This is a genomic window from Pseudoalteromonas sp. TAB23 (assembly GCF_000498075.1).
In the GTDB taxonomy this organism is placed as follows: domain Bacteria; phylum Pseudomonadota; class Gammaproteobacteria; order Enterobacterales; family Alteromonadaceae; genus Pseudoalteromonas; species Pseudoalteromonas arctica.
Genome location: NZ_AUTP01000313.1, coordinates 1 through 115343, shown reverse-complemented (window position 1 = coordinate 115343; position 115343 = coordinate 1). Strand labels below are relative to the sequence as shown.

99 protein-coding genes, 1 tRNA gene, 1 other RNA gene, 5 pseudogenes and 1 other annotated feature (1 of these 107 running past the window's edge) are annotated in these 115343 nt (G+C 38.8%); of the genes and pseudogenes, 70 read left to right on the top strand and 36 right to left on the bottom strand.

Going from position 1 to position 115343, the window contains the following annotated elements; translation table 11 throughout:
* On the top strand, positions 1–724 hold the final stretch of the coding sequence (gene clpB, locus L654_RS0120540) for an ATP-dependent chaperone ClpB (protein WP_007581388.1). The gene continues 1853 nt to the left of window position 1, outside the view; 724 of the gene's 2577 nt are visible here — the last part of the coding sequence; the start codon falls outside the window, past its left edge; it ends in the stop codon at positions 722–724.
* 52 nt (positions 725–776) lie between these two features.
* Here clpB and L654_RS0120535 read toward each other — a convergent pair whose 3' ends face one another.
* Positions 777–2324 carry a PAS domain-containing methyl-accepting chemotaxis protein gene (locus L654_RS0120535; protein WP_024608933.1) on the bottom strand — a complete coding sequence of 516 codons (1548 nt, stop codon included), beginning with the start codon at positions 2322–2324 and terminating at the stop codon, positions 777–779.
* A 588-nt stretch (positions 2325–2912) separates the two neighbouring features.
* On the opposite strand from L654_RS0120535, the pseudogene gshA reads away from it, so the two are divergent.
* Positions 2913–4488, top strand: a pseudogene (gene gshA, locus L654_RS01000000126500) (glutamate--cysteine ligase).
* Between the two features lie 144 nt (positions 4489–4632).
* Positions 4633–5245 (top strand): annotated as a pseudogene (locus L654_RS01000000126495) (transglycosylase SLT domain-containing protein).
* A gap of 48 nt (positions 5246–5293) precedes the next feature.
* On the opposite strand, the gene L654_RS0120520 reads toward L654_RS01000000126495, so the two are convergent.
* Positions 5294–6562, bottom strand: a complete 1269-nt coding sequence (locus L654_RS0120520) for a CNNM domain-containing protein (RefSeq protein WP_007581396.1) — start codon at positions 6560–6562, stop codon at positions 5294–5296.
* Positions 6563–6623: 61 nt separating this feature from the next.
* Entirely contained in the window at positions 6624–7430 is an 807-nt protein-coding gene (gene ccsA, locus L654_RS0120515; RefSeq protein ID WP_024589411.1) for a cytochrome c biogenesis protein CcsA, read from the bottom strand.
* Positions 7431–7682: 252 nt separating this feature from the next.
* On the opposite strand from ccsA, the gene ffh reads away from it, so the two are divergent.
* From ffh to tyrA, 6 genes are all read left to right on the top strand, one after another.
* A complete protein-coding gene (ffh, locus tag L654_RS0120510) occupies positions 7683–9062 on the top strand; it encodes a signal recognition particle protein (RefSeq protein WP_007581399.1) in 1380 nt (459 codons plus the stop codon).
* 260 nt (positions 9063–9322) lie between these two features.
* Positions 9323–9571: a 30S ribosomal protein S16 gene (rpsP, locus tag L654_RS0120505; protein WP_002962192.1), complete on the top strand. Its 249-nt coding sequence runs from the start codon at positions 9323–9325 to the stop codon at positions 9569–9571.
* 17 nt (positions 9572–9588) lie between these two features.
* Positions 9589–10125 (top strand): ribosome maturation factor RimM, encoded by a 537-nt coding sequence (gene rimM, locus L654_RS0120500; RefSeq protein WP_010554631.1) that lies wholly within the window; start codon positions 9589–9591, stop codon positions 10123–10125.
* A complete protein-coding gene (trmD, locus tag L654_RS0120495) occupies positions 10125–10892 on the top strand; it encodes a tRNA (guanosine(37)-N1)-methyltransferase TrmD (protein WP_007581405.1) in 768 nt (255 codons plus the stop codon). Before rimM ends, trmD begins: the two co-directional genes overlap by 1 nt.
* Positions 10893–10925: 33 nt before the next feature.
* Complete coding sequence (gene rplS / locus L654_RS0120490; RefSeq protein WP_007581406.1) at positions 10926–11285, top strand: 50S ribosomal protein L19; 360 nt, start codon at positions 10926–10928, stop codon at positions 11283–11285.
* Between the two features lie 255 nt (positions 11286–11540).
* Positions 11541–12674 (top strand): bifunctional chorismate mutase/prephenate dehydrogenase, encoded by a 1134-nt coding sequence (gene tyrA, locus L654_RS0120485; protein WP_024608932.1) that lies wholly within the window; start codon positions 11541–11543, stop codon positions 12672–12674.
* Between the two features lie 125 nt (positions 12675–12799).
* Here tyrA and L654_RS0120480 read toward each other — a convergent pair whose 3' ends face one another.
* Positions 12800–13957: a chorismate mutase gene (locus L654_RS0120480; protein ID WP_024608931.1), complete on the bottom strand. Its 1158-nt coding sequence runs from the start codon at positions 13955–13957 to the stop codon at positions 12800–12802.
* Between the two features lie 44 nt (positions 13958–14001).
* Positions 14002–14119, bottom strand: a sequence feature (Phe leader region).
* A gap of 192 nt (positions 14120–14311) precedes the next feature.
* On the opposite strand from L654_RS0120480, the gene L654_RS0120475 reads away from it, so the two are divergent.
* Positions 14312–17326 (top strand): EAL domain-containing protein, encoded by a 3015-nt coding sequence (locus tag L654_RS0120475; protein ID WP_024589409.1) that lies wholly within the window; start codon positions 14312–14314, stop codon positions 17324–17326.
* 12 nt (positions 17327–17338) lie between these two features.
* On the opposite strand, the gene L654_RS0120470 is transcribed toward L654_RS0120475, so the two are convergent.
* Entirely contained in the window at positions 17339–17668 is a 330-nt protein-coding gene (locus L654_RS0120470) for a translation initiation factor (RefSeq protein WP_007581414.1), read from the bottom strand.
* A gap of 135 nt (positions 17669–17803) precedes the next feature.
* Here L654_RS0120470 and L654_RS0120465 point away from each other — a divergent pair, with 135 nt between their 5' ends.
* The 4 genes from L654_RS0120465 to L654_RS0120450 all read left to right on the top strand — a co-directional run bounded on the left by L654_RS0120465 (position 17804) and on the right by L654_RS0120450 (position 21745).
* A complete protein-coding gene (locus tag L654_RS0120465) occupies positions 17804–18109 on the top strand; it encodes an STAS domain-containing protein (protein ID WP_024608930.1) in 306 nt (101 codons plus the stop codon).
* Positions 18109–19758, top strand: coding sequence for a SpoIIE family protein phosphatase (locus L654_RS0120460; RefSeq protein ID WP_024608929.1), 1650 nt, complete (start codon positions 18109–18111; stop codon positions 19756–19758). The genes L654_RS0120465 and L654_RS0120460 overlap by 1 nt, the downstream gene beginning before the upstream one ends.
* 56 nt (positions 19759–19814) lie before the next feature.
* The gene (locus L654_RS0120455; RefSeq protein ID WP_024608928.1) at positions 19815–20474 is read left to right on the top strand and encodes a GAF domain-containing protein; all 660 of its coding nucleotides are present in this window, start codon (positions 19815–19817) and stop codon (positions 20472–20474) included.
* 80 nt (positions 20475–20554) lie between these two features.
* Positions 20555–21745: an amino acid aminotransferase gene (locus L654_RS0120450; protein ID WP_010554636.1), complete on the top strand. Its 1191-nt coding sequence runs from the start codon at positions 20555–20557 to the stop codon at positions 21743–21745.
* An 84-nt stretch (positions 21746–21829) separates the two neighbouring features.
* Here the strand turns inward: L654_RS0120450 and L654_RS0120445 are convergent, their stop codons facing one another.
* On the bottom strand, positions 21830–23032 hold the full coding sequence (locus L654_RS0120445; protein WP_024608927.1) for an aromatic amino acid transport family protein: 1203 nt from the start codon (positions 23030–23032) through the stop codon (positions 21830–21832).
* Positions 23033–23247: 215 nt separating this feature from the next.
* Here L654_RS0120445 and L654_RS0120440 point away from each other — a divergent pair, with 215 nt between their 5' ends.
* On the top strand, positions 23248–24141 hold the full coding sequence (locus L654_RS0120440; RefSeq protein ID WP_024608926.1) for a DMT family transporter: 894 nt from the start codon (positions 23248–23250) through the stop codon (positions 24139–24141).
* Positions 24142–24146: 5 nt separating this feature from the next.
* Here L654_RS0120440 and L654_RS0120435 read toward each other — a convergent pair whose 3' ends face one another.
* A complete protein-coding gene (locus L654_RS0120435; protein ID WP_024608925.1) occupies positions 24147–25025 on the bottom strand; it encodes an OmpA family protein in 879 nt (292 codons plus the stop codon).
* Positions 25026–25227: 202 nt separating this feature from the next.
* On the opposite strand from L654_RS0120435, the gene rnt reads away from it, so the two are divergent.
* Positions 25228–25920, top strand: a complete 693-nt coding sequence (rnt, locus tag L654_RS0120430; RefSeq protein ID WP_024608924.1) for a ribonuclease T — start codon at positions 25228–25230, stop codon at positions 25918–25920.
* Here the strand turns inward: rnt and L654_RS01000000126490 are convergent.
* Positions 25904–27486: pseudogene (locus tag L654_RS01000000126490) on the bottom strand (FapA family protein). The gene rnt and the pseudogene L654_RS01000000126490 overlap by 17 nt on opposite strands.
* A gap of 263 nt (positions 27487–27749) precedes the next feature.
* Between L654_RS01000000126490 and ssrA the strand changes: the two are divergent.
* Positions 27750–28106: a transfer-messenger RNA gene (gene ssrA, locus L654_RS1000000127465) on the top strand.
* 144 nt (positions 28107–28250) lie between these two features.
* Positions 28251–28478, top strand: a pseudogene (locus L654_RS0120420) (tyrosine-type recombinase/integrase); the annotation flags it as partial.
* A gap of 73 nt (positions 28479–28551) precedes the next feature.
* On the opposite strand, the gene L654_RS0120415 reads toward L654_RS0120420, so the two are convergent.
* On the bottom strand, positions 28552–28758 hold the full coding sequence (locus L654_RS0120415) for a hypothetical protein (RefSeq protein WP_024608922.1): 207 nt from the start codon (positions 28756–28758) through the stop codon (positions 28552–28554).
* 14 nt (positions 28759–28772) lie between these two features.
* The gene (locus L654_RS0120410) at positions 28773–29330 is read right to left on the bottom strand and encodes a mobilome CxxCx(11)CxxC protein (protein ID WP_024608921.1); all 558 of its coding nucleotides are present in this window, start codon (positions 29328–29330) and stop codon (positions 28773–28775) included.
* A 361-nt stretch (positions 29331–29691) separates the two neighbouring features.
* On the opposite strand from L654_RS0120410, the gene L654_RS0120405 reads away from it, so the two are divergent.
* A complete protein-coding gene (locus L654_RS0120405) occupies positions 29692–30393 on the top strand; it encodes a hypothetical protein (protein ID WP_024608920.1) in 702 nt (233 codons plus the stop codon).
* Positions 30394–30708: 315 nt separating this feature from the next.
* Here the strand turns inward: L654_RS0120405 and L654_RS0120395 are convergent, their stop codons facing one another.
* From L654_RS0120395 to L654_RS0120385, 3 genes are all read right to left on the bottom strand, one after another.
* A complete protein-coding gene (locus L654_RS0120395) occupies positions 30709–31818 on the bottom strand; it encodes a hypothetical protein (RefSeq protein WP_225305787.1) in 1110 nt (369 codons plus the stop codon).
* A gap of 156 nt (positions 31819–31974) precedes the next feature.
* Positions 31975–32271: a hypothetical protein gene (locus L654_RS0120390; protein ID WP_024608918.1), complete on the bottom strand. Its 297-nt coding sequence runs from the start codon at positions 32269–32271 to the stop codon at positions 31975–31977.
* Positions 32272–32306: 35 nt separating this feature from the next.
* Complete coding sequence (locus tag L654_RS0120385) at positions 32307–33311, bottom strand: YHYH protein (protein ID WP_024608917.1); 1005 nt, start codon at positions 33309–33311, stop codon at positions 32307–32309.
* Positions 33312–33497: 186 nt separating this feature from the next.
* Here L654_RS0120385 and L654_RS0120380 point away from each other — a divergent pair, with 186 nt between their 5' ends.
* On the top strand, positions 33498–34256 hold the full coding sequence (locus L654_RS0120380) for a sulfite exporter TauE/SafE family protein (protein ID WP_024591657.1): 759 nt from the start codon (positions 33498–33500) through the stop codon (positions 34254–34256).
* A 179-nt stretch (positions 34257–34435) separates the two neighbouring features.
* Here L654_RS0120380 and L654_RS0120375 read toward each other — a convergent pair whose 3' ends face one another.
* The 3 genes from L654_RS0120375 to mnmC form a co-directional block, all read right to left on the bottom strand.
* The gene (locus tag L654_RS0120375) at positions 34436–35071 is read right to left on the bottom strand and encodes an NAD(P)-binding oxidoreductase (protein ID WP_024591656.1); all 636 of its coding nucleotides are present in this window, start codon (positions 35069–35071) and stop codon (positions 34436–34438) included.
* A gap of 183 nt (positions 35072–35254) precedes the next feature.
* Positions 35255–35578 (bottom strand): hypothetical protein, encoded by a 324-nt coding sequence (locus tag L654_RS0120370; protein WP_024591655.1) that lies wholly within the window; start codon positions 35576–35578, stop codon positions 35255–35257.
* A 67-nt stretch (positions 35579–35645) separates the two neighbouring features.
* The gene (mnmC, locus tag L654_RS0120365; protein ID WP_024608916.1) at positions 35646–37652 is read right to left on the bottom strand and encodes a bifunctional tRNA (5-methylaminomethyl-2-thiouridine)(34)-methyltransferase MnmD/FAD-dependent 5-carboxymethylaminomethyl-2-thiouridine(34) oxidoreductase MnmC; all 2007 of its coding nucleotides are present in this window, start codon (positions 37650–37652) and stop codon (positions 35646–35648) included.
* A gap of 178 nt (positions 37653–37830) precedes the next feature.
* On the opposite strand from mnmC, the gene fabB reads away from it, so the two are divergent.
* A complete protein-coding gene (gene fabB / locus L654_RS0120360) occupies positions 37831–39042 on the top strand; it encodes a beta-ketoacyl-ACP synthase I (RefSeq protein ID WP_007582000.1) in 1212 nt (403 codons plus the stop codon).
* A gap of 103 nt (positions 39043–39145) precedes the next feature.
* Here fabB and L654_RS0120355 read toward each other — a convergent pair whose 3' ends face one another.
* The gene (locus L654_RS0120355; RefSeq protein ID WP_024591652.1) at positions 39146–39511 is read right to left on the bottom strand and encodes a hypothetical protein; all 366 of its coding nucleotides are present in this window, start codon (positions 39509–39511) and stop codon (positions 39146–39148) included.
* A 51-nt stretch (positions 39512–39562) separates the two neighbouring features.
* Here L654_RS0120355 and L654_RS0120350 point away from each other — a divergent pair, with 51 nt between their 5' ends.
* Together L654_RS0120350 and ggt are read left to right on the top strand one after the other, a co-directional pair.
* Positions 39563–40105, top strand: a complete 543-nt coding sequence (locus L654_RS0120350) for a GNAT family N-acetyltransferase (RefSeq protein ID WP_024608915.1) — start codon at positions 39563–39565, stop codon at positions 40103–40105.
* A gap of 92 nt (positions 40106–40197) precedes the next feature.
* Positions 40198–41871 carry a gamma-glutamyltransferase gene (ggt, locus tag L654_RS0120345; RefSeq protein WP_024608914.1) on the top strand — a complete coding sequence of 558 codons (1674 nt, stop codon included), beginning with the start codon at positions 40198–40200 and terminating at the stop codon, positions 41869–41871.
* A gap of 48 nt (positions 41872–41919) precedes the next feature.
* Here the strand turns inward: ggt and L654_RS0120340 are convergent, their stop codons facing one another.
* The 9 genes from L654_RS0120340 to L654_RS0120300 form a co-directional block, all read right to left on the bottom strand.
* A complete protein-coding gene (locus L654_RS0120340) occupies positions 41920–42780 on the bottom strand; it encodes a TIM44-like domain-containing protein (RefSeq protein ID WP_024608913.1) in 861 nt (286 codons plus the stop codon).
* A gap of 164 nt (positions 42781–42944) precedes the next feature.
* Entirely contained in the window at positions 42945–43697 is a 753-nt protein-coding gene (locus L654_RS0120335) for a DUF3379 family protein (protein WP_024608912.1), read from the bottom strand.
* Positions 43697–44254, bottom strand: a complete 558-nt coding sequence (locus L654_RS0120330; RefSeq protein WP_032827217.1) for a sigma-70 family RNA polymerase sigma factor — start codon at positions 44252–44254, stop codon at positions 43697–43699. The genes L654_RS0120335 and L654_RS0120330 overlap by 1 nt, the downstream gene beginning before the upstream one ends.
* Before the next feature lie 61 nt (positions 44255–44315).
* Complete coding sequence (locus L654_RS0120325) at positions 44316–45941, bottom strand: BatD family protein (protein WP_024608911.1); 1626 nt, start codon at positions 45939–45941, stop codon at positions 44316–44318.
* Positions 45935–47878 (bottom strand): VWA domain-containing protein, encoded by a 1944-nt coding sequence (locus tag L654_RS0120320; protein ID WP_024608910.1) that lies wholly within the window; start codon positions 47876–47878, stop codon positions 45935–45937. The genes L654_RS0120325 and L654_RS0120320 overlap by 7 nt, the downstream gene beginning before the upstream one ends.
* Positions 47878–48864 (bottom strand): VWA domain-containing protein, encoded by a 987-nt coding sequence (locus tag L654_RS0120315; RefSeq protein ID WP_024608909.1) that lies wholly within the window; start codon positions 48862–48864, stop codon positions 47878–47880. The genes L654_RS0120320 and L654_RS0120315 overlap by 1 nt, the downstream gene beginning before the upstream one ends.
* Positions 48857–49291 carry a DUF4381 domain-containing protein gene (locus L654_RS0120310; RefSeq protein ID WP_004335624.1) on the bottom strand — a complete coding sequence of 145 codons (435 nt, stop codon included), beginning with the start codon at positions 49289–49291 and terminating at the stop codon, positions 48857–48859. The genes L654_RS0120315 and L654_RS0120310 overlap by 8 nt, the downstream gene beginning before the upstream one ends.
* 2 nt (positions 49292–49293) lie before the next feature.
* Entirely contained in the window at positions 49294–50238 is a 945-nt protein-coding gene (locus tag L654_RS0120305) for a DUF58 domain-containing protein (protein ID WP_010554656.1), read from the bottom strand.
* A gap of 3 nt (positions 50239–50241) precedes the next feature.
* On the bottom strand, positions 50242–51198 hold the full coding sequence (locus L654_RS0120300) for a MoxR family ATPase (RefSeq protein WP_004335627.1): 957 nt from the start codon (positions 51196–51198) through the stop codon (positions 50242–50244).
* A gap of 306 nt (positions 51199–51504) precedes the next feature.
* Between L654_RS0120300 and fadI the strand changes: the two genes are divergently transcribed.
* The 3 genes from fadI to L654_RS0120285 all read left to right on the top strand — a co-directional run bounded on the left by fadI (position 51505) and on the right by L654_RS0120285 (position 55605).
* The gene (gene fadI / locus L654_RS0120295; RefSeq protein ID WP_024608908.1) at positions 51505–52815 is read left to right on the top strand and encodes an acetyl-CoA C-acyltransferase FadI; all 1311 of its coding nucleotides are present in this window, start codon (positions 51505–51507) and stop codon (positions 52813–52815) included.
* Positions 52815–55022, top strand: coding sequence for a fatty acid oxidation complex subunit alpha FadJ (gene fadJ / locus L654_RS0120290; protein WP_024608907.1), 2208 nt, complete (start codon positions 52815–52817; stop codon positions 55020–55022). Before fadI ends, fadJ begins: the two co-directional genes overlap by 1 nt.
* Positions 55023–55095: 73 nt before the next feature.
* Entirely contained in the window at positions 55096–55605 is a 510-nt protein-coding gene (locus tag L654_RS0120285) for a GNAT family N-acetyltransferase (RefSeq protein WP_024608906.1), read from the top strand.
* 36 nt (positions 55606–55641) lie between these two features.
* Here L654_RS0120285 and L654_RS0120280 read toward each other — a convergent pair whose 3' ends face one another.
* Positions 55642–56028 carry an MmcQ/YjbR family DNA-binding protein gene (locus L654_RS0120280; RefSeq protein WP_024608905.1) on the bottom strand — a complete coding sequence of 129 codons (387 nt, stop codon included), beginning with the start codon at positions 56026–56028 and terminating at the stop codon, positions 55642–55644.
* Between the two features lie 194 nt (positions 56029–56222).
* On the opposite strand from L654_RS0120280, the gene yeiP reads away from it, so the two are divergent.
* Positions 56223–56795: an elongation factor P-like protein YeiP gene (gene yeiP, locus L654_RS0120275; RefSeq protein WP_007580599.1), complete on the top strand. Its 573-nt coding sequence runs from the start codon at positions 56223–56225 to the stop codon at positions 56793–56795.
* A gap of 304 nt (positions 56796–57099) precedes the next feature.
* Positions 57100–57294 (top strand): hypothetical protein, encoded by a 195-nt coding sequence (locus tag L654_RS0120270; protein WP_024608904.1) that lies wholly within the window; start codon positions 57100–57102, stop codon positions 57292–57294.
* Here L654_RS0120270 and L654_RS0120265 read toward each other — a convergent pair.
* Both L654_RS0120265 and L654_RS0120260 read right to left on the bottom strand, forming a co-directional pair.
* Positions 57291–59543 carry an EAL domain-containing protein gene (locus L654_RS0120265; protein ID WP_007580604.1) on the bottom strand — a complete coding sequence of 751 codons (2253 nt, stop codon included), beginning with the start codon at positions 59541–59543 and terminating at the stop codon, positions 57291–57293. The two genes, L654_RS0120270 and L654_RS0120265, sit on opposite strands and share 4 nt — an antisense overlap.
* Positions 59544–59597: 54 nt before the next feature.
* On the bottom strand, positions 59598–62321 hold the full coding sequence (locus L654_RS0120260) for an insulinase family protein (RefSeq protein WP_024608903.1): 2724 nt from the start codon (positions 62319–62321) through the stop codon (positions 59598–59600).
* Positions 62322–62513: 192 nt separating this feature from the next.
* Between L654_RS0120260 and sixA the strand changes: the two genes are divergently transcribed.
* Genes sixA through L654_RS0120245 form a run of 3 tightly spaced genes read left to right on the top strand, consistent with a single transcriptional unit; the run spans position 62514 to position 64108 of the window.
* On the top strand, positions 62514–62984 hold the full coding sequence (sixA, locus tag L654_RS0120255) for a phosphohistidine phosphatase SixA (RefSeq protein ID WP_024608902.1): 471 nt from the start codon (positions 62514–62516) through the stop codon (positions 62982–62984).
* 24 nt (positions 62985–63008) lie between these two features.
* A complete protein-coding gene (locus L654_RS0120250) occupies positions 63009–63362 on the top strand; it encodes a RidA family protein (RefSeq protein WP_024608901.1) in 354 nt (117 codons plus the stop codon).
* A gap of 8 nt (positions 63363–63370) precedes the next feature.
* Positions 63371–64108: an SDR family oxidoreductase gene (locus L654_RS0120245; RefSeq protein WP_024608900.1), complete on the top strand. Its 738-nt coding sequence runs from the start codon at positions 63371–63373 to the stop codon at positions 64106–64108.
* Position 64109: 1 nt separating this feature from the next.
* Here L654_RS0120245 and L654_RS0120240 read toward each other — a convergent pair whose 3' ends face one another.
* Both L654_RS0120240 and smrB read right to left on the bottom strand, forming a co-directional pair.
* Complete coding sequence (locus L654_RS0120240) at positions 64110–65039, bottom strand: AEC family transporter (protein ID WP_024608899.1); 930 nt, start codon at positions 65037–65039, stop codon at positions 64110–64112.
* 27 nt (positions 65040–65066) lie between these two features.
* Positions 65067–65624, bottom strand: coding sequence for an endonuclease SmrB (smrB, locus tag L654_RS0120235; RefSeq protein ID WP_007377742.1), 558 nt, complete (start codon positions 65622–65624; stop codon positions 65067–65069).
* A gap of 152 nt (positions 65625–65776) precedes the next feature.
* Between smrB and prmB the strand changes: the two genes are divergently transcribed.
* Positions 65777–66712, top strand: a complete 936-nt coding sequence (gene prmB, locus L654_RS0120230; protein ID WP_007580615.1) for a 50S ribosomal protein L3 N(5)-glutamine methyltransferase — start codon at positions 65777–65779, stop codon at positions 66710–66712.
* A 64-nt stretch (positions 66713–66776) separates the two neighbouring features.
* Positions 66777–67839: pseudogene (aroC, locus tag L654_RS01000000126485) on the top strand (chorismate synthase).
* A gap of 295 nt (positions 67840–68134) precedes the next feature.
* Here the strand turns inward: aroC and L654_RS0120220 are convergent.
* Complete coding sequence (locus L654_RS0120220) at positions 68135–69775, bottom strand: fused MFS/spermidine synthase (RefSeq protein WP_225305786.1); 1641 nt, start codon at positions 69773–69775, stop codon at positions 68135–68137.
* A 489-nt stretch (positions 69776–70264) separates the two neighbouring features.
* Here L654_RS0120220 and L654_RS0120215 point away from each other — a divergent pair, with 489 nt between their 5' ends.
* The 7 genes from L654_RS0120215 to L654_RS0120185 all read left to right on the top strand — a co-directional run bounded on the left by L654_RS0120215 (position 70265) and on the right by L654_RS0120185 (position 77209).
* Positions 70265–72265: a winged helix-turn-helix domain-containing protein gene (locus L654_RS0120215; protein ID WP_024608897.1), complete on the top strand. Its 2001-nt coding sequence runs from the start codon at positions 70265–70267 to the stop codon at positions 72263–72265.
* 51 nt (positions 72266–72316) lie between these two features.
* Entirely contained in the window at positions 72317–72676 is a 360-nt protein-coding gene (locus L654_RS0120210) for a DUF4112 domain-containing protein (RefSeq protein ID WP_024608896.1), read from the top strand.
* A gap of 106 nt (positions 72677–72782) precedes the next feature.
* Complete coding sequence (locus L654_RS0120205; protein ID WP_024608895.1) at positions 72783–73430, top strand: glutathione S-transferase family protein; 648 nt, start codon at positions 72783–72785, stop codon at positions 73428–73430.
* Positions 73431–73531: 101 nt separating this feature from the next.
* Positions 73532–74086, top strand: a complete 555-nt coding sequence (locus L654_RS0120200) for an elongation factor P hydroxylase (RefSeq protein ID WP_024608894.1) — start codon at positions 73532–73534, stop codon at positions 74084–74086.
* Positions 74076–75239 carry an ATP-NAD kinase family protein gene (locus L654_RS0120195; protein WP_024593901.1) on the top strand — a complete coding sequence of 388 codons (1164 nt, stop codon included), beginning with the start codon at positions 74076–74078 and terminating at the stop codon, positions 75237–75239. The genes L654_RS0120200 and L654_RS0120195 overlap by 11 nt, the downstream gene beginning before the upstream one ends.
* The gene (locus tag L654_RS0120190; protein WP_002962183.1) at positions 75236–75511 is read left to right on the top strand and encodes a YfcL family protein; all 276 of its coding nucleotides are present in this window, start codon (positions 75236–75238) and stop codon (positions 75509–75511) included. Before L654_RS0120195 ends, L654_RS0120190 begins: the two co-directional genes overlap by 4 nt.
* A gap of 144 nt (positions 75512–75655) precedes the next feature.
* On the top strand, positions 75656–77209 hold the full coding sequence (locus L654_RS0120185) for an AbgT family transporter (RefSeq protein ID WP_024608893.1): 1554 nt from the start codon (positions 75656–75658) through the stop codon (positions 77207–77209).
* A gap of 889 nt (positions 77210–78098) precedes the next feature.
* Here the strand turns inward: L654_RS0120185 and L654_RS0120175 are convergent.
* Together L654_RS0120175 and L654_RS0120170 are read right to left on the bottom strand one after the other, a co-directional pair.
* Positions 78099–79964 (bottom strand): DEAD/DEAH box helicase, encoded by a 1866-nt coding sequence (locus L654_RS0120175; RefSeq protein WP_007585469.1) that lies wholly within the window; start codon positions 79962–79964, stop codon positions 78099–78101.
* 160 nt (positions 79965–80124) lie between these two features.
* The gene (locus L654_RS0120170) at positions 80125–80388 is read right to left on the bottom strand and encodes a GrxA family glutaredoxin (protein WP_007585470.1); all 264 of its coding nucleotides are present in this window, start codon (positions 80386–80388) and stop codon (positions 80125–80127) included.
* Positions 80389–80645: 257 nt separating this feature from the next.
* On the opposite strand from L654_RS0120170, the gene L654_RS0120165 reads away from it, so the two are divergent.
* The 9 genes from L654_RS0120165 to L654_RS0120120 all read left to right on the top strand — a co-directional run bounded on the left by L654_RS0120165 (position 80646) and on the right by L654_RS0120120 (position 90193).
* Positions 80646–81683, top strand: coding sequence for a response regulator (locus L654_RS0120165; RefSeq protein WP_024608892.1), 1038 nt, complete (start codon positions 80646–80648; stop codon positions 81681–81683).
* Positions 81684–81705: 22 nt separating this feature from the next.
* Entirely contained in the window at positions 81706–82314 is a 609-nt protein-coding gene (locus L654_RS0120160) for an isochorismatase family cysteine hydrolase (RefSeq protein ID WP_024608891.1), read from the top strand.
* Complete coding sequence (locus L654_RS0120155) at positions 82307–85117, top strand: PAS domain-containing hybrid sensor histidine kinase/response regulator (RefSeq protein WP_024608890.1); 2811 nt, start codon at positions 82307–82309, stop codon at positions 85115–85117. The genes L654_RS0120160 and L654_RS0120155 overlap by 8 nt, the downstream gene beginning before the upstream one ends.
* A gap of 336 nt (positions 85118–85453) precedes the next feature.
* Positions 85454–85744, top strand: coding sequence for a hypothetical protein (locus L654_RS0120145; protein ID WP_024591629.1), 291 nt, complete (start codon positions 85454–85456; stop codon positions 85742–85744).
* Between the two features lie 427 nt (positions 85745–86171).
* Entirely contained in the window at positions 86172–86984 is an 813-nt protein-coding gene (locus L654_RS0120140) for an EAL domain-containing protein (RefSeq protein WP_225305785.1), read from the top strand.
* 108 nt (positions 86985–87092) lie between these two features.
* Positions 87093–87467, top strand: a complete 375-nt coding sequence (locus L654_RS0120135) for an Hpt domain-containing protein (RefSeq protein ID WP_024591627.1) — start codon at positions 87093–87095, stop codon at positions 87465–87467.
* 9 nt (positions 87468–87476) lie between these two features.
* The gene (locus L654_RS0120130; RefSeq protein ID WP_080671250.1) at positions 87477–88874 is read left to right on the top strand and encodes a sigma-54 dependent transcriptional regulator; all 1398 of its coding nucleotides are present in this window, start codon (positions 87477–87479) and stop codon (positions 88872–88874) included.
* Positions 88875–88986: 112 nt separating this feature from the next.
* Entirely contained in the window at positions 88987–89517 is a 531-nt protein-coding gene (locus L654_RS0120125; RefSeq protein ID WP_007585494.1) for a peroxiredoxin-like family protein, read from the top strand.
* 229 nt (positions 89518–89746) lie between these two features.
* A complete protein-coding gene (locus tag L654_RS0120120; protein ID WP_007585496.1) occupies positions 89747–90193 on the top strand; it encodes an Hsp20 family protein in 447 nt (148 codons plus the stop codon).
* 58 nt (positions 90194–90251) lie between these two features.
* Here the strand turns inward: L654_RS0120120 and L654_RS0120115 are convergent, their stop codons facing one another.
* Both L654_RS0120115 and L654_RS0120110 read right to left on the bottom strand, forming a co-directional pair.
* The gene (locus L654_RS0120115; RefSeq protein WP_024608887.1) at positions 90252–91808 is read right to left on the bottom strand and encodes a cryptochrome/photolyase family protein; all 1557 of its coding nucleotides are present in this window, start codon (positions 91806–91808) and stop codon (positions 90252–90254) included.
* Between the two features lie 192 nt (positions 91809–92000).
* On the bottom strand, positions 92001–92462 hold the full coding sequence (locus L654_RS0120110; protein WP_010554682.1) for a globin domain-containing protein: 462 nt from the start codon (positions 92460–92462) through the stop codon (positions 92001–92003).
* Between the two features lie 430 nt (positions 92463–92892).
* On the opposite strand from L654_RS0120110, the gene L654_RS0120105 reads away from it, so the two are divergent.
* The 21 genes from L654_RS0120105 to L654_RS0120005 all read left to right on the top strand — a co-directional run bounded on the left by L654_RS0120105 (position 92893) and on the right by L654_RS0120005 (position 115088).
* Positions 92893–92969 (top strand) — tRNA-Met (locus tag L654_RS0120105).
* Between the two features lie 281 nt (positions 92970–93250).
* A complete protein-coding gene (rimP, locus tag L654_RS0120100) occupies positions 93251–93706 on the top strand; it encodes a ribosome maturation factor RimP (protein ID WP_002958482.1) in 456 nt (151 codons plus the stop codon).
* Positions 93707–93745: 39 nt separating this feature from the next.
* A complete protein-coding gene (gene nusA, locus L654_RS0120095; RefSeq protein WP_007585502.1) occupies positions 93746–95245 on the top strand; it encodes a transcription termination factor NusA in 1500 nt (499 codons plus the stop codon).
* A 25-nt stretch (positions 95246–95270) separates the two neighbouring features.
* The gene (gene infB / locus L654_RS0120090; protein ID WP_007585504.1) at positions 95271–97931 is read left to right on the top strand and encodes a translation initiation factor IF-2; all 2661 of its coding nucleotides are present in this window, start codon (positions 95271–95273) and stop codon (positions 97929–97931) included.
* A gap of 156 nt (positions 97932–98087) precedes the next feature.
* Positions 98088–98573, top strand: coding sequence for a 30S ribosome-binding factor RbfA (gene rbfA, locus L654_RS0120085; RefSeq protein ID WP_007585506.1), 486 nt, complete (start codon positions 98088–98090; stop codon positions 98571–98573).
* Positions 98557–99516, top strand: coding sequence for a tRNA pseudouridine(55) synthase TruB (gene truB, locus L654_RS0120080; RefSeq protein WP_024608886.1), 960 nt, complete (start codon positions 98557–98559; stop codon positions 99514–99516). Before rbfA ends, truB begins: the two co-directional genes overlap by 17 nt.
* A gap of 153 nt (positions 99517–99669) precedes the next feature.
* Entirely contained in the window at positions 99670–99939 is a 270-nt protein-coding gene (rpsO, locus tag L654_RS0120075; RefSeq protein WP_007585509.1) for a 30S ribosomal protein S15, read from the top strand.
* 354 nt (positions 99940–100293) lie between these two features.
* A complete protein-coding gene (gene pnp / locus L654_RS0120070) occupies positions 100294–102420 on the top strand; it encodes a polyribonucleotide nucleotidyltransferase (RefSeq protein WP_007585511.1) in 2127 nt (708 codons plus the stop codon).
* A gap of 142 nt (positions 102421–102562) precedes the next feature.
* Complete coding sequence (gene nlpI / locus L654_RS0120065; RefSeq protein ID WP_024608885.1) at positions 102563–103441, top strand: lipoprotein NlpI; 879 nt, start codon at positions 102563–102565, stop codon at positions 103439–103441.
* Positions 103428–104603, top strand: a complete 1176-nt coding sequence (locus L654_RS0120060; RefSeq protein ID WP_024608884.1) for a hypothetical protein — start codon at positions 103428–103430, stop codon at positions 104601–104603. Before nlpI ends, L654_RS0120060 begins: the two co-directional genes overlap by 14 nt.
* Before the next feature lie 215 nt (positions 104604–104818).
* On the top strand, positions 104819–107611 hold the full coding sequence (locus L654_RS0120055) for a monovalent cation/H+ antiporter subunit A (RefSeq protein WP_024608883.1): 2793 nt from the start codon (positions 104819–104821) through the stop codon (positions 107609–107611).
* Positions 107611–107964: a Na+/H+ antiporter subunit C gene (locus L654_RS0120050; RefSeq protein ID WP_010554685.1), complete on the top strand. Its 354-nt coding sequence runs from the start codon at positions 107611–107613 to the stop codon at positions 107962–107964. The genes L654_RS0120055 and L654_RS0120050 overlap by 1 nt, the downstream gene beginning before the upstream one ends.
* Positions 107961–109478 carry a monovalent cation/H+ antiporter subunit D gene (locus L654_RS0120045; RefSeq protein ID WP_024608882.1) on the top strand — a complete coding sequence of 506 codons (1518 nt, stop codon included), beginning with the start codon at positions 107961–107963 and terminating at the stop codon, positions 109476–109478. Before L654_RS0120050 ends, L654_RS0120045 begins: the two co-directional genes overlap by 4 nt.
* Positions 109478–110014, top strand: coding sequence for a Na+/H+ antiporter subunit E (locus L654_RS0120040; protein ID WP_007585523.1), 537 nt, complete (start codon positions 109478–109480; stop codon positions 110012–110014). Before L654_RS0120045 ends, L654_RS0120040 begins: the two co-directional genes overlap by 1 nt.
* Entirely contained in the window at positions 110008–110277 is a 270-nt protein-coding gene (locus L654_RS0120035; RefSeq protein WP_007378493.1) for a K+/H+ antiporter subunit F, read from the top strand. The genes L654_RS0120040 and L654_RS0120035 overlap by 7 nt, the downstream gene beginning before the upstream one ends.
* Positions 110278–110286: 9 nt before the next feature.
* A complete protein-coding gene (locus L654_RS0120030) occupies positions 110287–110619 on the top strand; it encodes a Na+/H+ antiporter subunit G (RefSeq protein WP_007585525.1) in 333 nt (110 codons plus the stop codon).
* A gap of 130 nt (positions 110620–110749) precedes the next feature.
* Entirely contained in the window at positions 110750–111247 is a 498-nt protein-coding gene (locus L654_RS0120025) for a DUF2059 domain-containing protein (protein ID WP_024608881.1), read from the top strand.
* 510 nt (positions 111248–111757) lie between these two features.
* Positions 111758–112201: a MerR family transcriptional regulator gene (locus L654_RS0120020; RefSeq protein WP_024608880.1), complete on the top strand. Its 444-nt coding sequence runs from the start codon at positions 111758–111760 to the stop codon at positions 112199–112201.
* On the top strand, positions 112191–114428 hold the full coding sequence (locus tag L654_RS0120015) for a heavy metal translocating P-type ATPase (protein WP_024608879.1): 2238 nt from the start codon (positions 112191–112193) through the stop codon (positions 114426–114428). Before L654_RS0120020 ends, L654_RS0120015 begins: the two co-directional genes overlap by 11 nt.
* 20 nt (positions 114429–114448) lie before the next feature.
* The gene (locus L654_RS0120010; RefSeq protein WP_007378488.1) at positions 114449–114802 is read left to right on the top strand and encodes a cupredoxin domain-containing protein; all 354 of its coding nucleotides are present in this window, start codon (positions 114449–114451) and stop codon (positions 114800–114802) included.
* A 70-nt stretch (positions 114803–114872) separates the two neighbouring features.
* On the top strand, positions 114873–115088 hold the full coding sequence (locus tag L654_RS0120005; protein ID WP_007585532.1) for a TIGR02450 family Trp-rich protein: 216 nt from the start codon (positions 114873–114875) through the stop codon (positions 115086–115088).
* The last annotated feature ends 255 nt before the right edge of the window (positions 115089–115343 follow it).

Below are 115343 nucleotides of genomic sequence, written 5' to 3'. Positions count from 1 at the left end.
GGCTGGTTTTATGTTTGATACCGAAGATGCCATGGTGCGTATCGACATGTCTGAGTTTATGGAAAAACATTCAGTCGCACGTCTAGTAGGGGCTCCTCCAGGTTACGTGGGTTACGAAGAGGGCGGTTATTTAACAGAAGCTGTTCGTCGTAAACCTTACTCAGTGATATTGCTTGATGAAATAGAAAAGGCGCATCCTGATGTGTTTAATATTTTACTGCAAGTATTAGATGATGGCCGATTAACTGACGGGCAGGGTAGAACCGTTGATTTTAAAAATACCGTTATTATCATGACCTCAAATCTAGGCTCAGATATTATCCAAGAGCAAGCGGGTAATAATGATTACACGACCCTTAAAGCTAAAGTAATGGAAGTATTAATTAATGAGTTTAGGCCTGAATTTATTAACCGTATAGACGAGACTGTCGTGTTCCACCCGTTAGCAAACGAGCATATAAAAGAAATAGCTGATATTCAGTTAATGAAATTACGTGAGCGTTTAACTGAGATGGGATATCTGCTTGAAATAAGCGATGCTGCTCTTGAGCGAATTGCAGAAAGTGGGTTTGATCCTGTCTACGGTGCACGTCCGCTTAAGCGTGCTATTCAACAAACGATTGAAAACCCGCTGGCACAAAAGTTACTCAATGGAGACTACTTACCAGGTTGCGTGATCGTTATTGATGCAAATGACGACTCTCTGGTATTTTCCAAGCGTTAATTGTAAATAATTAAACTCAAAAGCCGCTAAAATAGCGGCTTTTTTATGTTTGTTAAACTTTAAAAGTTAGTAATAAATCGTTCACCCTACGTGAACCTTCAACAAGTTCAGCTGCTCCTTTTGCCACATTAAAGCTTAAGCTTAAGTTGTTATCTCCAAAGTCTTTAATTTGCGAAACATTATTACTAATATCATTACTAACCATTTGTTGCTCTTCTGCAGCAGATGATATTTGTATTGCTAAATGAGATATTTCACTGATTTGGATAAAAATCCCCTCTAATTCAACTTGAGTTTTATCGGTTGTCAGCACACAATTATCGGCTTGTGCTTTAGTGCTTTGCATTACTTTAGACCAGCTAAATAAAGTATCTTGTATTTCTTTAATAGAACTGTGGATTTGTGTTGTAGCATTTTGAGTACGTGACGAAAGGGTCCTTACCTCGTCGGCTACTACAGCAAAGCCTCGACCATGCTCTCCCGCTCTAGCTGCTTCAATCGCTGCATTAAGGGCAAGTAAGTTAGTTTGATCGGCAATTCCCTCTATTTCACTCATTACTTTACCAATCTTATCTGCTTCAGAGGCTAAGCTGGTGGCTGTGGTTGCAGCCTTTTCTACTTGAAAAGCTAAATCAGATACCATTTTACTATTATCTGCAATATGGTCTTTTATTTCAGAGCAACTTTGATGGGTGTTATTCACTTTATCAGCTGTTTGAGCGGTATTTACTGATATTTCACCAATGGTAGAGCTCATTTGAGTCATCGCTGATGCAATTTGTTCTAAACGCTCACCTTGCGAAGCAATACCTTTTTCAGTAAGCGTAGATTGTTTATCTAGATCAGTTGCGATGCCATTAAAGCTTAATGTGGAGTCTTTCATACGGCCAAGAACCGTGCGCAATTTTGCGCTTAGCATTTGCTCTCTATAATCACTTACGCTATGCGGTGTATGGCCGCTGTAAATATAGCGAGAGATTGAATCGGCTTTTGCTTTTTGTTCGCGTAATATTTTAGGGGTAACAATCAGTTCGTCATAATTTAGCGCAATAACTAAGGCGCACATCAATAGGCTAATTACAGCTAAAGAGATTGATCCCGTAACAGCAATAAAAATCAGCCAAAGTAATAGGCATATAAAAGTAATGCCTTGTCTTATTGTGGTGTGTTCTCGTAGTTTAAATGATGACTTATTGGCATTTATTTTGTTGTAAAGAGCGTGTGCACGTTGCTTAAGTTGAGAGCTTGCTTTAGTTCTTACTGATTGATAACCAACAAGTCGGCTATGCTCAAAAATAGGGGTTACAAAGGCATCTACCCAATAATAACGGCCATCTTTACAGCGGTTTTTAACCATGCCGCGCCACGAGTGCTCTTGTTTTAATGTTGCCCACATTTCTTTAAAGGCCGCTTTTGGCATATCAGGGTGACGAACAATATTATGATGCTGACCGATAAGCTCTTGTGCGCTATAACCTGCTACAGAGCAAAACTCTTGATTGACGTATGTTATTACACCCTTGAGGTCGGTAGTAGAAACAAGCTCTTGTGACTCATCAAAGTATACTTCTTCATTTTTTAAGCTTTTATCATTGTGCATTATGTTTATTATCATCCTTTATTGTTGCTGTCATTATATTGGTTACACACTACAAAGCAAAAAATAGCGTCTTTCCTTTTATGCTCATAAGGCAAATAATTGTTTTTATTGATCTAGATCAAATTTAAATATCGAGTAGCTAAATTGAACTCATTTTAAATAAGTTCCGGTCTATTATTTTAGGCTTATATTTTGCGTATTTAATTTATACTTAAATACGCATTTAAAGCATTTGTATAATGCCCAGAGCAATGGCAATATTACGACTTAATATAATGATGTTGGTCATATTGAGCGCATGTATAGAGTGGGTAAATAATTATTAACTTAGAGAAATTATATTGTTCTTAGCAATTTATACCAGTTGCATTAAATAAGTGATCTATTATAGCGCTAAGAAAATAGCACAATAACAAGGCAAAAATTATGACATGTAGTTGTTCTATATGAATAATTTTTAACGCAGTGAGTGCGCTATTTAATGCGATAGAATGATCATATTTTCAATAAAATTGGTATTAATCTTGAGTCTAAGTAATTAGCCCCCATAACCTTATGATTAAGCCACGTGGCCCGAGGAAAGATTTTTTGACAACACATGATTTAGCTAACGCACTTGAAGCGTTATCAGTAAATGAGCACCAACATGCAGTTAAAGGCATTAAACGTGGCATAGAGCGAGAGTCGCTAAGAATACAAGATAATGGTGTTATATCACCTCAAGGTCACCCAAAAGGTGTGGGCAGTGCGTTAACTAACGGCCATATTACAACTGATTTTTCTGAGTCTTTACTTGAATTTATTACTCCAGTTAGTGAATCGTCAACGCAAACGCTTAAGCAATTAAAAGACCTTCAAAAGTTCACTCTAGAAAAAATGGGCGATGAACTACTTTGGCCCATTAGTATGCCGTGTTTTATTGAGCACCAAGACGATATAGTGCTAGCTCAATTTGGTAGTTCAAATACTGGTCAAATGAAAACACTATACCGTGAAGGATTAAAAAATCGCTACGGTAGTATGATGCAAGCAATTGCGGGTGTTCACTTTAATATTTCATTCCCAGATACGCTTTGGCAGTCACTTCATTCTTTACAAAAAAGCAATGCAAGCCTTCAAGATTTTATTTCAGAAGGTTACTTATCCCTTATTCGTAACTTTAAACGCGAACTATGGCTAATAAGTTACATGTTTGGCGCATCGCCAGCATTGTGTAACTCATTTTTGCAAGGTCGAAAAACTGACTTACCATTTAAAAAACTAGGTAAAGGCACGCTTTACTTAGAAGTTGGTACAGCACTGCGTTTAGGTAATTTAGGTTATACAAATAGCGCTCAGTCGTCACTACGCGTAATGTATAACTCGTTAGATGAATATGTAGCGGGCCTTAAAAAAGCAATCAACACACCATCAGAAATTTATGGTGATCTTGATGACTACAAGAGTGAAAACCCTAAGCAGTTAAATAAAAATATTCTGCAGATTGAAAACGAATTTTACTCGCCAATTCGTCCTAAGCGTAATGCGAAAAGTGGCGAAACGCCAACGGATGCATTGCTTCGAGCAGGCATTGAATACGTAGAAATTCGCGCATTAGACGTTAACCCGTTTAGCGAAGTTGGTATTGATATTGAGCAAATTCACTTTTTAGATGTGTTTTTAACGTATTGTTTATTAAAAGATTCAGCTCCAATGGATTGGAAAGAACAAGCACGTAGTACTGAAAATCTCGACACAGTAGTAAACCAAGGTCGAGAAGAAGGGCTAATGCTTAACTTTAATAACACACAGCGTAGCCTTCAGTCGTGGGGCGATGAAATATTTACCCAGCTTACTGATGTCGCTAAATGGATGGATAATGCTTATGGTGTTAACTATTACTCAGATACTATAAAGCGCATGGCAACGTGGATACATTATCCAGAGCTTACTTACTCTGGACGTTACGTGTCACAATTGAAAGAGTCTGGTTTAGACAACGGCCACTTTGCACTAGCATTGGCTNAAATATAAGCAAAGCCACGCAGACACTGACTACAGCGAGTTTTTAAAGCCTTGGCTGGAACAACAAGTTGTAGAGTCTAACGAAGCACAAGCTGCAATTGAGCAAGCAGATACCCAGTCATTTACCGCGTTTTTAGATGCGTATTTTGACGGTAAATAACCTTGGTATTTAGCAAAATTTAAGCAAAAAAACGCAGCCTAAGTTGGCTGCGTAAATATATTCAGGGATGAATTAATGCTGTACTGCTGCATTCATTGAGTCAGACCCACACTTTTTAAAAAAGTTCTGTGAGATCTTAGAAAAATGAAAAAAAATGCAATTATCCTATCTCTCGCCATTACTTTAGCCGGTTGTGCTACAGCGCCTCCAAAGCAACCTAACGATTTATGTAAAATTTTTGAAGAAAAGCCAGATTGGTATTTCGACGCAAAAGATGCACAAGAAAAATGGGGTTCTCCCAAGCATGTACTCATGAGTATGATGTACCAAGAAAGCTCATTTAAGCATGATGCCGCTCCGCCTATGGAGTACTTCTTATGGATAATTCCTACCGGTCGCGCAAGTGATGCCTATGGTTACTCGCAAGCTAAAACACCAACATGGTCTGATTATATTCGTGAAACAGGCAACAACGGTGCTGATAGAGACGACTTTGACGATGCAATCGACTTTATGGCGTGGTTTGTTTATAAAACCCATAAAGTAAATAAAATATCTAAATGGGATGCTTACGCACAATACCTTAATTATCATGAAGGCTGGGGTGGTTATAAGCGTGGCACGTACAAAAAGAAAAAGTGGCTAATGGGTGTTGCGAACAAAGTTAAGCACAGAGCNGAGCCGCTATGGCGCTCAATTAAAACACTGCGAAGAAGAGCTTGATAAAGGTTGGTTTGAACGTCTTATATTTGGCTAGATAGTTATTAATGGATATAAAAAAGGAGCCAATTGGCTCCTTTTTTATTTAGCGAGAACGCTTATTCGGCAGTATCTTCACTTGTTTTATCATATTTTCTTTTACTTCGAGTACTTCAATAGGATATCCCGCGATACGCAAACTAATATTTGCATCAGGAATATTCTCCAAGTATTCAACAATTAAACCACTCAAAGTTTTAGGTCCATCGAGCGGGAAATCCCAACCCATTTCTTTATTTAAATCGCGTACGTTAGCGCCGCCATCCACAATACATGAGCCATCAGTTTGTGTTTCTACTTCTTCGCTCGGCGTACGAGTTTGCGTAGTTGTAAAATCGCCAACAACTTCTTCTAAAATATCTTCTAGGGTCACTAGGCCTTGGATGTCGCCATACTCATCTACCACTAAGCCTATGCGTTCTTTAGATTGCTGAAACTTTAATAGCTGAGTATTTAGTGATGTTCCTTCAGGGATAAAGTAAATTTCACGTACAGCTCGTAGCAAAGATGGTTTATCAAATTGCTCTTTTGTAAGTAAACGAAGCGCATCACGTGAGTGAATAAAACCTACTGCATCATCTATATTATCGCGATACAACAACACACGAGTATGTTGTGCATGGGTAAGCTGGCGACTAATTAGTTTCCAATCGTCATTTATATCAATGGCCACAATTTCGTTTCGTGGGATCATAATATCTTCAACGGTTACTTGTTCTAAATCTAAAATTGAAGTCAGCATACTTTGATGACGAGCAGGAATAAGTGCGCCTGACTCATTGAGTACTGTTTTTAATTCTTCTTTACTCATGCTGTGTTCGTCGATTTGAGCAGCACTAATACCAAATAACCGCAGTATACCGTTTGTCATCCAGTTAATAACCACGACAAAAGGAAACATTATTTTAAGTAGCCCTTTTAAAATAATAGAGCTTGGAAAGGCAACTTTTTCAGGATAAAGAGCAGCAAGGGTTTTAGGGGTTACTTCAGCAAATATAAGCACGACTAAAGTTAACACACCTGTAGCTATTGCAATACCGAGGTCACCATAAAGACGAATACCTATAATGGTTGCAACTTGGGCTGCTGCAATATTAACAAGGTTATTACCGATTAAGATTAAACCGATGAGCCTATCTGGACGGCTAAGTAATTTACTGACTCGTTTAGCTGCACGATGATCCTCTTTAGCGAGGTGTCGCAGGCGTATACGATTGATTGACATAATTCCGGTTTCTGAACCAGAAAAATAAGCAGAAAAAAGCACCAAAAAACCTAAAATGATAAATAGGGTACTTGTCGATATGTCGTCCAACGATGGATCCTTTTCTTATAAATCAATGCGTATTAAGCTAGAGTGAGCAAGCAGAGTCAAGTTAAAACTTATTTAGTATCACTTCTTGTATGAAACGGCTGCCAAAATAAGCGAGTGTGAGGACAAATGCAGCGACCATGATTGTAATAACCACCGGTTTACCGCGCCAACCCTTTTTCATATGCCCGATAGCTACAACGGTAAAAATAGCCCACGCAACTAACGATAATATTGTTTTATGAATGAACTCTTTAGCGAACATTCCATCAAGAAATACAAACCCTGAAAGTAATGCAAATGTGAGTAATATAGTGCCTAAATTAAGAAGTTGGTAAAGCTGGCGCTCCACAACCATTAAAGGCGGAAGATGGCTATGCACAATTGCTAAATCTTTACGTTTTAAACGTTTATCAATAAAGTAAAACTGTACACCATATAAAGTGGCGATAATTAAAATACAGTAGGCTAACAAAGATAAAGAGATGTGCGTTACTAAACCCACCTCAATATTAATACTTTGCAATAAAATATGATGAGGAATAAATAAACTGGCAATGGTTAGTAAGGCACCAAAACCATAAACAACGGGCAACAATAAAGTTGCAGGGAATTTTAGCGAGACAGCCGTCACCGAGACCACAATCACCCAGCACGTCAAAAGAGCGACGTTTACGATACTTAAATCTTGACCGTCGGCTCTAAAAACAGAGTTAACTAATAGCAGCATGTGCGCCACTATAGCAACCGTGCTTAAAATAACGGTTACTTTTTGGCTAGGGCCTTGTTGATGAAACAGCCGTGAAAGCACGTGAGACGTTGCTAACACATAAAATAAACTGGCAATAATAGTTAAACTAATAATCAGCATTGTGCTTGGGCCACTTAATTTGAGACAAAATAATCCTTGTTGTTATACAGCCATTGTATTTTATAGCAAAGCAAATGCATAGACCTTAAAAAAAGAAACTCATCAAGGTGCACTTGAACACTATATTGTAAGACGCCATATACGGTATACTACTTTTAATTGAAACTTAATAAGTCAATCTAGGTTAATTGAAAAATCAAATTAATCATAAATATAAATGGATTGATATAAACGTCTTATCGGAACCGTTACATGTTTGAGAACCTCCAAGAACGATTAGGTAAAACCTTAAAAAATATCAGTGGCCGTGGCCGTCTGACGGAAGACAACATAAAAGACACACTTCGCGAAGTGCGTATGGCATTTTTAGAAGCCGATGTGGCATTGCCTGTTGTTCGCGACTTTGTAAAACAAGTTAAAGAACGCGCAGTTGGGGTTGAAGTTACAAAAAGCTTAAGCCCAGGCCAAGTATTTATAAAAATAGTGCGTGAAGAACTAGAAAAAGCAATGGGCGAGGCTAATGAAGAGCTAAGTCTAAATGCGCAACCGCCAGCCGTTGTAATGGTAGCGGGTCTACAAGGTGCGGGTAAAACCACCAGTGTAGCTAAGCTTGCTAAGTTTTTAAAAGAGCGAAAAAAGAAATCCGTACTTGTAGTAAGTGCCGATGTTTATCGCCCTGCGGCTATTAAACAGCTAGAAACGCTTGCAGCAGAAGTTGATGTTGATTTCTTCCCAAGTGATATTTCGCAAAAGCCAGTTGATATTGCAACCGCTGCAATTTCTCATGCTAAAAAGAAATTTATAGATGTAGTACTTGTTGATACTGCAGGTCGTCTACATGTTGATAGCAACATGATGGATGAAATTAAAGATCTTCACAAAGCAATCAATCCAATTGAAACCTTGTTCGTTGTTGATGCAATGACAGGTCAAGATGCGGCGAATACAGCTAAAGCATTCGACGAAGCATTACCACTTACCGGTGTTATATTAACAAAAACTGATGGTGATGCGCGTGGTGGTGCTGCTTTATCTATTCGTCACATCACTGGCAAGCCTATTAAGTTTATGGGTGTGGGTGAGCGCACTGACGCACTTGAACCTTTCCACCCAGACCGTATAGCGTCGCGTATTTTAGGCATGGGTGACGTACTTTCATTAATCGAAGAAGTCGAGATGAAAGTAGATAAAGAGCAAGCTGCTAGAGTTGCTGAAAAAGTATTTAAAGGCGCAGGTTTTACTCTTGATGATTTTGCTGACCAATTAAAGCAAATGAAAAGCATGGGTGGCATGATGTCAATGCTTGATAAGCTCCCTGGTATGTCTAACTTACCAGATGCTGTTAAAGGTCAAATGGGTGATAAAACATTTATTCAAATGGAAGCTATTATTAGCTCTATGACTAAAAAAGAGCGTGCACGCCCAGAAATCATTAAAGGTTCGCGTAAAAAACGCATAGCAGCTGGCTCTGGTACACAAGTACAAGAGATTAATAAGTTGCTTAAGCAGTTTACGCAAATGCAAAAAATGATGAAAAAAATGAAAGGTAAAGGCGGTATGACTAAAATGATGCGCGGTATGAAAGGCATGTTACCACCTGGAATGATGGGCGGCGGCGGTCCTAAATTTTAAAAAGTACCATTAAGTTACTTTTTAAAATAATAGCGAATCATATTTAAAGGAGCAAATAGCTCCTTTTTTGTTGAATAAATTATGCATGTAATACACCTTTAACTCTTATTTGTCGTTGAGATCACGGTTTAACCTACTAAACTGCCTTTTTGGTTCACTTCTTACTTGCGTTATTGCCAAAAACTCGTACAATTCCCCAGCTCCCCATTCTGGGGAGTAAATCTTATTAATGAAAACAGTCAATCTTTATAGAGGACGGTATGGTAACTATTCGTTTGCAACGTGGTGGCGCTAAAAAACGCCCTTTCTATCAAATTGTGGTTGCGGATAGCCGTTTCTCGCGTGACGGTCGCTTCATCGAGAAAGTAGGCTTTTTTAACCCAATTGCTTCAGGTCAAGAAGAAAAAATTCGTTTAGATTTACCACGTGTTGAACACTGGGTAGGTCAGGGCGCATCTCTTTCAGATCGCGTAGCTAAGTTAGTAAAAGACGCTCGTAAAGCGGCTTAATAGGCGTAAGTGTAACCATGAGTCAAGAGAACACCTCATCAATAATTGTCGTAGGAAAGCTCGGTGCCCCATATGGTATAAAGGGCTGGCTTAAGGTACATTCATTTACTGATGATCCCGTAGGGATCTTCGATTTCAGCCCGTGGTTGATAGGGCAGCAAGGTAAATGGCAGTCCTTAGAAGTGGTCGACTGGCGTCGCCACAACAAAGGCTTTATCGCTAAATTTGCGCAGGTAAACGACCGAGACGAAGCAATGGCTTATACCCATGCTGAAATTTCAATGGATGCAGCGCATTTACCAGAACTCCCGCAAGGTGAGTTCTATTGGCGAGATCTCATTGGCATGTCTGTTGTAACCGATAAAGGTTATAGCTTAGGCATTGTTGATGACCTGATGGAGACAGGATCAAATGACGTACTGGTTGTTAAAGCAAACAGTAAAGACGCATTTGGTCAAGCTGAGCGTTTGATTCCTTTTTTAACTGATTCAGTTATTAAAGAAGTTAAATACGATGCAAGAGAAATTACCGTAGACTGGGATCCTGGTTTTTAATGACGCAAACTAGTTCATTATGGGTAGGGGTGATAAGCCTTTTTCCAGACATGTTTGACGCTATTACAGACCAAGGTGTTACCGGTCGCGCAGTAAAAAATGGCTTAATTGATTTTAACTGCTGGAATCCGCGAGACTACGCTTTAGATAAGCATAGAACCGTAGATGACCGTCCTTACGGGGGCGGACCTGGTATGTTAATGATGGTTGAGCCATTAAAAAAAGCGATTGCCGAAGCTAAAAAAGCAGCTGGTGATGGTGCTAAAGTAATTTATATGTCCCCGCAAGGGCGCAAACTTGATCAGCAAGGTGCTAGCGAACTCGCTAACTCTAAAAAACTGATTTTGATTGCCGGTCGCTATGAAGGTATAGATGAGAGAATAATAGAATCATATGTTGACGAAGAATGGTCAATTGGTGATTTTATTTTGAGTGGTGGTGAACTACCTGCCATGACATTAATTGACGCAGTAGCGCGATTAGTGCCAGGTGTGTTAGGTCATAACCAGTCAGCAGAACAAGATTCGTTTTCGGATGGCTTGTTAGATTGTCCACACTATACACGACCAGAAACATTGGACGACAAACAGGTTCCTGCTGTATTACTCAGTGGTAACCACCAAGAGATAGCAAAATGGCGGCTTATGCAGTCATTAGGCAGAACTTGGTTACGACGTCCTGACTTGTTGCATAACCTAGCTCTGACTGAGGAGCAAGCGGTATTACTCGCGAAATTTCAGCAAGAGTACCAAAAAGCTTGTGGCTAGAAGACAGTTACACCTAGGAAAGTGAGAAACATAATGGCAAAAGTAAACCAAAATATTATTAAAGCGCTTGAAGATGAGCAGCTTAAAACAGACGTACCTGCATTTGGCCCTGGTGATACAGTGGTTGTACAGGTAAAAGTAAAAGAAGGTGCTAAAGAGCGTCTACAGGCCTTTGAAGGTGTTGTAATCGCTAAGCGTAATCGTGGTCTTCACTCAGCATTCACAGTTCGTAAAATCTCGAACGGTGAAGGCGTTGAGCGTGTATTCCAAACGCACAGCCCTCTTATTGATAGCGTAACAGTTAAGCGTCGCGGTGCAGTTCGCCGTGCTAAGCTTTACTATCTACGTGAGCGTTCTGGTAAATCTGCACGTATTAGAGAAAAACTTAACTAATACGCGCTGTTTATCAACGCAAAAAAACGGGTTGCATCCTTCGGGTTGCAACCCGTTTTGGTTTTAGAATATTATTTCTCAATTCTCAATTCTCAATTCTCAATTCTCAATTCTCAATTCTCAATTCCTCATTAGTAAAATTTCCGCTTTAGCCTTTTCTCAGTTAGCTGATCCTGTTAGTATTTATCGTATTGATTAGTTTACTTTTATGTAAATTTATATTTACGTTATTTGGTTTTTTAAGGTGGGACGAACGTGGCTGACATAAGTGATTTAGCACAGCTAAGAGAAGGTATAGATGAATGCGATGCACAACTTGTTGCCTTACTCGCTAAACGTAATGGTATTACGCAAAAAATTGGTGAGATAAAACAACAAACAGGCGCACCTTTACATGCACCTGCCCGTGAAGCAGAGCTATTAGCGGCAAGACGACAAGAAGCAATAAATCAAAATGTAAGCCCAGATCTCGTTGAAGATATACTTAGACGCATGATGCGAGAAGCCTATCAAAACCAACAAGCAAAACTTGCATGCGCAGCGCCAGAGCTTTCGCCAATTGTAATTGTGGGTGGTCAAGGCGCCATGGGCCAGTTATTTGTACAGCAGTTTATTCGCTCAGGTTACGAAGTTAAAATTTTAGATAAAGATCAGCAAAACGATGCGAAAAGTATTTTAAAAGGTGCCAAGCTGGTAATGATTAGCGTACCTATTAATGCATTGGACGTTGTCGTTGCTAAGTTACCTAAACTAGATGATGACTGTTTACTTGTAGATATTACATCGGTAAAGCAATCGCCTATTAAAGCACTAAAAGCTGCGCATAGTGGCCCTGTGGTTGGTTTACATCCTATGTTTGGGCCTGATATATCACACTGGGTAAAACAAACAGTCGTTGTATGTGAAGGACGAGAGCACCAAGCGGCAAAAGGCTTGCTACAACAGTTACAAGTATGGGGTTGTCAGCTTGTTGAGCTTGATGCTAAAAAGCATGATGAAGCAATGCAAATTATTCAGGTAATGCGCCATTTAACGACATTTGTGTACGGACAATTTCTAGCAAAACAAAGTCATACACTAGAAGAATTACGTAGCTGCTCGTCACCTATATATCAATTAGAACTGATGATGGTAGGGCGTTTATTTGCACAGTCGCCTGAGCTGTACTCAGATATTATGCTAGCACAATTCGATGATGTAGAAACCTTACTTGCACAGTACCAAGATACCTTTGCAAGTACATTAGCAAAATTAAAAGCGGGAGATAAAGCCGCGCTTATTGATTCTTTTGCTGAGGCGAAAGTTTACTTTTCTGACTCGACAGAACACTTTTTAACGCAAAGCCGAAGCTTATTAAATAAAGCGAATGATTCAAAAGTTTTAGATTAATATTTGTTATACCGTTTGCTTAAGTGGGGATTTAATTCGTTAAATTGCTAAAATATTTATGCAGACTGGTACTAGTTAACGAAAAAGGGCCGATATCGGCCCTTTTTGATTTGTAAAATTGCTTATTAAGTATTAACGCTTACTGCCTGTAGTGACTCGCTTTGGTAGCATCCTAAAATACGTACATATTGGGTGTGCTCTTTAAGTTCTTCTAGCGCTTCTTTTACTTGGCTTTCAGCTAAGTTTGCTTCTAGGTCAACATAAAAAACTTCTTCCCACGGATTGCCCGGAGTAGGGCGAGATTCAAGTTTTACTAAATTAATCTTATGCTGCTTAAAAATCATTAACGCATCGGCTAGTGAGCCCGCTTGCTGTTTTGTCGACATGATCAAACTAGTTTTAGTTGGAATTTGGTTAGACACTTGTAGAGGCTTACGTGCAACAACAATAAAGCGACTATGGTTTTCGCTTTGATTAGCTAGGTTTAATTTAATAACCTCAAGCCCGACATTTTTCCCCGCTTGTGCAGAGCCAATTGCAGCACTGTATGGTGTGTTCAGAGCTGATTGTAGCGCGCTTGATGTTGAGTCACATGTTTCGTGTTGTAAATCACCTAAGCCCTGTAAAAAACGGCTGCACTGCGCAAATGGTTGTGGGTGTGCAAATATTTTTGTTAGTTGACTAAGTTCAGTATCAGGGTTGGCGAGTAAGCAATGCTCTACACTGTGAGTTACTTCTCCAACAATAGATACTTGCGCGTGCTGTAATAAGTCAAACACCTCGTTAATACTGCCAGAGCTTGTGTTTTCAATGGGTAATAAACCAAAATCAGCTTGTCCGTTTTCTACTTTACCTGTTATTTCGTCAAACGATGTACAGCCAATTTCAACTAATTTACCCGGGCGGCGGCTAAAATATTTATGGCATGCTAGTTGGCTATAAGAACCCTGACCACCTAAGTAAGTTACACGGTGTGTTTCACTAAGGGCATCTGGATTCAGGTTTTTTTGTAGCATTGCTTGTTGATGTAAAACAGAGTCTTCCAAAATAGTTTGAAAAACATTATTCACGTAGTAAGCATCTAAACCTAGTGATTTACCATAACCAATCAGTTTCTCTAAAAGTGCGAGTTCACGTGCTTCATCGCGAATTGGTTTGTTGTTAGCAATTTTGTACTCAACCACACCGTGGCTAATACGACGACGTTTAGCTAATAACACGAGTAAATCGGAGTCTATTTCATTTATATCGTGTCTTAGGGTATTTAAAACATCACTTGTCATTTTGGTATCCTCATTCCAAAAGTAAGCTGTTATTACACAGCAAAAACAAAAAAGCCTCCCGGTTGGGAGGCTTTACTATTCGATTGATTTTATCTCACAAACAGGGAAGCCTCTTCTATATAAAGAAGCTAAAAAACGAAAAAAAAGTGCGAGAGATAAATATGTTCATGCAGTTAATGTATGGAGAGTTGCTAACAATGTCAATAAAGATCTAAATAAGCTTGGAGTACTATTTATTTCACTATATTAGTTTTTATAGAAAGTTTACAAATAATTTATAAATATGAATCCGGATCTGGTATATTTCGTTAACTGGTTCAAATAATAACAATTATTAATAATTAAGGTTGACCCGTGGTTTACAGACGCCCTCCATCGCGTTTTGGATTGAATTCTTTAAGTGTAAAACTATCGCTACTCATATCTGCTATTTGCTTAATAGCTGGGGTATGTGCGGCTGCCTTAATGCTTAAATCTGAAGAGAAACAACTCGTTTTTGAAGAACACGAAGTTTTAAAAAGCTCGACAGACTTATTAGTAAAGCAATTTAATGAGCGCATTAAAACAAAAGTAAATATTGCTCAGCAAGCTAATAACGTAGTAACACAACAACTTTTTCAACCCAATTCACCAATTAATTTAAGCAATAAATCACAGTTACAATTTAATAGTGACGGTACGATTCGAAGTGCCTCGGCTGATGGTTTATCAGCAGCATTTTTACCACAGCAAAATTACTCTCCTTTTTATAAACGCCTATTTAATGATTCTGAGATGCTGTGGCGTATAATTTCTCCTACACTGGTACACGACTTTTTTAACTTTTATCTAATAACAGATGATGATTTTATTCGTGTTTCTCCTCCAAATTGGGCATTAAACGCACCTGCCGACTTTAGAGCAACGAATGGCTCAACTTATAAATCGATTAAAAGTACGCTTGAAACAGTAAGAGAGCCTGCATGGTCAAAAGTCTATTACGATACAGTATGGCGCAAATGGGTTATTAGCTTACTAGTGCCTGTTTATGTCGATAATGAGTTTTTAGGTGTGACGGGGAGCGATATTTCCCTCAACAAACTTATTTCGTTTTTACCTGTTGGTGATAAAGAAAAACACCTACTTGTGTTTGATAGTAAAGGGCAATTGTTAGCACACCCAGATTTAAATCCGACCTTACTAGCTGACTATGGTAGCGATAATAAAGCACTTGCTACTAACGAATTTGTAAACCCAGCGCTGCAGTCGATTATTGACGATGTAATTGCGGTGAAGTTACCTGAATACGCAAATTCGTTTGAAAAAAATGACGAAGCTCATATTATCAATATTCGTAAGATTGATGACTTAGATTGGTACATAGGGGTATATAAAAAGCGTTCATCGACGTTATCTGCATTACAAGATTTAAAACTGAAGTTTTTTGGTCTCTTTATTTTATACGCAATATTAGTTGCCTTATTGCTGCATCAAGCGCTTTATCAACTAGTCCTTCGCCGTTTACATACTTTGGTTTATGCAGTTACAAGTTTTGGCAAAGGTCAATTAACTACAGAATTCCCACCAGAAAACAAAGATGAAATTGGCACGCTTAATGGCTCATTTAGAGACATGACGGTAGAAATTCGCAAACTTATCGATGGCTTAAACCAGAGAATTACAGAAAAAGAAATTGCTGAAAAAGCAGCTAACCGTTTATCTAAAGCGGTAGCATTCTCGGGCACTGGGGTTGTGATCACCGATGAGAAATTTGTAATTGAATACGTAAATCCAAAAATGCTCGAAATGACAGGCTACCCAGAAAGTCATTTTAATAGAGCACCATTACTTAATATTATTGCCTCAGAAATGTCTATTTTAGTTGAAGATATAGACATAGATCTACGCAGCCGTAATTACTGGCGCGGTGATACATTAATTCAAGGCTTGAATAAAGAGCCAATTTGGGTATCTTTAAGTGTTTCGCCAATTCGTGAAGAGGGCGGTGAAATAACCAGCTATGTAGCATCTGCACAAGACATTTCGTTTGTAAAAGAAAGCCAGCGTAAAATGGAGCAGCTTGCTTACTTTGACACCCTTACGGGCCTTGCCAACAGAACGTTTTTTAGAATGCAATTGCGTAAATCAATGGCATTAGCAGAACGTGGGCACTATGCATTTGCATTGTTTTACTTTGATTTAGACGAATTTAAACGTATTAACGATACATTAGGTCACGATGCTGGCGATCAATTATTAATTGAAGTGGCAAACAGACTTAAAAAACGTTTACGAGCCGAGGACACCATAGCGCGCTTAGGTGGTGATGAATTTGCAGTATTACTCAGTGGTATAGAAAGCCAAGCTCACGCGACTGATGTTGCCAATACAATTCAAAAAACACTGAATGTGCCTATAAAACTAGGTAGTAATGAAGTTATTGTGAGCGCGAGTATTGGTATTACAATGGCTCCGTACGATAGCCTAGAAGAGGATCAGTTATTAAAACATGCTGATTTAGCAATGTATGAGGCAAAAGCAAAAGGGCGTAATACATTCCATTTTTATAGCCAAGAATTGAACGCAGCTGCTAATGAGCGTTTATTTATTGAAAATGAGCTACGTATAGGACTAAAAGAAAAACAGTTTGTAGTTTACTACCAACCTCAAGTTGATAGTCGTACTCATCAGGTCATTGGCTATGAAGCGTTATTAAGATGGTTCCACCCAACTGAAGGCGCAATCCCTCCAGATAAATTTATTCCTATTGCAGAAGCGACAGGCCTTATAGTTGAATTAGGCGAATGGGTGCTTCAAGAGTCTTGTGATTTTGCCGTAAGATTAACAAAGCAAGGCTTAGAAAATAATATATCGATAAACTTATCGGCTCGCCAGTTCAAAGACTCAAGCTTAGTCTCAACACTGAGTAAAATGATAATTAGAACGGGTGTTTCGGCTAAGCGCCTTCACTTAGAGCTGACTGAAAGTATGCTAATGGGAAATGTAGAAGCTGCAATTACACAACTCCACGAGCTTAAAGCCTTAGGTATATCTATCTCTATTGATGATTTTGGTACTGGCTATTCGTCACTCAGTTACTTAAAACGATTCCCGGTTGATATATTGAAAATTGACCGTTCATTTGTAAAAGATATCCCTGAGGATACAAATGATATGGAAATCACTGCCGCTATTATTGCCATGGCGCAAAAGTTAAAGCTAGACGTGGTCGCAGAAGGGGTTGAGACAATAGAGCAGATGCAGTTTTTACAAAATAATAATTGCTTCATTGTACAAGGCTATTATTTTAGTAAACCAATTGCTGAGCACGAACTGCCAAAATTGTATGAAAGGTTAAATGAACTCTCGAATAGCGAAGTAAGTAGTTAATAAAATTGCGGGTTAACCACCCGCAATTTTAACTTTAAATTTTAACGCTTCTAAAATGGCTTTTAGTTTATCGCGGTCATCACCTTGTACTTCAATAATGCCTTCTTTTACTGCGCCGCCTTGGCCCATTTTGCTTTTTATAGTTTTAGCTAACTTTTTTAAATCATGATCTTTTGGATCAATGCCTACAACTAACATTACGCCTTTGCCTTTACGTCCTTTTGTTTGACGCTCAATGCGAATAAAACCATCTTTAAAAAGCTTAGCTTCTAACTCTTTTTCTGGTTTTGGCTGGTCAATGCGACCCGTACTTGTTGAATATACTAAGTGACTATCACTCATACCTTACCTTTATGGATAAAAATTAATTAAATATTGGCGTAAATGATAGCAAATTTGAAGTTGTGTGTTTTTCTTTTTGCTAAATACTTTTAACAGGTTATATTTAGTTCAAAGGAAATATTATTGGAGTTTAATATGAGTTTAACTAAGAATGAATCAGTCGATGGCACTACATTAACAATACAAATCAAAGGTAAATTTGACTTTAATTTAGTGCAATCTTTTCGCCAGGCTTATGCTCAAATGAGCGAAAAAACAGTAAAGGTTATTATCGATTTAAGAGAGACTGACTACATGGATAGCTCAGCACTTGGCATGTTACTTAACATGAAAAAAACCATTGATAGCCAAGTGAAAAATATTGAAATAAGCAATTGCCAACCTCAGCTTAGAAAAATTCTACAAATTTCACGTTTTGATAAAAAGTTTGATATTAGCTAATGATACATGTGTTAATTGTGGATGATCAGGCGCTCAATCGCATTTTACTAAGTAAAATGCTTGAGCAAGAGGGTTATAAAATATCAGTGGCTTATAACGGGCTAGATGCACTTAATGTACTTAAAAGAGAGCAAATAGACGTTGTTTTACTTGATGTTTTAATGCCTGTAATGGACGGTTTTGAAGCTGCTGAAAAAATAAAGCAGCAATATAGTGAAGTTTACTTACCAATTATTTTTATAACCTCCTTAGACGATCAAGCAAGTTTTGAGCACTGCCTCGAGGTAGGCGGTGATGACTTTATTCATAAACCATTTGAAAAAGTTATTCTGCATGCAAAAATTAAAGCACATATTCGCACCAGAGAGCTAAGTAAAAAAGCAAACCAGCAAAAAAAATTACTTGAATATCATCACAATCAAATTGAACGTGAACACGAAATAATTGAGCATATTTTTAATAACTCATTAGAAAACCAAGGTAAGTTTAAAGAGTATTTAGATTTTAATTTATCACCTGCCTCTATGTTTAACGGCGATATGTTTTTAGTAGCGCAAAGTCCAATCGGTAATTTGTATTGCATGTTGGGCGATTTTACGGGGCACGGCCTAGCTGCAGCTATTGGTGCATTACCAACTTCTCGTGTGTTTTATACTATGGTACAAAAAGGCATGGCGGTTAACGATATTGCCAGCGAGCTAAATACACTACTGTACAACCTCCTACCTGGGCATATGTTTTGTGCTGCAACCATTATAGAGCTTAGTGCATCAGGTAAAAGTGTTTCTGCATGGATGGGCGGCCTTCCAGATGCGTACCTAATAGATAAAGGCGGTAATGTAAAACAAACATTAGAATCGCAGCATATGGCGCTGGGGATTTTAGATGAACAAGAATTTGAATATGAAGTTATCCATTTTGAAACAAATAGTAATACGCGCCTAGTATTAGCAACCGACGGTATTATAGAAACAGCAAACAAAGAAGATATATTTTTTGGGGAAGAGCGTTTTTTACAAACCTTAAAAAGTAAATCGATGATTAGTAGTGAAGACATAGTTGCTAATGTTACTAAGTTTGCAGATGGTACTAAGCAGCAAGACGATTTAAGCATTGTTTTACTAAACTGCCTGCCTTTAATTCCTGAGGAACAAGAGCGAGAAGCATTTTCTACTTTAGCTTTTAATTTGTCTTTGAGCTTAAACTCAGAGCAAATAAAAAAAACAGACCCCGTTTACGACGTCGTTAATATTTTAAGCAGTGTTGAGGGGCTAAATACTCATCGTTCTAATATATTTTTACTGTTGTCTGAGGCTTATAACAATGCGCTTGATCATGGTGTATTAGGCCTTAACTCAGAAATTAAAAAACAAGAAGACGGCTTTTTTCGATATTACGAGTTGAGAGAGGCAGCCCTTGCTAAACTTACAGATGCCATGATTATTATTGATATGCGCTATTGCCCCGACACGCTCAGTTTATATTTTATTATTTGTGATTCAGGCCGAGGGTTTAGTAGTAAGCACGATGAGTTGGCAAAGGCTAATAACGAATTTGGCAGAGGGGTGTCTTTATTAGAAGAAATAGCCGAAAAAGTCACTTATAACGCCAGTGGTAACCAAGTTGAAATGTGCTACAAGTTGAGCTAGCTCTGTAAAAATATCCATGCTATTATTCTCGAAACTTTAGATGTATGGATGGCCAAATGATTTCTTCTTACTTAAAACAAGCACAACTTAGTGCTAATCCAGCTTTGATTTCAACAGAGCTTGAAAAGCTTGATCTACATTTAGCAAACACTGCTTTGCCTGATGTGTGTTGGGAGTATCAAATACCAGAGCTTGGCGAGGGCGGTGCATGTAGTTTATTTGGTTACTTACAAGATGAGCCATTCAAATTAACTGACTATATTAAAAATGATGAGCAAACACAGTTTAAGCTGGCTACTTTACAAAGTATTGTAAGCTACATTGAGCAGCAAACGGGCGTTGATTGGTATGGTATTTATCAATCAACTAATACCCCTGAAGGTAATCAACTATTAAAATTGGCTTATCATGGTGCGCCTAGTCGTCCGTTGTTTCCTTTAACGCAAGCATTTGCGGCTGGCAGTAACAACGTACAGGTTGCGCTATCCCACGAGGGCCGCATTATTAATAACGTTGAAGAGTATCTATCACAAGGTGGTGAATACTACACATGTGATCCTAAAGTTAAATCAGAAACCTGCCTACCTTTATTTAATACACAAAATGAATGCGTTGGTATTGTAGATGCAGAAGCCTTTAAAAATGATTTTTTTGATGAAAAGACGCTTGCCGTTTTAATTGCATGTTGTATTAAAATTCCTCACTTTCTAGTGTAAATAACGCTAGTCAATATGATGTGCTTTTATGTTAAGCTTAGCTTAACAGCTAACCCCTAAATAACGATAAGAGATAGCCAATGTTCTCAGTATTAAAACCATTACCAACAGATCCTATTCTTGGCCTTATGGCGGCCTATAAACAAGATACAAACCCTAATAAAATTGATTTAGGTGTAGGTGTCTACAAAGATGAGCAAGGCAATACACCGGTTCTTAAAGCGGTTAAAAAGGCTGAAGCGTTTCGTCTTGAAAACGAAATGAGCAAATCTTACATTGGTTTAGCGGGTAATTTAGATTACTGCCAAAAAATGGAGCAGTTACTATTAGGTGAGCATCAAGTATTACTAGCTAACCGCGTACGTACCGCGCAAGCTCCTGGTGGTACGGGTGCACTTCGTGTTGCAGCTGAATTTATTAAGCGTTGTAATACAGACGCGACTGTTTGGGTAACTAACCCAACATGGGCTAACCATATTAGCTTGTTTGAAGCTGCAGGCTTAACAGTAAAAGAATACCCATATTACGATTACGAAAATAAAGATTTATTGTTTGATGAAATGATCAACACACTTAAACAAGTGCCTAAAGGTGATGTGGTTTTACTGCATGCATGTTGTCATAACCCAAGCGGTATGGATTTAAACGAAACACAGTGGAACACGGTTGCCGAACTGGCAAAAGAAGTTGGCTTTACACCACTTGTTGATATTGCATACCAAGGCTTTGGTGCTTCACTTGAAGAAGATGCACGTGGCTTACGTATTTTAGCCGATGCAGTAGAAGAGCTAATTATTTGTTCTTCATGTTCTAAAAACTTTGGCTTATACCGCGAGCGTATTGGTGCATGTTCACTAATTGCAAAAGACAGCGCAACAGCAGATATTTCAAACTCTGTAATGCTAAGCGTTGTACGTAGTATTTACTCAATGCCGCCAGCGCATGGTGCTGACATTGTTAATACTATTTTAAGCAGTACAGAGCTTACACAATTGTGGCACTCTGAGCTTGATGAAATGCGTAGTCGTATAAATGGCTTACGTAGCTTAATTAAAGAAAGCTTAGCAACTAAAGATATTGCTCAAGACTTCTCATTTATTGAACGCCAAAACGGTATGTTTTCTTTCTTAGGTATTAATAAAGAGCAAATTGCTCGCCTACAAAAAGAATACGGCATTTACATAGTTGGCTCTAGCCGCGTAAATGTTGCAGGTGTTAGTCATTCAAATATTGAATACTTTTCAAATGCTGTAGCTGACGTTTGTAAATAAACGCAGTTAATATAAAAAACCGCACATCATTACTAATGATGTGCGGTTTTTTATTATCTAAATTTAAACAATTAGCAGCAACCTTTAACCGATAGCAGGAATAAGCCCCGCCATTTGCATAAACTGCGCAGCAATAATAGTTATGCCACATATAGCTGCTATACCAAGCCCAACATTCCCACTTTTAACTTGGTAGCCTGTTTTATTTGATGTTGTACGCTGTTTATAAACCATTGCTACAGGCAAAAATATTGCCAGTACAACAAGTGCTATTGCTGCGTACCCTAAGGCCATAATAAAGCCTTGAGGATAAAACAATGCAAAGCCAAGTGGCGGAATAAACGTAATTAAAGCCGTTTTAATTCGGTCTGTTTTATTGTCACCCTTTTTAAATGCATCAGCAAAAAAATCAAATAACCCTAAACTCACCCCTAAAAATGATGTCGCAAGTGCTAAATCAGCAAATAACTTAACGGCCGTTGCCACACTTGGGTTATGCGCAATACTTGCCACGCTAGATACAAACCCATTAAGACCTTGGCTGTTGAGTAAATCAGCTTGGCTCATAATACCTTGGCTAAGTAGTTGCCAAAAAATATAAATGACTAAAGGTAGGGCGGCTCCAGCAATCATTACTTTGCGCAGTACTTTTATTTCAACACCAACATATTTAACAATAGAGGGGATAGATCCATGAAAGCCAAACGAAGTAAATATAACCGGTATAGCTGAAAGGATTAACCCTTGCTCCACAGGCATCTCTAATAAATGCTTACCTTGCACATAAGGGGTAAGCATATAAAACAAACTAGCTAATACAATAATTTTTATTGTAAATAACACTCTATTTAGTTTATCTACCTTGCTAGTGCCTAGCGTTACTACACTTGCAATAATAACAGCAAGAATCACAGAGCCAAACTGTGGGGCTATATCTACATCAAAGCCTATATTTATACGCGCTTGAAGTTGTGCACCACCACCTGCAATATAAGCAGCGCATAAAGCGTAAAATAAAAAAACCATCGAAAAATTCGCAATATATTGTCCGCGCTTTCCAAGCCATAATTTAGCCAATGTATTTAACGTTGCATCGCGTGGTGCATATTGGTGTAGCTCTAACATGAGTAGTGCGGTGTAGGTCATTAGTAACCAGCTAGCAATTATTAATGCAAGTGCAGTACTAAACCCAAGCCCGGCAGATGCAATTGGCAATGCCAACATACCCGCACCAATAGTGGTGCCTGCAACAATTAACATGCTTCCAGTTGTTTTATTTTTAAGCACTTAATTACCTTAATTATTATTAATATTGATGCACCATATAACTAGTTGCTCAAATCTCAAATAGTTTTGTAATAAAAGAGCAGTATTAAAATGTAACTTACAATTTACAACTGTATTTATTAAGGACTTTAGTGTTTAAAAAGTACTAAAACACGGTAGTGAGCGTATAATTTATTCTTTGTTTTATTGATTCATATAAAGCGTAGGGATGGCACGTGCCAGTTAAAGTATCGTATTTTTTAATGGTTCTTATATGGTCCACTACACCACTGGGTATAGTGTGGAGTAGTGAAACTGTATCGCCAACACTTGCTGTGTTAATGCGGATGCTGGTGGGACTATTGTTAGGTGGCTTAATTGTTGCTATTACAAATATTAGAGTGCCTTGGAGCAAAAATGCATGCTTACTTTATTTTTATTCGAGTATAGGTATTTTTGGCGGTATGTTGTTGAGCTATATGGCAGCTAAAACAGTCCCTTCTGGTATTATTTCGCTTATGTTTGGCCTTGCACCTATTTTGTCGGGGTTGCTTGCTCAGCAATTATTAAATGAACCTAAATTTAGCCCGATTAAATTAGTTGCGTTAGCGTGCGCTTTAATTGGCTTATATTTTGTTAGTTATAACCAAGTACAAAACTCGCAAACTCAAGGGCTCGGGTTGCTTTATGTGTTTATGGCTGTCTGCTTTTTTAGTTTAAGTGGTGTGATGATCAAGCGCGTACAGATTGCGATTCATCCTATGGCGACAACATTTGGTGCCTTAGTTTTTGTAACCCCACTCTTTTTTATTGCTTGGTGGTTATTAGATGGTGAGTTGCATATACAAAACTGGAGTGCAAAATCATTGTGGGCTATTGGTTATCTAGGAATATTTGGATCTTTAGTAGGGGCTTTGGCGTATTTTCATGTGCTGCAAAACCTAAATGCAAGCACGGTATCACTTACTACACTTATAACTCCTAGCTTTGCGTTAGGCTTGGGAGCTTGGCTAAATAATGAGTCATTAAGCCAAGAGCTAATAATTGGTGCGGTTATTATTTTAATTAGTCTAGGTTTTTTCCAATTTGGTGATAAGTTTTTAAAGCAAAAGAAAGCAAGCGAAAATTAGCTTTACTACATTTTTTCTATTTGAATAATTAAACGACGGTTTTTGTCTCGGCTTAAAATGTTATCGTTATTATCAACAAAGCGTTTTTCGCCTAAACCGGTGGTTTGTACTTTTGTTTCATCAACACCCAAGCTCACCATATAATCTTTTATAGTTTTGGCGCGCTTGCGCGATAAATCTAAGTTATTCCAGCGTCCGCCATAACTATCGGTGTATGAGTCAATACTAATGGACTCTATGCTTGCATCATTTTTTAAATACTCAGCAATCTTATCAAGACGTTGTTGCGACGATTTAGTTAATTTACTGCTGTTAGATTGATAGTTCATTACAGTAAACGAAATATCTTCAAAGCTGTAAGGGAGTAGCTCATCACGGCATTGTAAAAAAGCCCAGTAAGCTTGTTTAAAGTTTACGCTCGATATACCAACGGCAATTTTATCGGCACTGTTTTGCCAGTCTTGATAATAAAAAGTAGGGTAGTAGCCTTTTTCAAGCTCGGTAAGCATTTCCCATGCGGTTTTATTGCCTAGCTCGCCATCAAACTTTTTAAGTAATTTCATATTTGCAATATCGCGAGCGGGCAATCCTGCACGCCATGTAGGTGGCACTGCTTTTAAACCTGCAATTGCGTAGTTATCTGGGCGTACAACCATATCTAAATTAAATGTTAAGTTTTTACTTTTACTTGCAGAAGCTTTAAATATAGCTTCACCGTAATAAGGAACCTCATGATTTAATTGGCATTGTAAGCGCGTTGTTTTAACTACTTCCCAGTTGGAGTTGTCTTGGGTTGCTGTGTATTGGCGCATAGCAGCTTGCGAGTGAGTACTGCAAAACACCGCACTTATACTAAGGCTAATAAATAACAACTTATACTTCATGGTGCTCTCCAGCTATCCGGGAATGCCAATAATTTGGCAAATTAACGACTGCAATGATTAGTTTGCTCTCTACGTAACTAACTTATAAGTTAAAGCAAGTTATGTGCCTACAATTTTAAAGCAATAAATACTTAAATCCCCTAGCCTAGGGGGCATCAATTTTGACATAATAGTCAGCTTACACGTATAAACAAAGAAGACTATGGCAAATACTGAGCAAACACCTTTCGCAAAACGCTTTCGTGGATTTTTTCCTGTTGTTATTGATGTTGAAACTGCAGGTTTTAACAAAGAAACAGATGCCTTGTTAGAAATAGCAGCCTCTGTTTTAAAAATGGATGACGAAGGACTGCTCAGCATAGATCATACTGTTCATTTTCATGTTCAGCCATTCGAAGGCGCTAATATAGAACAAGCAGCCATCGACTTTAACGGTATAGACCCGTTTTCACCATTACGTGGCGCAGTACCTGAAGATGAAGTAATTAAAGAAATATGTAAAGTAGTACGCAAAGCGCAAAAGGCTGCTGGGTGCCAACGCTCAGTTATTGTGGCGCATAATGCCGCATTCGATCATGGCTTTTTAAATGCAGCAATAGAGCGTAATAACATTAAGCGTACGCCATTTCACCCGTTCGTAAGCTTTGATACAACATCTTTAGCGGGTTTAGCGTTAGGGCAAACTGTATTAGCAAAAGCATGTAGAGCGGCTGGTATAGAGTTTGATAACAGCCAAGCGCACTCAGCGCTTTACGACACAGAACGTACAGCCGAGCTTTATTGTTTAATAGTAAACCGCTGGCAGCAATTAGGTGGTTGGCCATTAGCGCCAGTAGATGACGCTGATGCTGAAGTTGAAACTGAAAATGACGAAGAAACTAAAACGTCTGAGTAATTTTACCCTCAGTTAGCTTAACTAGGTGGGGCGGGTAAATACGCGAAAATTGTTTAGAATCTTTCGCTATTTTAAGCTCCACACCAGGGTGCATTAATTCATTTACTTTTAAACGGCTACTGGCAAGTAATTGCACTATTCTTTGCTTAATAAGTAGTTTTTGACGATGAATATGCGCAGAGCGTATTTTTATATGCTTTTCATTTTCAGTTATCTTATTCATGAATTGCTGGCGCTGAGCAGCCCCCGCAATTTTACTCGCTTTTTCGCGAGCTTGTTGTAAAGCGGTTACTTTAGTCGCAAGTACTTTTTCAAAATCGGTGATTTGTATTTGCTTTTGGCGAAGCTCAAACCAGAGTTGCGCTAAAAACACGCGCGTTTTAGTACCGGCTGGCGNCCGCCAATAATTTTACCTCGCGGGTCATTTGCTTTACCTACACGTATTAATCGCCTAGCACTTAAATCACAATGCAGAGCTTGGCGTTCAATAAATAAATCTTGTTCGGATTTAATGTTGCAGTACTGGGCATAACCAATCGAAATAGTTCGTTGAGCGGTTATACAGCACGTAAATGCTTCCTCGCCTTCACGTTTTCGGCCAATTGCGCCAAGCATAATGGTTACCGCACTTTTACTTTCAACAGTTCCTGATTCTACAAAACCAAGTACCGTAATATCACCGTTAGCTTTTACACGCATACCGTCTTTAATATCACCAGTAATAATTACGCTACCATCAAAATCAACATGGCCTGTACTTACATCTACGTTATCAAAGCATAAAACATCATCTACACGCATACCACGGGGTAGGGCAACGGGCACACCTTTGCAGTCGGCAATAAGCATATTAGGATTATTAGGATCTACTTTTGTACCTTCGAAAGGCTGGAGTTGGTGATCTTTACCTGGTTTTGCACTAATTGAATCGCCAAATACCGTATAGCCTTCTTCTCCAGGGGTAGCTGCAATACGCTGCATTAAGGGAGTGCCAGGTTTTACGGTGATAATAGCGCCAAGGTTTTTCATATCAACCTTACCGCCTTCTTTAGCTTGTGGGCTGAGTACTCGGTCTTGAGCTGTTGAGCATAAACGCACAAATTTGGCATCGCTGCCTTCTTTTGGATTGCGCCCATGTGCAATTATGGCACTGTAAGAGCTTCCTGCTGGTTGCTCAAACTGCTGGCCTAAAAAGGTATCAAGCGCACGAGGGCTTATTCCTTTTTTAACACCTGCATCAGCAAGTGCTTTTTGCGCGCCTTCCATAGACAAAAGTGCGCCACCTTTAGCGGTAGTTAATGTTGCTTCTGCGACCATGTTTTTTTCATCAATATTAATGATAAGCGACGCATCTACAGCTCTAGCAACGACAAGCGATACTTCCTGATAATTTTTAGTTGGCGCAAAAAGCTTTCCAATATTGGCAATGACAGCTTCGTACTCACTAAACTCAGATTGCTCTAGCATTTGCGTTAACTGAGTACTTGTAACAGGAAAACCACTATCAATAGGGTGACTTTCTAAAGAGACAAACCCTGTACTTTTATCAAATGAAAAAACCGACATTTATTAATTCCCTACTCTATGCCTGTTATTATTTTTATTTTTTACAACTAAAGGTTTAGAAATAGCAAAAACCTTAACTCCTCATTTGAACACAGGTTAAACACATTGTTAAGTAAATGTTTATATAGGCTTGCATAAACTAAATTTTGGTTACTTAATACGCGATTGGCACATACAATTAAAATAAAGCGTTACTAGGCCTTGAGTATCAGTACTTTACTCAGTTATACTGTTTGCACGCTCTGAATTGAGTTACTAATTCAGGGGCTGATTAGGATTCGACGGAATTCAAGAAGCCCAAGGTGCATGTCGAGGTGCGGTTTGCCTCGTTAAACAGCCGCAACCTAAAGTAATCGCAAACGACGATAACTACTCTCTAGCAGCTTAGGCTGGCTAGCGCTCCTTCCATGTATTCTTGTGGACTGGATTTTGGAGTGTCACCCTAACACCTGATCGCGACGGAAACCCTGGCCGGGGTTGAAGCGTTAAAACTAAGCGGCCTCGCCTTTATTTACCGTGTTTGTCCGGGACTTAAAGGTTAATTAAATGACAATACTAAACATGTAGTACCGACGGTCGAGGCTTTTCGGACGGGGGTTCAAATCCCCCCAGCTCCACCAATAAAGGTTTTTGAACTCGTTATTCGAAAACCATAAAAAACCCGCAAATTTGTTAATCCAAATTTGCGGGTTTTTTTATGCTTATAATTTAATTATTAATGATCGTTTAACGTTTGTGGCAACTAAGCTTTAGCTGTTATTTCAGCGTTTTACAGTGCAGTAAATAAAACAGATATTAACTTGCCAAAAGGGCAGTGTAGCCATGTTCTACGGCATACTTTTGCGAGTAATTTTATGATGAAAGGAGGTAATATTTTGGTACTACAGCAGATACTTGGTCATGCAAAGATTGAGCAAACCATGGTTTACGCGCACTTTGCACCAAGTCATTTAGAAGATGCTATAAAGTTAGGTCCGAGAATTTGTTTCTGAAGAGATTCACTTATGAATAGCCCTCTATTCTATCTACTACATTGAGTATCCAATTTAGTGACTTGTTAGTATTTTATTTTCCACAAGCTGGACAAGCACCTGGAGCTGGAGCAAAGTTTATAGTTGTACTACTTGATTCAAGACCAAATGATCTTATAACACGACTTTCATTTATTGGACCAGCATCATTAAGAGCTTTTGCTATTTCTATCACCTGAGCTTTTTCATTAGCAGAAAGTGACTGAAAAGCTTTTACAAATTTTATTACATTTTGGTTCATGGTTTACTCCTTTGTTAAAAATTACCGCAACCATCACATTTAGTTGGTTTTGATGATATAGGCGTTTCCTTGCATATATGGCAAGGTTTTTTGTAATACTTTAGCGATATGTGATTAGCATAACGCTTTTCTTTCTCAGTAATATGTTTAGTAATATCTGTTGATTCCCGCCTCTCGTTTTGTTTAATTAATTCAGAAAATTTTATGTCTAGATCGCTGGGTTGCATATCGGCTAGAGCTTTAAACTGATTGTATAAATTCGTGTTGTCTCTAACTGACTCAATAGAATAATCATACTTTTCATCCCATCTAGACACTATTGACCATGCAGACACAACCAACTGTATAATACCGACTACACCTGCTATAGTTAGTAAATACGGTAGTGCTGTTGTCGAAGTGCCGAAAGATAATACTATTGAGCCAACAGATAAAGGGGTTATAATCCCAAGGAAAGTAATTAAAGTTCTTCGAAATTGAAGAGATCTAGCTCGTTTATCAAAAATACTACTAGTTCCATAAGCATGAAACTCTTTTTCTCTGCAACTATCGATTATCGCTTGTTTATCCATTTTACATAGCTCCCTATTGTTAACCGCTAACACTGTCCACATTGTGCCCAAATACACTAGACGATACAAGACACTAAGAGACTGAACAAGGGCTTAAAATACTGATATTTATGCAACTTATTGTTTTTGTTGAGTAATGATAACAATCGAGGCTTTTCGGACGGGGGTTCAAATCCCCCCAGCTCCACCAATAAAGGTTTTTGAACTCGTTATTCGAAAACCATAAGAAACCCGCAAATTTATTAATCCAAATTTGCGGGTTTTTTTATGCTTATAATTAATAATTGTTGCAACTAAGCTTTAGCTGTTATTTCAGCATTTTACAGGGCGGTAAATAAAACAGATATTAATTTGCCGAAAGATGAGTGATGATAAAGTATTTATTAAATACGAAAAAGAAATTGATGATTGCTATGATGAGCATGACCATTATTTAAAATATAGAAGTGGAATTGACGAGAGTGAGCTAAAAAATTCAGAAGCATCTGATAAAGCTATATTAACAATTTCAAGCGTAGCAATAGGTCTTCTATTTAACTACAGTAAAAATTATAGTTCTATTGATAGCCAAATCAATAACTTATTATTGATATGTGGTTGGTTTTTTATAGCAGGTTCAATGACATTAGTAATAATTAGCATGTATTTTAGTGGGGTAATGCTATCAAGAAATAGAAAAAGAATTGACTCAATTCTAAGAGAAAGATCGAACTTGATTAGAGAATTATATGAATATGAAGAAGTTGGAAAAGAAAGCAATTTTAAAATAAAGAAAGTAAAATTAGATAAAATCAAATTTAAAGAACCAAAAGTTTTGGGTTTTTTTACAAGAATATTCCACTATAGTTCGCCAATTTTTTTGATTATAGGAATCTTATTAGTAGGAATCTACTTCGCGTTTAATTTAAGTGAATCTAGCAAAACAAATGGTCAAATAAAACCTACATTAAACAAAGTTATAAATTCAACTCATATTATTAATAAAGAGGAAGTAAATAATGGAAGAACAAGATCGGAGAATACAAACACCACCACCGCCTCCTCCTCCAAGGAAACCAAATAATCAAAAAGGAAATAGCAATGTCAGATAAAAGCCAAAATCCTGTTGAAAGAAGCAAAAGTAGTGTGCCACCACCACCACCGCCGAGAATGCCGCCTCCTCGAAAAGAGAGTAAATAATTTGTCCAACGTATGTCCATAAATAAAAGTTAAAGTAAGTCTCGACTAGATTACAATAGAATCTAACATCTTTATTTTTAACTAAGATTTTGTTTTTAATGACTTATTTTGGTGTTCGAACTTTTCGGGCGGGGCTCTCCCTCCCAGCTCCACCAATAAAGGTTTTTGAACTCGTTATTCGAAAACCATAAAATAAAGTTTAAGTATTTCTAATTGCGCGTAACTTCATTTTTATCGCAATTATAAAAATACTGAATAACGACAACATACTTATTAACAACGTTAGATTAAGTATTGGGTTGCTGCTTTGCTCATCCGCATTGGCTGGGGAGGTGTTGGTAGCTTGTGTGTTTTGCTGTTGCCTAATATAGCTTTGGCTGATCCAATCTACCGCGTTTATCCACTGTACTTTGGCGGGATCAGTATTGTTTAGCATCCCTATTGCGTGCTTATCGTCATCTAAGCTTTTTGAAAGTTGTATCAGTTGCTGCCAAAATTCATTTTTAGGGCCTAAGTCGTCTATTTCTTGTAGGTGCTGTTGTAATTTATCACCCCCCATCGTTTTTATATCAGCTTGTCCTGTACTTTGCGCGTAGCTATTTATTAGTGATGAAAAGCGATTAAAGTACTCATTACTTTTTTGCTGTGTAGGGCTAGCTGTTCGCTCGTTTGTTACTTTTTGTGTTGGTTGATTTAGGCTATTTTGATCAATCAAATATTGTTTATAGTTTTGGTAACTTAAGTTGTTTGTAGTTGTGTTATTTGTAGTTGTGTTATTTAGAGTGCCAAAGTTGTTTTTAAGTGCATTAACACTGATCACTACACCTACTAAGGTAATAATACAAAGTGCGCAGTAGCAAAAGTACAATGCGCTTTTTAAAGTGTTACGCAGTAGTTTATATTTATTATAACTTTGCTTAATAGGTGCAGCTGTATTTGAGGCTTCGTTTGTATCTAGGCGTTCGTTTTGTATTGAAATACTTTTGTCGTTAGTACTTTCACTAATGTGTTTATCTGTATTTTTACTGTGCTCAGTGAGTGCTATTTGATTATTTTGAGATTGAGAGATTACAGTAATGAGTTGAGGTTCTACTTTAGTAATCAAACCTAGCTTTTTAAGTGAGGATTCTGTTTTAACAGCATCAATACTCGATAAGTCTTTTTTTAAAGCGTAAGCTTTTCCATCAAATAACTGAACAACGATATTATGAGGAATATTAAGAAGTTGGCTGAGTTGTTCTTGGGCAGAGGTAAGGTCAGTATTTTGATATAACTGACCATTAAAAACAATTTTAAATGTAGCGCTCACGTTAGTACCTTGCTTGTGTAATTCCATTTTTGGAATTTTATTTTTATTATTTGATACACAAAGCTAACTTAACAGATAAAGGGTATGCTTTCTAATGATTTGCGATTAAAAAAGCCTTAACAAACAGCGTTAAGGCTTTGGCGTGTAGCTGTTACTTTATCGTTTAGCGAGTGATTTTACAGATTGCTTTTGATCACTTGCTGGTTGGGTTGCTTTGTCTATTAATGTTTCAAGTGGTTTATTTCGAACGCACATAAGTACTTTGTTCATTGCTTGGCATGTGCCTGTCGCTTTTTTATCATGGCCTGTGTAGCTGCAATCTTCATTAATGGCTTTTGCTTCACATGCTTCCCAAGGCGCGTTTGAACCGTGGCCTGCATGGCTTAGCGCTGAGCATGAGGCAGCAAGTAAAAAGCCAGTGGTTAGTGCTTTTATCACGTTAAATATTTTCATTAGTATCTCAGTTAATTATTTGGCCAGAATGCGAGTTATCTTGCGGTAGCACCTTTAAAACAACCAATAAACATGTTTTCAGATACATCGGCTGCATGGTAGTGGTATCCGCGTGTATCGTCGGTGTGGCCTCTACATTCGTCTAAATCAGTGGGTTCTAATCCATCTTCGTTAAGCATGCCAAATATACCAAATCCATCGAGTGCATAACCCATCATGGCGGCATGACCGTCTGATTGAATTTGTGTTTGGCTACAACCTGCTTCACCGTGGTAGTGATAACCTGCTACTAAGTTAATATGGCCAGCGCAATCATCAAAGGCTGCAATAGTGTATGCGCCTAAAATAGCCTCAACAGGCGCGGGTGCAGCAAGTACAACACCATTGAGAGCAACACCTACATTGGCGTTACCAATACTGCTATTTTGAGTTGTTGCAACAGGCGTTATTGGAATTAAAAATGATTCTGATATACCGCCATCAACATAATCAATAGAGCATTCTACGCAGTGGTTTTGGTATTGTTCTTCTACGTTTGGACGTGCAGCGCCATCACACGATTCTTGTGTGTCTGTTACATTTACAAGGCCTGTACCTTCGTCGTATAGCTGCCAATGACTATCGTTATATAATGTAGGTAGATTTAAAATAAAGTCTCCGGTTATATCGTAAACCTCACCGGTGCCATCAAACCAAATACCGGCTTCGTCAGCTGTTGAGGTGATATTTTGAGGGCAAAATACACCAATCTTGTAATTTGAAGGCGCACCGGCAATATCAATTTTGTAGCATGAGGCTTCATCGCCATTACTTAGCGTACATGTTTGAGTGGTAATTGATGAAATGAGCGCATCGCTTTCAAAGTTAAAAGGGTCGACTTCTACAACAAAATCGGTTGAAGTATCTGTTGTAGTTCCCTCATCGGTGGTTGTTTCAGTTACGACGGTACTTTCAGCATCGCTACCGTTACAGGCAGCTAAACCCAGTGCGAGTATGCACACTGCAAGCGGTGTCAAAATTGGTGTGTTAAATCTTCTCATCAAAAATATCCGGTAATGAAGTTGAATGTATAATATTTGTTAAATGTGCAAACAAAGTGCAAAAACAACGCAACATAGTACATAGCACGAGATAGAAGCTGATAAAGTTTCTCTAAATGTGTTTAGTACCTTTTTTACTATTTAAATACTGCGACTTAAAAGTACTTAAATAGGCAGTGGAGTTTTATGGATTTTTTATTTCCCGACAGCATGTCTTTATTTTTGTTTTTATTGTTAATGATCACCGCTGGCTTTACTTCTTTTATATCTGCTGCATTTGGTGCTGGTGGCGGATTAATGCTGCTTGTTGTTATGGCGTCGTTTATGCCAATGGCAGTTGTTGTGCCTGTGCATGGTTTAGTACAGCTTGGCTCTAATGCAAATAGGTTTTTACTCAGCTTTAAGCATATTGATAAAAGCATGTTTGTATATTTTGCGTTAGGCGGCTTAGTAGGGGCGGGGTTATCAAGTTTTGTTATTGATGATATATCGCTTGATGCTATGAAGTTAGTGGTCGCTATTTTTGTTATTTATTTACTGTGGGGTAAAACGCCACCTATAAAATTAACCTCTAAGGTGTGGCGTATGGTCGCCGGTGGAATAACTACTTTTATTTCTATGTTTGTAGGGGCAAGTGGCCCATTAGTTGGTAGCTGTTTATATATAAATAATTACGAAAAGTTAAAATTTACGGCAACGTTTTCGAGCATTATGAGTGTGCAGCATTTATTAAAAGCGATAATTTATGGCGCTGTTGGTTTTAGTTTTTGGCAATGGATACCGCTTGTAATTGCCATGGTAATAAGTGGCGCTGTAGGAACTTGGTTCGGAATTAAATTACTTAAAAGGATGTCTGGGGATAAATTTAAGCATATTTTTAGGATAGTTTTAACGTTATTAACGCTACAACTTGGTTGGCAAGGTATAAAAATATTACTCCACTAATTTGCTTAGTGGAGTAAATTTAATTTTATTAAACATAAATTATTTAAGAGGATTAAATAATTCATTGCGCCAAAAAGTTACTGATATAGAGCGACTATACTGTAATTTTTTGCCTTATCGATGAATTACATATTCTTTGTAATAATTGTTCATACGTTTAATTAAATTGGTATTAAAGCTTATTTAACAGCGGCTTTAATTGGCTTGTCGCCATCAAACAACTTAAAAATGCGTTTACTAATAAATGAGTTGGTCGCAATATGTAATAATGCATTGGCTACGTTTTCGCGGCTAATTTTAGCTTCTGAACGATCACTTGGTTGCTGCGTAGTTACTTGCATTGATGCACTATCGTCAGTCAATGTACCAGGGCGAACAATGGTATAATTTAAACCACTATTTATTAGGTGCTCGTCAGCCATGTGCTTAGCAACTAAGTAAGGTTTTAAATCACCTTGAATCGAATCTGGATCGTCAGCACCAATTGAACTGACCATAATAAAGTGATTAACGCCGTGCTCTTTAGCGAATGTAGCTGCTTTTGTTGCAGCCCATAAATCAATGAGTACAGTTTTATCATCGCCTGTACTTCCACCAGAACCAGCAGCAAAAATCACTTGGTCACAGCCTTTCATTGCATCACCAAAATCGCCTTCAAGATCTTGCTCAACAATAGTTAAAAAAGAGCTGTTTAAATCGCTTAACTTATTTTTGTCACGCACTAATGCCACAACATTTTGCTCATTTTCTAAAAGTAGCTCAGTTGTCATTTTACCTATTTGTCCGCTTGCGCCAATAATTAGGGTCTTACTCATAATTAACTCCTTCCAATAAATAGTAAAAGTAATGTGCTTACAAACAGACCTTGGGGTAGGGGATTATTTTTAAAGGGTAAAGAAGAGTTTAAATGAGCTAATTTCAAAAAATACTTTAATTAAAGTGCGATGCTTAACTGAGTATTAAAATTAGCTGCTTTTGGTGTGTTTTTTTAGACCTTTTTATTCAACCATTATGCTCACTTCGGTCACATAACTACGGCGGTATAAACTAATACGGACTTTATGTTCTTGGTAATTATAAAATAAAGTGCGATATGTACTATTGCCATTTGTTTTTGAAGGTTCACCTAATTTTTGCTGATAAAAGCGAGTGATATCAGAAATTGAATCGGTTAAATAACCAGTACGTACCATTGGGTATTCGCTTGCTACATCCATCGTTGTAACAAACTCTTCAGGAAGTGGGATTTCAGTGATGTTTTGGCTGAGTGCGTTAAACGATAGAGTGCATAGCAACACTATTAAAAATGCTAAAGTTTTCATTAGAGTCCTTTGAGTAATAAATTCCTTTTATTGGTACTTATTTTACCTCAATAAGCACCAATGTCATTTAAATTTTATTACGAATTAAGTCTCGCACTATAAACCGGGCAGGGTGAATAGCTTGGCTTACACGTTCGCTTAATGGGCGGGGTTCGTTATTTAAACAACTTACGAGGTGGTCTGCACTTAGCGGTGCGCTGCATAAAGCGCGTGCACCAAAACCGGTAAAAATATGCAGGCCTTGTTGTGGTTTATTAAGTTGCTCATATTGGTAGCGTTTACCTAAACGTAGATTAGCAAAAGCCATTATGTAATCACTTTGCTCGCACCATTGCCCTGCCATTGGTAGGTGATCTATAAATGTGCAGCGAACAGCCGCTTTTGCCGAGGTTATATTGCCAAGGGTGGTGGCAAATTCACTTTGCTGGTAAAAGCTAAGTAGTTGCTCTTGGTTTAATTGGTTGTCGAGCGCTGTAACTTGGCGGCTTTTAGTGTTTTTTTCAAATGTGGCACCCATACAGTGATGATCTAAATAAGCCGGGGTAAAATACCCTTTATGGCATAGCACTGTTTTAAGTTTGCGTGATTGCTCACTTGCCTCAATATGTGAAACCTGACCGCGTACGCCTACTATAGGTAGCGCTTTTGTTTGCTCAAATGCATCGCTGTGCTCGCCTGCACAAATAATTACATCGCTAAAAGGGCCTAGCTGCTCATCATTCGTTAATAAAAACCAACCGTTGTCAGTTTTTTTAAGCTGCTTTATATTGCAGTTAAACACGCTTTTAGATGGGTTTATGCTATTTGCAGCGCTTAGCATAGCGTTTACTAATTGCGGCGGGNCCCAGCCGCCTTGTTCAAAAAACACGCCTGAATAACCTGTCGTTACACCGGCTATTTCATCGCCTTGCTCTGCGGTTACGTTACGCATTAGCTGGGTTGGCCACAGTTGCTTTTGTGCTAAGTTTTCGTGCTTATCAGCGAGAGGTTTTTTCACTGCGTGTTGTAATACGCCGCACCAATCGTAATCAAAGCTAAAGCCGTTTTTGAGTAACTGGTTATACAAACGTTTTGCGTATAAAAAGCTATGTGCAAACAATTCACTGTGTGGCGAGTTTTTAGCTTGTAGGTGAGGGTAAATAGCGCCTTGCACATTGTGCGATGCCCCCATTGCAGGCTTTTCATCTTGGCAGAATAATTGGCTGGTTATGCCTCGTTTAGCCAAGCTGTATAAAATACAGCTACTGGCAATACCACCGCCAATGACCGCTACATTTTTTAAAGTACTGCTATCTTGATTAAAATAAGCGGGGGTTGATTGAGCGTTATTAACATGTTTAAGTTGGCCAGTAAGCATATCTTCTTTTTGATTAAAATTTTTGGCTTTTGTAGTACTAAAGCCAGCCTCTATTAATCCTCGTTGAACAAAGCCAGCGGCAGTAAAAGTCGATAAGGTTGCATTAGCTCTTGTTATATCAGCCATGGAGTTAAATAAACTTTGCTGCCACATATCAGGATTTTTACTTGGCTCAGGCCCATTTAAATACCAAGCATCAACAATTCCTATTTGCGGATAGCTCATTGCTTGTATTGATTCAAGCGCATCACCAAAGTATAAATCGAGAACAACATTGCCATTATTAAATTCGAGCCGGTGGCATCCTTCTAAATTAATTGGGTAGTTTACTGTTAATTGCTCACTAAAATAACTTAAGGTAGGCCAAGCGGTTAATGCTTGTTTTAAGTCTGTTAATGTTAAGGGATTCTTTTCAAACGAAATATAGTGTAGGCGTTTTACGCTTTTTTCACATTCATTTTGAACTTGCATCCGCTCAAGGTGGTCTTTAAAGCGTTGCCACGTATTTAAAAAGTTTAAACCGGTGCCAAAACCGGTTTCGGCAATAACAAAATGTGATTGGTCATGATTTTGTAATCGTACATCTATATTATTTTTCTCATAGTACACATAATGCGATTGAGCTAAGCCATCGTCATTAGAAAAATAAATATCACCGGAGTCATTAGTCAAAGGTGTACCTAAATTATTAATGTGACTATGTGCGTTCTTAATCATAATTTTTTAAATTTATAGATATATTTTTAATTATTTTACGGGTTTTCTTTGTAATAGTCTGGCGTTATTTATAAGCTAGCAGTTCAGAGTACAAGTGTACGCTAGAAAGCTGACCACTTAGGTGATTAAATTCGCGTAAAATAGAATGCAATTAAGTATTAAGCTAAGGGAATTACCCATGAGAAGAGCTGTAATTACAGGTATCGGTGTTGTATCAAGCATTGGTAACAACAAAGAAGAAGTATTAGAATCGTTAAAAACGGGCAAAAGCGGTATCGCTTTTAACCAAGAATTTGCCGATTATAAGTTACGTAGTAACGTATCGGGTAAAATTGATATTGACGTTAAAGCACATGTTGACCGCAAAGCAATGCGCTTTATGGGTGATGCTGCTGCATATTCTTATATTTCGATGACTCAAGCAATTGAAGACTCAGGTTTGTCTGACGACCAAGTATCAAATGAGCGCACGGGTATTATTGTTGGCTCTGGCGGTGGTTCGTCTAAATGGCAGGTAGAAGCTGCTGATATTTTACGTGAAAAAGGCGTAAAACGTGTAGGGCCTTATATGGTTCCACGTACTATGGCGAGCACTACATCTGCTTGTTTAGCAACACCCTTTAAAATTAAAGGTGTTAATTACTCAATTAGCTCTGCATGTGCAACATCTGCGCATTGTATTGGTAATGCAGTAGAACAAATTCAATTAGGTAAGCAAGATGTTGTTTTTGCTGGTGGCGGTGAAGAACTACACTGGACATTGGCAATGGAATTTGACGCTATGGGCGCACTTTCTACTAAGTACAACGAAACACCAGAAAAAGCGTCTCGTACATACGATGCAAATCGCGATGGTTTTGTTATATCTGGCGGCGGCGGTATTGTTGTAGTTGAAGAACTTGAACATGCACTTGCACGTGGCGCGCATATTTACGCTGAAATTGTTGGTTACGGTGCAACATCAGATGGCTACGACATGGTTGCTCCATCTGGCGAAGGTGCAGCACGTTGTATGCGCCAAGCTATGCAAGATGTAGACAGTATTGATTACCTAAATACGCACGGCACATCTACACCTGTAGGCGACGTTAAAGAGCTTGGTGCGATTCAAGAAGTGTTTGGTGGTAAGTCACCAATGATCAGCGCAACTAAAGCAATGACGGGTCATGCCCTCGGTGCTGCAGGTGTTCACGAAGCTATTTTCTCATTATTGATGCTAGAGCACAGCTTTGTAGCGCCTTCAATTAATATTGATGAGCTAGATGAGCAAGCGGCAGGTTTAGATATTATTACTGAGCGTCGTGACGTTGAGTTAAATACTGTAATGTCTAATAGCTTTGGCTTTGGTGGCACAAACGCGACTTTAGTTATGAGTAAGTACAAAGGTTAATTTGAGCTTATAAGCCCTAAATATGTAAACACATATCTGGGCTAAATAGCTTAAAACAAAAAAGGAAAGCCGAGGCTTTCCTTTTTTATTATCGAAAGTTAAATTAACCTTCGTTATGTTCTTTACGCGCTTGCTCAATTTCGTCAGCAATATCTTGCGCTTTCTGCTTAGTTTTTTCAGTTAACTCGCCAGCAGCTTCTTTGCTTTTAATCCATGCATCAACCGCAATCTCTTTGCCGTCGTCGTACATGTCTAAGCCCATTGTTTTACTTTGCTCTAATAGCTCGTTTAAAGACTCATCATTTTTAAGATCGTTAGTTGTCTCTTTAACGTCGTTCCATGCATCACCAAGCTTTTCTTGCATTTGTGCGCTTTTATCTTTTGCATCTTCTTTTACTTCGTTGGCATCTTCACAACCAGTTAATGTAATTAAAGTGCCTAATAAAGCTAAACCTGCTAATTTATTCATGTGCTATCTCCTTTAGAGACTGATAATTAATTCGAGGCAGACTATACAACAATGAAAATGAACGCCCCCGTAACAAAACGATTAAATTTTAAATTAATGAATGAGCACGATTGGCCTCAATTATTTGAACTCGACCAAGACCCCGCCGTAATGCAGTATTTAACGCGAGGTGTACCTACCTCTTTAGAGCAAATAAAAAATGAGGGAGTGCCTCGTATGCTCGCATATAGAAATGAGCTAAAAGGCTGGGGGCTGTGGAGTATCACTCTAAAGCAAACCAATACATTTATTGGCTGGGTATTAATAAGACCTATGAATTTCTTTAGTGATGCACCAAATTACAGCGATATTGAAATAGGTTGGCGCTTTAAACAAGCGAGTTGGGGGCATGGTTATGCAACCGAGGCGGCTTTAGCATTATGTGATGAACTCATTAAGCAAGATGACGTTAAGGCGATGAGCTCAACTGCACTAAAAGATAATACGGCCTCTATAACAATAATGAAAAAGTTAGGCCTGCAATTTATAAAAAATTATACACATACAGATGAGCAAGGCGACTTACCCGCGGTACTTTATTCAAAAAACGTTTGAAGATGATTAAATATCAACAGCATAAAGATTGACCTGTCCTTAAGTGACGTGCATTAATATGGGCAACAAAAATAATAAATTAAGGATGTTGTATGGGATTGTTTTTTTCACCACGTAAATTAATCGTCAAAAGTGTACTGGTTTTACAGTTCGCTGCTTTTAGTGTTTTAGCGCAGCCTTTATCGCAAAGCGCGGTAGCAATGCCTGACTCGTTCAGTGCCGATGCTGCTAAAAGTATATTAGAGCAAGGCGGTAATGCTGTTGATGCGGCTATTACGGCACAATTTGTACTTGCAGTGACGCTTCCTGAAGCCGGGAATATTGGCGGCGGGGGATTTATGCTTATTCAAAAAGATGGCAAAGGCGATTTTATAGATTATCGCGAAACAGCGCCAACAGCGGCTCATCGTGATATGTATTTAGATGAGCAAGGTAATGTTATTGCAAACAAATCAATATATGGCATTCACGCAAGCGGTGTACCTGGCAGTGTAGCGGGTATGTGGCTTGCCCATCAAAAGCATGGCACTTTAAAGTGGGAAGCACTAGTACAGCCTGCTGTAACGTTGGCTGAGCAAGGGTTTGTAGTTCCGCCTAAGTTAGCAATAGGTGTTAGCCATTATATAGCCCATCTAAAAGAGCAAAAAATAAATGTAAACTTTGAAAAATATTTTGCTGATGTAAAAGCCAATAAAGTCTTTAAGCAACCAGAGTTAGCGGCAACGCTAAAGCGTATTCGTGATAACGGCCAAGATGGATTTTATAAAGGCGAAACTGCAAATATTATTGCTAAATTTATGCATCTGCATGGTGGTATTATTAATCAAGATGATTTAAAAAATTATACCGCTAAATCACGTACACCCATTAAAGCAAGTTGGAATGGTTATGAAGTACTTACTTCGCCACCGCCGAGTTCAGGTGGTATTGCTATTTTACAGTGGCTCAAAATGTATGAGTTACAAAAACCAGATGCAGGCTTAGCGCATAACTCGACTCAGTATGTGCACTTACTTTCTGAAATAGGTAAACGTGTATTTGCAGATAGAGCAGAGTATTTAGGCGACCCTGATTTTTTTGATGTTCCAGTAAACGCGTTAACTAATATTAACTACCTCAAAGAGCGCAGTAATGGCATTTCGTTGACCGCTATCTCGACTACCGAAAATATTAAACCGGGCCTTAAAGAAAGTGAGCAAACTACGCACTTTTCAATTGTTGATAAAATGGGTAACGCTGTAGCAAATACCACCACAATAAACCTAGGGTTTGGTAGCGGTGTAGTTGTTGAAGGTGCGGGATTTATTTTAAATGATGAAATGGACGACTTTAGCGCCAAACCAGGCGTTATGAATGTGTTTGGTGCAATAGGCGGTAAAGCTAATGAAATACAGCCACACAAGCGTATGTTGAGTTCTATGACGCCTACAATACTACTTAAAGACAACACCGTTAAAATGGTGACAGGCTCGCCTGGTGGCACAACCATTATTAGCTCTGTGTACGAATCTATATTAAATGCGATAGAGTTTGATATGAGTGCAGAGCAGGTTGTAAATAGCCCTCGTTTTCATCATCAATTGTGGCCTAAAAATATAATTAGAACGCACATTGGTTTAACCGATAGCGTAAAAGCAGAACTCACCAAAATGGGTTACACCATAGACGAGAGACACTTTGGTGACTTACACGTTATTATTAATAAAGAGGGTCAATTAGATGCCGCTTCTGAAGCATCAGGGCGCGGTAAATCAATTGTTTTTTAAATAAAAAAACACCGCGCTAAAAAGCGCGGTGTTTAAAATAATAAAAGCTTATTGAGTATCAATTAAATCTTCAACACCCACTATTAGCCATGGAGCATCGTCTGAAATTAGACGCTCTAAGTGCCAAATTTCTAAAATAGGCTGTTCTTTTTTATCGCCTAAATCACGGTACTTACCTTTAAAGCGAACACTAACCTGCCACGATTGCGCATTTTTATCTGCACGCACAAGTTCGGCATCAATAAACATTACTTCAGTGTCTACACTCTGTATAGCTTCACGCTCAGCTTTAAATTCGGCAACAAGTGCAGGGCTTAAGTATTCAGCCATTGTGGTGTAATCGGCATTATTCCATGCAGTTTGTAGCGTATGGTAATGACTACGGGCACCTTGCAAAAAGCCATTAACGTCAAAGTTAGGTGGTAAATTAAAAGGGACACTTTCACCTTGTGGGGCGCTGTTAGCAAAGCCTGTACTCATTGGCTGCTCGATTGGTGCTTGTTTAAAAGCATTTTGCTGAGCACTTGTACCTGCACTGGCATTTGCAAGTTGTGGGGCACGATTAGCAAGTAAAAAGCCTGTTACTAGCTTAAATAAAATAAATAGTCCGCCAGCTAATAAAATCATTTCTAATAGCTGAAAACCTTCAAAATCGTCGCCTAACATTGCTGCAATTAAGCCACCCGCTAAAAGACCACCCAAAACGCCAGCCATAATGCCTTTTTTATTTGATGTGGCTTTAGGTGCTGCTGTTGGGGTTGTTGTATCTGCTTTTTGTTTTTGTGCTGTTTGTTGTGTTGCAGGAGTTTGTCCACGTTTGCTACTGCCAAACTTTTTACGTGCGTGTGCATCAAAACTGGCAGTACATAATAATGCCAATAATGAAAAAATAACGATGATGTTCTTCATGAAATTCCCTAATTAAAATCGAGCCGCGATTATAATTTACTTTCTTAAGGAATTTAATTAATTACTTTAAAAATCAGAGGTTTTGAGAATAAAAGAAAAGGTTTATTGGTAGGTATATAATCAAAAAACCGCTTAGTAGGGACTAAGCGGTAAATTTGTTTATTTTAAAGCCAACGAATAGCGCCAGTAACGCGTTCGTTATAAGTATTTAGAGGTGCTCCAACACTTGCCACTAAAATAGTATCTGCTTGTGAGCCTCGGTTAATATGACCTTCAAAGCGCTCATCGCGGAAATTATCATCGCCAAAACCAAATGATTTATTTTCAGAAGGTACTATAAATACCGTCATAGGACCAAAGTCAGACTCAAATATCAAATGTAGCCCTTTTTCGCCTTTAAAATCACAAAACATAGCGTAAGTTACATCACCAGGAAGCTCATCAAGATGACCACCTAATACTGCAAGCTTGTCGTTAACGCTTTGTAGGCTAATGGGCTCTTTTTTATCAAGCGCACTAATTTCGTAGTACACATGGGCAAGCGCATGTTCACCCGCTTCGTGTGCAATATTTTGCTCTGTACTAAAAAAGAAGGCACTAATAGCCACTACAAAAGATGCAGCTAATGCAAGGTGCACGCGGTCAAGCTTAAAACGCGAGCGGGCATCAACTACATTTTTTCCTGTTGCTTGCTCTTCTTGTAGTGCTTTTTCTTTTAACGATGTGTTTAAAAGAATGCGGTCTGCAAGGTTTTCAGGCACAGGTATATCTAAAGAGTCTTGAATAAATTTATCAAAATCTTTCATATCATTAATAAAACTTTGTCGCTCTGGGTTATTGTTAGCAAACTCCATGAGCTCCTTGTCAATGTCGTTTGGCTGCGCAATAGTGCGGCGACGAAACTCAAGTTCATCCATTATTTTGATGCCCCTTTAAGTTGTTCATCATCACGGCTTAAAGCCTCTTTAAGTTGATTTCGGGCACGGTATAAACGAGTCATTACCGTGTTTTTATTTAAATTAAGTATGCCAGCGATCTCTTCACCAGAGCAGCCCATTACAACTTGTAGTAATAATGGCTCTCGGTATTCATCAGATAGCAGGGCAATCTGGCGTTGGATAACCGTTTGCTCCATTTCATCATCTAATGAGTGGCTGGTTTCATCAACAAGCGTATCGTTTTCTACGTCGCTGTAATCAAACTGTTTACGTTCAAATCGGCGCGCATTTTCTCTTCGTAATATAGTAAGCAGCCAAGGTTTAGCTGCCTTTTGATCAAGTAAAGAGTCGAGAGAACGCCACGCGCGTAAAAACGTTTCTTGTACTAAATCATCTGCTATGTGCGGATCACGGCATAACCAATAAGCAAAGCGATAAAGCTCTTTATTGTAAACGTGGACCAAGGCTTCATAACGCTTTTGTTTCTCTGCCATATCGATTAAGACCTGATTGTTTGATTTTTTCTTTCCAAGCATAAGCACTTTTTTAATTAAAAATTATTATTTATTGCAAAAAAAGACCTGAGTATCGTAGTTATTAATCATAAAGGTCTTTTAATACAGCTTGTTGCGACTTTGATGATTGAGTTTGATAGTTCTCAAGAATTTTAATAATAGCATTAAGATCCGTGTTTGCGCCTTTGTTACTATAAAGTTGTGCCTGCAATTGGCTAATGAGGCCATTAAGCTCGCTGCTGTTTACGCGGACGCAAAGCTCATCAATAGCGCCAACATTTTTGTGAGTCACCTTTACAGAAAAACTATTTAATGCGGTGTAAAAAGCTTTCACATCGTTCGTTTTGGCTAATGCTTTAAGCTCATTTAAGCTCGGCTGAGAAATATCACGGTTGTTTGGTTGTAATTTCTCAGTCGTATTTTTAGTAGAACGGGTCATTAAGTAAAAAATTACAGTACCAATCCATAAAATATACCCTAAAGCGGCAACAACTATTAACCAAAGAGGAGTATCACTTTTAGTTTCAATACGTTGTGTGCCNAAATTGTTTGGGTTTGATTGTGGGTTTGCCACGGCGGTATTAGGTGCGGTACTACTTGGCGTTACCGTTATAGTGCGCTTTGGTAATGTAGCTACGCTAATACGGTTCATTTTAGTATTAAACCAAGGCAGCTGTATTTCAGGTAAAGTGTAAGTACCTGGTTTTTGCGGCAATAATGCATACGATGCAGTTTGCTGCGATACAACGCGTCCGTCACGTACTGCATTGTTATTTTCTTTTTTATCAGGGTAGCTGCGTATGCCATCAATGGTAGGCATAGAGATTTCAGGTAATTGCTCTTTTGTAACCCCAAGCGCGGTAAGTGTAATAGTACGTGTTATAGGCGTACCTACTTCTACGGTGTTGTCGTTAGGTTGCCATTCTTCATCAAGACTAACTAGCTCGCTTGGTAACCATGCACCTTTATAATCACTCGGAATTGGTTTAATTTCTACTTGCTGATCGTCGCCAAGAGCTGACACTTCTAACTGACGATAATTTTGTTGTACTCGTCCTTGAAAAGAGGGGCCTGCAATAGTGTACGCACCACTTTTTTGCGGCTGAATCAAATACTCGCGAGTAATAACAAGGTAGCGTTTACCATCAACAAGCTCATAGCTCTCAGTTTGTTTACCCAATTGGGTTAGCTGAGCGTCTTCCATACTTGGTGTGCTTAAGCTGCCATCAAGCAGCTCTTTCGCAAGGTAAAGCTTAATAGTGTAAACACCGGCTTCTTGGACAAACAATGAATTACTTGAGAGCGACGTTTTTAAAAATATTTCGTTATTTTTATCTGCATCAACTGAGCGTTTTGCCACTTTTAATTTAATAGGCTGTGAGGTTAACCCTGCAACGCTAAATGCCGGAATAGTGTAATCACCCTCTGCACGGGTCATTAATTTAACTGACCACGTGGTTTGTTTATTAATGCTGCCATTAATAATGTTGGTACGAGAGCTTAAGCTTGTTGGGCCTACCACAAAGTCTTTTAACAGCGATGAGGTGTCTGGTTGCTCGCCTTTAACTGTATCGTCTACCGATATATTAAGCATAAAAAATTCACCCGCTAAAACAGGGTTTTTATCTACGCTGGCTTCTAATTTGGTGGCAGCCCACGAAGGCATCGCACTTAATAGCAATAAACAGCAAAATAATCGCATTACCATGATTTTTCGACTCCTGTAGGGCGACGTTTATATTGTCTTTTTTGGGCTTCTAATTGCATTTTATTCCGTAATAAAATAGCCGGATCGTCCGGGACTTTCCTAAGTAGTTGATTAAGCTGTTGTGCTTTTTCTTTTTCTTCATTAGTGAGCTCACTTGCTTGGGCTTGCATCGCTTGTTGCTGAGCATTTTGTTTTTGCTCATCAGTGGCAGGTTGCTCACTTATTGCTTGTGGCTTACTTTGTTGCTGCTCATCCTCTTTAGGCTGGTCAGCGTCTTTATTTTGCCCTTGCTCACTTTGTGGCTGAGCTTGCATATCAGGTTCATTTTGCTTGTCTGATTGCTCGCCAGGCTCACCTTGTTGATCTTTTGATTGTTCAGACTCTTTATCTGATTCTTTATCAGATTTTTCATCGCTTGAGCTTTGACTTTCGTTTTCGCCTTTTTCAGAATCGCTTTTATCACCATTTTGTTGCTGATCCTGTTTTGACTCATCAGAATTTTGTCCTTGGTTTTGCTCATCTTTTTTCTGGCTATCATCTTGGTCTTGAGAGTCGTCGCCGTCGCTTTGCTGATCTTGCTGGTTTTGTTGCTCTTGTTGATTGAGTAATTGTTCAACTAAAGCTTGGTTGTCAGTTGCTTGTGTAAAGTCGTCTTGTAAGGTTTGGGCTTGTTTGTAGGCTTCAATGGCGTCCTCAAGCTTGCCAGCTTTGGCGAGGGCATTACCGTAGTTGTATAAACCGGTAGCCGACTTATCACTACTAAACTCATTAAGTGCAGCATCAAAATTACCTTGCTGGTAAAGCGCCGCGCCTTTTAACTCACTCGATTGCGCCTGTGTTGCTGCATCGTATTCTTTATTTTTGTAAGCCTCTAATGCACGTTGATCTGCATTTTGCAAAAGAGTAGGAAGCTCTACGGCATACGCATTTTGCTGCGGTAAAAAGCTAAAGGCTAAAAAAGCCCCCAGCAAGGCAGCGCGTCTAAATAAATACAAGCCAAATGGCAGTAATAACAAGAGTCCGTATATACCTGCATCTATTCGCCAAAGTGCGTGGCTTTGTTTTTCGTCTTTCAATAATTCACTTTGTGCATTTGGGGCAAACGTATTTATGTCGTTATTACTAGGCTGGTAACTAGCAAATTTACCACCACTGCTCGATGCTAAATTTTTAAGCTGAGAGGCATTAATTGTAGGTACTACAATTTGGCCGTATCTGTCTTTCAAAAAACCACCTTCAGGTAACTTAATTGGAGCGCCTTGAGCGGTACCTACGCCATATATATTTAATCTATATTGGGTGTTACTGGTAAAGCTACTCACGTCGCTTTGTTCTTGTTGGTCAATACCGTCGGTCACTAAAATAATGTCGCCATCAATATAACCCGCTTGTGTTAATAGCTCTTTGGCCATATCAAGACCGGCTAAAACGTTTGAGCCTTTGTCTGGCATTATTTCAGGGCTTAAGCTTGGAATTAAATTACTGAGTGTTGTGGCGTCGTTTGTTAGTGGCGATATTATATAGGCCGTGCCTGCGTAAGCTACAAGCGCGGTATCACCTTCTTTAAATAGCTCAATCATATCAAGCGCTTTAAAGCGTGATTGCATTAAACGATTTGGTAAAATATCGGTGCTGTACATTGAGTACGACATATCCATGACAATTACACGGGCACTTTTACTTTGAAATACAGGAACTTGTTTTTTCTCAAAGCTAGGCCCAGCACTAAATACAATGCCAAGGCTGCAAAACAAAGCAACTAACCAAAGTGGCTGGCTGGCTTTAGTGTTTGCTTCGCTCATTATAAATTGTGCTAAATGCGGTGCAATTAGCTGCTCACTAGTCGTTTTTTTATGCTTAATTAAGGCGACAAAAAATAATGCCACAGTAGGTATGAGTAACCATAAAAGAGCGGGGCGAATAAATTCAAAATCCATTAGTTTGGCTCCTTTAATGCACGCAGTGTACTAAGCATTACTTTTAAGCTAATAAGTAAAATAGCGATAAGTAACGGGTAGTAGAATAATGAGCTTTGTGGGCGAAATGTTTGTTCATCAGCGCTAATAGGTTCAAGTTTATCAAGCTCTGCGTAAATTTGTTGAAGGCCAGCTACATCTTTGGCTCTAAAGTATAATCCGCCAGTTTGCTCGGCAATCTTTTTGAGTAAGCTTTCATCTAAATTACTGCCACTAGAGCCACCCACATTAAAGAGGCTAAAGCCGCGCGGATTATCTGAGCCAACACCAATGGTGTACACTTTAATCCCTTCTTCGCGAGCTAACAGTAGGGCATCTTCTGGGTTTAAATTGCCCGCGGTGTTTTGTCCGTCGGTTAATAGCACCACAATTCGGTTACTTTCATCTTTATTGGCAAAGCGTTTTACCGAAAGACCCAATGCATCACCAATGGCTGTTGCGCGTCCCACTAAACCAATTTGCGCTTCACTGAGCATTTTACTTACTGTTTTAACGTCGCGCGTGAGGGGGGTTTGTAAAAATGCGGTGTCGCCAAATAATATCAGCCCAAGCCTGTCGCCTTGACGCTGCTCTATAAAATCACTGAGTACGGCTTTTACCATGGTAAGGCGGTCAACATATTGGCCATTGTAAGCCATGTCTTGTTCGGTCATCGAGCCTGATAAGTCAACTGCTAACATTATATCGCGCCCTTCATTTGGTAATGAGATTGGCTCATCTAACCATGTTGGATTGGCAGCGGCAGTAACAAGTAATAACCAAATTATCCATTCGAAAGGATTTAAACGTCGTGCGTGTGGCTCAATGCTTTGGCTGGTTAAATTGTGCTTTGCAAAACTGGGTATACGTAAACGCGTACTGGCATTACTTGCCGCGGGTTTTAATAGTAAAAGTAATAAAGGCAAGGGCAGTAATAAAAATAACCATGGCCAGCTAAATTCAAACATTTACTGACTCCTTTATTTTAAATTGCTTAATACCTTGGCGAAATTTTTCGCACAGTGTTGTATCTTTTTGGCTGGGGTTATACAAGCTTAGTATTTCTTGTTCTGTAAAGCTCAAACCGGTAAGCGTATTAAGTGTTGTGCACCATTTAGAGGTAGATTGCGCAGCAAGGCGCTTGTCGTAATATTCAATCACTAAACGTTTTAAAATAATATGCAGTTGCTGAGGATTTTGCTCACTTTGGCTCAATTGTATTGCGTAGCGTTTAGGCTTTTTAAATTTATGTTTTTTGTAAAATATATAAATAGCTGCGCACAGTGCTAAAAACAGCAGTGCAATAATAACCCACCAAGCAGGGGCGAGTGGCCACCAATTAACTTGGCTTGGCGCTATTATATCGTGCAGGCCATCGAGTGGATTGGTTTGCATGGTTATTTTCTCACTAATTGCAGCTCAAGCGGTGTTGCTGCATTGAATGATATTAAATTAAGACCCGATTTAGTTAAGCGATTAAAGCGCGTACTAAATGCTTGCTCAGCATTTTTAGCAAAGCGTTCTCTAAAGCTGTTATCCATTAATGGTAGGGCAAAGTCTTGACCATTTGCATTAACAGTAACGGCTTGCTTAAACGCAGGTAACTGATGCTCAAATGGATCGCTTATGTGGCAACCAATCAGCTCGCAGTGGCGGCTTAATATTTCGAGTTGTTTAAAGCTGGCATCATCCAGAGCATTAAAATCAGACACTAAATACACTAAGCTGCCTGGTTTTGCTAAATGATTAAGGCGCTTTAGGTTATCGCTAAAGTTGTTAGGGGCTGTTTTATCAATATTGTTGAGCGCTTGCTGGTGGTTGTCGCATAAATTATGACAAAGCTTAAGGACTGCTTTTTCACGGGCGCTGGGTTTTAGCTCCAAATGCGAGTGCTGATTAAACACTATACCGCCAATTCTATCGCCGCGCTGACACGCCGACCATGCAACAAGAGCGCTTATATGCGCAGCTTGCACCGACTTTAACAGTAACTTTGAACCAAACAGCATTGAGTTTGAAAAATCAGTAAATACAAACACAGGGCGCTCTTTTTCTTCTTGAAAGAGCTTTGTGTGAGTCTCGCCGGTACGCGCAGTAACTCGCCAATCAATAGAGCGAATATCGTCACCTTGCTGATAATGTCGCACTTCGGCAAACTCCATTCCTCGGCCTTTGTGCGGTGCAAGGTATTGCCCTGTTAAGGTATTTTTTATTTTTACCTTAGGGGCAAGTTCAAGCAATTGCGCTTTGGCTTTGTAATACATCAGCTCTTTGAGTGCTAAATTAACACCGTGGCTATGGCTCTGTTTGAGCCATGCTTGGGATTCTAATTGTTTTTGCATAACTTATGGTACGGCTACAAGTTCAACTATACGGCTTATTACTTGATCTTTAGTAATGCCATCGGCTTGGGCTTCGTAACTTAAAATAATGCGATGACGCAGTACGTTATGCACAACAGCTTGAATATCATCAGGTGCTACAAAGTCACGGCCTTGAAGCCATGCATGAGCACGAGCACATTTATCAAGTGCTATTGTTGCACGCGGACTTGCACCAAATTCAATCCAGCTACCTAGTTGCGCATCTAATTTAGCGCCTTCACGGGTGGCAATAATAAGTTGTACTAAATATTGCTCAAGCGGCTCTGCTAAATAAAGGCCTAATATTTCTTTACGAGCTGCGAATAAATCGCTTTGACTAATTTTTTGCATTACTGGTTGTTGCTCGTTAAGCGCTTCGCCACGTGTTAAACGTAGTATATCAAGCTCATGCTCTGCGCCAGGGTAGCCAATACTTAGATGCAGTAAAAAGCGATCCAGCTGGGCTTCTGGTAACGGGTAAGTCCCTTCTTGCTCTAGCGGGTTTTGTGTTGCCATAACTAAAAATAGTTCGCTAAGCGGATAAGTGTTTTTACCCACGGTCACTTGGCGCTCTGCCATAGCTTCTAATAGTGCTGATTGTACTTTGGCTGGTGCACGGTTAATTTCGTCAGCTAAAATTAGGTTGTGAAAAAGAGGGCCTTTTTCAAATACAAACTCGCTAGTTTGTTGGCGGTAAATATCGGTACCTGTTACATCAGCCGGTAATAAGTCTGGCGTAAACTGTACGCGCTGAAACGATCCTTCAATACCTTTAGCAAGTGCATTAACTGCACGTGTTTTTGCAAGCCCAGGAGGGCCTTCTACTAATAAGTGACCATCAGCTAAAATAGCAATAAGTAGCGCTTGTGTAAGCTCTGGCTGGCCAATGATTTGTGTATCTAAGTACGTTTTTAATTGTGAAAATGCGTTAGCTGCCATAATAAGTGGACTGTCCTCGTCAGCTGGGTTTGTACCTAATAGTGTTAGGTGATAAATACTGACCTATTTATAAGGTTTATAATTGGGTAACTCAAGAGTTAGACTGTATTTTTTAAAATAGTTCGTTATTTTTTAACGATTTTTAGCGTACCACAAAACTTTGTAAATGCGTCTAAAAAAGCCTATTGTGATAGTCGTAATTAAACACTATTTATATAAATTTGTGTTTATCTATTGGCTTTAGTACACGGGTTGTTTAGAATCGAGGAAAACAAACAGGTCAGACCTGTCAGCGGGAGAGCATAAATGTCTAAGCAAAACATACTAAAAACACCAAAGGGCGACCGTATTGCCATAGTTAGCGGCTTACGTACACCTTTTGCAAAGCAAGCAACAGCGTTTCACCATGTACCTGCACTTGATATGGGTAAATTGGTGGTTAACGAAATGCTTGAACGATTAAATTTCAACAAGTCAGAAATTGATCAACTTGTATTTGGTCAAGTAGTACAAATGCCAGAAGCGCCAAATATTGCACGTGAAATTGTATTGGGCACAGGTATGCCGGTATCGGTCGATGCATATTCTGTATCGCGCGCATGTGCTACCAGCTTTCAGGCTATTGCTAATGTAGCAGAGTCTATTATGGCGGGGTCTGTAAGTGTAGGTATTGCAGGCGGCGCAGATTCGTCATCAGTACTGCCAATTGGTGTTAGTAAAAAGCTAGCAGGCAGCTTAGTTGATTTAAATAAAGCGCGTACGCTTGGTCAGCGCTTGAAAATATTTTCAAAACTGCGCTTAAAAGATTTATTACCAGTGCCTCCTGCAGTTGCAGAGTACTCAACAGGCCTTTCAATGGGGCAAACTGCTGAGCAAATGGCTAAAACACATAATATTAGCCGTGAAGATCAAGATGCATTAGCGCATCGTTCTCACTCACTTGCAACGCAAGCATGGGCTGATGGTAAGTTAAAAGATGAAGTAATGACGGCACATTTACCGCCATATAAAAGCTTTATTTCAGAAGATAACAACATTCGTAAAAACTCAACGGTTGAAGGCTACGCCAAGCTTAAACCTGTTTTTGACCGTCAGCACGGTACTGTTACCGCGGCAAATGCAACACCATTAACTGATGGTGCAGCGGCCGTACTTATGATGAGCGAAAGCAAAGCAAAAGCACTTGGCTATGAAATACTAGGCTACGTACGTAGCTTTGCATTTTCGGCAATTGGAGTAGAAAAAGACATGTTAATGGGCCCAGCTCATTCAACGCCTATTGCACTAGATAGAGCGGGTATTACGCTTGCTGATTTAGATTTAATTGAAATGCACGAAGCGTTTGCATCGCAAACACTTGCCAACATGAAAATGTTTGCTTCAGACAAATTTGCACAAGAGCATTTAGGTCGCAGCAAAGCAATTGGCGAAATTAACATGGATAAGTTTAACGTTAACGGCGGCTCTTTAGCATATGGTCACCCATTTGCAGCAACAGGTGCACGCTTAATTACGCAAAGCTTACACGAGCTTAAACGTCGTGGTGGCGGTTTAGCATTAACAACAGCGTGTGCTGCTGGTGGTTTAGGTGCAGCCTTTGTATTGGAGAGCGCGTAATGACTGATTCAGTATTTAATTTAGCGGTAGATGAAAACAAAATTGCCGTAGTAACGATTGATGTGCCGGGTGAGAAAATGAATACCCTGCGCAGTAGTTTTGCCGATGATTTAAAAGCGTTACTAGAAGACGCTAAATCGCAAAACGTAAAAGGCATGGTATTTATAAGCGGAAAAAGCGATAACTTTATTGCTGGCGCCGATGTGAAAATGCTCGATAGCGTTCAAAAGCGTGAAGATGCTTTAGCGATTAGCGAGCTATGTCATCAAGCGTTTTTTGATATGACAAAACTGCCATACACAACAGTAAGTGCGATTCATGGCGCTGCATTAGGTGGTGGTTTAGAGTTTGCTTTAGCATGTGATTACCGTGTTGGTACCGACAGTGATTTAACAAAAATTGGCTTACCAGAAGTACAACTTGGTTTACTTCCAGGTGGCGGCGGCACCCAGCGCTTAACTAAAATTGTTGGTATTCAAAAAGCACTAGAGTGGATGCTAACAGGTAAACAAATTCGTCCTACGCAAGCTAAAAAAGCAGGCGTGCTTGATGATTGTGTACCGCACAGTGTGCTGTTAAAAGTTGCAAAAGAATTTGCGACTAAGAAAAAGCCACAAGCAAAAGAGCCAAGGCTCGACAATATTAGTAAATTACTAGAGTCAAACCCGTTTGGTCGTAACTTTATCTTTAAAAAAGCAAAAGAAAACGTACTTAAAAAAACGGGCGGGCACTACCCAGCACCACTAGCTATTATTAAAGCAGTGCGAGCTAGTGTAGAGCTTGATGAGCTAAAAGCGTATAAAACAGAAGCTGAAAGCTTTGCTACACTTGTAATGAGTGACGAATCTAAAGCGCTTCGCGGTATTTTCTTTGCAACCACTGAAATGAAAAAAGAGTGGCGCAATGATGACGCACCCGCAATAAGCAAAACTGCTGTTTTAGGTGGTGGACTAATGGGCGCAGGCATTGCGCACGTAAGTGCTGTTAAAGCTAAAGTACCGGTACGTATTAAAGATGTAGCAGAGCAGGGCATTAGTAATGCAATGAGCTACACCTATAAAATTTTAGACAAGCGCCTTAAACGTCGTATTATGTCTAAAGCTGATGTGCAGTTAACGATGAACCGTATTACAGGTACAACTGACTACAGTGGCTTTAAACACATTGATTTAGTAATAGAAGCGGTGTTTGAAGATCTTGCACTTAAGCAAGGTATGGTTGCAGACGTAGAGCAGCAATGCCAAGCAAATACAATTTTTGCAAGTAACACGTCATCATTACCAATATCGCAAATTGCAGCGCAGGCAGCACGTCCTGAAAATGTAATTGGCTTGCATTACTTTTCACCAGTGGAAAAAATGCCATTAGTGGAAATTATTCCACACGAAGGTACGTCTCAAGAAACAATTGCCCGCGTTGTTAACTTTGCACGTAAGCAAGGTAAAACGCCAATTGTTGTAAAAGACATGGCCGGTTTTTACGTCAACCGTATTTTAGCGCCTTACTTAAACGAAGCTGCTAACTTAATGTTAGCAGGCGAGCCAATTGAAAAGATTGATGCAGCGCTTGTTGAGTTTGGTTTTCCGGTAGGCCCGCTGGCTCTACTTGATGAAGTAGGGATTGATATTGGCTCTAAAATTGCCCCAATTCTTGAAAAAGAATTAGGCGAGCGTTTTAAAGGCCCTGATGCATTTATGCGTATGATTGATTCAAAACGCCTTGGCCGTAAGTCTGGTCGTGGTTTTTATGAATACGATAAAAAAGGCAAAAAGGTTGATGAGTCAGTTTACGAACTATTGGGTGTTACCCCGGCTCCACGTTTAAACAAGAGCGAAATTGCTAAGCGTTGTGTATCGCAAATGCTTAACGAAGCAGTACGCTGTTTAGATGATGGCATTATTGCCAGCCCACGTGATGGCGACATCGGTGCAATATTTGGTATTGGTTTTCCACCATTTTTAGGTGGCCCGTTTAGCTATATGGATAAATTAGGCGCAAGTAAAATAAGCTCTGATATGTCTACATTAGCTAACAGCGATGTTAACTTTGCACCATGTGAATCACTGGTAACAATGGCAAGCTCTGGTGCTACTTTTTATAACGCAACACATGTTGAGGTTGTAGCTCCTGAAGTACAAAGCACTGAGTCACAAGAGCAAAGTGTAACTGAGCCTGAAGTTATTAAAGAGATTGAAACGAAAGAATAAAGTTTCTGCTATCTAAAAAAACCGCATTTAAATGCGGTTTTTTTATAGTTTTTATAAATAAATGAGGAGCTTAATGACATTATTTACACAAAGATTGAGCATGTATCAAATGGAAGAATCTGATTGGCCTCTTTTTCTAGCGCTTCATCGCGATCCTCAAGTCCTTAAGTATTGTTTTGATATGCCAATGGAGTCACTGGTAAGAAACCGCTTTGAGATACGCTTGCCTAAGTGGAATGCTAAATCACGTCATCCACTGTGTTTACTCATTATTAATAATCAAACAAAACAACCTGTGGGTGTTACAGGCTTTGCCTATGACGGAGAAACCGCAGAGCTTGGTTATTTATTATTGCCAGAGTATTTTAATAAAGGCTACGCGACAGAATCCCTAAGAGCTGTGATTGACTGGGCTTGGAAAGAATGTGGTATTAGGCAGTTTAAAGCAGTCGTAACGCGTGGCAATATTGGTTCTGAAAAGGTGCTTGGTAAGTGCGGTTTAACCCATACCGATACACTTTTTAAAGTGCATACAATAGGCGAAAAGTTATATGACGATTTAATTTATACGCTTAAGGTGTAGGGTTTTAATGGGCTAGTAGCCTAGCCCAAAAAGTGTTTACAAGTGAAGTGAAATAGCTTTTCGGTCTTTTTCTGGCATGTTTTCTACGACTAAATTAAATGAGTTATCAATCATTCTCTCAATTTCAACTTGTGGAATTGTGCCGTCTAAAATTACTGTGTTCCATAAGCGTTTATTCATATGGTAACCAGGGATCACTGCCGGGAAAATATCACGCAATGATATTGCTTCATCAGGATCGCACTTTAAGTTAAGCCACCAAATAACCTCACCATCATCATTCGTTTGACCGTCATTGCCAATAGCAAGAGTCGCAAACATTTTATGATTCACTTTATATACATCAACCTCTTGCGCAAATGGTTTTGTAACCTGAACAAGTGGTTTTTTAACTAAATACTCATGTACTTTTTTCTGGTCCATGATCCATTCCTTGAAGTCATACTCGGTAAAGCTACCATAGCAGTTTTTTTCACATTTGATTATATGTATTTTAGTATAAATTAAAATTTTACAAGCTAATACAACATGTAGCGTAAAACCAACGTAATTTTAGTTGAACAAAATCCAGTTCGTGGTATGTTTCTGGCAATCAAAAAAATAATAGGAATTCACACATGCCAAAGGCGAGTGATGTTAAAAAAGGTACTGCTATTGACTTCAATGGCCGCGTTTTAGTTGTAAAAGATATTGTGCGCTCTGTGCCGCAAGGTCGTGCTGGTGGTAGTTTATACCGTATGCGTTTATACGATGTGGTAACCGGTGGTAAAGTTGACGAAACATTCAAAGACAGTGACATGCTAACGCTGGCTGATTTAACACGCCGTGAAGTAATGCTATCGTACATTGATGGTGACGAGTATGTGTTCATGGATAATGAAGATTACACGCCTTATAACTTAAGCAAAGATGCTATTAGCGAAGAAATTTTATTTGTTAATGAAGAAACACAAGGCGTACACGTAATTGTTATTGATGGTGCGCCAGTAGGGCTTGATTTACCGTCAAGTGTTGAACTTGTTGTTGAAGAAACAGACCCATCTATCAAAGGTGCATCTGCGAGTGCTCGTTCAAAACCTGCACGTATGTCTACTGGCTTAAATATTTCTGTGCCAGAGCATATTTCAACAGGTGACCGTATCCGTATTAATACTGTTGAACACAAATTTATGGGTCGTGCTGAAAAGTAACTTGTAATACCAACCTGCATAAATCTTTGATCAATTTAACGAATTAAATTGCACTATAACGTCGTTAAAAGTTTTTTATTTAGAACAACTAGATATAAAAACTTTTGCCTAGTTCTAGCGTAATTTTCTTAACGTTAAATAGACCCCACATATAAGCAGATTGGTATAAATTATAATTTTAAAAGCCGAACCTGTGTTTAACAGGTTCGGCTTTTTTGTGCGCGCGGGGGATTTGTTACTTTAAATTTAATCACGTTAGCGTTAGAATAACCGCCGTATTTTTGAGCAACTTTAAAGGGTAATTTTGTTTATATTTTTACTAAGCATTACATTTATAGCTTTAATGTATTTAGAAGCCATTAAAAAAGGTATGCCAATTAAGCGATGGCTTATTTTAGGCGGTTTACTTGGCCCTGTGGCCTGGTGCTTGTTTAATCTACATTATCGTCGTGCTTTAGTTAGAAATGTAGGAATAAATGCATGTATATGGCGGCCTTAATTTATCGACGCCACATTTTTATTTTTTCTAATTAAGCTTGGGGCTGCTTTAGTTTGTTGCTGCTTTAAAAATTCAGTAAATTCACTTTTTGATAGTGGCTTAGAATAGTAATAACCTTGTACTGTTTCGCAATTAAGCTTTTTAAGTATATCAATTTGATGAGCTTGTTCTACACCTTCAGCAACTACATGCAAATCAAGGTTATGCGCAATAGTGACTATTGAGTCGACCATATTACGCCCACGCTCGTTGGTCATGTCATCTATAAATGCTTTATCTACTTTAAGTGTATTAAGCGGAAATTGCTTTAAATACGCTAATGATGAATAACCAGTACCAAAATCATCCATTGCTAAATGAATACCTCGGGCACTTAACGAACGCATAATTGCAATGGCTTCTTTAGGGTCGTCCATTACAGTACCTTCTGTTATTTCAAGCTCTAAAAAGTAAGAAGGTAATTCGTTTTTTTGCAAAATAACGTCAATACGAGAAGTTAAATCGGGGAGGCTAAATTGCTTTGCTGATAAGTTGACAGCTACTCGGCCGCTAAATAAACCGCTATCTAGCCATTCTTTTACGTCTCTGCAGGCTTTGTTTAATACAACTTCGCCAATTTCAATTATTTGGCCCGTTTCCTCGGCTATGGGTATAAACACGCCTGGACTAATAATACCTTTTTTGGGGGTGATAAAGCGTACTAATGCTTCCATTCCGGTTAGCTTGCCTGTGCGAATATTCATTTTTGGTTGGTAGTACACTTCAAAATGATCTTCTTTTAAACCAAAGCGCATGAGGTTTTCTATTTGTAGCCGTTTAACGGCTTGGCGGTTCATCGTGTCGTTAAAAAATAAGTAGCTGTTACCTTTCTTTTTAGCATGATACATCGCGGTATCTGCATTTTTTAAGAGCAGTTCAGGCGTATTACCGTCTTCTGGGAATAATACAATGCCTACACTTGAGGTGATTGCCAGTTCGTGGCCAGCCATTTTAAATGGTGTAGCAATGGCTGCCAAAAACTGTTTTGCCATGCGTGTAATTACATGTATGTCGTTAGTGTCAGACATTACAAGAGCAAACTCATCGCCGCCTAAACGATAAAATACATCATTTTCGCGGGTTAGTTTATTTAAGCGCATCGCTAATTTAGCTAATAAGCTGTCACCTAGTTGATGCCCTAACGAGTCATTTATTTTTTTAAAGTTATCTAAATCGAATACAAGCAAGGCGTGATGCGAGTTGAGCTTTACCAGCTTTTGCAAATCAGTAAAAAATAAATTTCGGTTAGGCAGACTGGTTGTGCGATCTCGATTCGATAAGTTATGTAACTGCGATTCGGCTTTTTTACGCTCTGTTAAATCTGAATAAACAACGACATAATTAGTTATTTGATTTTGATCGTTTTTAATTTCGTCTATCGATATTTCTATAGGCAATAAAACACGCTCACTATTACGAAGCTTCACTTCTTGTTGGATATGTTCGCGCTCTTTTACTATTTCAATAATTCTGTTTGTGTAGCTTGGCTCATACCCTGATAGGTTGAAATCTTTTCCTAAGTATTGCTCGCGTACGCCACCAAACAAGGTTAAAAAACTCGGGTTTATATCAACCAGTTTAAAGTTTTTATCATAAATTGCTAAGGCGTCAGTGAGCGATTCAACACATTTAGCAAAAAGGTTTAAGCGCTCTTCCGTTGATTTTAACTGTGATATATCGCGAACGGTACCTGTCATTCTAAGGGGTGATAAGTTGGCGTCTTTTTCAATTATTTTTCCGCGATCGAGTACCCAATGCCAACGACCAAATGTATCTTTGATTCGGTAGGTGGCTTCAAAAAAAGCAGACTGCTCTGCAAAGTGTACTTTTAACAAGTGCTCAACGTTATTAATATCGTGAGGGTGAATAAGGCCTTTGTTTGGCGGAAACCCCATTAAGGTAGTCGAATCCATTAAGTACTTATCGTTAATACGAATAACTTCGCCTGTTTTTATGTTCCAGTCCCAAAGTGTATCGCCGCTACCTTCTACAGTACTTTTAAGGCGTTTTTCCGAAAGACGGAGTTGACGACGTGAGCGTCTAAGTTTGTGGATTACAAATAACAGGTAGGGCAAAGCAAGCGCTATAATGGCGCTTGCTAGTATAAGTATATTGTCGGAGTTGTAATTAAATGATGACTCAAAGGCAAAAAGCTCAAATGAGTAAGCAAGTACTACAAGCATGCTTAGTTTTATTATTATTTTTATCATTTTTTTATTACTTCTAATTTACAAATGATAATTTAAAACAAGCTAAACCTAGTGTCAAAGAGATTGAGAGTAAACGGGCATATTTTGAGATTTATTGACTTTTGCCGAGCTTAAAAGCTCATATCTTGGTCTATTATCATCAAATAGGCTTAGTGCATAAACTTTTAGTTCTTTTAGGGTTAGCGCATTTAAGGCATCTAAAAGTCGTTGTTGCATATGAAATTCATGATCTCTATTACCTATAGCAAGCCATAACCGTTGTGAGCGTAGGCGCAGGTTTTTATCTTTTTCTGCAATATGAGTACTAAGGCCGTGTTTTTGCTGTTGCCAATCGTTTTCATCAAGTGCATCAATGTTATCAAGGTAGTTTTTAATAAAACGGTTATGTCGATGCAATAAAGTTTTTGCATCAAACTTAGGTGACTGCACATAAAATGCTATACCAGCACGCGTGTTAAATGGTGCATAACCTGCGCCTACTAAATAACCAAGTTGCTGTGTAGTTCGTAATTCATTAAAGTAATCTTGATTAATTAAATGATTTAACGCCATCATTTTTACTTTTTCGGCCACGCAATCCGTTTGCGCTTGATAGTAAATAACCATTGCATGGTCGTTACAAGGAAGCTCTAACTCGTAGCGAGTTACTTTTTTAATTTCAAAAAGAGGGCGTCTTAAATCTTCAATTATGGTTGCGTTTTTTAAGTGATTTGCGACCTTTTTTTGAAAGGCTATTGCATCACTTTGCTGCCAGTTACCATGTAAAAATGATTCAACATGTAGTGCTTTAAAAAAGTCTGTTCTGAACTCATTAAATTGCTGAAAACAGGTGTTTTTTAATGCCGATGCAAGCTCCCCAGGTTGTGGGTTCCAAGGCATTATTTTTGCGCCTAAAATGCTAAATAACTCACTGACTGGTTTGTTTTGGTTGCTATTGCGCCAATGCCTTACAAGCTGTTTTTTATATTCAGCAAAGCGTTTTGCACAGATCTCTACATTAAATAAAGCATCTATTAATTGATCAACAAGCTCTAACTGGCTAGATGAAAGCCCCGCGGTATGTAGAGTTAATCCACCTTGATGCGAGGTTAAGTGGTAGCTAAGTCCCGCAAGTTCTGCTGGATAAAATTGCTCGCCCACACTATCCATAAATAAATCTGTAAATAAGCGGGTGAGTGCCATATGTTTTACATCTTTTACGGCAAAATCAGAATCCATGGCCAAATAAAAATGGCCTTTAGCAACACGAAATGTGTTGTCTTGTTTAAACCAAAAGTCAAAACCGGGTTCTTTTACTAATAACTCGGGTTTTGTTTGTGGTTTTACGACATCAAATAACATCACTTCTTTTGTTAAATAAGGATTAGCTGTAGGTAGCAGCATTTCGCTCAACGGCTTATTTATCTCGCTAAGGGCATCAAGCCAACTAGGTGAAATATGTTCTACTTTATATGGTGTGTTGTACCATGCCGTTTTATGTTCAGGCTCTACATCTGGATGTATAAGTACGATGCGCATATTATGTGGCGTTAACCACTGCATGGCCATTTCGTGGGTCGCTTTTTTAAAGCCTTCCATTAAATAGTCGCCTTGCACGTAATTTGCTTCGTCGTAATGCTGCATATTAATGCTTAAATTACTGACCCAATCAATTAAGCGTGATTTTTCTTGGTTATCGAATGCTATTTGTAATAGATTTTTTTTATCTTGATATAAGCGCGGCAATTTTTCGGTGTTATCGTTAATTAAACAAATGTATTCAAACACCATTTCAATAATGTCTTCGAAGTATTCAATACCCTCATCGGTAAGCGCTAAGCTAATATTAAAATCTTTGAAGTTGCTGCCATTAATACCACCGCCAGCAGAAAGTGCATTGATCCAGCCTTGTTCTTTTAAAATAGAATAAAGAGAACCCGCGCCTTCATAGCCAAGTAAGTGGGCAATAAAACTTACTGTTTTATGGCGATAAAAGTCGTCAATATTAGGCATAGCAAAACTTATAATAAGTTTTTGCATATGCTTATGTGGCTCAATATGGAGTATTTTTCCTATGTCTTGTTTACGATAAAGTGGCTCACTGATCTCTGGCTTTTTAAGGTTTTTGTTGCCGTTAATTGCGCCAAAGTAAGTTTGAGTCCAGCTTTGTAGTGTGTCTAGTGTTTCGTTTGCGCAAATAACTAAGGTCATCCACTGAGCTTGGTACTGGCTATTAAAAAAGTCACGAAGCTCATCACTAATACAGCGCTCTCTGTCAGCTAAGGTTTGTAGGTTTCCTACAGAAAATTTAGCAAATGGATGAGCTGGATTTACCGTTTCTTTATGGGCTTGATAAATACGGCGACCGTCGTCTTTTATTTTTAGTTTAAACTCGGCTTCAATTGCGTTACGTTCTTTTTCTGTTTCGGCTGAATTTAAAAGAGGCGCAATAAAAAAGCGGCTAAATTGGGTAAGTGCTTGTTCAAATTCTTGATTGTTAATATCAAAAAAGTAACATGTATGCTCAGTGCCGGTCCACGCATTGGTGTTGCCGCCAGCTTGCGAAACAAAATTATTAAAACTACCTGAATCTGGATACTGGTCAGTGCCTAAAAAAAGCATGTGCTCTAAAAAGTGTGCTAGGCCTTGCCTATCAAGAGGGTCGTCAAAATGTCCGGCGTTAACTGCCATTGATGCTGCCGCTTTTGTAGAATCTTTATCTTGCACTAATAGTACTTTTAGACCATTGTCCAGTGTAAAGGCGCGGTATGCTCTGTTATCATTGCGGCTGATATTCAAATGATGCTCCTGAAACTAAACGTTTACTTGTTAACAACAGATGATGGCTTCAGGAAAGCGAAGTACAGCTTAAAGATTTACCTGAATCTCATGAAAGAACTATTTTAGAAATAAATAGATTTATATTGTTAATATAGCTGACAAACGGGCAAACTGGCTACTGTTTTATATTCTTTAATCGGTTGATTTTTTATGAAAACAATCCTAATAATGCGCCACGGCGAAGCAACACCCATGCAGGCTGATGATGCAGGTAGAAATTTAACCCAAGCAGGGCACGATGAAGCTGAAAAAATGGGCCTTTGGCTCAGTAAAGCACATTACCCTGATGCACTGTTAGTTAGTCCTTACATTCGAGCACAGCAAACAGCTGCAGGTGTGGCTAAAAATAACGTATTTAAATTTAGCGAAACCACGTCTGATATAATTCCCGAAGGTAAACCTCAAATTGCTGCTGACTACATCGAAACACTTATTGCTACTCACCCCCAATGCAATACATGGCTTGTTGTATCACATATGCCTATTGTAAGTTATTTAGTGGACCAGTTAAGCCCTGGCAATATGCCCATTTTTAATACGGGTGCTGTTGCTGTTATTAGTTACGATGAGCAAACCCAGCGTAGTAGTTATTTAAGTATAAATGCCCCAGAAAACGTTTAAATATAAATAATTGAGTAAAGTAAAATGACAATAGAACGTTTACAAACAGGTGCGCGCATGAGCCGCATTGTAAAACATAACGGCACTGTGTATTTATGTGGGCAGGTATGCGCCGACGCACAAAAAGATATCAAAGAACAAACTCAAACTATGCTTGATAAAGTAGAGGCATTGCTTAATGAAGCGGGAAGTTCAAAAGAACATATGCTTAGCGCGACTATTTATGTAAAGAGCATGGAATACTTTGCTGATATGAATGCAGTATGGGATGCGTGGGTAACCGAGGGTTATGCACCAGCACGTGCCTGCGTAGAAGCTAAAATGGCACGTGATGCACTGCTTGTTGAAATTTCAGTCGTTGCAGCTTTAAAAGAATAATAGCTTTAATGACTTGCTCCCCCGTTGTACTCATCACTGGCTCTAGTCGAGGTATTGGCGCAGCTACCGCATTATATTTTGCAAAGCACGGTTATAATGTTTGCATTAATTATAAAGCAGATTTAGCTAGTGCAATATTGGTGGCAGAAAAAGTAAAGCAATTAGGCGTTGAGGCTGAAGTAATTCAAGGTGACGTGTCACTAGAGGCTGACGTTTTAGCTTTATTTATGCATATAGATAAAGTCTTTGGTCAACTTGATGTACTAATAAATAACGCCGGTATTTTAAAACCACAAATGCCTTTGTTAGAAATGAGTGCTGAGCGCATAAACGAAGTTTTGACTACAAATATTACCAGTGCTTTTTTATGTAGCCGTGAGGCAATAAAGCGAATGGGAAATAGCGGTAGTATTGTTAATGTTTCATCGGGGGCCGCTAAAACGGGCTCTCCTAATGAGTACATTGATTATGCAGCATCTAAAGGTGCAATGGACACATTTACTATTGGCTTGGCAAAAGAGGTGGCAAGTAAAGGTATTCGAGTTAACTCGGTTAGACCTGGGCTTATTTACACTGATATGCATAGTGATGGCGGCGAAAAAAATCGAGTCGATCGTCTTAAAAGTAAATTACCCCTTGGCAGAGGCGGTACACCCGAAGAAGTTGCTGCAGCAATTTACTTTTTAGCTTCGGAGCACGCTTCTTTTACAACGGGTAGTTTTGTTGATGTAGCCGGCGGTTTGTAAGCTAAAGTAATACAGCTAGCCAAAACGTAAAGCTAATAACACTTAATATAGTAGAAAGTACGACAGCCCCAGCAAGAGTAGCTTCATGCTGCTTTATTTGACTCGCAATAAGATAAGCATTTACGCCAACAGGGGATGCGCTCAAAAGCACTAATACATTGAGTATTTGCGTGTCTAGTTTAAATACATAAGTGCCTACCAATAAAACTAGCGCAGGCAATAAAAATATTTTTAAAATTGATGCTATTAACGCGGGTTGCCAATTTGCTGATATTTTATAAAAAGCTAAGTTTGCACCAAGTACAAATAGCGCACAGGCAATTGCTGGTTTAGCTAATAGCTCCAAACTATTTGCTAAGTCGGTGAACAGTGTTACTCCTAATATGTTTAATATAAGCCCGCATCCAATACTCAGTACTATTGGATTTAACACCATACTTTTCCCAAAATGCGACCACGAAAATTTATCGCTACTGCCTTTAGCGCCTATTAAAAAAGTAAGTGCAAATAACAATGTGCTATGAAAAGTAATGATCATAAACGCAATGGCTATCATCTCTTTGCCAAGCGATGCAATAACAATAGGAATACCCACTAACACCATATTTGAATAGCTAGAAGCAAGTCCAAAGACGCCGTGTTGTTGGTAATTTTTTAAATACTTTTTATTTAAATAAAAGCGGTCAATTAAAATACCCACCCCAAATACACTCAGAACCGGTATGTAAAAACTCAAAAATGCAAAAAGGCTAATGCTTTGCTGTAAGTTAATTTGCGACATATTTAACAATAAAAAAGCAGGCAAACTAATATAAAAAGTAAATTTACTTAAGCCTGCAATATGCTGCTTTTCGAAAAATTTTAATCGGCAACAGCTGTAACCAAACGCCACAATAAAAATGAGCGGAAAAATAATTGAAAAAATATGCACGTAGTTACATCCTAGTAATAGCTATAGTTAGCGTCTAAATTCATCACTTTGCGGTAAATTAATTAGTATGAGTACAGCGCCTCTACCACCATATTCGAGAGGGGCTTGGTGCATCGCTATTACGTCAGGGTGCTGTACTAAGTACTGAGGCACTTTGTGCTTTAGTACGCCNCCGCCAATACCGTGCACTACACATGCACAATAGTAATGCTGCTTTTTACATTCGTGAATGAGTCCAGCGAGTTCATCTTTAGCAAGTTCTTTATTTAAGCCATGTAAATCTAGCGTCAAATCGGGTGCAAAGTCACCACGGCGAAGCTGTTTAGCTAGGAAGGTATCTTGGCCTGGTTTTACATATTTAACCGTGCCGTGGGTGTCTATATCGGGAATATAAACGTCTGAGAAGAAAAATTCAGATTGAGCCTGCTTTTTTTGCTGGGCAAATTGCTTAGCTTGTGACACCTTAGGCTTTGTATCAAAACGATGAGTATCTTGTTTAAATACTTTGGCGCCTGTGATCGTTTGACGAAATAAGCTTATGTCGTCATTGCTTAGGGACGAATGTGATGGAGTGTCTTTTTTCATAACTATTACCTAAACAAAAAAACGTAAAAACGCAGCGCAAAAGGCGGTACAATACTTAAATGAGGGGCAATTGTAATTTGCCCAGCGCAGATAGGCAATGCAATCGTCTTAAAGACTCAAAACAGTCAGTAAGCTAATACAGGTAAAAATATATGAGCGATTTACAAATAGAAGAAGCAACACTCGAAGAAGCCGTTGCAGAACTGTCAACTTTACATGACTGGTTACGTTGGACTACAAGCCAATTTGCAAGTAGTAGTATATTTTTTGGACACGGTACAGATAACGCATGGGATGAAGCTGTAAGCTTATTACTACCTGCGCTTAGCTTGCCTGTTGATGCGCCAAAAGAATTAATGCACGCGCGTTTAACAAGCACAGAAAAAAACCGACTTGCGGGTCTTATTGCAGAACGTATTAACGACTGCACACCAGTACCTTACTTAACAAACATTGCATGGTTTGCGGGTATGCCATTTTATGTGGATGAACGTGTACTTATACCTCGCTCACCGTTTGCTGAGCTTATCAGCAACCGCTTTACACCCTGGCTTGAAGAGCCACAATCGGTCAACCGCATATTAGATTTATGTACGGGGTCGGGTTGTATCGCAATTGCACTTGCTCAAGCTTTTGAGGAAGCACAAGTTGATGCGGTAGATATATCGTATGAAGCGCTTGAAGTGACAGATATTAACATTAACGATTACATGTTAAGTGATCGTGTGTTACCCATTCAGTCCGATGTATTTAGCGGTGTACCAGGTCAAAAATACGACCTAATAGTTGCAAACCCACCGTATGTTGATGCAGAAGATATGGCTGACCTGCCACGTGAATTTCATCATGAGCCAGAGCTTGGACTTGCATCAGGCCACGATGGTTTAGATGTAACCCGTACTATTTTAAGTGAAGCGAGTGAACACCTAACTGATAACGGTTTGTTATTTGTAGAAGTTGGTAACTCTATGGTACATATGGATGCACTGTATCCGGGCGCGCCGTTTGAATGGATTGAATTTGAACAAGGCGGCTTAGGTGTATTTGTAATTAGCAAAAAGCAGCTAGATGAGTATTTTGCAAAATAAGTAAAAAATGAATAGCCAAGCCGTGTGCTTGGCTATTGGTAGTCATTAGGAATGAGGAAAGTTAATGGCAGGTAATAGCATTGGACAGTTATTTAAAGTGTCCACCTTTGGTGAGAGCCACGGCGTTGCATTAGGCGGCGTTGTTGATGGTACTCCCGCAGGTCTTGAAATCACAGAGGCCGACTTACAAATTGATTTAGATCGCCGAAAACCAGGCCAAAGCCGTTACACAACGCAGCGCCGCGAAAGCGATCAAATAAAAATATTAGCAGGCGTTTTTGAAGGTAAAACCACAGGTACCAGCATTGGTTTATTAATTGAAAACACCGATCAACGTTCGCAAGATTACGGCAAAATTAAAGATGTATTTCGCCCAGGTCATGGCGATTACACGTATTGGCATAAGTACGGCCTGCGCGATTATCGTGGTGGCGGNGGCAGGCGCTATCGCTAAAAAATACTTAAAGCAATTTCATGGTATTGAAGTTAAAGCATGCTTAAGCCAGCTAGGTCCTATTAAGGCGGAAACGTTTGATTGGGACGAAGTTGAAAATAACTTATTCTTCTTCCCTGATGCAAGTAAGCTTGAAGCGCTTGACGAATATATGCGTGACCTTAAAAAGCAAGGTGACTCAGTTGGCGCTAAAGTAAAAGTAGTGGCAAGCAACGTACCAGTAGGTCTTGGTGAGCCAGTATTTGACCGCCTTGACGCTGAACTTGCACACTCATTAATGAGTATTAATGCAGTTAAAGGCGTTGAAATTGGTGATGGCTTTGACGTAGTTGAGCAAAAAGGCTCTGAGCATCGCGACGAGTTAACCCCTGAAGGTTTTACATCAAACCATGCGGGTGGCGTACTTGCCGGTATTTCGACAGGGCAAGACATTATTGCTTCTATTGCGCTAAAACCAACGTCGAGTATTACCATCCCAGGTAACAGCATTAATACAAGCAACGAAGCGGTTGAGATGATCACCAAAGGTCGTCACGATCCGTGTGTTGGCATTCGTGCAATCCCGATTGCTGAGGCAATGATGGCTATTACATTAATGGATCACTTATTGCGTCAACGCGGACAAAATCCACATGTAAACCACGAACACGGGCCAATTAATGGCTCAGTGTGATTAATTTATTTTTTAAATTAAACTGAGTGGTTTAGTGTATTAGAGCACGGTTTTATATCGTGCTTTTTTACGTTTACTCTTTTATAAATCAAGTTTTGTGACTATTAAAAATTTGCAGTGATTATTTCACTAACTCTTGTTTTATCGGATTATGTGGTTGCTTGCTCGGTGTTACAGTACTAGGTAACTGAATCAAATACAGAAACCAATATTGTTGCTGTCATTAAGAGGGGGATATAACTTAAATACGAAGTGGTTTTTATATTTTTAAGGGGGCTGTACCCCCAAGTTTAGCTTAAAATTTTAATAGCGGTAATGAGCTATTTTTTTGATCCGTCCAATGTACTAACTCAGTTTTTGGATAGGATTTCATCGGCGATAAATCACTTACCTTAATAGCATCTAAAAATAGTTGATTACTTGTTAACACAACCCACTCCGAACTTAAAGCGGTGAGCTTTGTTGAATTATGTTTAAATTTTATTAATGCTTTTGCAAAGTTAGTACTATGCGCTTGGAGCACTGGTAGTAAATCTATATGGTTATTTGATATATGGATAACTAAAATACCGTTTTCACTTAATCGTTGCCAGTAAAGCTCAAACGCTTCCTGAGTTAATAGGTGGGCGGGAATTACATCACTTGAAAATGCATCAATAACCAAGGCATTCATTAAAGGGGCATTGTTTTTAAGCTCGTTTACTAATGAAACTCTGCCATCACCAATGGTTACATTTACTTTAGCTGGGCTGTTTTTAAGATAATCAAAATACGTATTAGCCATTTTGTATACTGCGGGGTTTAGCTCATAAAAATGGACTGTATCGTGCTTGTCAGCCAGGCTAGCCAATACTCCTGCACCTAATCCTACGACTCCCATGCTGAGGTTTTCTTGGCTTTTAAGTATCGCGAGCGACTTAGCTACGCCAGTGTGCTGATGATAGTAACTGTTAGTGAGTGAATTTTGACCATGCAAAGGCTGCGAACCATGAATTGTGGTGCCATCAATTAAACGTCTTTGCGCAAGTTCTGCAGTATTGATATCTTTTACTGTGAGGTAGCCATAAAAATTTCTTTGTGATGCAACGTTATATTGATTGAAACTAAAATAAAGAACGAGATAACAGCCACACCACAGAGCTGACGCGCCGATTAGCAGCGTATTTATTTTTTTTAATTTAGTTATTTGAATGTAGCTAATGAGAGTAAGTAGTACTGCCAAGCTGACTATATATTCGGTCATTTGTTCAAATAACACCGGAGCAAGTAACGTGGTAAATAAGCTGCCAAGCGCGCCACCTAAAGCAATATACAGGTAAAAGTGTGTTAGCAATGTGCTTTGTGGTGCAAGTTCTCTAAGTTCACCGTGGCAAATCATGCAGCCAGTAAATAAAATAAAGCTATAAATTATAATTTGTGAAACAGCGTTAAATTGGCTCCCTAAAAAGTACATTATCAACCCTGCAAACGCGCTTAATATAAAAGCATATACCCAAACAGAACGGTTATAGTTGTTTTTACTGGCAAACGTATAGCTAAAAGTCACTAAATAGATAGCAAGCGGCACGACCCATACAAGTGGCATTGGTGGGATATTAGTGCTGATCATTTGTGTTGTCGCAATTAACATGATTGAGCTTGTCGCGGATAAAATAATCCAAAGTACATTTGGTTTTTTTGACATTTTTTTTGTAAGCGGTAACGGTGATTTATTTTTTTTGGTGCTCATGCTCAATAGCTTATAAGCTAAACAGATTAATAGCATGCAGTAGATAAGCAGCCCTATTTGCCAGTAATTTTTTTGTTGCTGCAGTGAAAAAAACACCTCAAATATAATTGGGTAGCTTATTAAAGCCAATAAAGAGCCTAGGTTAGAAACCGAATACCAATGATAAGGCACTGTATTTTCACCGCGCTCTATGTACCATCGTTGCATAAGCACACTTGTGGCACTTAGCAACATAAATACTAAGCCAATTTGATTCAGCAAGTTTACCATCACTGACCAGTTGGGGGTTAAAGTAAAATTAACTTGGAACTTGTTAAGGCTAATTAAACTTGCTAAAACAACGAGCGAAATATGGATTACTATTTGTTTTTTTAGTGGATAACGACTTAAAAAGTGTGCATAAAAATAGCCAAGCAATAAAACAGTTTGATAAAAAAATAGACTGGCAGACCACACCGATGCCCCGCCCCCAAATCGAGGTAACAGCTCTTTAGATAACATAGGTTGAATTTGAAATAGCAAAAAGGCGCTAACAAAAATGGTTAAGATAAATAAGATACGAAGCATGGATTTTAATTGTTAATGAATAATGCGATCAGCATTACGGATAACAGATTAAGCAGCAATGGAATTACCCTAGAGTTTCTCTTAAGAAAACCTTAATATATGATTTATAGTAATTTATTGGAGTAGTCAGTGGGCCGTTTTGTAATAGGGGAATTTGCTATAGATGTAAGCCGCTGTAAAATATCATCAGCTGACACAGAGCAAGTCGTTGAACCCAAAGTCATGGATGTATTGCAATATATGTATTCACATCGGGGCACTGTGGTTAGCCAAGAACAAATTTTTTCAGCCGTATGGCCAAATGCTACATTTAGCCCCAGCTATGTGCAGCGCTGTATTGCATTGCTTAGAAAAGCATTGGGTGAAGATTCAAAAAATCCACGGTATATTATTACTCACCCTAAACGAGGCTATAGCCTTGAGGTAGACGTTGCTCAGCTTAATAAACCCAAGTGTATATACTTATCAGTGTTGGTAATTTTAATGGTTACACTGGGTGGGATCGCAAGTTGGCTTTACCCCGATACACCTCAGGTAAAGACACGTTTTACTAAATTGATGCCTATTTCTTCGAGTGAAGAAAATGAATCGAGCACTTCTTTGTCACATAATGGTGAATATATAGCCTTTGTGCGTGGTGATAAGTCAAAGCAAGCTATTTGGTTAAAAAACTTACGCTCAGGAAAAGAAGTTAAATTAACACAAAAGCAATCAACCTATCACAGCCTAGGGTGGAGCAGTGATGACAGTGAAATCGCATTTGTGAATCAGGATGATACCCAAACATTGGGGTATTTCACTTTAGACAAGCTGACATTACAATCTGCAAACTATAGAACAATTTATACTTTTAAAGACTTTAAGGTTACGAGCCAGCAGTTAGAGTGGGCGAATAACAATAATATTTATTTCATTGAAAAACGCCAAAGCGATAATCATACTCAACTAAGTACAATTGATTTAACAACCCAAGTAAAACGTGTTGTTAAGGAAGCTGCTGGGCAAGATTGGATGATGTTACATGCATTATCACCGAGCCAGCAGTATATTGCTCTAGCTTCTGAATCTGGTCAAAACCAATACAGAATTGATTTGTTCGATATTGAAACAAGCTCGACTAAAACATTAGCAACGGTTGAAGATGGAGTGCAGGGGTTGAGCTGGCACCCCAATGCACAACAATTATTGATTAGTAATAAACATCAACTTCAGCTATTAAATTTACAGGGTCACCTGACTAAGTTGGCGTTTAATAACTACCACATTATTAGAGACGCGCATTTCTCGTTGTCAGGTAACGACATTTTAATGGAGTTAGTAAAGGTTGATGTGGATATTATCCGCTCAACTCGTCAAGAGCCAACGCAATTCGAAACGCTTGTAGATACCTCTTCAGTCGACTTTTTACCGGTTTACTCTCCCGATTCGTCTAAATTTGTATTTGAATCTCACCGATTTGGTACAAAGCAATTATTTTTGTATGAGAATGGGACGCAAACGCTGATTTTTTCTAACCCAAACAATGAAGAATTATTTGGTATAGTGTGGTCAAAAGACGGTGAGGAAGTGATCACTGCCAGTAAAAATACACTATTTAGAATTAATCTAGAAGAAGAAAGCTTTCAGAGTATTCCTCATTCCTACCATTCATTTTATCTACGAGAAATGTATCACCACGAAGCTGCTATTTTAGTTTCTTATCGCGCTGCAGACGGTGTTACTTTTCACCCTGCTAAATTTGATTTAGAGACGCTTGAATTAACACCTTATACAGGTTCAGGAAAGCGCTTGGCGTGTTATGCAATGGATATTGATGAACAGGATCTGGTTTACTTTTCTAATGATAAACAAGTATTTAGGCTTAACGAAAAAAATGAGTTAGAAATTATTTGGGAATCACCAACAAAAGAGATTATTGGTTTGGCCGTTCACGAAACGGTTATGACAGTAACACTTGCAGATAAAGACGGGTATGAGATGAATGAAATAGACTTTAATACAGGAAGGAGTAAGGCGATCTTTAAAGGCAAAGATGATGGGGAGATGTTAATAAACGCATCTCATGACTTTCAGCAGTTTCTTTATTTAACAGAGCCTAAAAGAATACGTACCTTAGTACGCTTAAATTAACAGCTTTAATGAATGAGTAGGGTTAATTTATGATTATTAAAGTGAGATTTTATGAATAATAGCGCTAAACAAAAAGCAATACTCGCAAGACTAGAGCGATTCAGTAAGTTAACTGATAGCAGCATTGGCATTCCTTTTACTAAATTTAATATAGGTTTGGAGGCTGTGATTGGTTTAATTCCCGTTATAGGTGATGCCGCAGGGCTAATTTTATCAAGTTATGTACTTATAGAAGCCCAGCGTTTAGGTGTGAGTAAACGTATAAAGACTAAGATGATTATCAATATGCTCATAGACTTTGTGGGCGGTTTAGTGCCATTTTTTGGTGATATTTTTGATGCCTTTTTTAAAGCTAACACGCGTAATACACAACTATTAAAAAAGCATTTAAACAAGCAGTTGAGTGAGTAATTAATAGCTTTAAGTAACAGTTAGCAAAGAGACTTTAAACAAAATGTTGTTGGTTGTTAAATCACCTAGTAAGGTAGGAGCGTCTATTCACTTTGGTATCTACAATATGCAATTATTTATCGGTAATAAAAACTACTCTAGCTGGTCATTACGCGCATGGTATTTAATGAGTAAATTTGATGTTGAGTTTAGTGAAACCCAGCTGGTACTCGACACCCCCGACTTTTACAATGAACTAAAAAAGACCTTTGCTGTACAAAAAGTTCCAGCGTTAATTGATGGCGATTTACAGGTATGGGATTCGCTAGCAATTTGTGAATATATTAACGATGCTTACTTATCAGGCGCTGCATGGCCAAAATATATTACCCAAAGAGCTAAAGCGCGTGCACTAAGCGCTGAAATGCATTCAGGCTTTATGGCACTGCGTAACGAAATGCCAATGAATATAAGAGCAACCCGTAAAGTAGACCTATCGAGCGAAGCACTGAAAGACATAGCCCGTATAGACGAGATATTTGCACAGCAACAAGATGTGTTTCCAAATGAGTGGTTTTTTGGTGACTTTAGTATTGCTGATGCCATGTATGTGCCTGTTGTACTGCGCTTAAAAACCTATCAAATTACGTTATCGCCAGAGGCGCAGCAATATTGTGACTTTGTTATGCGCTGCCCAGTATTGCAAGGATGGATCACTCAGGCATTAACCGAAACCGACATAGTAGACTGCGACGAAGCAGGAAAAGACGTTTGACACCCTCACCACTTTTACTTTAAAGGTAAAAGCCCGTACAATTCGTCTCGTTTTTAGTGCGCTAATATTGCGCTGTAACCGAGACGAATTAATCAATTTTTATGCATCAAATAGCTGATCTAATTTCAATTTTTGAACGCACTTTTTATCAAAGTCATAATACATGTCTGATAAAAGGCGATTTTGAACCTGTGTATTTACCAGCAACAGAGCAGGTGCCATATCACCAAGTTGTATTTGCGCATGGTTTTTATGCCAGTGCATTACATGAAATAGCACACTGGCTGGTGGCCGGTGATGCACGTCGGTTATTAGAAGATTACGGCTATTGGTACTGCCCAGACGGGCGCGACAAACAAAAACAAGCTGAGTTTGAAAACGTAGAAGTAAAGCCCCAAGCTATAGAGTGGTTATTAAGCACCGCAGCAGGGTTTAATTTTAATGTGTCGGTGGATAACTTAAACGGCGAGCAAACGTGTCGGTTTGATTTTCAGCAGCGAGTACATGCACAGGTGTTATCGCTAATCGAAAATGGCTTTAACTCTCGTACAGAGTCACTTTTAAAAGCACTCTCTGATTTTTATAATACACAGTGGCCATTAACAGTGCAGCAATTTAATTGGCAACATCCGAAGGAGCTTTGTAATGGCGTTTAAATTAGGTTTAATTGTAAACCCAGTAGCGGGTTTAGGCGGAACAGTTGCTTTAAAAGGTAGTGATGGCGCACACACAGCCGCTAAAGCAATCGAATTAGGTGCAGAACCCAAAGCAAATAGCCGTACAAAAGCAGCGCTTGAAGTGCTATTGCCTTATAAAGAGCGCTTAACCATTTACACCGTTAACGGTGACATGGGTGAGCAAACAGCAAAAGCCTTGGGCTTTAATGTAGAGGTTGTATACAACTCTGAAGTAATAACAACCCCAGATGACACAGAACAAGCAGCAAAAGTACTTAAAGACTTTGGTGTTGATTTAGTTTTATTTGCTGGAGGCGATGGTACAGCGCGTAATATTTGCCATGCAATCGAAGATACCATTCCCGTACTTGGTATTCCTGCAGGCTGTAAAATTCATTCTGGTGTATACGCCATTACACCCAAAGCAGCAGGGCGCGTAGTCGAAATGCTGGTTAAAGGTGAGTTAGTTACCTTAGCTGATGCAGATGTAATGGATATAGATGAAGATGCTTTCAGACAAGGCACAGTAAAAGCAAAGCGCTACGGCGAAATGCAAACACCTAGCGAAGTACGCTATATGCAAGCGGTTAAAAATGGCGGTAAAGAAACCGACGAACTCGTACTTGCCGACATTGCAGCGCATGTTGTATCGCAAATGGATGAAGACACATTTTATATAATGGGTAGCGGCTCAACGGTTGAGGCCATAATGGAAGAAATGGGTCTTGAAAATACGTTACTTGGTGTTGATTTAATAAAAGATCAAACCTTAGTTGCCCAAGATTTAACGGCTAAGCAATTGCTTGAGCTTACACATGATCAAAGTACTAAGTTAGTCATTACGCTCATTGGCGGGCAAGGGCATATATTTGGCCGTGGTAATCAGCAATTGAGCCCTGCGCTTATACGTGCAATTGGCAAAGAAAACATTATTGTAGTAGCAACTAAAACAAAACTACAAGCGCTTAATGGTCGCCCCCTTATTTGTGACACCGGCGATGGCGAATTAGATGATGAATTAACGGGTTATATTAAAGTAACCACCGGATTTAACGACCATATTATGTATGCAGTAGGGCACCAAAACCTTGAAAATACAGGTGCTTTGCAAAACCAGGAGATTAATAAATGAGTTTAGTGAACTATATCGATGCAGCCCAGCAGTACTTCGATGATTTAGTAATAAAAGCAACTGACGATGAGTTATTTGCAGGCGGCTATTTACGAGGTCATTTTGATCTTGCAGTTGGTTATGCCGAAGTAGAAAAGCTGACAATCAGTATAGATGAACTAAACGAAACTGTAGAGCAGAGCTTAGTTAAAGCGTATCGTAATGGTGAGCTTAACGAAGAAGATAAGACATTAGTTGCACGCTTGTGGGAAGAAGTTAAAGCCCTCGCTTAAAAGTAAGTGATACAAAAAACACGATTTGTTTATCACTATCGTGTTTTTTTGTGCCCAAAACTTTCAAAGCTGATTTTTATGTTAATTTACTGTTTTGTTTTTATGCGATATTGTTACTAAAAATAAATTTTAGGAACGATAAGAATGAATAATAATCAAGACGCTTTACCTTCAGGGGTTGTTGCGCGTTTTTTAAATTTTGTTGAGCGGGTTGGCAATAAGCTTCCAGATCCAGCCGTAATATTTCTGTTTGCAATGTTATTAATTTGGTTTTTGTCGTGGTGGTTTTCAGGTGTAAGCTTTGATGCAATAGATCCACGTACCGGTGAAGCGATTATTATTAATAATATGCTGGCAAGTGATTCGCTCGCTACCTTTTTATCCTCTATGGTAAAAACCTTTACCGGCTTCGCTCCCTTAGGTGTCGTTTTAGTAGCTATGTTAGGTGTAGGTGTTGCTGAGCATTCGGGCTTTATTAATACTGGCCTTAAGTTAATGCTTAAAGTTACTCCTAAAAAGCTTTTAACGCCTTCAATCATCTTAGTGGCCATTGTTAGCCATACCGCTACTGACGCAGGTTATGTATTAGTTATTCCACTTGCCGGTGTTATATTTTATGCTGCAGGACGCCATCCGCTTGCGGGTATTGCAGCGGCATTTGCAGGAGTCAGTGGTGGTTTTGGGGCTAACTTTATTCCATCAGGGATTGATCCATTACTACAAAGCTTTACCCAAAGTGCGGCGCAAATAATTAATCCTGCAATGACAATTAACCCGTTAAATAACTGGGCATTTGCTTCAGCATCTAGCTTATTTATTGTGGCATTGGGCTGGTACATTACCGATAAAATTATTGAACCACGTTTACAAAAAACAGCAGTTGATGGTGCTAAAGAGGATTTACCTGTATTTGAAGATGCACGTAGTGATGAAAAACGTGCCTTTTATATAGCCAGTACCGTGATGATTGCAGGACTTGCGTTATTAGCATTTGTCTCTGCCCCAGACGATTCTGCAATGCGCAGTAGCGATGGCTCATTAACTAATTTTAGCTCGCCATTAATGCAATCTATTGTACCGTTAATCTTTTTATTATTTTGGATACCCGGCGCGGTATATGGCTTTACCGTAGGCACATTTAAAACCTCTAAAGATATGATAGATGCTATGAGTAAAGCGATGAGCGGCATGGCATATTATATTGTTATGGCATTTTTCTGTTCGCTATTTATTGCTGCATTTAGTAAATCAAATTTAGGTGCATTACTCGCAATCGAAGGCGCGCAGTTATTAAAGGCAATGGAATTGCCAAGTGCAGTAACGGTTGTGGGCATTATCTTTTTAACAGGCTTTGTTAACTTGTTTGTAGGTTCAAGTTCAGCAAAATGGGCATTACTTGGCCCTATTTTTGTACCGATGTTAATGCAACTTGGCATTTCACCAGACTTAACTCAAGCCGCTTATCGTGTAGGTGACTCAAGCTCTAATATTATTACACCGTTAATGCCATACTTCCCATTAGTGGTAGTGTACTGTCAAAAGTATGTCAAAGGCACCGGTATAGGCACTTTAATTGCTATTATGCTGCCGTACTCAATCGCCTTTATGATTGGCTGGAGTATCTTTTTATTAGGTTATTGGGCACTTGGTATTCCTTTAGGTTTAGATGCAAGCTACATTTATCCAGCATTGCCTTAACCTAAACCTTTATGAACCTCACTCACTTGAGTGAGGTTTTTAAATAAAAGTCCTGTAATGTAAAAGTAAGTCTAAGTTACCTTTCTAAATCTCTCACTATATAGCCAAATAAACTGGCCTCTCCAACAATATACACATAATCATTTTTGTTGTTCATTATTGTAGACTTATCGTCATACCACCTAAAATCATGAATCTTATTCGTTTTAGGGTCTTTGAAGTATAAACGAGTACAGCTATCTTCATACTCAGTGCCACACTCTTGTACATCGGTCAGGATGTATTCTTTATACCAATAGTCGCCTTGTGTGTAGTAAGCCCATAATTTAATAGGATCAGAGATAAAAATATAGAGTATTCCATAGATTAATAAAGGGGATAATGGGTACCAATTTCATTTTTGTATCTGAAAAATTGTATTTAAGTGATTCTCTATATTTACTGCAGCGTTTGTATTTATTGAATATAAGTATATTTAAATAGATAAATAGTGCGCAACAGATAATAGGGAGGGCTATAAAGAAAACAACGTCGTATAGCTCATTTGAGATGAATGGTGGATCTGTAAAGTCCATTAAAGTATGAATAGTGATGCATAATAAAATGGAGAGTATTATTGCTACAAAGAGCAAGTTGTCGTAAATCTTTTTCAATTTTTAATTCATCCGTGAACTATAGCCTTTGTTTAGTTTACAGAATTTTTGTTATTTTAAAAATCAGAGGAATATATTTTTAGGCATTAAGTAACCCGAACTCAAGCTAAAAAAACTATCTCAAGCTGCTATTGAATTGACGCGAAGGTTTACTTTGTATTCACTGTGGCAGCAGCATAAAAACAAAAAAACCTTGTCACTTTCGTGGCAAGGTTTTTTTATTAAAGAGTCGTTGCTTATTTAGCTGTGAAGCTTACTGGGCGACGTTCTTTACGAGGGCCAGTACGCTTATCACCGCGTTGGCTATCGTCTTTATCTTTACTAAAGGTGCGCTTTTTGTCACCAGCTGGACGCTCAGAGCGTTCTGCACGTGGCTCAGCAGGGCCTTGATCTTGTGTAATTGTTAAGCCCATAGGACGTTTACAAATAAACACTTTTTGGAAATGATCAAGTACATCTTTAGGCATGTTTTGCGGTAATTGAACCGTACTGTGATTGTCGTGTAAACGAATATCACCAATAAACTTGCTTGAGATGTCAGCTTCGTTAGCTATAGCACCAACAATGTTCTTAACCTGAACACCGTGTTCACGACCTACTTCGATACGGTAAGTATCCATAGGACCTGCATCACGACTGTTACGTTCGCGAGGTTTACGCTCAGCGCGTTCACCACCACGTTCGCCGCCACGTTCGTTACGACGTCCACGGTCACCACCGCGATCATTGCGGTCGTTACTACGTGGGTTGCGATCGTTACGCTCGTTACGTTCACGAGGTTGAATCTTAACTTCTTCAACTTTAATTGGAGACTGTTGCTGTGCTAAACACAGTAACGCACCCGCTAAGCTTTCAAGAGGAAGTTCAAGTTTTTCAGCCATGTTAGTAGCTATCTCGTTAAAGAATGTAATATCTTTGTTTTCAAGCGCAATAGTTAATTTTGCTTGTAACGCTTCAATACGTTTTTCTTCAACGATTTTTGCAGTTGGTAATTCAACTTGTGCAATTTCAGACTTCGTATGACGAATGATATTTTTAAGTAAATAACGTTCGTTATGTTTTACGAATAAAATTGCTTTACCAGTACGACCAGCACGACCTGTACGGCCGATACGGTGAACGTAGGCTTCAGAATCTTGTGGTATATCGTAGTTGATAACTAAGCTTAAGCGGTCAACATCTAGACCACGAGCAGCAACGTCTGTTGCAATAACAACATTTAGCATGCCGCTTTTTAAGCGTTCTACAGTGCGTTCACGTGCTTGCTGGTTCATATCACCATTAAGTGGAGCAGCAGAGAAACCTTCGCGCTCTAATAACTCAGCAAGTTGTACTGTATCGTTACGCGTACGTACGAAAACAATAGCACCTTCATACTGTTCAGCTTCTAAGAAGCGAACAATAGCTTTATTTTTATGTACGCTTGCATTCCAAAACACTTGCTCAACAGATGATACTGTAGAGTTACGCGCAGAAATATGAACCTGTTCAGGATTGTTCATATACTTGCTGCTGATGTTTTGAATTTGCTTAGGCATAGTCGCAGAGAAAAGACATGTTTGCTTTTCGCGCGGTGTTTTTTCCATGATGCTTTCTACATCATCGATAAAGCCCATACGTAACATTTCATCGGCTTCATCAAGTACAAGTGCTTGTAGAGCATCAAACTTGATAGTGCCACGGTTAATGTGATCGATTAAACGACCTGGAGTTGCAACAATAACCTGAGCGCCACGACGAAGTGCGCTTAATTGGATACTGTAGCTTTGGCCACCATATAGTGCCAATACTTCAATACCACGAACATGTTTAGCATATTGTTCGAATGCCTCAGCAACTTGGATCGCAAGCTCACGTGTTGGTGTGAGTACAAGGATCTGTGGCTGTTTCACAGACGGGTCAATATTATTTAGTAATGGCAGTGCAAATGCTGCGGTTTTACCTGTACCCGTTTGAGCTAGTCCCAGTACGTCCTTTCTTTCTAGCAATAACGGTATACATTGAGCTTGGATTTCAGATGGTGTCTTGTAACCCAACTCTTCAACTGCCTTCAAAATTGCAGGAGAAAGATTTAGAGATTCAAACGTGACTGGTTCTGACATTAATACGCCTCAACGAATTTAAAGAGGCGCGCATTATATAGGATTCGCGAGGCAAATGCTTGTATAAATTGAAACTAATTTGTATGTGTTTGATGTTGGTCGAAATTTAACCAGCTCAATATAGGGTTTATTAAACTGGTTAACATATTTAATACAAAGCTTATTTATACAAGCCTAGGTTTTCTTTTGCATAAGCTTCAAATTCTGTAAATCCACCAATGTGATTTTGGTCTACAAAAATTTGTGGAACAGTAGGGCAAGGCTTACCCGCTGACTTTTCAAGGTCGGCTTTACTAATGCCTTCTTTAATTATGTCGATGTAACGAAATTTAAAGTCATCACGTTCATTTGATAATTGCTCAGCAACATCTTTCGCACGAACACAAAATGGACAGCCTTCACGGCCAAAAATTACGGTTAACATAGCTTTCTCCTCAATTTGATTAATATCAGTTTAAATGAATGGAAAATTATTTAAAGAGAAAAAAATCGATTGCACCATTCTAATAAAAGCATAAATCATATTATGCATAGCAATATGATTTGCAAAATGCGAATGAAAAACCAGAGCCCTGTTTGTCTAATACTTAAGTCTATGAATGCAAGTGTGTTTACAAGAATTAATTTATGGCACATAACTTGATGATGTAGAGCTATACATTGGGTTAACGAGAATGCTTTATGAATATTAATAGTCACGTTTTAGAAATTATCCAAGGGGTAATAGGTAAATATTGTGAAACCCAAAGTCAAAAATTCTCTATTACCTTAATCAACAAGTTGCAATGTAACTACGTTTGTTTGCAAATGCCGCCAGAGCAAACGATTGCACAATGCGAGGCGTTTCTTACTCCGGCGCTAGCAGCAGTAAAGCAGTGCTTTTTACTTAACCTCGAAGCAAATATTCAGGGAGTTAGTATTCACTATCAGATTGATGATTCTGAACAAGTAAACACGTTGGATTTTCACGGGCTCTTAGCAACTAAAGAGTCTGTTAGTTTAGCGCTTGATGTTAGACAAAATGTAGACGTTTTAACTGATTGCGAAGCGTTACTCAAAAGCTGTTTAAAAATGTCAGCTAATACTCACGATCGTTTTGGTTTAAATTTTAAATTATTTAATAGCACGCTTAGAGAGTCTGCACAGCTAGAGGATTTACGCCATCTTAGTGGTAACGCATTAATTGATAAATTAAATAGTGACAGCTTAAATACACACATAAAGTTGTGCTCTATTAACGACATTTACGAGCTGAGCCAAGCTCATAAACTATCTAAAAAAATATTAGGCTGGCCATTTTTTGATACCGACTTAATTACTATTTTAACAACATTTCACACACAAACACGTTTATCGGTATTAGTAGCAGACGACAGCTTACCGAGCCAAATTGCTACAAAAGTAATGCTTGAAATGCTGGGCTGCTTAGTAACGTGTGCAGAAAATGGTGCCAGTGCATTAACGCTTGCTCAAAATGAACCATTTGACTTGCTACTTTTAGATGAGCGTATGCCAGGAATGTTTGGTAGCGATGTGGCGCAGCAATTAGTTAGGCAAAATACACCTAATAACAATACTCCTAAAGTTATTTTAACGGGGTTAACAGGCGATGAGCAAATAGCTGAGTTGTTTGATAAAGGAATTACTCACTATTTACAGAAGCCAGTGACAAAAGCGGTACTTGAGAAATTTATTAAACCTTGGCAGTTAGCCTCTTAAATTGATTAATAAGGAGAGAGTTATGGATGATTTCTCTAAGACAGCACCTATTTTAATTGGTTTTCAAAACAATTACTTTTTGCCAAAAGGCATTTTGTATGACGAGGTTGAAGAGTCATCAAGAATTACTGGCGTGGGGGAAAATACACTCTATTTATTGACCTTCTGCGCAGAGCAATTTGCTTTAGTTATTAATACACCCATTCACTTTACGCAAAACTATAGCGAGCTTAAAAATCCGATTGGTATATTAAAAGTCATTGCGGTGGGGGCATTTAAAGCAGGTTCGTACGGTGCTCAAACCATTAAGCAGCTAGACCTTTTTAGTAATATTATAGAGGTGGTATTTGGGAAAAGAAGTTTAAATGCTTTTACACATATAGGTTTAGCCGAAAACATCAAAAAACATGGGGCCACTAATATAATTTTAGCGGGTACTGTGTCTTCTATCTGTATTGATTCAACTGTGCGCACTGCTGTTGCACGTGGTTCTAATGCCACTATTTTAAGTGACTGCACACCGAGACGCACTTCTTTTGAACAAGCATTCTACCGTGAAAAGGTTTCCCTTCTTTATGCACGAGTTTGTCAGAGTAATACTTTTATAAAGTATTGGAGAGATCATGAATAATAATGATGAGCTACAAGTTCAAATCCAATATGCACTAGTTGAAAAACTTTCCAATAGTAATCGACGTCAAGCAAAGCTATTAGCTATTTTAGATGAGTGTATTTTTGAGTGTGATAAACATTTGAATTTTACTTATATTAATGAAGCTTGGGAGAAGAAGTTAGGTTACTCAACCGATTCATTAATTGGCTCCAATATTACTAAGTTAATGAATTGCGATGATATTATGCATTTTGTCGCATACAGCTGTTGTTTGCTAGAAGGAAAGAAGGCACCCAGTGTAGAAATACAAATTAAAAGCAATATCGGGCTGATGAACTGGTTTGAGTTAAGGTTAGTTTATGATGAAAAAAGCGGCTTTATAGGCTCGTTCTATGACATTCAACGTCATAAAGATTCTCAATTATTGCTCACACAACAACAAAAATATGTAAAACGCTTATCGCTTGTTGCGAGCCATACAAATAACTTAGTAATAATTACAGATAAATTTGGCGTAATTGAGTGGGTTAACAATAGTTTTGAAGTACTTACAGGTTACACCTGTGATGAGGTTATAGGCACTAGCCCTGGTCAATTACTGCAAGGGCCAAAAACATGTGAAAAAAGCCGTAAGGTTATGTCTCATGCCGTAAAAAATGGACTTCCTTTTCAAGTTGAAACTACAAATTACGATAAAAACGGTAATATTTATTGGGTTGCTATTGATGCAAACCCAGTGCGAGATGATGAAGGTCAAGTAAAGCACTTTATCGCTATAGAAACTAATATCACGCAGCGAGTTAAAGCTGAACAAGCAATGGCAGAGATAGAATATAACTATCACTCTGTCGTAGATAATATTCCTGATATTGTTTTACGCCTTGATACATTTGGCAACCTATTATTTATAAATCAAGCATGGCAACGCGTCTTACACAGCAATGTAGATGAGAGCCTTGGCTTACCTATAATTAAGTTTATAGCAAAAGAAGATGTAGAAAAAATTAGTAGCACTTTGCTTGATTATAAACATGGTAAGCGTGATATACGTCGCTTTGATATACGTTTGATTAATGCACAAGGGATAAATAATTGGGTTGAAATGACACTTACTCCCATTGTGGGTGGCTACGAAAGCGATTTGTTATCTATTGCCGCAACACTTGTTGATATACAAGAACGTATTGAAAGCGAGCAAATATTGCTTGAAGCTAAACATCAGGCAGAAACATTAGCTGAGTCTAAAAGCCGATTTATGGCAAATATTAGCCATGAAATTCGCACGCCATTAAATGCCGTTATTGGCTCTGCAGATATTTTGCATCATACCGGTTTAACTTCTGAGCAAATGCGTTACACACAAATGATTAAAACAAGCTCTGATGCATTACTGAGTGTATTGGATGATGTATTAACGTATTCGCGTTTTGAAGCACAAGCTATAACACTCGATAATCAGCCATTTAGTATTGATACGTGTATTGAAGAAGCAATAGATATAATTTCCCAAAGCGCTTTGCAAAAAGGGCTTGAGGTTGTTTTTGATTTTTATCCTGATGTCCCCGCTCAAGTAATTGGTGATCATGCACGTATAAGGCAAATAGCCATTAATTTATTAGCCAATGCGATTAAGTTTACTCAGCAAGGCGTAATAACGGTGACCGTTAGATGTACTTACATTGGAGCCAATAATTTAAATCTTCATTTATCAGTAAAAGACACTGGAATGGGAATCGCAAAAAATAAAATAGAAAGTATGTTTATGCCTTTTATTCAATCAGATAATTCAATTACCCGAAAACATGGTGGTAGTGGCTTAGGCCTTGCTATATGTAAGCAAATTTGTGATGTAGTAGGGGGAGATATTTCGGTTAACTCTGAGCTCAATAAAGGGAGTGAGTTTATCGTTAATTACCCGTTACAAATAGACACAACCGACTCAATATTGCGAGAGGGGTTTGCAGCACGAAGTAAAAAGCCAAGAGTATGGATTGTAGGACATAACCAAATTTTAAAAACCGCGTTGGAGCACACACTCACTCGGTTTTCTATCGCTTTTGAGCACTATGAAATATGCCCAGATATCCCTGAGTATGATAGTTTTCCTGATGCAATTGTATTAACTGATCCTCCAACGCTAGCCCAAACACGCGAGTGTATAAATACATATAACTCCCTTAATTCACCGTGTTTACTTATCCTAGACTTACTAGGTGAAAACTTATTACCGCAAAATCTTAACGACAGAGAGCTTAGGTTAAATGGCCCTTTTAAAGTATCGCATGTACCGCGAGCAATTAGTTTATTGGAAGAGCAGTTATTTCATTTAGATATTATATTTACTAATCGTGAACAAAAAGAAGCCTTAGAAAGCCCTTCAGGGTTAACTCAGTTGAATGGGACCAATGTATTGGTTGCTGAAGATAATACTAATAATCAAATAGTAATAAGGCAGTTTTTAGAGCAAAAAGGCTGTCGGGTACATATTGCTAGTGATGGGCAAGAGGCAATAACCAAGGCTAAAAACAATAAACTTGATATTATTTTTATGGATATCCAAATGCCAATACTCGATGGGATTTCTGCAACTAAAGCAATCAGAAAGTTAGGTATAGTCACCCCTATAATAGCGCTCACAGCAAATGCAATTCATGGTGATAAAGAGCGATTTATAGAAGCGGGGATGAATGATTACTTAGCTAAGCCAATTGTAAGTGAGACACTTTATTTATTGCTTGATAAATATGCCCCAGAGCAGGTTATTGAATCTAAACATTTAAAGCTCTCTCGTTTAGCGCAAGTGTGGGAAAAGCTGAGCTGAGCAATGAAGAACAATATAAAAAGTGGGTTTGTGTTGCATAAAACTTGATAAACGAAGAAATTAACCTAGTATTTTAGGAGTAAGTTAAATTTATTTTTTAGTATTTAATGAGTGTTTTTATTATGGTTTTTCAATTTGATTCGCAAATTGCAATTCAAAATAAAAATACAACGTTACGAATTATTTTTGGATTCTAAATTACATTTTTAATTTTTTTAATACTTTGATTTTGTTGTTTATTTTATCTTTCGTTTGTTTTTGTTTAGTTGGCACGGCTTTCGCAACATATTAAATATCAAATCAAGACGAATTTAGTTAAATTTTAAGGGGTGCAAAATGCAAACAAACACAAAAGCTAAACAACAGCCTAAAGGTAACAATTGGGTACTAACACCTGAAATTATGGTTTTGTCTATTTTGCTTGTTGCCACTTTAATAATAGGTATTACAGTTTTACGAGGTAGCGATTCGATTGAACCGTTGGCAGATATACAGCCAATTACTTTTACACAAGCTGATGTTGAAAACGCACAGTTGATGAGTAATACATTTGACTCGCAAAATACTAACTATGCACAACATGTAACTGCTCCTAAAAACGAAAATAATGACACTCTTTCAAACTAGAGACTTTTGCGCAGGTAACTATTTATAGTTGCCTGCGTTTTTTTATGTTCCTACCACCGTTTTAACTTTCTATCCCTCCCTATAAAATTAGCTATATGCTTTTAAATTTAGATTGTGCTTAACTTAGACAGAGTTTTATCAAAGCTTTCTCTTTTCTCACCTACAATTGCTAACACTAGCTTTAGTAGCAGCTATTAACTGGCTTATCTGTGTTTTATAGGCTCGATTAAGCGCTCATTTGCCAATTTAGGTGCATAGCAAACTGAATTGCAAAATGCGAATAAAGTGGGAGAACTAAAATCTTTTAACCTTCCAATTTAACCGCCTGAATCTATTGGTTTTTATTTCTATTTTTCCACATTTAAAATGGCCTGTAAATTGCTACTCATTATAATAAGTCACTAAGAGTGAAAAACGGAGCAAAATCATGAGTGCGTTTAAATACCTAGAATCGGAAAGCCCAGTCAATCTCGCAAGATGGCATGAGTTAGAAAGAATCATGTCTGATTCAATGCAAAATAATTATTTTAAAATGGTTTATCAACCGCTTGTATCATTAGGAACGGGAAAGTTGGTCGGCTTTGAGTCGCTAGTAAGGTGCCAATCACCGCGCTTTGGCATTGTTGGCCCTGATGAGTTTATCCCGCATGTAGAGCAATCGGGAATGATTTTAGAATTAGGTGACTGGATTTTTGAGCAATGTTTGTCTGATCTAAAACAGATGCGACATTTTGGTATGACAGATATTGCTGTTTCTTTAAATATTTCACCGGTACAAATTTTAGATGGTGATGTGTTTTCAAAAGTAATGGCTTTGCTAGAAAAGCACCAAATACCACCAGAGGCCATCAAAGTAGAACTAACGGAAACAGCGCTCATTCATAGTCCTGATAAAATAGCTAAGGCGTTTGAAAACTTCCATAAAGAAGGCGTAAAGGTGTGGATTGATGATTTTGGCACTGGGTACGCGTCTTTAGGTCTACTTCGTCAATTTGATATTGATGGTTTAAAAATTGATCGCAGTTTTGTAAGTGGTATTGCAACTAATAATGAAGACTTTACGTTATGTAGTGCAATTATTGCGATGGCTCAGCGATTGGGCTTACAAACTGTAGCAGAAGGCATTGAAGAGAATGAGCAATTACAAATATTAGAACAACTTGGTTGTGATATTGCTCAGGGGTACTTGCTCGATAAACCGCAAACATTAACAAAAAGTATTGATACCTGGGCTCTGTAATTGTTTATATTCATTTTGATTTGCAAAATGCAAAAAATAAATTACTCTTAAACTACAACTCTTACATTTTATTAGTGTACGAAGCTTTAACTTACACAAAGGTTATCTATGCCTATATCAGAGCAGTTTATCGATAAAAGTATTACTGAGCTAAACGTTTTAATTCAACTTGAAAAGGATGTTGGAATAAGCGTTTTAGCTCGATTAGTAAACTTATTTATCGATGAATTAGTTACTATGGCTAACCAATTAGATACGGCAATTAGTAATGCAGATATTATAAAAATTAGAGAAATAATGCATGTTTTGAAAAACTCGGCTGCTTTATATGGAGCCGCTCCTTTAGCTGCATTGGCAACACAGTTACACGATTCACCACCACCAACCACAGAAGAAAATTTGCACGCAGCGCTTGTTATTAAGCATAACTTGGATAAAACCCGAGATGCATATCAAATAATGAGTAAGAGTATAGCTATCTAGGAGAAAGCCGTGTCAGATATAATGGGTAAAGGTCTTGTTTATATAGTTGAAGATAGCATCGCAAGTGGTGCTTTGTACGCAAGTCAGCTAGAGCAAGTAGGTTTTGAATGTAAGCATTTCGCAGATGGGTATTCTGCGTTGGTCGGTATTAAAGAAAAAATGCCTGCGGTGATAGTACAAGACGTATGTTTGCCTGATATAAGTGGGCTTGAAGTTTTACAATTTGTAAATAAACAAAAAAATCCTGCTAATGTAGTCATGATCACCTCAAATAGTTCTATTGATATTGCAGTGGAAGCTATGCGTTTAGGTGGCTTTGACTTTTTAGAAAAACCCTTCACAAGTCAGCGACTTATTAGCTCAGTAGAAAGTGCGTTAACACCCAAAGAGCAAACTAAAGTACAACCTTTGGTTGAAAGCAGTGATAAAAGCCAAGATTTTGTTGGTGAATCTCTCGCAATGAAAACCGTTTTTAGATTGCTAGATAGTGCAGCTAGAAGCAAAGCATGCGTATTTATTACAGGTGAAAGTGGAACCGGTAAAGAAGTTTGTGCACAAACTCTTCATGATGCAAGTCCCCGAAATAAAGGGCCGTTTATTGCTATAAACTGTGCTGCGATCCCTGTTGAATTATTTGAGTCTGAATTTTTTGGGCATGTTAAAGGGGCATTTAGTGGCGCTTTAAGCGATCGTAAGGGCGCAGTTGAAGTGGCCAACGGCGGTACGTTATTTCTAGATGAACTATGTGAAATGGAGCTTAACTTACAAGCTAAGTTATTGCGCTTTTTACAAACTGGCATATTTAGCAAGGTTGGTAGCAGCGAGGTATTACACAGCGATGTTCGCTTGGTATGTGCAACCAACAGAAATCCAATAATAGAGGTAGCAGAGGGGCGCTTTAGAGAAGATTTATATTATCGTTTAAATGTTATCCCCGTAAAGCTCCCGCCTTTAAGGGAGCGCGGAAACGATATTTTACTGCTCGCTGAGTATATTTTAAAACAAAAAAGCGATAGCAACGCTAAACATTTTATTGGCTTTTCTGATGAAGTTAAGGCGCTTTTTTGTAATTACGATTGGCCAGGAAATATACGCGAACTGCAAAATGTAATTGAAAATACAGTCGTTATTAATGATGGCGATGTAATAGAAAGAGATATGCTACCAAATTCATTTGGTCTAGGCGCTGTAAAACACTCAAGCTCAGCTAAGTCAATTCACAATACAAACGATCAGAGTGTTCAATTATCTCCTATGTCGGTTCACGATATAGAACCATTATGGCAAGTTGAAAAAAGGGCTATTGAAAACGCAATCAAAAGCTGCGAAGACAACATTCCTCTTGCTGCTGCTTATTTAGGGGTAAGTGCATCTACCATTTATAGAAAAATAAAGGGATGGTCTTAAAGCTTTAATAGATTTTAATTGCAATTTTAGGTTGAATTAATAAAAGTTACCCTAAACTCTATGTGTAAGAGCAAAATTAATTTTTAATCTGAAATAGTAAAAGGAGATCGCAATGAGTAACACTAGTTTAAAACCTGCGGATATTATGCCATCACTAGTAGTGAGTGATGTTGATGAGAAAAAGGTAGATTTAGTTGACAGAATAAGTGACTCTCCGTGGAAAATGATTGTTGTTTATCGAGGCCAGCACTGCCCTAAATGTACTGCGCAACTCAACGAGCTTGCTAAAGTTCATAAAGACTTTAAAGAGGCTGGAGTTGAAGTGGTTGCAGTAAGTGGTGATAGCCATGAGCAGCTTAATAAACATCTTGAAAAAATAGATATTAACTTCCCAATTTACTATGGTTTAACAATCGAACAAATGACTGATTTAGGGCTACATATTAGCGAGCCTCGCAGTGGTGCAGAAACTGATCATCCATTTGCTGAACCAGGGATTTATGTGCTTAATGAAAAAAATCAGCTTCAAATGGTCGATATATCAAACAGCCCGTTTGTTCGTCCTGATTTAGAGCAACTGCTAGGTGGGATTAAGTTTTCAAGAGAAAACGACTATCCAATCCGGGGCACATTTATTAAATAGTATTCATTTTACATGGTTTCAAAAAAGGCACTCTTCAGTGCCTTTTTTATTTATTTTTAATAAATTTACTTGAAAACAATTTTACCGTCCATATATAGTTAAGTAGGACGCCTGATGGGTCCTACATTAAACTTAAACAATTGAAATTTATATTATTAATTAAACTTTGCTTGAGCTTGTTCAATAGAAAAGCACATGCAAAATATCGCTTAAATATGAGGATATTATTATGCGTACAGTAGACTTATCACCACTTTATCGTTCATTTATCGGCTTCGAACATTTAGCATCACTTATGGATGCGGCAGCTAATACAGACAAGCAGCCGAGTTTTCCTCCTTACAATATAGAAGCACTCGATAAAGACAAATACAGAATCACTATGGCCGTTGCCGGTTTTAGTGATAGTGAATTGACCATTGAGTCAGAAAACAACACATTAAAAGTTGCAGGTATTAAAGCTAATAAAGATGAAAATAATGAACGTAAGTTTATTCATCAAGGTATAGCAGAGCGTAACTTTGAACGTAAGTTTCAGCTTGGAGACCATGTAAAAGTACTTGGTGCCGATTTAGCTAACGGCTTATTGAGCATAGAGTTACAGCGTGAAATTCCTGAAGCACTTAAACCACGTAAAATAGAAATTGGTAATAGCAATCTAATAGAAGGTAAATAGTCTTCTAAAGTACATATTCCCCTGATTATTTAGCCGCCTCATTTGAGGCGGTTTTTATTTAAAGCGCTTCTAAATTATTAAGGTAGTAGGTTGCTTGTTGCAGTGTTTGTTCTTGAAGTGTTTTATCTTGTTTATCCCAGTTTTTATATACCATACCAATACGTGGATTCTTCTCTAGCCTGTCTCTGTGTCTATTCATGAAATGCCAATACAAGCTATTTAGCGGGCAGGCCTTATCTCCTACTTTTTGTTTAACATCGTACTGACAGCTTTTGCAGTAATCGCTCATTTTATTAATGTAGTTACCGCTTGCAGCATAGGGTTTTGTTGCAATTATTCCATCATCGGCAAACTGGCTCATGCCTCGAGTGTTGGGCATTTCTACCCATTCTATGGCATCTATATAAATGCCTAAGTACCAGTTGTCTACGTCATCAGGGTTAATACCTGTAAGCATGCAAAAGTTCCCAATAACCATTAGACGCTGAATATGATGGGCATAAGCGGTTTCAAGGCTTTGTTTGAGTGAGTGGCTTAGACAATTCATTTTTGTAGAGCTGTTCCAAAAATAAGATGGCAGTTTATTTTTGGCTTGTAATTGATTTTTAACTGCGTAGTCGGGCATGTTAATCCAATAAATGGCACGTACATACTCTCTCCAGCCTAATATTTGCCTAGTAAAGCCCTCTACTTGCGAGAGGGATATTTCATTGGGTCTTTGTTCGTATTCGCTTATTACACGTTTGATTACATATAACGGGTGGAGTATTTTTGCGTTTAGGGCAAACGATAAACGGCTATGGTACAGGCTGGTATTGTTTTTACTTTGATCTGTCATCGCATCTTGAAAGTGACCAAAGCGACTAAGTAAGTGCTCACAAAAGTATTCAAGAGATTCAATCGCTTGTTTACGAGTTGTTGGCCACTCCAGTGAATGTTGATTTATTTCACCCAAATAAGCGACGTTGTGTTTATTTAAACGAGAGATAATGCTGCTAACATCAGTATTGAATAACTTAGGCTCTGGGATGTCGGCTAAGTCTTTTTTGGAAAATTTATTACGATTATTACTATCAAAATTCCATTTGCCACCAGTTGGCTTTGCATCATCAATTAATATATTAAATTGCTTACGCATAGCACGATAAAAGTGCTCCATTGTTACATGCTTGTTTTTTGTAAAGTGTGTTTTTATATCGGTGAACGGTAATAAAAAGTGTTCAGTATCTGTAGCAATTACATTTAATGAGCTATCACTTTTAAACTTAGCTAATTGAGATTTTAGCCTAAACTCGTCAGGGTATTGATATTCAATAGAGTCGCATTGGTATTTATCGGCAACTCGCTTGAGTAATTCAATCAAGTCTTTGTCGTCATTGGTATCATCAAGTGTTAAATACAAAACATTAAAACCAGCCGTGTTTAATGCAGTTGCAAAGTTTTCCATAGCATTAAAAAAAGCACACAGTTTTTGAATGTGATGTTTAACGTAGTCAGTTTCTTGTTTTAGCTCTGCGATGAGGTAAAGCGTATCGTCGTCTTTTTGTTTGTACCATGAATGAGATGGGTTTAGCTGATCGCCTAGTATTAGTCTGAGTGTTTTGTGATGGGTCATAGTAAAGCCAAATTTTTTTATACGGACGTATTTAATTAAAGGATCGTTTTACTATTTAACTACGAGAGAATAGAGCAAAAAGGCTTAACCGATTATCAAGGCAATAAAGGCGTGTTGAACCATGGTGTGCAAATGAGTTTAATTAATGGGGAGGTTAAGTAAGTTAAATTGCCACCCCTAAAAATTGTATATTTAAATTTTATTACTTTGCTTTTGCTGCATTTTTTGTTGTAACGAAACCACATTAGATACATTAAATAGAATATTGCTGGCAAAGTTTTCAAAATATTTAAGGGCTTTTTTCCAAGCGAGCTGGCTCTCAGGAGTAAAGTGTTTACCAAGGTGCTCTTTAAGGGTTTCGTAAAACGCATCAGATAATAGTGCAATGTCATTTTGTGAAACACTGCTTTTTTTTAGGTACATTAAATGATGTGCTAAAAAAGGAGCTACCGATGCTGGCTTATCTAAATGTTTAACAATTCGTTCTAACACACAAAAAAGGGTAAAACTCTTTTCGTTAAATTGTAAGGCTGTTGGGTAATTCATTTCAATGCTAGATTCAGCCAATTTACTGTGAAATCGAGCCGTGAATGCATGAAAATTTGGCTTAATAATTGTTAAGTTATTTAACAATGCTGATTGTTGTTGATTCATTTTTATCTCGCTGCAGTGAGTAATAACTATTATTATTAAGTGGCATAAAATTGATTATAGCGGGCAGATAAAATTCTGCACGTTTTTTTAGTGTTAAAGTATGGGTTTTAGTTATATCAATTTATTTTCTGGTAAATTGTAAGCATCTAGAAGGTACTAAGGTAGCTCAAATTTAGTTTGTTTGATTTTCACTCAAAAATAATAAGCTATAATATTTAATAATTTAGAGACAGCATTTTATAAAATTGATTGATTACTTATGTTACTTATATATACATTAAATTAGCATCTTGACGAATTGGAAATTTTATAAACTAATTGCGTATTATAGTTGCTAATCATCCCGTACATCCTTATAATAGCGGCCATTGTTTAGCATGTTGTAAAACAGCTAACAGCGATATTAAATTTAAAGTTTGATATCTATTGGCGCGGGATGGAGCAGTCTGGTAGCTCGTCGGGCTCATAACCCGAAGGTCGTCGGTTCAAATCCGGCTCCCGCAACCAATTCTACTAGTAGGTATTACCTTACTAATTTATATCGCGCATTCTAAGTAATGCGCGTTTTGCGTTTTAGACTATGTAGTTTAATTAGGTCAGTTTACTGACTCGCAACCAAGCTTGGCCCTAGGCCACACAGTTTTATGCTTTATTGGTGTGACGCCCCGCTTGGTTCGGGGCGTTGTTGTATCTGCACCTTGCGATTTGTGGCAATTGTCATCAAATTAAAACTTAAACTCAGTATTTTAGGGCTATAAGCCCTTTTTTTGTTTGTATGGAGGATTTTCGTGACAAAACTTGAACAAGATTTAGTAACCATGTTAACGCCTGCGGTAGAAATGTTAGGCTTTGAATTGCATGGTCTTGAATTTGTGCAAGCGGGTCGCCATTCTACCTTAAGAGTATATATTGCTCATGAGGATGGGATCTCAGTTGATAACTGTGCGGATGCAAGTCGCCAAATTAGTGCGATTTTAGACGTCGAAGACCCAATTACAAATGAATATGATTTGGAAGTATCGTCTCCTGGTGTTGATCGTCTATTATTCAAACAAGATCACTACGAGCAGGCGCAAGGAGAGGAAGTACGCGTGCGTACTAAACTTCCACAGGATGGTCGTCGTAATTTTAAAGGCGACTTAGTAGCAGTTAGCAGCGATATGATCACACTATCTAGCGATGGTGCAGAGCATCTGATCATGCTTAGTAACATCGAACGTGCGAATTTAATCGCGAAGTTTTAAATTCGAGTGCGAAGGAATAGGGCAAGCGAGGCATTACCCATGGCAAAAGAGATATTATTGGTTGCTGAAGCCGTTTCCAATGAGAAAGCGGTTCCAAAAGAAAAGATTTTTGAAGCTCTAGAGTTCGCTTTAGCGACAGCTACAAAGAAAAAACACGATGGCGAAATTGAAGTACGCGTAGCAATTGACCGTAAAACCGGTGATTACGATACGTTCCGTCGTTGGCAGATTGCCGCTGTATTAGAAGATGGTTCTTTAGAGAACCCATACAGCGAAATCACTCTAGAAGCAGCACAGGTTGAAGAACCTGATTTGCAAATGGGTGATTATGTTGAAGAGCAAATCGACTCAATCAAATTTGACCGTATTACAACACAAATGGCTAAGCAAGTTATCGTACAAAAAGTACGTGAAGCTGAGCGCGCTTTAGTTGTTGAAGCATACAAAGATCAAGAAGGCGAGCTGGTAACGGGTGTTGTTAAAAAAGCAACTCGCGATGCAATCGTACTTGATTTAGGTAACAACGCAGAAGCGGTAATTTACCGTGATGACATGTTACCACGTGAAAACTTCCGCCCGGGTGACCGTATCCGTGGTCTTTTATATGAAGTTAAGCCTGAAGCACGCGGTGCACAATTATTTGTAACGCGCTCTAAACCTGAAATGCTAATGGAATTATTCCGCATTGAGGTGCCAGAAATTGGCGAAGAGATGATTGAATTACGTGCAGCAGCACGTGATCCAGGTTCACGCGCTAAAATTGCTGTTAAATCTAACGACAAACGCATTGACCCAATTGGTGCATGTGTTGGTATGCGTGGCGCACGAGTTCAGGCTGTATCGTCAGAACTTGGCGGTGAGCGTGTTGATATCGTACTTTACGATGACAACCCGGCACAATTTGTTATCAATGCAATGGCGCCAGCAGAAGTTGCTTCAATCGTAATGGATGAAGACACTCACTCAATGGATATCGCTGTAGAAGCAGATAACCTAGCGCAAGCAATTGGTCGTAATGGTCAAAACGTTCGTTTAGCAAGTCAGTTAACTGGCTGGGAACTAAACGTAATGACTGTTGAAGACATGCGTACTAAAAATGAAGCTGAATCTGATAAGTTACTTAACTTATTCACTGAAAATTTAGAAATTGATGATGAGTTTGCATCATTACTTATCAACGAAGGTTTCTCGACACTTGAAGAAGTGGCGTATGTACCAGCGTCTGAATTTTTAGAAATTGATGGTCTTGATGAAGAGACTGTAGATTTACTGCGCTCACGCGCAAAAGATGCATTGACAACTAAAGCACTTAAAACGGAAGAAAGCTTAGATGGCGCAGAGCCAGCTGAAGACTTACTTGCGCTTGAAGGTTTAGAGCGTCACTTAGCATTTGTTATGGCAAGCAAGGGTGTTGTTACACTTGAAGACTTGGCAGAGCAAGGTATTGACGAATTAGTTGATATCACAGAACTTTCATCTGAAAAAGCGGGTGAACTGATTATGGCTGCACGAAACATTTGTTGGTTTGCAGACGAGTAATTTATTAACGGAGGTATTACACACTATGGCAGAAGTAAATGTTGAAAAACTAGCCGGCGATATAGGTACGACTGTTGATAAATTGCTACAGCAGTTTTCACAAGCAGGTATCACTAAGCAAGCAACTGATAACGTAACAGAAGCTGAAAAAGCAACGTTACTTGATCATTTAAGCAAGCATCATGGCGGTACAGGTTCAGATGGCCCAGCGCGTATGACTTTACAACGTAAGAGCAAAAGCACTTTAAGTGTTACGGGCTCTACTGGTAAAGCAAAAGATGTTCAAGTTGAAGTTCGCAAAACACGTACTTACGTGAAGAAAAGCGCAATGGAACAAGAACAAGAGCAAGCTCGCTTAGCTGCTGAAGAAAAAGTGCGTCTTGAAGAGCAGCAAAAAGCTGACCAAGAAGCCGCAGAATTAAAAGCGAAACAAGAGGCAGAACGCAAAGCGAAAGAAGAAGCCGACCGTAAAGCCAAAGAAGAAGCTAAACGCAAAGCTGATGCAGAGCGTAAAGCGAAACAAAAGCAGATGACCCCAGAGCAAAGTGCTAAGTCTGAGAAAGATCGCATAGAAGCTGAGCGTCTGCAAAAAGAAGCAGAAGAGGCCGCATTGAAGAAAGCTGAAGAAGAAGCGAAACGTCAAGCAGAAGAAGCAAGAAAGCTAGCTGAAGAAAACTCGGCACGCTGGAAGAAAGAAGAAGAAGAACGTAAGAAACGCGAAGAAACAGCGGATCACCATCTTACGACTTCTACTTATGCACGTGAAGCAGAAGATGTTGCCGATGCTCGTGATGAGCAAGGTACACGCCGTGCTAAGAAAAAGAAAAAAGCGCCAGCAAAAGATAAATTTGCAGCGTCAAGAGGCCGTAACAAGTCTAAGTTAAAAGCACCTGCATCATTACAACATGGTTTCCAAAAACCAACTGTTGATGTTAAAAATGAAGTGCGTATTAGCGAAACAATTACAGTAGCTGAGCTTGCATCACGCATGGCCGTTAAAGGCGCTGAAGTTGTTAAAACAATGATGAAAATGGGTGACATGGTTACTATTAACCAAGTGATTGACCAAGAAGCTGCACAATTAGTTGCAGAAGAAATGGGTCACAAGGTTATCATTGTTAAAGAAAACGAATTAGAGCAAACAGTACTTAATGACCGCCACGAAGATGGTAAGTCAGAGCCACGTGCTCCAGTAGTAACTGTAATGGGTCACGTTGACCATGGTAAAACATCAACTCTTGATTACATTCGTTCTGCGAAGGTTGCTTCTGGCGAAGCCGGTGGTATTACACAGCATATTGGTGCATACCATGTTGATGTAAACGGTCACATGATCACCTTCTTAGATACACCAGGACATGCTGCATTTACTTCAATGCGTGCTCGTGGTGCTAAAGCGACTGATATCGTAATCCTAGTAGTTGCAGCAGATGATGGCGTTATGCCACAAACTAAAGAAGCGGTACAGCATGCTCGTGCAGCTGGCGTTCCTTTAATCATCGCAGTAAACAAAATGGATAAAGAAGGCGCAGATCCAGATCGTGTTAAAAACGAACTTGCTGTACTAGACGTTATTCCAGAAGAATGGGGCGGCGATACGCAGTACGTTCATATCTCAGCTAAAACTGGCTTAGGTATTGACGACCTTCTTGAAGCAGTATTGAACCAATCTGAACTTTTAGAGCTTTCTGCACCTACTGAAGGTATGGCGGCTGGTGTTGTTATTGAATCTCGTCTTGATAAAGGCCGTGGTCCAGTAGCATCAGTACTTGTTCAATCTGGTACGCTTAACCAAGGTGACATTGTATTATGTGGTCTTGAGTATGGCCGTGTTCGTGCAATGCGCGATGAAAACGGTAAAGACATTAAGTCAGCTGGTCCATCTATTCCAGTTGAGATTTTAGGTCTTTCTGGTATTCCAGCTGCAGGCGACGAAGCGACTGTAGTTAAAGATGAGCGTAAAGCGCGTGAAGTTGCTTTATACCGTCAAGGTAAGTTCCGCGATGTTAAACTAGCACGTCAGCAAAAAGCTAAGCTTGAAAACATGTTTACTAACATGACTGAAGGCGATGTTTCTGAAGTTAACGTGGTACTTAAAGCAGACGTTCAAGGTTCTATCGAAGCAATCTCTGATTCACTAACTAAACTTTCTACTGATGAAGTGAAAGTGAAGATTGTTGGTTCAGGTGTTGGTGGTATTACCGAAACTGATGCAACACTAGCTGCAGCGTCTAACGCAATTGTAGTTGGCTTTAACGTTCGTGCTGATGCTTCAGCTCGTAAAGTTATCGAGACTGAAAACTTAGACCTACGTTACTACAGCGTAATCTACAGCTTGATTGACGAAGTTAAACAAGCAATGTCAGGTATGCTAGCGCCAGAGTTTAAACAAGAAATCATTGGTCTTGCTCAAGTTCGTGACGTATTCAAGTCTCCAAAAATTGGCGCAATCGCTGGTTGTATGGTTACTGAAGGTGTTATTAAACGTAGCGCTCCAATCCGTGTACTACGTGAAAACGTTGTTATCTATGAAGGTGAACTTGAGTCACTTCGTCGCTTTAAAGACGATGTTGCTGATGTTCGTAACGGCATGGAATGTGGTATCGGCGTTAAGAACTACAATGACGTACGTGTTGGTGACCAAATCGAAGTATTCGAAACAGTTGAAGTACAACGTACTCTATAATTGTTACTAGGGAGTATTGAACGCTCAGGTTAACGCCGGACGTTCTACACACCCTACGCTAAGATTTTAAATGGGGGCTTAGCCCCCATTTGCATATCCATTATTTAGTTAACTTATTATTTAATTTCAATAAGTTATTATTTTAGGACAAGTATAATGAGAGAATTTTCTCGCACTGATCGTGTTGCACAGCAAATCCAAAAAGAGATTGCTGTAATTTTACAACGCGAAATTAAAGATCCACGCTTAGGTATGGTGACAGTGTCAGCGGTAGAAGTATCGCGCGATTTATCTTATGCCAAAATTTTCATTACTGTGTTTAACACACAAGATGAAGACGCAGCAAAGCAAAGCGCAAAAGTACTTAATGAAGCAACGGGCTATATTCGCTCGTTACTTGGTAAGCGTATCCGTGCACGTATAATGCCTGAGTTAAAGTTTGTAGTTGATAACTCATTAATGGAAGGTATGCGTATTTCTAACTTAGTGGATTCTATTATCCGCGAAGATAACGCAAAGCATGTAGATGAAGACGTAGAAAGTGTTGATGCTGCTGATGTTTCAGATAGCGAAGAAGGTACTGATCACGTAGACGATACAGATAGCGAAGAAGGCACTGATACAGATGGCAAAGCGCAGTAAAGGCCGTGCAGTTGACGGTATTTTGTTGTTAAACAAACCGCAAGGCATTTCATCAAATAAAGCATTACAGCAAGCAAAAAGTGTTTATTTTGCGCAAAAAGCTGGGCACACAGGTGCTTTAGATCCACTTGCTACAGGTATGCTGCCAATTTGTTTTGGTGAAGCGACTAAGTTTACGCAGTTTTTACTCGATACAGATAAAACCTATATAGTTCGTGCACAACTGGGTGAGCGTACAACAACATCAGATTCTGATGGCGAAATTGTTAGCACTAAAGATGTGAACGTTACGCGTGAACAGCTAACAAAAGAAATAGCTGCTTTTGTTGGTGAGTCTGAACAATATCCGTCAATGTACTCAGCTCTTAAGTACCAAGGTAGACCGTTATATAAGTACGCGCGCGAAGGTATTGAAGTTCCTCGTAAATGCAGAAAAATAAACGTGTTTAGCTTATCGTTTGACGAATTTGATGAGCAAAGCAATGTATTACAAATGACGGCCCATGTATCTAAAGGGACCTACATTCGTACTATCGTTGATGATTTAGGCGAAAATCTAGGCTGTGGCGCACACGTTATTATGCTCCACAGAACCGCTGTTGGTCAGTATCCGGCAGATAAAATGGTCTCGCTTGATGAGATTGAAACGTTGCTTGCTAAAGCGAAAGAAGAAGAGCTTGCGCCTTCAACTTATTTAGACTCGCTATTGCTACCAATTGATACTGCTTTAACTGATTTACCCGTTGTTGAAATTACAAAAGAACAAGGGGGGATTTTTAGTCACGGGCAAGCTGTAGAATTATCAATCGCTTTACCTGATGGTGCAATTAAAGTTGTTGCGGATAATATATTTATTGGTACTGGTGAGCGCAACTCAAACGGTCATTTAAAGGTTAAACGTGGTCTTGCTAGTCAGCAAGACGATTACGTAAAGCCTGAATAAGCAACTAATGTGCCTAACGGTGGCTTATTAGTTGTAGTTGGGGATAATTAGCTTGTAGTTATTCCTACAGTTGGTAGAATACGCCCGCTTAATCGTTTTGGCTGAATTAGTGATCGGCTAAGACACCTTTTAAATTTAATTTTTGGAGTTACTATGTCACTAAGCAATCAAGAAAAAATCGATATCATTGCTAAATTTGCACGTGCAGAAGGCGATACAGGTTCATCAGAAGTACAAGTAGCATTACTTACTTTTGACATCAACAAGCTTCAAGGTCACTTTGCTGATCACAAGCATGACTTCCACTCACGTCGTGGTCTGCTTCGTAAAGTAAGCACTCGCCGTAAACTACTTGATTACCTTAAAGGTAAAGACATCACTAGTTATACTGCGTTAATCAAAGAACTTGGCCTACGTCGCTAAGAACTAGATTATAGAAAAAGGAGCTTTTTAGCTCCTTTTTTTGTGCCTAAAATTTGTGTTTGAAAATAAAACAAATATATAAACCTATTGAATTATATTGTAAAACTCCTATTTCATAGCTTATCAAGCATCGTTGTATTTACCCACTCATTAGCCCAGCTTAAATCTAGTAGCTAGACTCGCATTTTGAAGCAGCTTTGGTATATACTATGCGCGTAGGTAAAAAGGTTTATCTACGCTTATTCACATCATTGCCAATTGTAGTACTTAATTGATTTCCAACTGAATACAATTATGTACTGTAATTGGTACTTTGATGACAACTTATTAGAATACATTTAAGGAATATTTTAAGTGCAAGCAATTATTAAAGAATTCAAACTAGGTCAACATACAGTGACTCTAGAAACTGGTGCAATCGCTCGTCAAGCAGACGGCGCTGTACTTGCAAGCATTGGCGACACTTCAGTTTTAGTAACTGTTGTTGGTAAGCGTGAAGCACAACCTGGCCAAGACTTTTTTCCACTAACAGTTAACTACCAAGAGCGTATGTATGCTGCTGGTCGTATCCCAGGTGGTTTCTTAAAGCGTGAAGGTCGTCCTAACGATGGCGAAACACTTATTGCACGTCTTATTGACCGTCCAATTCGTCCACTTTTCCCAAGCGGTTTTGTAAACGAAGTACAAGTTATTGCTACTGTTGTTTCTGTTAACCCTGAAATCCAACCTGATATGGTTGCGATGATTGGTACTTCAGCAGCACTTGCTATCTCTGGTATCCCGTTCAGTGGTCCAATTGGTGCATCTCGCGTTGGTTACATCAACGGCGAATACGTACTTAACCCTACATTAAAAGAGCTTGAAGAAAGCCAACTTGATTTAGTGGTAGCCGGTACTGATAAAGCGGTACTTATGGTTGAATCAGAAGCTAACGTACTTGCAGAAGACGTAATGCTTGGCGCTGTTGTATATGGTCATGAGCAATCTCAAGCGATCATCACTGCAATCGAAGAATTTAAAGCAGAAGCAGGCAAGCCTACTTGGGATTGGACTGCACCAGCTAAAAACGTTGCACTAGAAGATAAAGTTGCAGCAATTGCTGCTGATAAAGTAGGCGCAGCTTACTTAATCACTGATAAAGTAGCGCGTAAAGAAGCACTTGGCGTAGCTAAAGATGAAGTTGTTGCAGTGTTAACAGCTGAACTTGCTGAAGGCGAGTCTTTAGATAAGCAAGAAATTGGTAAAATCTTCGGTTCACTTGAGAAGAAAATCGTTCGTGGCCGTATCGCTTCTGGCGAAAAACGTATCGATGGTCGTGAACCAGATATGATTCGTGCACTAGATGTAATGACTGGCGTATTACCGCGTACTCACGGTTCTGCTATCTTTACTCGTGGCGAAACTCAAGCGTTAGTAACAGCTACACTTGGTACAGAACGTGATTCACAGTTAATCGACGATTTAACTGGTACTCATAAAAACCACTTTATGCTTAACTACAACTTCCCTCCATTCTGTGTAGGTGAAACTGGTTTTGTTGGTTCTCCTAAGCGTCGTGAAATCGGCCATGGTAACCTTGCTAAGCGTGGTATTGCTGCTGTAATGCCAACATTGACTGAATTCCCATATTCAATCCGTGTAGTATCTGAAATCACTGAATCAAACGGTTCATCTTCAATGGCTTCTGTATGTGGTACTTCACTTGCACTTATGAATGCCGGTGTACCAATTAAAGCGTCTGTTGCCGGTATTGCGATGGGTCTAGTTAAAGAAGACGATAAATTCGTTGTTCTTTCTGACATCTTAGGTGATGAAGATCACTTAGGTGACATGGACTTTAAAGTTGCTGGTACAGCTGCAGGTATCACTGCACTTCAAATGGATATCAAAATCGAAGGTATCACTCAAGAAATCATGCAAATTGCGCTTAAACAAGCAAAAGCTGCACGTTTACATATCTTAGAAGTGATGGACGAAGCAATTTCTGCTCCTTCTGAAGAGCTATCAATGTTTGCTCCTCGCATATACACAATGAAAATCCCACAGAAGAAAATCGCTGAAGTTATCGGTAAAGGTGGCGCAACTATTCGTCAGCTTACTGAAGAAACTGGTACAACGATTGAAATCGGTGACGACGGTACAATTAAAATTGCCGCTACTGATGGCGAAAGTGCAGCTAATGCAATTAGCCGTATTGAGCAATTAACAGCTGAACTTGAAGTAGGTACTATCTACGAAGGTAAAGTTGTACGTATTGTTGATTTCGGTGCGTTTGTAAACATTCTTCCTGGTAAAGATGGTCTAGTACATATTTCTCAAATTAGTACTGAGCGCGTTAATAACGTGGCTGATCACCTTTCTGAAGGTCAAGAAGTTAAAGTTAAAGTACTAGAAGTAGATCGCCAAGGCCGTGTACGTCTAAGTATTAAAGAAGCAATGGAATCAGCAGCACCTGCAGCTGACGCGCCAACTGACGCGTAATTGTTAACTTATTAATCTAGTTATATTAGCTAGATGATAAAAAAAGGGGCTGTTTAGCCCCTTTTTTTATGCTTTAATGAAACCTTATTGGACAAGGTCTGTCTTATATTAATCGCGATATATCTTGGTATTAAGGATTTTAATGATACTCAAACATTTAGCTTTGGCATCTTTTGCTATTTTGTCTTTAAGCGCTTGCCAAACTACAACAGAATCAGAACCAACCCCGATTGTTAATGTGCCATTTACTGCACCTTTAGCCTCTGACTTTAGAAGTGAAATTGCTATTGCACGCTACTCAGAGTTATTGAATAGGGCTGACTTAAGCGAAGAGCAACAAGCTAAGCTTTATTACGACCGTGGTGTACTTTTTGATAGTCTAGGTATGACCACTCTTTCGCGTATTGATTTTAACCGCGCAGTAAAACTTAAGCCTGATTTAGCTGAAGTGTATAATTTTTTAGGTATTCAACATACGCTTATGCAGCAGTATGAAAAAGCCTATGAGTTTTTCGATTCAGCTCTAGAACTTGATGAAGAGCATGAATACGCCTATTTAAATCGAGGAATTGCACTGTATTACGGCGATAGAGCTGGCCTTGCTAAAAATGACTTTAACGAGTTTTTAGCCCGTTCTCCTAACGATCCGTACCGTGTTTTATGGGTTTATTTAGCCCAGGCACACGAGGATAAAGTAACCGCACTTGATGCACTTAAACAAAATGCGACTGCGCTTGATGATTCGCAATGGGCGTATCAGTTAATTTCTCTTTATACGGGCGATATGAGTGAACATGCATTTTTATCAGGCATTAGTGATGGTGTTAGAACTGAGCAAGAATATGCGCAGCGTTTATGTGAAGCTTATTTTTACCTAGCTAAAATGCATCAAGCAGCGGGTGAGCTTTATTTAGCATCCGATTATTTTAGGCTTGCGCTTGCGACTAACGTGCACGAGTTTATTGAATATAAATATGCGCGTTTAGAACTTGAGTTGATGGAAGGTGTTGACGCAAGTTAAGCGTTTTAAATTAATAGGTGTATTACTATGTTGTTTGTTAATTACAGGCTCGAGTAATCACCTTGGCGCTATTGGCTTTTGGCATGTTTTAAATACAAAAGCCAATGTTCTACAAAGTTATTGGAATTCACCAGCTTATTTTTCTGATCACCTAGAGCAGTTACCAAAGACCTCTTTAGCTATACTTGCTCGCAGTAAAATTTCCTCAGCACAATATATGTATTCTCTTAAACTTATTAAAAGCAGTCAGAGTGATACTGCAAAACAATTTTGGCTCTCAGCTATAAATGACTTAACAATCCCAGAGCGTAAAATATTAGCAACAAAGTTACTTGAGCAATCACGTTGGAGCGATTTAGAGTTACTCGCTAGTAAAAACAAATTACCAGCAGGGGATGTGCTAAATCATCTAAAACTTCAGTTAAAAACACCACAGAGTAAAATATCTACCGCGTTTATCCACGATCTTGGTTTTTCATCTTTAAAAAATATAAGTAAGCCTAATAAGCAATGTATGTTTAACGTGCTGACTATGAGCGATCATCGTAGTGGCTTATATAAACTTACAGAGTTTATTAATGCTTATAATAAACAACCAGAGCCCCGTGAAAATATTTTTTGCTTTTCAAAACCAGTTTACGTTGCAGGTATGCTTGAGTGCAAAAGTAGTACTAGTCAAATAGCAAAGTGTGACTGGCAATTATCTAAACTTAATAGCCAGCTTCCTAACAATTTTGATTTTATAGTGATGATGCCTAAAGATGGAACGGCTAATGTCACGAAGGGAACAATGCTAATAAACTCAAAAGCAAAATACAGTATATTTTTGCATGAGCTGATGCATTTTAACGGTTTTGAAGATGAATACGCTTTGCCTAAAACTAAGCAAGCATGGTTGTGTGCAAAAACGGGTTTTGTTGCACCTAATTTATTTATTTCTCATGGTGAGTCGCCGCCAACAGGTTGGCATAAAGCAAAGAGTTGCCAGGTAGGGGGTATTGCTTATAAACCTAGTGAAAATTGGTCTATTATGCAATATCAGCAGTTAGGGCTCTCAGCGCAGTATAGACAACTTTGGTTGAAACATTTAGATATGACCAATGGTAACTTTCATCATCACCCTGGCGCGCTTACATTTGCAAATAAGGCCATATTAAATTAACAATTATCAGTATTAATTAATTGTTTTTTTAGGCTTAATAAATTGTTAGTTCTTGTTTAAAAAACACCCATATAGAACCGCTTTTTATAGACAAAATCAGTGTTTTTCAGTATAACTATAGTCATTAATGTCGTTTAAAAACAGGCAGTAAAAGCATCACTTAGTATTAAAAAGAGATGCCCTGATAAACTTATGATAATAAAAGGCCCTACATTATGACTTTGCTCTGGATACCCTTGTTATCCTTAATTGGCAGTGTTATTTCTGCATGCACAGGTAAGTTATCTCGCAATTTAAGCACTAGTTTAACGGCTCTTGCGCCTTTGACGGCTTTGGGGATTACTCTATACCATGCACCTGCCGTTTTAGCGGGCGAAACCATTCGTTATTCTTTAGCTTGGATCCCGTCAATAGGACTCGATTTATCTCTGCGGTTAGACGGCCTCAGTTTATTGTTTATGTTTATGATTTTAGGCATAGGCTTGCTCGTTATCCTCTACACGCGTTACTACCTAAGCGCTAATGACTCAATGGCTAAGTTATATAGTTACTTAATGCTATTTATGACTGCAATGCTTGGTATTGTTATGTCTAACAACGTCATTCAACTGTGGTTGTTTTGGGAATTAACGAGCATCAGCTCATTTTTATTAATTAGTTTTTGGTGGCATAAATCAGAAGCGCGAAAAGGCGCACGTATGGCGCTTGCTGTAACAGGCGCGGGCGGCTTAGCGTTACTTGCTGGATTGATGCTATTAGGTGATATTGTTGGTAGTTACGACCTAGATGTTATTCTAGCGAGTAAAGCAATAATTCAATCTCATGATTTATACGAAGTAGCATTGGTATTGGTGCTACTGGGTGCGTTTACTAAATCGGCACAATTTCCATTTCACTTTTGGCTTCCTCATGCAATGGCAGCGCCTACGCCAGTAAGCGCGTATTTACATTCTGCGACGATGGTAAAAGCCGGTATATTTTTGTTAGCACGTTTTCATCCTGCTTTAGCTGGCACCGATACGTGGTTCTTGCTCGTTGGGTTAACGGGTTTAGCTACGTTGTTGTTTGGTGCTTATATAGCATTATTCAAACACGACTTAAAAGGCTTGTTAGCCTATTCAACAATAAGCCATTTGGGTTTAATAACGCTATTACTCGGACTTGATACTGAGCTTGCGACTGTTGCTGCTATTTTTCATATAATTAACCATGCAACGTTTAAAGCGTCGTTATTTATGGCCGTTGGTATTATTGATCACGAAACGGGCACGCGCGATATGCGTAAATTAAATGGTATGTGGCGATACTTACCATACACTGCAACGCTTGCGATGGTCGCGGCGGCTGCAATGGCAGGAGTTCCTTTACTAAATGGCTTCTTGTCTAAAGAAATGTTTTTTGCAGAAACGCTACACCAGCAAGTGCTTGGTTCTATGTCGTGGTTAATTCCAGTACTGGCAACTGTTGCAGGTGCATTAGCTGTTGCGTACTCAGCACGCTTTATTCATGACGTGTTTTTTAATGGTGAACCAATTGATTTACCTCGTACGCCGCATGAGCCACCGCGCTATATGCGTGTACCAATAGAAATACTCGTTGTGATTTGTTTGTTAGTGGGTATGTTCCCGCACTTTACAATTGATGGCATTTTATCTGCGGCGTCTTTAGCTGTACTTGGAAAAGAAATGCCAGTGTACGAATTGGCTATCTGGCATGGGTTTAACTTGCCTCTACTAATGAGTGCGATGGCGATTGCTGGCGGCTTATTTATTTATATTAATCGTAAATATCTATTTCAGTTTCAAGCATCGTTACCACCTCTAAACGCTAAAAAAACGTTTGAACGTGTGATATTAAGCGTTATTGCTTGGTGTCAGTCAAAGGTAAGCAGTACAGAAAATGGATCACTACAGCGCTACCTTGTAATTATGCTAGCGGTAGTATTGCTGTGTGCGGGTTGGCCATTATTTGAAATGCAACAACTTGCTGGTAGCATGCCACTTACGCCTGTTGATGTGCACAATGCAATTGGTGCAGGCTTATTGATTATTGGTGCTCTTGCCACCGTTATTTGGCATCGCTCTCGAATGGTATCGCTATTAATGCTCTCAATTGTAGGATTAATGGTGTCGGTTGTATTTACACGCTTTTCTGCTCCTGATTTAGCGCTTACGCAGCTAACCGTTGAGGTTGTTACTATTATTTTACTTATGCTGGCATTGTTTTTCTTGCCGCAGCATACGCCAAAAGAATCAAGTTCATTACGCGTACTTCGAGACTTAGCAATAGCCTCTACGTTAGGTGTAGTTATAGCAAGTATTTGTTATGCATTACTTACACGTCCATTAGATTCAATCTCAGACTTCTTTATTGCTAACGCTAAAATTGGTGGCGGTGGTACTAACGTAGTTAACGTTATTTTGGTCGACTTTAGGGGCTTTGATACACTTGGAGAAATCACTGTATTAGGTATTGCCGCATTAGGTATATTTAAAGTACTTTCTCGAATCCCATTATTTATGCCAGCAAGTGACAGCGAAGGGCGCCCATGGGCTAAAGAACGTCATCCAATATTACTGGCGAGTATTTCACAAAGTTTATTACCGCTTGCGTTATTAGTTTCTGCATATATTTTCTTACGTGGGCATAACTTACCTGGTGGTGGCTTTATTGCAGGACTGGTAACGTCAATCGCGTTTATTTTGCAATACATGGCGCATGGTACAGCATGGATAAACGAACGCTTTGATGTTAATTATCGCAAAATTATAGCCTCAGGCATTGGTATTTCTTTGTTTACAGGTGTGGGTAGTTGGTTCTTCGATAAGCCATTTTTAACAACTTGGTTTGACTACTTTGATATTCCGTTTGTCGGTAAAACAGAGCTTGCCAGCGCGATTGCATTCGACTTAGGTGTTTACTTAACTGTTGTAGGCGCTACGTTAATGATTTTAGCAAGCTTAGGTAATATGACAGCAGATACCCAGAAAAAAGAGGTAAATATTTAATGGAATTATTGTACGCATCTTGCGTTGGAGTATTGGTCAGTTGCGGTGTGTTTTTACTGCTGAGAGCTCGTACGTTCCCTGTAGTACTTGGGCTTACTATGATTTCATACGCTGTTAATTTATTTTTGTTTTCAGCAGGTCGCCTTACTATTAATAAAGCGGTAGTACTTGGTACTGGCACAGAATACGCCGATCCTCTACCTCAAGCATTAGTACTAACTGCAATAGTGATTGGTTTTGCGATGACTGCATTTGTGGTTATTTTGGCAATACGTGGGCGCGCCGATTTAGGTAGTGACCATGTTGATGGTTATGTGCCTAACACCTCTGCAGATAATAAGGAGCAAAAATGATCCAACATTTAGCTTCACTACCTATTTTATTACCTATGCTGACGGCTGTTATTTTATTGCTGCCGCCATGTGGTAAAAGCGTCAAAATTCGCCGCTTAGTTTCAATTGTAATGGCAATAGCTACTTTTGCCATTAGTGTGCTTTTACTTGTACATATTTATAATACGGGTATTAATGTTTACGCTATTGGTAATTGGTCTGCACCATTTGGGATAGTCTTAGTCGCTGATATGCTATCTACCTTATTGGTTACGTTAACTTCACTTTTAGGTTTGGGCGCTATTTTATATGGTAGTGCTGGCGATGATGAAAAGGGCAGCTTTTATCATCCACTTGTTCATTTTTTAATATTGGGTGTAAATGGCGCGTTTTTAACTGGCGATTTATTTAACCTATTTGTATTTTTTGAAGTGTTACTGATTGCATCATATGCACTGTTAATGCACGCAGGTGATAAACAAAACACTCGTGCGGCACTGCAATATGTAATATTAAATTTAGTTGGCTCAAGCGTATTTTTAATCGGTTTGGGTATTTTGTACGGTGTACTTGGTACGCTTAATATTGCAGATATGGCGCAAAAAGTATCACAGCTTTCGGGAGATGATGTATACCTAGCAAAAGCAGGTGGTTTATTACTATTAATTGTATTTGCTTTAAAGGCCGCACTATTACCTCTGCATTTATGGCTTCCAAATACGTATTCAAGCGCTAAACCTGTGGTTGCTGCATTGTTTGCGATTATGACCAAAGTAGGCGTTTACGCCATGCTTCGTGTTTACACGGTGATATTTGGCGAACAAGCAGGAGCGCTTGAACATATGGCGCAGCCTTGGCTTTGGGGCTTAGCAATTGCCACCATTATAGTGGGTGCCATTGGTGTTATGGCAGCGCAAGACTTACGTAAACTCACCTCTAACTTAGTATTAGTATCGGTAGGTACGTTGGTTGCGCTAATTGCATTGCAAAATGTAAATGCCACTGCTGCACTTTTATATTATTTAGTGCATTCAACACTTGTTAGTGCTGCACTGTTTTTACTAGCAGACTTAGTTTCAATCCAGCGCGGTAAAGTTGGCGATAGGCTAGTAGCGGGTCGCTCTGTTAAACAACCATTTTTATTAGGTGTGTGCTTTATTGTTGCGGCTTTAACTGTAGTTGGTATGCCGCCACTATCAGGCTTTGTAGGTAAAATTTGGATACTTAAAGCCACATTAAATAGTGAGCAAGCTTTACTATTTTGGCCTGTATATTTAGTAACAAGCTTTGCGTTGTTGGTAGCGCTTTCGCGTGCTGGCACGACCTTGTTTTGGGAGCATAAAAGTAAAAATAGCGAAAACGCAGATTGTGCAAATGCACACCCGTTGCAGGTAATTGTAATTATAGGTTTACTTGCGTGTTCGCCATTGCTCGTTATTTTTGGCGGACCAATAAGTGAATACATGCTAGGTGCTGCTACTCAGTTACATGATATAAGCGGCGGTATTAATGCTGTACTTAAAGGAGGCATGTGATGAGATTACAAGCCCGTTTTCGTTGGTTACCAACGCCATTTCGTAGCTTATTTTTGTTTATGGTTTGGCTATTGTTAAATAATAGCGTGTCGGTAGGGCACTTAGTATTAGCGACTATTTTTGCAATACTTATCCCGATATTAAGTTTTTCGCTTCGCGAGCCTCAGCCACTAATTTTAAAGCCGGGCTTGGCTCTTAAGCAGTTGCTTATTGTGCTGTACGATATTGTCGTAGCAAATTTACAAGTGGCTTTACTTATACTTGGTCCATCTAAAAATTTGCGTCCGGCATTTATAAAAGTACCGATAGATTTAACTCATGATATGCCAATTACCATATTGGCCAGTAGTGTATCGCTTACACCCGGTACAGTGAGTGCAGAGGTTTACCCAATTGCTGAATCGTTACCTGAGGGTGAAGAGCCAACACAACGCTACTTATTAATACATGTGCTTGACCTTAAAGATGAAGAAGCACTTATCAAACAAATAAAACAACGCTACGAAGCTCCACTAAAGGAGATATTTCAATGTTAGACACCGTATTACTCATTGTTTTTTCGATGATTGGCTTATCATTATTGCTTAATTTATGGCGATTGATCATTGGTCCATCAGTGCCTGATCGTGTTTTAGCGCTCGATACAATGTACATTAACGTCATTGCACTGATTATTTTATATAGCATTAGTATGGATACAGGGCTTTATTTTGAAGCTGCACTGCTTATTGCCATGCTAGGTTTCATAAGTACAGTTGCAGTGTGTAAGTATTTACTACGTGGCGATATAATTGAATAAGGTGAAAACATGATCAGCGAATGGGTTGTATCAATATTATTGTTATTTGGTGGTACGTTTATTTTAATTGGCTCAATAGGCTTAGTTAAACTACCTGACTTTTTTATGCGTTTGCATGGGCCAACTAAAGCAACAACGTTGGGCATGGCAAGTATGCTAATTGCAGCTATGGTTTATTTTGCAAATTCAGGGCATGGCCTAAGTGTTAAAGAAATACTCATTACTATATTTTTACTAATTACGGCACCGATTAGTGGTTACATGCTAATAAAGTCAGCTATTCATCACAAGCTAAAAGCCAAAGAAGGCACTAAAGGCCTAGATAATGTAGAAGACGATTAACATAAAAATATATTTATAAAAGGCCGAATAAATTCATTTTATTCGGCCTTTTTAGTGACTGCTTGTACCCTTTACAAGACTAATTAATAATGTAACTATAAAACGATTATTTATATGAAAGGATATTATTATGGGTAAGGTACTACTTTTATCATTACTGATTTTTTCTAGTAGTTTGTATGCTGAACAAAATACTAAGCAGCAAAAAATAGATGAACTTATTAGTGTAATGAATTTAGATTCAATGGTTGACTCTATGTACGGCCAGGTTGAAGGTATGATGAAAGGGATGTCAGACCAAATGGGCGTTAAGCCTTCTGAACAGGCAATTTTTGATCAATACTACAGCGACATGACGACGGTATTAAAAACCGAAATGAGCTGGGCCAAAATGCAGCCGATGATGATTAGCGTGTACGACAAACATTTTAGTGAGCAAGAAATTGCCGATATGCTAGTGTTTTATAAAACAGATACAGGGCAAAAAATACTTGAAAAAATGCCTGTTGTAATGCAAGAGTCTATGCAAATGTCACAAAGCTTAATGAAAGATGCTATGCCTAAAATACAAACTTTAGCGCAGCAACTAAGCGACGAATTAGAGCAAAGCCGTAGCGAATCAAACTAGGGCAGCGCATGTTTGGTATTTATGCTGCGTTATCGCCTATTTATGGGGAATAACCACACTACATAGGCTCTGCCTTGCCTATAGACCAAACAGTCTGCTGTAAATTAAACCATCAATGATCAACACGCCCTTAGATCAATACGCGTCTTACTTAGGCGCTTCTCTCCTGAATTACATCCCCTCCAGATAATACACGCCCGATATCAGCTTAAGTTAATTATGTTTGTGTCACTATACTAATGAGCAACAATACTTAATTAATTTGAGGGATTAAATTCGGCGTTAACTGCGTTAAACATTTTTGATATACGACTGCATGGATGCAGAGGCAATTAGTGATAACAACTAAATAACGAAACCTTTGCCTTGTTATCAACACGATTTTCTTGTCTTAAATAGGTTACTTAATTAAGCGAATTGGTATTATTTTATTAGTTTTAAAATAGTCATTGACCTATGTGTTGCACCTAGGTTTATTATGAAGCTACTGAAACACGACGGAGCTAAATTATGTATGTTAAACAACTCGCCAAGTTAATGGGCGTGACTGCCGATACTGTTCGTCATTACACACGTGTTGGGTTACTTAATCCAATACGCAGTGAAGAAAATGGCTATCAAGAATATACAAAGCGAGACCAGCAACGTTTAAAGTTTATTATTAGCTCTCGTCAACTTGGTTTTTCACTCAAAGATATTCAACACATTATAGGCGAGTCAGAGCAGGGGAATTGTCCTTGTCCGTTAACGCGTAAACTCATTACTAAACGCCTAGAAGAAACCGAAGCACTATTTCAAGAAACATTAAAATTACGAAACAGAATGCATGCAGCTCTGGCGCAATGGGATACATCAGCCGATGGTGCAAATGCCAGTGACGTGTGTAGTTTAATAGAATCATTTGTTGATCCAATAAACGATTCTGCAAATAAGGAGCAGCGTAATGACGACTAATACAAAAGACACCGCGCAAAACTTTATTATTGAGGGTGCTAATTGCGGCAGTTGTGTGGCTAAAATTGAAAAAGCCCTTAATAGCGTGCAAGGCGCGCAAAACGTGGAAATGAACTTTGCTGAGCGTACAGTACGTGTAGAAGGTAAAGCTTGCGAAAGCACGCTTATTAAAGCAGTCGAAAACATTGGTTATTCAGCTAAGCCAATGAGTAACGAGTCTGATCAAGATGCACTTGATGAAAAAGCAAAGTCGGATGAGGCACATTATAAAAAGCTAATGCGTAATATGATATTAGCGTTAGGGGTCGGTGCGCCGTTAATGATATACGGGCTTATTTTTGACATGAGTGTGACCACCGACACACAACGAATAGCATGGTTTTTAGTGGGTATAGTCACGCTTGTGGTTATGGCTATATCAGGTAAACAATTTTACAACGGTGCATGGCAGGCATTCAAAAACCATGCTGCCAATATGGATACATTAATAGCGCTTGGTACAGGTACTGCGTGGTTGTATTCAATGTTTGTGGTAATAGCACCAAACTTATTACCGGAAGTTGCAAGACACGTATATTTTGAAGCATCATCGATGATCATCGGTTTAATTAGTTTAGGGCTCGCTTTTGAAGTAAAAGCACGTGGGCGCACCTCACAAGCAATTAAACGCTTAATTGGCCTGCAACCAAAAACTGCACGCGTAATTCGCGATGGGCAAGAGCAAGACATCGACATTAGTGATGTTGTAAAAAATGATGAAGTACGCGTTCGCCCGGGTGAAAAAATCCCTGTGGATGGCGATGTTATTGAAGGCAGCAGTACGGTTGATGAGTCAATGCTTACTGGTGAGCCAATGGCCGTCCGCAAAAAAACGGGCGACAAAGTCGTTGCCGGAAGTATTAATAAAAGTGGCACTTTATTATTTAAAGCCACGCACATTGGTAGCGAAACCACACTTGCCAATATTATCAATATGGTAAAGCGTGCACAAAACTCTAAGCCATCAATAGGGCGCTTAGCTGATGTTATATCAGGAATATTTGTACCAACAGTCATGATTATTGCAGTACTTGCTGGCCTTGCATGGTTAAACTTTGGACCTGAGCCATCAATTGCTTATGCCGTTGTTGCAATAACCACTGTACTTATTATTGCTTGTCCTTGTGCGCTAGGACTCGCAACCCCTATGTCGGTTATGGTGGGTATTGGTAAAGCTGCAGAGTCAGGAATATTAATTCGAAATGGTGAGTCGCTGCAAACAACATCTAAAATCACCACCATGATTTTAGATAAAACAGGCACTATTACTCAAGGCACACCGCAAGTTACCGATGTAGTTACGTTTAACAACAGTGATGAAAATACAGTAATGCAACGTGTTGCAAGCCTTGAAAGTAGCTCAGAGCATCCATTGGCAGAAGCAATTACGGCACACGCTAAAAAGCAGGGGTTAACTTTAAGTAAAGTAGCTGACTTTAACGCAATTACAGGTAAAGGTGTCACTGGCAGTGTTGACGGGCAAACATTGTTGTTTGGTAATAAAGCGCTAATGGATAAATACGATGTAGCCGTTGATGATGCAACCGAGCAAGCTCAAACACTTGCCAGTGATGCTAAAACGCCCATGTATTTTGCAAGTAATAATAAGCTCCAAGCTATTATTGCAGTAGCAGATCCTATTAAAGAGGATTCAGTTGAAGCTATTAAACGCCTGCAAGATAAAGGTATTCACCTAGTTATGCTAACAGGTGACAACAAAGCCACTGCACAAGCCGTTGCTAAGCAAGTTGGTATTGATGACTTTATTGCAGAAGTCATGCCTGATGACAAAGTAAACGAAGTAACAAAGCGCCAAGCAAACGGTGAAATAGTGGGTATGACAGGTGACGGTATTAACGATGCCCCCGCACTTGCGCAAGCCGATGTAGGGTTTGCAATTGGCACAGGTACCGATGTTGCAATAGAAAGTGCAGACATTACCTTAATGCGTGGTTCGTTACATGGCCTTGCTGATGCAATTGCAGTGAGTAGTGCAACTATTTTAAATATTAAACAGAACCTATTTGGTGCCTTTATTTATAACGTGGCGGGNGCAGCCGGCGTGTTGTATCCATTTTTTGGAATACTACTTAACCCTGTTGTTGCAGGTGCAGCTATGGCACTTTCATCGCTTACAGTGGTAAGTAACGCTAATCGCTTACGTTTTTTCAAACCAAATAAATCGTAATTTAAGCTAAGGAGTACATTATGTTGATGATTAATATAGGTGGTGCACTGTTAATAGCCGCAATTATTTATTGGTTTTGGCTATACAAACCAGAGCAAACACAAAGTGATGACAACAAAGTAACGATAGTCGTTGATAACGGTGTTTATAAGCCAGGACACATTAAAGTGGCAGCCAACAAAGAGGTTGTACTTACCTTTGATAGAAAAGACAGCGCGCCGTGCGCCGAAACCGTGGTATTTCCACAGCTTGATATAAGTAAAACTCTGGCAATGGGTGATGGCAACACAGTTAAACTACCCGCGCTTGAAGCCGGTGAGTATGATTTTCATTGCCAAATGCAAATGTATAAGGGCAAGCTAGTTGCTCAGTAACCTGAACTAAGTAGGTGTTGGGGTCGTATAGTTGCCTTATAAAAGTTACGAGTAAGAGTCGCTATATTAAATGAATAAATTAAACCCTAAAAAATTATTGAATAGTAAATGGACCGCAACACCTTCTATTAATAAAGAAAAACACTTCATTATTGTTGAGGTGGAATTTGATGAAGATGGTAATGTAATTGAGTGTATTACCGAGGCTGTTATGTCAAAAAATCAATATCCAATTAGTTGGCGAGATTTAAAAGATAACCAAAAGTGGCTACAAGGGTGGAAGTAGTTTAAATCTATGTAATTTACCTCCCACTAGGGCGTGTTGATCTTTGTGGATTGAAATTTGTTCAATCTAGGGGCGATTAAATCGCGGCGCGAGGTTTGTAACCTAGTGGGCTAAGTAAAAACCGAGCAACAAAGAGTTGATCGTCCCTAGAAAGAACCCAAAGGGCAGTGCATGTTTGGTATTTATGCTGCGTTATCGCCTATTTATGGGGAATAACCACACTACATAGGCTCTGCCTTGCCTAAAAACCAAACA

Excerpts from the sequence above, each read along its gene's own strand:
- L654_RS0120535 (WP_024608933.1), bottom strand. The coding sequence starts at position 2,324 with ATGCACAATGATAAAAGCTTAAAAAATGAAGAAGTATACTTTGATGAG.
- ccsA (WP_024589411.1), bottom strand. The coding sequence starts at position 7,430 with ATGCTGATTATTAGTTTAACTATTATTGCCAGTTTATTTTATGTGTTA.
- ffh (WP_007581399.1), top strand. The coding sequence starts at position 7,683 with ATGTTTGAGAACCTCCAAGAACGATTAGGTAAAACCTTAAAAAATATC.
- rpsP (WP_002962192.1), top strand. The coding sequence starts at position 9,323 with ATGGTAACTATTCGTTTGCAACGTGGTGGCGCTAAAAAACGCCCTTTC.
- rimM (WP_010554631.1), top strand. The coding sequence starts at position 9,589 with ATGAGTCAAGAGAACACCTCATCAATAATTGTCGTAGGAAAGCTCGGT.
- trmD (WP_007581405.1), top strand. The coding sequence starts at position 10,125 with ATGACGCAAACTAGTTCATTATGGGTAGGGGTGATAAGCCTTTTTCCA.
- rplS (WP_007581406.1), top strand. The coding sequence starts at position 10,926 with ATGGCAAAAGTAAACCAAAATATTATTAAAGCGCTTGAAGATGAGCAG.
- L654_RS0120480 (WP_024608931.1), bottom strand. The coding sequence starts at position 13,957 with ATGACAAGTGATGTTTTAAATACCCTAAGACACGATATAAATGAAATA.
- L654_RS0120470 (WP_007581414.1), bottom strand. The coding sequence starts at position 17,668 with ATGAGTGATAGTCACTTAGTATATTCAACAAGTACGGGTCGCATTGAC.
- L654_RS0120465 (WP_024608930.1), top strand. The coding sequence starts at position 17,804 with ATGAGTTTAACTAAGAATGAATCAGTCGATGGCACTACATTAACAATA.
- L654_RS0120460 (WP_024608929.1), top strand. The coding sequence starts at position 18,109 with ATGATACATGTGTTAATTGTGGATGATCAGGCGCTCAATCGCATTTTA.
- L654_RS0120455 (WP_024608928.1), top strand. The coding sequence starts at position 19,815 with ATGATTTCTTCTTACTTAAAACAAGCACAACTTAGTGCTAATCCAGCT.
- L654_RS0120450 (WP_010554636.1), top strand. The coding sequence starts at position 20,555 with ATGTTCTCAGTATTAAAACCATTACCAACAGATCCTATTCTTGGCCTT.
- L654_RS0120435 (WP_024608925.1), bottom strand. The coding sequence starts at position 25,025 with ATGAAGTATAAGTTGTTATTTATTAGCCTTAGTATAAGTGCGGTGTTT.
- rnt (WP_024608924.1), top strand. The coding sequence starts at position 25,228 with ATGGCAAATACTGAGCAAACACCTTTCGCAAAACGCTTTCGTGGATTT.
- L654_RS0120415 (WP_024608922.1), bottom strand. The coding sequence starts at position 28,758 with ATGAACCAAAATGTAATAAAATTTGTAAAAGCTTTTCAGTCACTTTCT.
- L654_RS0120410 (WP_024608921.1), bottom strand. The coding sequence starts at position 29,330 with ATGGATAAACAAGCGATAATCGATAGTTGCAGAGAAAAAGAGTTTCAT.
- L654_RS0120405 (WP_024608920.1), top strand. The coding sequence starts at position 29,692 with ATGAGTGATGATAAAGTATTTATTAAATACGAAAAAGAAATTGATGAT.
- L654_RS0120390 (WP_024608918.1), bottom strand. The coding sequence starts at position 32,271 with ATGAAAATATTTAACGTGATAAAAGCACTAACCACTGGCTTTTTACTT.
- L654_RS0120385 (WP_024608917.1), bottom strand. The coding sequence starts at position 33,311 with ATGAGAAGATTTAACACACCAATTTTGACACCGCTTGCAGTGTGCATA.
- L654_RS0120380 (WP_024591657.1), top strand. The coding sequence starts at position 33,498 with ATGGATTTTTTATTTCCCGACAGCATGTCTTTATTTTTGTTTTTATTG.
- L654_RS0120375 (WP_024591656.1), bottom strand. The coding sequence starts at position 35,071 with ATGAGTAAGACCCTAATTATTGGCGCAAGCGGACAAATAGGTAAAATG.
- L654_RS0120370 (WP_024591655.1), bottom strand. The coding sequence starts at position 35,578 with ATGAAAACTTTAGCATTTTTAATAGTGTTGCTATGCACTCTATCGTTT.
- fabB (WP_007582000.1), top strand. The coding sequence starts at position 37,831 with ATGAGAAGAGCTGTAATTACAGGTATCGGTGTTGTATCAAGCATTGGT.
- L654_RS0120355 (WP_024591652.1), bottom strand. The coding sequence starts at position 39,511 with ATGAATAAATTAGCAGGTTTAGCTTTATTAGGCACTTTAATTACATTA.
- L654_RS0120350 (WP_024608915.1), top strand. The coding sequence starts at position 39,563 with ATGAAAATGAACGCCCCCGTAACAAAACGATTAAATTTTAAATTAATG.
- ggt (WP_024608914.1), top strand. The coding sequence starts at position 40,198 with ATGGGATTGTTTTTTTCACCACGTAAATTAATCGTCAAAAGTGTACTG.
- L654_RS0120340 (WP_024608913.1), bottom strand. The coding sequence starts at position 42,780 with ATGAAGAACATCATCGTTATTTTTTCATTATTGGCATTATTATGTACT.
- L654_RS0120335 (WP_024608912.1), bottom strand. The coding sequence starts at position 43,697 with ATGGATGAACTTGAGTTTCGTCGCCGCACTATTGCGCAGCCAAACGAC.
- L654_RS0120330 (WP_032827217.1), bottom strand. The coding sequence starts at position 44,254 with ATGCTTGGAAAGAAAAAATCAAACAATCAGGTCTTAATCGATATGGCA.
- L654_RS0120320 (WP_024608910.1), bottom strand. The coding sequence starts at position 47,878 with ATGGATTTTGAATTTATTCGCCCCGCTCTTTTATGGTTACTCATACCT.
- L654_RS0120315 (WP_024608909.1), bottom strand. The coding sequence starts at position 48,864 with ATGTTTGAATTTAGCTGGCCATGGTTATTTTTATTACTGCCCTTGCCT.
- L654_RS0120310 (WP_004335624.1), bottom strand. The coding sequence starts at position 49,291 with ATGCAAACCAATCCACTCGATGGCCTGCACGATATAATAGCGCCAAGC.
- L654_RS0120305 (WP_010554656.1), bottom strand. The coding sequence starts at position 50,238 with ATGCAAAAACAATTAGAATCCCAAGCATGGCTCAAACAGAGCCATAGC.
- L654_RS0120300 (WP_004335627.1), bottom strand. The coding sequence starts at position 51,198 with ATGGCAGCTAACGCATTTTCACAATTAAAAACGTACTTAGATACACAA.
- fadI (WP_024608908.1), top strand. The coding sequence starts at position 51,505 with ATGTCTAAGCAAAACATACTAAAAACACCAAAGGGCGACCGTATTGCC.
- fadJ (WP_024608907.1), top strand. The coding sequence starts at position 52,815 with ATGACTGATTCAGTATTTAATTTAGCGGTAGATGAAAACAAAATTGCC.
- L654_RS0120285 (WP_024608906.1), top strand. The coding sequence starts at position 55,096 with ATGACATTATTTACACAAAGATTGAGCATGTATCAAATGGAAGAATCT.
- L654_RS0120280 (WP_024608905.1), bottom strand. The coding sequence starts at position 56,028 with ATGGACCAGAAAAAAGTACATGAGTATTTAGTTAAAAAACCACTTGTT.
- yeiP (WP_007580599.1), top strand. The coding sequence starts at position 56,223 with ATGCCAAAGGCGAGTGATGTTAAAAAAGGTACTGCTATTGACTTCAAT.
- L654_RS0120265 (WP_007580604.1), bottom strand. The coding sequence starts at position 59,543 with ATGATAAAAATAATAATAAAACTAAGCATGCTTGTAGTACTTGCTTAC.
- sixA (WP_024608902.1), top strand. The coding sequence starts at position 62,514 with ATGAAAACAATCCTAATAATGCGCCACGGCGAAGCAACACCCATGCAG.
- L654_RS0120250 (WP_024608901.1), top strand. The coding sequence starts at position 63,009 with ATGACAATAGAACGTTTACAAACAGGTGCGCGCATGAGCCGCATTGTA.
- L654_RS0120245 (WP_024608900.1), top strand. The coding sequence starts at position 63,371 with ATGACTTGCTCCCCCGTTGTACTCATCACTGGCTCTAGTCGAGGTATT.
- prmB (WP_007580615.1), top strand. The coding sequence starts at position 65,777 with ATGAGCGATTTACAAATAGAAGAAGCAACACTCGAAGAAGCCGTTGCA.
- L654_RS0120220 (WP_225305786.1), bottom strand. The coding sequence starts at position 69,775 with ATGCAACGATGGTACATAGAGCGCGGTGAAAATACAGTGCCTTATCAT.
- L654_RS0120210 (WP_024608896.1), top strand. The coding sequence starts at position 72,317 with ATGAATAATAGCGCTAAACAAAAAGCAATACTCGCAAGACTAGAGCGA.
- L654_RS0120205 (WP_024608895.1), top strand. The coding sequence starts at position 72,783 with ATGCAATTATTTATCGGTAATAAAAACTACTCTAGCTGGTCATTACGC.
- L654_RS0120200 (WP_024608894.1), top strand. The coding sequence starts at position 73,532 with ATGCATCAAATAGCTGATCTAATTTCAATTTTTGAACGCACTTTTTAT.
- L654_RS0120195 (WP_024593901.1), top strand. The coding sequence starts at position 74,076 with ATGGCGTTTAAATTAGGTTTAATTGTAAACCCAGTAGCGGGTTTAGGC.
- L654_RS0120190 (WP_002962183.1), top strand. The coding sequence starts at position 75,236 with ATGAGTTTAGTGAACTATATCGATGCAGCCCAGCAGTACTTCGATGAT.
- L654_RS0120185 (WP_024608893.1), top strand. The coding sequence starts at position 75,656 with ATGAATAATAATCAAGACGCTTTACCTTCAGGGGTTGTTGCGCGTTTT.
- L654_RS0120175 (WP_007585469.1), bottom strand. The coding sequence starts at position 79,964 with ATGTCAGAACCAGTCACGTTTGAATCTCTAAATCTTTCTCCTGCAATT.
- L654_RS0120170 (WP_007585470.1), bottom strand. The coding sequence starts at position 80,388 with ATGTTAACCGTAATTTTTGGCCGTGAAGGCTGTCCATTTTGTGTTCGT.
- L654_RS0120165 (WP_024608892.1), top strand. The coding sequence starts at position 80,646 with ATGAATATTAATAGTCACGTTTTAGAAATTATCCAAGGGGTAATAGGT.
- L654_RS0120160 (WP_024608891.1), top strand. The coding sequence starts at position 81,706 with ATGGATGATTTCTCTAAGACAGCACCTATTTTAATTGGTTTTCAAAAC.
- L654_RS0120155 (WP_024608890.1), top strand. The coding sequence starts at position 82,307 with ATGAATAATAATGATGAGCTACAAGTTCAAATCCAATATGCACTAGTT.
- L654_RS0120145 (WP_024591629.1), top strand. The coding sequence starts at position 85,454 with ATGCAAACAAACACAAAAGCTAAACAACAGCCTAAAGGTAACAATTGG.
- L654_RS0120140 (WP_225305785.1), top strand. The coding sequence starts at position 86,172 with ATGAGTGCGTTTAAATACCTAGAATCGGAAAGCCCAGTCAATCTCGCA.
- L654_RS0120135 (WP_024591627.1), top strand. The coding sequence starts at position 87,093 with ATGCCTATATCAGAGCAGTTTATCGATAAAAGTATTACTGAGCTAAAC.
- L654_RS0120125 (WP_007585494.1), top strand. The coding sequence starts at position 88,987 with ATGAGTAACACTAGTTTAAAACCTGCGGATATTATGCCATCACTAGTA.
- L654_RS0120120 (WP_007585496.1), top strand. The coding sequence starts at position 89,747 with ATGCGTACAGTAGACTTATCACCACTTTATCGTTCATTTATCGGCTTC.
- L654_RS0120115 (WP_024608887.1), bottom strand. The coding sequence starts at position 91,808 with ATGACCCATCACAAAACACTCAGACTAATACTAGGCGATCAGCTAAAC.
- L654_RS0120110 (WP_010554682.1), bottom strand. The coding sequence starts at position 92,462 with ATGAATCAACAACAATCAGCATTGTTAAATAACTTAACAATTATTAAG.
- nusA (WP_007585502.1), top strand. The coding sequence starts at position 93,746 with ATGGCAAAAGAGATATTATTGGTTGCTGAAGCCGTTTCCAATGAGAAA.
- infB (WP_007585504.1), top strand. The coding sequence starts at position 95,271 with ATGGCAGAAGTAAATGTTGAAAAACTAGCCGGCGATATAGGTACGACT.
- rbfA (WP_007585506.1), top strand. The coding sequence starts at position 98,088 with ATGAGAGAATTTTCTCGCACTGATCGTGTTGCACAGCAAATCCAAAAA.
- truB (WP_024608886.1), top strand. The coding sequence starts at position 98,557 with ATGGCAAAGCGCAGTAAAGGCCGTGCAGTTGACGGTATTTTGTTGTTA.
- rpsO (WP_007585509.1), top strand. The coding sequence starts at position 99,670 with ATGTCACTAAGCAATCAAGAAAAAATCGATATCATTGCTAAATTTGCA.
- nlpI (WP_024608885.1), top strand. The coding sequence starts at position 102,563 with ATGATACTCAAACATTTAGCTTTGGCATCTTTTGCTATTTTGTCTTTA.
- L654_RS0120055 (WP_024608883.1), top strand. The coding sequence starts at position 104,819 with ATGACTTTGCTCTGGATACCCTTGTTATCCTTAATTGGCAGTGTTATT.
- L654_RS0120050 (WP_010554685.1), top strand. The coding sequence starts at position 107,611 with ATGGAATTATTGTACGCATCTTGCGTTGGAGTATTGGTCAGTTGCGGT.
- L654_RS0120045 (WP_024608882.1), top strand. The coding sequence starts at position 107,961 with ATGATCCAACATTTAGCTTCACTACCTATTTTATTACCTATGCTGACG.
- L654_RS0120040 (WP_007585523.1), top strand. The coding sequence starts at position 109,478 with ATGAGATTACAAGCCCGTTTTCGTTGGTTACCAACGCCATTTCGTAGC.
- L654_RS0120035 (WP_007378493.1), top strand. The coding sequence starts at position 110,008 with ATGTTAGACACCGTATTACTCATTGTTTTTTCGATGATTGGCTTATCA.
- L654_RS0120030 (WP_007585525.1), top strand. The coding sequence starts at position 110,287 with ATGATCAGCGAATGGGTTGTATCAATATTATTGTTATTTGGTGGTACG.
- L654_RS0120025 (WP_024608881.1), top strand. The coding sequence starts at position 110,750 with ATGGGTAAGGTACTACTTTTATCATTACTGATTTTTTCTAGTAGTTTG.
- L654_RS0120020 (WP_024608880.1), top strand. The coding sequence starts at position 111,758 with ATGTATGTTAAACAACTCGCCAAGTTAATGGGCGTGACTGCCGATACT.
- L654_RS0120010 (WP_007378488.1), top strand. The coding sequence starts at position 114,449 with ATGTTGATGATTAATATAGGTGGTGCACTGTTAATAGCCGCAATTATT.
- L654_RS0120005 (WP_007585532.1), top strand. The coding sequence starts at position 114,873 with ATGAATAAATTAAACCCTAAAAAATTATTGAATAGTAAATGGACCGCA.